Source organism: Nocardioides sp. SR21 (assembly GCF_022761125.1).
GTDB lineage: Bacteria > Actinomycetota > Actinomycetes > Propionibacteriales > Nocardioidaceae > Nocardioides.
Window position 1 is genome coordinate 115343 of sequence record NZ_JAKWJR010000006.1, and the last position, 110549, is coordinate 225891.

The window sequence follows — 110549 nt, forward strand, 5'->3', positions numbered from 1 at the left end:
GCTTCAAAGACATCCTGACCGTCGCCGAGGAAGCGCGAGCCGCGGGCAACCAGGGCGACGACAGCCTCGAGACCCAGGTGTTCCTCGGCAGCGCCGATCTCACCTTCACCGGCCCGATCGCGCTCGCGGACGTCGGTGGCAGCCAGCCGGTCGTGGCTGACGTCGACGAGGACGGCGACCTCGACATCATCACCGCGCGCTACTTCGACCCGCTGCGCGGCTCGGGCGGCGGCCAGTTCCCGGCCCCGAGCTACCTGTGGATGGAGAACACCGACCAGGACGGCACGCTCACGTCCGCGGACTTCGCGGTCCACACGATCGCGACGGTGCAGGAGACCAGCTTCGGGTTCCAGATCCAGCCCGTCGTCGGGTTCCGCGAGCCCGGCAAGGTCTCGTGGATCGCCACGAACCACGCCAACCGGTGCACCTTCTCGCTGCTGCTGCCGCCGTTCGCTGCGCGCGAGCAGGTCATCGAGTTCGTCCCGGGCGACGACATCCGTGCTCCGTGGGAGGCGATCACGCTCTCGGACCCGGAGACCCCGGTTCCGCCGTGCCCGGCCGACTACCTCAGCAACCGCGACAACTACCCGACCTGGACCGACGCGATCACCTCGCGTCCCAGCCCCGGCCAGGGCGCTCCTGGCACCTTCGGGTACGGCGACATCGACGGCGACGGCGACATCGACCTCGGGGTCTCCGGTGACGGCGACCGCCGGCTGTGGTGGATCGAGCAGCAGGCCGACGGCGGTACGACGCTGCACCGGCTGACCGCGGAGGGCGAGCACTTCGGCCAGTCCGGTGGCGGCTGGGTCGTCGACTTCAACAAGGACGGCGTCAACGAGCTGGTCTTCAGCTCCTGGGACCAGGGCACCGTCGCCATCTGGACCCGCACCGGCACCGTCACCCTGCCGCGCACCGTCGACAGCAAGCTGTCGGTGACGCCGGCGAAGTCGACGGTCAAGGCGGGCAAGAAGGGCACCTGGACCGTCAAGCTCACCGGCGCGGAGGACGGCCCGAAGCGCACCGTCAAGGTCGTCTTCGACCCGGCCAAGGGCAAGAACGTCTCGGTCGGCAAGGTCGTGGTCGGCCCGGCCGGGTCCGCGACCCTGAGCGGCAAGCTCACCTGGAAGCCGAAGACCAACGGCAAGCTCGTGTTCACGTACGCCGGCACCACGGTGTCCGACGTGCTCAGCGACACGGCCGCCACGGCGACCGCGAAGGTGACGGTCAAGAAGTAGGCAGCGGGGTGTGGCTACGCGGCCCGGCGACGGGCCGCGTAGCGCGCACCCAGCAGGATGTGCACGCCGATGCCGGCGAACATCAGGATCGTCAGCCAGGTGTGCAGCGGCTCGTTGTCGAGGTTCGTCTGCGACGCCCAGATGACGACACCGAGCGCGTAGCCGAAGTAGATGTGGAACACCTTCAGCGTGCGCCGCGGCCGGACCAGGCCGAACACGTACACCGACAGCAGCAGGTGCGTGGTGTTGAGGCCGACCACGAGCACGACCAGCACCGCCGCGAGCGTCGTACGGTCGCCGGAGAGGTAGTGGACGGCGGTGGCCGCGACCATCACCGGCAGCAGCACCCAGCCGACCTTGCGGTTGATCGCCCCGGCGCGTTGACGCCGGCGCAGCGCCAGCACCGACGGGTGGGGCGCGACGGTGGTCATCGTCAGCTCCCGAGCACGTCCGACCCGAGGTCGTCGACCAGCCGGGCGACCTGCGACCAGATCGACCCCAGCGCGACGACCGCGCTCTCCACGTCGCGGTCCTCCATCGAGGCGATCAACGCGGACTGGAGCGACACCTGCAGCGCGAGGTACTCGAACGGGTCGAGCAGCCGCACCAGCCGCTGCAGCCGTGGCAGGAGCGCCAGCAGCGCGTGCGCGAGCTCGGGGCTGCCACACCGGTCGAGCAGCTGCCCACCGAACCGGTCGGACTCCTTGAACGCCAGCACCAGGTCGCCACTGCGGTAGGCGAGCTCGAAGTCGAGCGCCGTACGACGCAGCGCGGCGACGTCCCCGGGCACGTAGCGCGGCATCCCCCAGCGCAGCACCTGCTCCACCAGCATCCCGCCGACGCGCAGCACGTCGGCCGCGGCCGCGCGGCTCAGCGGCGCGACGGACGCCCCGCGGTTGCGCTCGACGACGACCAGGCCCTCGGTGGCGAGCTGGGCGAACGCCTCGCGCAGCGGGGAGTTCGAGACGCCGAAGCGCTGCATGATCGCCTCGGTGCGCAACGGCTCCCCCGGCCCGAGCCGGCCCGCCATGATGTCCTCGCGCAGCGCGACCACGACGTTCTCGCGCAACGCGCCGTGCTCTCGCGCAACGGACGTCATGGCTACTCCTCGGTCTGCTTGGCCCACAGGTTGATGCCGGCCTCCACAGCATCCTCGTCGATCAGCCGCAGCTCGTCATCCGAAAGTGGCGGGAACGTCAGTGCGTCCAGGTTCGTGTCGAGCTGCTCGACCGAGCTGGCTCCGAGCAGCGCGCTGGTCACCCGCCGGTCTCGGATGGCCCACTGGATCGCCAGCTGGGCGAGCTTCTGCCCGCGCCCCTCCGCGATCTCGTTGAGCTTGCGGACGTGCCGGAGCCTCGACTCCTCGAGGTGGTCCTGGCCGAGCGACGACCCTTCCCGCGCAGCCCGCGAGTCGGCCGGGACGCCGTCGAGGTAGCGGTCGGTCAGCAGCCCCTGTGCCAGCGGGCTGAACACGATGCAGCCCATGCCCTGGGCCTCGAGCTCGTCGAGCAGGTCCTCCTCGATCCAGCGGTTCAGCATCGAGTACGACGGCTGGTGGATCAGCAGCGGCGTGCCGAGGTCGCGGGCGATCGACGCCGCCTCGTTGGTCTTCGCGGCGGAGTACGACGAGATGCCGGCGTACAACGCCTTGCCCTGCCGCACCGCGTGGTCGAGCGCCATCATCGTCTCCTCGATGGGCGTCTCGGGGTCGAAGCGGTGGCTGTAGAAGATGTCGACGTACTCCAGGCCCATCCGGCTCAGCGACTGGTCGAGCGATGCCAGCACGTACTTCCGCGACCCGCCGCCCTGGCCGTACGGGCCCGGCCACATGTCCCACCCGGCCTTGGTCGAGATGACCAGCTCGTCGCGGTACGGCGCGAAGTCGTCCTTCAGGTAGCGCCCGAAGTTCTCCTCCGCCCGGCCGTACGGCGGCCCGTAGTTGTTCGCCAGGTCGAAGTGCGTCACCCCGCGGTCGAACGCCCGCCGCAGGATCGCGCGCTGGTTCTCCTCCGACCGGTCGTCCCCGAAGTTCTGCCACAGCCCCAACGAGATCGCCGGCAGCTTCAACCCGCTCCGCCCGGTGAACCGGTACTCCATCCCCGTCGTCTCGGTGTCGTAGCGGTTCTCGGCTGCCTCGTAGCTCATGTCCTCGATCCTGCCAGTTGGCGCGCCACCGCCGGTGTCTCGGTGGTCGAGGCGCACGCGAAGGAGTCTCGGAACCACCTGCTTGTGGCGCCCGACGGCCCGCGCGGACTACGGAGGCCAGGCGGCTTGCGGGTTCGTGGGCGGTACCGGTTCCTTGATTTTCGGATAGCGGGTCACCGCGGTCTGTGGTCACCGGAAGGTGGTGACGGCCGCTGCCGGCTTGCGGGTCCGCTCGGGTCGACCGTTGTGGTCACCGTTGAGAGAACACGACATGACTGTTGCCCCGCCGGCCGTGGTCGGCGGGGTGGGGGTCAGCGGATATGTCGGTCGACGCGGACGTGGTAGCTGCAGCCGGTCGGGCTGGTCCAGGTGAAGGTCCGTGGGCCGGTCCGCCGGTAGGTCCAGGCGGTGAAGGTCTTGACCCGGTGGTGGTGACGACACAGGGGCGCGAGATTCCGGGTGGACGTCCGGCCGAGGGGGAACTCGGTGATGTGGTCGTTGTCCGCGGAGCGTGACCGGCGGCTGCAGCCGGGGAACACACACCGCGGGAACGTCAGCACGACCTGCTCCTGTTGCCGCTCGGTGGGGGCGTAGGCGTCGGTGGCGAGGTCCTCGTTCAGGTCGAGCACCGGCCGGACGGTCACCGTGGTGCCGGCCTGTTGGCACCACTGCTGGACCTGCTCGGGGGTGACGACGGTGCGGGTGTTCTCGACCTCGACCATCCGGGAGTCGGCCTGGGCGTGGGTGTAGATCACCACCTCCCGCTCGGCGTCGCTGTCACCGCTGCCGAGCATCCCTGCGGCGATGGAGCGGCGGACGTCGATCGGGAGTGCGGGGTCGAGGGTGGCGGCCTTCGCCTTCAGGTTCTCGTCCAACGCGACCGCATCGGCGAGGTCCATGACCCCGGCGACGGGGACCTGTCCGGTCGAGGTCACCTGGCGCCAGTAGAACGTGAGGTGCCGCTGCTCGGCGTCGGCCAAGCGGCGTTGTTCGGCAGCGGCCGGGTCGAACTCGGCACGCGCTGCTTCGACGGTCCGCTCGATCTGGGCGAACGTGCACGTGTGCAGGACCGGCGCGAGCGCGCGGTCCACGAACGCCGCCGCGTCCACCGGCAGGGACTTGGTCTGCTGGGCGACCTTGCGGGCCTTCCAGGCGGCCACCTCGCCCGCACCGACGCGTGCCCAGGTGCGCGGGAGCCGGTGCGCCAGCTCGACCGCGTCCCCGATGAACACGCGGCCAGCGTCGGTGTTCATCCCGACCGCCAGGGCGAACTCCGCGATGGAGAACTCCGCGACCGTCGGGGCGCCATCGCCGGCGACCTCGAGGTCGCGCTCCTCCCAGGACCGGGTCTGGTCCACGACGTCGCCCGGGTTCAGTGCCGCCCACTCGAGTGCCTGTACGAGCTGCTCGGCCTCGAGGTCGGCGATCGCCGAACGCGTCGCGCGGGCAGCCGCCAGCACCAGTTCGGTGCGGGTGGTCGTGGTGGCTGCCATATCTCAACCCAAGCAGGGACCACGGACAACGGAGGCTCGGAATCCCTTGTTTTGACCGGGATGTGGACACTTTCGAGAAATTGTTCGGAGGAGATTTGGGTGGTGGTTTCGAGACAGGCGCGAGCGCGCCTTCCTCAACCACCGAAGGGTGCGAAGCCCACCACCGGAAAGCCGGGAAGCAGCGCCAGCCCGAACCCGCCCTACCCGCGTAAAAGCCCTATCGGTCGCGACCAGAAGCAACCCGCAGCCGGTGCTCAACCATCGTGACTGGCGCCCACCATCCGCAAGGCCAGCAGCCGGTAGTGCGCGGCGACCTCGTCGGGCGTCCAGCGGCCTTCGTCGCGGTACCAGCGGGCGACGTCGATGCCGAGGGAGAGGATCGCGAGGGAGGTCATCTGGGGGTCGGGGGTGGAGAAGACGCCGGAGGCCACGCCCCGGGAGACGACGTCGCGCAGGACGGTGTCGATGTCGTGACGGATGGCGCGGATCTGGGCGAGGTGGTCGTCACTGAGGGCGGCGAGCTCGTAGTTGATGACGCGGGCGCCGGTGTGCGAGACGGCATGGTCGCGGGCGAAGTCCTCGACGAGGTCGCCGAGCTGGGTGACCGGGTCGGACGAGCGCGCGACCGAGGCGCGCGCCAGCTCGAGGACGCGCACGTGGCCGACCCGGGCGAGCTCGAAGAGCAGCTCCTCCTTGGAGCGGTGGTGCACGTACATCGCGGCCGGGGACATGCCCGCCGCGGTGGAGATGTCGCGGGTGGTCGTGCCGTGGAATCCGCGCGCGCCGAACGCGTCCACCGCGGCCCGGGCCAGGCGGGTCCGGGAGTCGGGCTCGGGGCTGGACTCGGTCACGGGAGAGATGGTAAGCAAGCGCTTAGTCACTCGGCAAGGAGGAGCATGGTGCAGGGAATCGCCGGCAAGGTCGCGCTCGTGACCGGGGCCAGCCGTGGCATCGGCCTGGGCATCGCCCAGCGCCTCGTGGACGAGGGTGCGAAGGTCTGCATCACCGCGCGCAAGCAGGAGGCGCTCGACGACGCGGTGAACCGGCTGGGAGCGGAGAACGCGATCGGCATCGCCGGCAAGGCCGACGACCCCGACCACCGCGAGGACGCCGTGCGCCGCACGGTCGAGACGTTCGGGAGCCTGGACCTCCTGGTGAACAACGCCGGCATCAACCCGGTCGCCGGCCCGCTCATCGACTTCGATCTCGGCGCCGCTCGCAAGACCGTCGAGGTCAACGCGCTCGGGGCGCTCGCGTGGACGCAGGCGGCGTACCAGGCCTGGATGAAGGACCACGGCGGCTCGGTCGTGAACATCTCGTCGGTCTCGGGCGTGAAGCCCGCGCCGATGATCGGGATGTACGGCGCCTCCAAGGCGATGCTGATCAGCCTCACCGAGACGCTCGCGGTCGAGCTCGGCCCGACGATCCGCGTCAACGCGGTGGCGCCGGCGATCGTGAAGACGGCCTTCGCGGGAGCGCTGTACGAAGGCAACGAGGCCGCGGTCGCCGCCAAGTACCCCCTGCGCCGGCTGGGCGTTCCCGAGGACGTCGCCGGCGCCGTCGCCTTCCTGCTCTCCGACGACGCCGCCTGGCTCACCGGCCAGACCGTCACCCTCGACGGCGGCATCACCCTGGCCGGCGGCCACTGATGGGCGCCTTGCAGGACCAGGGTGTCGTCGTCACCGGCGCCGGCCGTGGCATCGGTCGCGCCCTCGCCACCCGAGCCGCACGCGAGGGTGCGCGCGTCGTCGTCAACGACCTCGACGAGGCCAACGCCCAGAAGGTCGCCGACGAGATCGGTGGTACGGCGGTCGCGGGCGACGTCACCGCACCCGAGGAGCTGATCGACGCGGCGACCCGGACCCTCGGCCGGATCGACGTGTTCTTCGCCAACGCCGGCATCGACGGCGCGGGCGGGCCCGACAGCCTGCAGACCGAGGACGCCGTCTGGGACCGCGTCCTGGACGTCAACGTGATGGCCCACGTCCGCGCCGCCCGGGCGCTCGTCCCCCGCTGGCTCGAGGACGGGCAGGGCGGTCGGTTCGCGGTCACCGCGTCGGCGGCCGGGCTGCTCACGATGATCGGCAGCGCGCCGTACTCCGTCACCAAGCACGCGGCCGTCGGCTTCGCCGAGTGGCTCTCCGTCACCTACGGATCGCGCGGCATCGACGTGCACGCGATCTGCCCGCAGGGCGTGAAGACGCAGATGCTGGAAGAGGCAGGACCCCTGCAGGCACTGCTGTCCCGCGACTCTGCGCTCGAGCCGGAGCAGGTGGCGGAAGCCGCGATCGCCGCGATCGAGGAGGGCCGCTTCCTGGTCCTCCCCCACCCGGAGGTCGCCGGCTACTACGCCGCGCGCGCCACCGACACCGAGAAGTGGCTGGGCGGCATGCGCCGCCTCCAGCAGAAGATCGACGAGGCAGGAGCGCTGGGTTGACCGAGACCCCCGGACTCGACCTGACCGCCTTCCGCGGCTGGTACGACGGACAGCGCCCCGGCGAGATCACCGGCGAGCTCAGCGCCGAGGTCATCGCGGGCGGCAAGTCCAACCTCACCTACGTGGTGACCGACGGCGGGCACGACTGGATCGTGCGCCGCCCGCCGCTCGGGCACGTGCAGGCGACCGCGCACGACATGGGCCGTGAGTACACCGCGATGTCCGCGCTGCGCGACACCGACGTACCCGTGCCCGTGACGTACGCCCACTGCGCCGACCCCGACGTGATCGGCGCTCCCTTCTACGTGATGGAGCGCGTCGACGGCGTCGCGTACCGCTCGGCCGGCCAGCTCGAGCCGCTCGGGCCGGAGCGCACCGCCGCGATCGCGGACCGCATGGTCGACGTCCTCGCGGCGCTGCACGCGGTCGAGCCCGCCGCCGTCGGGCTCGCGGAGTTCGGCCGGCCACAGGGCTTCCTGGAGCGCCAGGTGCGCCGGTGGGGCAAGCAGCTCGAGGGCTCCAAGACCACCGAGCGGCCGAACGCCGAGGAGCTGCACCGGCGGCTGACCGCGCGGGTGCCCGAGGACAACGACGAGTGGAACGGGATCGTCCACGGCGACTACCGCCTCGACAACCTGCTCACCGGACCCGACGACCGGATCAAGGCGGTCGTCGACTGGGAGATGGCCACCCTCGGCGACGTGCGCACCGACCTCGCGCTGCTGCTGGTCTACGACCAGATCGCCACGCTCGCGGGCGGGGCGCTGGTCGCCGACGTCGCGAAGGCGCCGGGCTACCCGGAGCCGCAGCAGCACCTGGCGCGGTACGCCGCGACCAGCGGCCGCGACCTCGGTGACATGGGGTTCCACCTCGGCCTCGCCTACTTCAAGCTCGCGGTGATCCTGGAGGGCATCCACTTCCGCTTCCTCCAGGGCGCCACCGTCGGAGAGGGCTTCGACCAGATCGGCGCCGGCTTCGACCCCCTCATCGCCGCCGGCCTCGACGCACTCGACCAATCCCCGGGACAGGACTGACATGTACTTCGCGCACGACGACACCACGCAGGACCTCATCGACCGGCTCGAGGCCTTCATGGCCGAGCGGATCGTCCCGTCCGAGCCGACGTTCCACGCCCAGCTGAAGGAGCTCGACGACCGCTGGGCGTGGACCGAGGCGCCGGTGCTGAAGGAGCTGCAGGCAGAGGCGCGCGAGCGCGGGCTCTGGAACGTCTTCCTCCCGAAGGAGCACGCCGACTCCCCCGGCCTCACCAACCTGCAGTACGCACCGCTCGCGGAGATCACCGGCCGCGCCGGCCACCTGGCGCCGGCCGTGCTCAACTGCGCGGCTCCCGACACCGGCAACATGGAGGTGCTCTCGCTGTTCGGCACGCCCGAGCAGAAGGAGCGCTGGCTGAAGCCGCTGCTGAACGGCGAGATCCGCTCGGCGTTCGCGATGACCGAGCCCGACGTCGCGTCCTCGGACGCGACCAACATCGCGACCCGGATCGAGCGCGACGGCGACGAGTACGTCCTCAACGGCCGCAAGTGGTGGATCACCGGAGCGATGAACCCGCACGCCGAGATCCTCATCGTGATGGGCAAGACCGACCCGTCGGCGTCGCGGCACCAGCAGCAGAGCATGATCCTGGTCCCGCGTGACACCCCGGGCCTCACCGTCGTCCGCGGCATGGAGGTCTTCGGGTACGACGACCACGAGCACGGCGGCCACGCGGAGCTGCTGTTCGAGGACGTGCGCGTCCCGGCCAGCAATCTGATCGGCCAGGAGGGCTACGGGTTCGCGATCGCCCAAGCCCGCTTGGGCCCTGGGCGCATCCACCACTGCATGCGGTCGATCGGCGTGGCCGAGGCCGCCATCGAGCTGATGTGCAAGCGGGCGAGCGAGCGGGTCGCGTTCGGCCGCCCGATCGCCAACCAGGGCGTGGTCCGCGACTGGATCGCGGAGTCGCGGGTGCGCATCGAGCAGCTGCGCCTGCTGGTGCTCAAGACCGCGTGGCTGATGGACACCGTCGGCAACCGCGGCGCGCACACCGAGATCCAGGCGATCAAGATCGCGACCCCGCAGACCGTGCAGTGGATCCTCGACAAGGCGATCCAGGTCCACGGCGCCGGCGGCCTCTCGCAGGACTTCCCGCTCGCCGCGGCGTACGCCGGCATCCGCACGCTGCGCTTCGCCGACGGCCCGGACGAGGTGCACAAGAACTCGCTCGCCAAGGCCCAGATCGCGAGGTACTCCGACGATGGATGAGTCCGAGCTGCAGCAGCGGATCGAGGCGCTGCTCGCCGAGCACCCGCCGGCCACCACCGACCGGCTGGACTTCCTGCACGCCCGCTTCGACGCCGGCCTGGCCTGGGTGCACTTCCCCGAGGGCCTCGGCGGCCTCGGCCTCTCGCGCAGCATGCAGCCGGTCGTGGACAAGGCGCTGCACAAGGCCGGCGCCCCCGACAACGACCCGCAGCGGATCGGCATCGGCCTCGGGATGGCGGCGCCGACGATCCTCGCGTTCGGCACCGACGAGCAGAAGCAGCGCTACCTGCGGCCGCTGTGGTGCGGCGAGGAGGTGTGGTGCCAGCTGTTCTCCGAGCCGGGCGCCGGCTCCGACCTCGCCGGGCTCGCGACCCGCGCGGTGCTCGACGGCGACACCTGGACCGTCAACGGCCAGAAGGTGTGGACGTCGTCGGCGCACATCGCCGACCGCGCGATCATCGTCGTACGCACCGATCCCGACCAGCCCAAGCACGCGGGACTCTCGTACTTCATGCTCGACATGCACGACCCCGGCGTCGAGGTCCGGCCGCTGCGCCAGATCACCGGCGAGGCGGAGTTCAACGAGGTCTTCCTGACCGACGCGCGGATCCCGGACTCCGACCGGCTCGGCGAGGTCGGCGAGGGCTGGAAGGTCGCCAACGCGACCCTCAGCAGCGAGCGGGTGGCGATCGGCGGGCACGCGTTCCCGCGCGAGTTCGGCATGGTCATGAACGTCGCGAAGACCTGGCGCGAGCGGCCCGAGCTGCGCACGCCCGAGACCCACGAGCGGCTGATGCGCGGGTGGGTCGACACCGAGGTCGCCCGGATCACGGCCACCCGGCTGCGCCAGAAGCTCGCGGCCGGCGTACCCGGCCCCGAGGGCTCGGCGATGAAGCTGTCGTTCGCGAAGATCAACCAGGAGCTGTCCGGGCTCGAGGTCGACCTGCTCGGCGACGAGGGCCTGCGGTACGGCGACTGGACCATGCGCCGCCCCACGTTCGTCGACTTCTTCGGCCAGGACGCGGGCTTCCGGTACCTCCGCGCCAAGGGCAACTCGATCGAGGGCGGCACCTCCGAGGTGCTGCGCAACGTCGTCGCCGAGCGGATCCTCGGCCTGCCGACCGAGCACCGCGTCGACAAGGACATCCCCTGGAAGGACCTGCCCCGATGACCGCGCCCGCTGAGGTGAACCTGCTGCCCGACGATGTCGAGCTCGACCTGCGCGCGTCGGTGCGCAAGGTGCTCGAGAAGCACGCACCCGTCGAGAAGCTGAACGCGATGTACGACGGCACCGACGACGTGACCGCCCCGCTGTGGTCGGCGTTCGTCGAGCTCGGCCTGCCCGGCCTGCTGGTGTCCGAGGACCTCGGCGGCGCCGGCGCGTCGGCGCGCGAGGCAGCCGCGGTGCTGGAGGAGCTCGGCCGGGCGGCCGCACCTTCGCCGTTCCTGACCTCGTCGGTCGTGGCCACCACGGTGCTCGCCACTCTCGGCGACACCGAGATCCTGCCGGCGCTCGCGTCCGGCGAGCAGACCGCGGCCCTGCTGGTCGGTGCCCCCGTGGGCCTGCCCGCGGACGTGCTGCTCGTCCCCGACGGCGACGCGCTCTATGCCGTCCGCGGTGCGACGTGCACGCCGGTCACCTCGCTCGACATGACCAGACCGCTGGCCGAGGCGGACCTCGACGGCGCCGAGAGGACCCTGCTGTCCGCGGACGCCCGCGCCGCCGTCGACGCCGGTCTCCTGGCCGGCGCCGGGCTGCTCGCCGCCGAGCAGGTCGGCGTGGCCCGCTGGGCGCTCGAGACCACGATCGCGTACCTCAAGGAGCGCCGGCAGTTCGGCCGGGTCGTCGGTGGTTTCCAGGCCCTCAAGCACCGGCTCGCCGACCTGTACTCCGAGGTCGAGCAGGCCGACGCCGCCGCGCGGTACGCCGCCGCGACCCTGGCCGCCGGCGACCCCGACGCACCGGTCGCGGTGCACGTCGCCGCGTCGTACTGCAGCGAGGTCGCGGTGCACGCGACCGAGGAGGCGGTGCAGCTGCACGGCGGCATCGGCATGACCTGGGAGCACCCCGCGCACCTGCACCTCAAGCGCGCCAAAGCCGACGCCCTGCTTCTCGGAACCGCCGAGTCGCACCGGGCCGCGCTCGCGGTGCTCGTCGACCTGCCCGCTCCAGCGGCAGGATGAGCCCATGGACCTGAGCCTGAACGACGAGCAGCAGGCGTTCCGCGACCTCGCGCGGGACTTCCTCGACCGCGAGGCGCTGCCGCACCGCACGACGTGGGACCGCGAGGAGCAGGTCGACCTCTCGATCATCCCGAAGATGGCGGAGATCGGCTTCTTCGGGCTCACCATCCCCGAGGAGTACGGCGGCCTCGGCGGCGACTACCTGACCTACGTGCTCGGCATGGAGGAGCTCGGCCGCGCGGACTCGGCGCTGCGCGGGATCGTGTCGGTCTCGAACGGGCTGTTCGGCAAGTCGGTGCTGGGCTTCGGCACCGAGGAGCAGAAGCAGGAGTGGCTGCCGAGGATCGCGGCCGGTACGTCGCTCGGCTGCTTCGGCCTCACCGAGCCGGGCACCGGCTCCGACGCCGGCAACCTGACGTCGAAGGCTCGTCGCGACGGCACCGACTACGTCCTGAACGGCCAGAAGCTCTTCATCACCAACGGCACCTGGGCCGACGTCGCCCTCGTCTTCGCGCGCACCAGCGACGAGGGCGCGCGCGGCGTCACGGCGTTCCTCGTGCCCACCGACGCGCCCGGTTTCGAGGCCCGCGAGATCAAGGGCAAGCTCGGGCTGCGCGGACAGGCGACCGCCGAGCTGTTCCTGTCGGACGTACGGGTGCCGGAGTCGGCGCGCCTCGGCGAGGAGGGCCAGGGCTTCAAGATCGCGATGACCACGCTGGACAAGGGCCGCGTCTCGGTGGCCGCCGGCTGCGTCGGCATCGTCCAGGGCTGCCTGGAGTCCTCGGTGTCGTACGCCCAGGAGCGCACGCAATTCGGCCGTCCCCTCGCCGGGTTCCAGCTCGTGCAGGAGCTCATCTCCGACATGTCCGTCGACGCCGACGCGGCCCGGCTGCTGGTGTGGCGCTGCGCTGACCTGATCGACCGCGGCGAGCCGTTCGGGGTGGCCGCCTCGAAGGCGAAGCTGTTCGCGTCCGAGGCCGCCGTACGCGCCGCCAACAACGCGATCCAGGTGTTCGGCGGCGCGGGGTACGTCGACGAGCACCCCGCGGAGAAGTACCTCCGCGACGCCCGCGTGATGACGCTGTACGAAGGCACCAGCCAGATCCAGAAGCTCCTCATCGGTCGCGCCGAGACCGGCGTCGCCGCGTTCGTGTAGAAGAGGACCCATGCCCGTCGATCCCCCGCTCGCCACGTTCCTCGAGTTCCTCGCCGCCGCCGGCAAGCCGATGCACGAAGGCACGCCCGACGAGGCCCGGCACGGCTTCCGCACGCTCTGGGTCGACCTGCGCGACCCGGCGTCCCTGCCGGACGTCGACGCGGTCGAGGACATCACGATCCCGGGCGCCGACGGGGACCTCGCGGCGCGCGTCTACACGCCGGCCGCCTCCGGGCCGCTGCCGACCGTGGTGTTCTTCCACGGCGGCGGCTTCGTGGTCGGAGACCTCGACACCCACGAGCTGGTCGCGCGCACGATCGCCACGGCCTGTGACGCCGTGGTCCTCTCGGTCGCCTACCGGCTCGCCCCGGAGCACCCGTGGCCGGCCGGCGCCGAGGACGCGATCGCCGCGACCCGGTGGGCGGCCGCGCACCTCGCCGACCTCGGCGGCGACGACCGGCTCGCGGTCGCCGGCGACAGCGCCGGCGGCAACCTCAGCGCGATCGTGGCCCAGGCCTGTCGCGACGAGGGCCTGCCCCTGGCCGGGCAGCTGCTGATGTACCCCGTCACCGACACCGGCGCCGACCACCCCTCGATGACCGAGAACGCCGAGGGCTACCTGCTCGACCTCGCCACGATGATGTGGTTCCACCAGCAGTACACCGCGCACCTGGCGGACCTCGACCTCGCCGACCCGCGGCTCTCGCCGCGACACGGCGACCTGTCCGGCCTCGCGCCGGCCGTGCTCGTCGTCGCGGAGTACGACCCCCTGCGCGACGACGGCCTGGCGTACGCCGCCGCCCTCAGCGAGGCGGGCGTCGCGGTCGAGGTGCGCAACTTCCCGGGCATGATCCACGGCTTCGCCGACCTCGGCCGGTACTCACCCGCGGCGCAGGCGGCGACCGACGAGACCTTCGCGCTGTTCCGGAAGGTGCTGCACGGTTTGTGACGGAACCGCCGCGGCGTGCGTCGTACTGGGTGTCATCACGACCCAGGAGAGACATGATCGACCCCGTGCCGCAGGACCCTTTCGAGGACTTCGCGCGGGCGAGGACCCCGCACCTCTACCGATCCGCGTGGCTTCTGTGCGGCCACCGGGCGGAGGCGGAGGACCTCGTCCAGGAGACGCTCGCGAAGGTCTACGTCCGGATGCACCGCCGGCTCGGCCCGCGGCTGGACAACCCGGCGGCCTATGCGCAGACCACGCTCTCGCGCACCTTCATCAGCGCTCGCCGGCGACGCAGCTCGACGGAGACGCCGTACGGTGACCTGCCCGCCGGGATCGCGCCCGACCACGCCGAGGCAGCGGACCTGCGGGTCTCGCTCGCCGACGCGCTGGCCGGGCTCGCGCCGCTGGACCGCGCGGTGCTGGTGCTGCGCTACCTCGACGACCTGCCCGTCGACGAGGTCGCCGCGACCCTCGATCTCTCGCCCGGGGCCGTTCGCAACCGGAGCATGCGCGCGCTCGCGCGGATGCGGACAGGAGTCACCCGATGAACGAGCACGAGTTCACCGACCTGCTCGACCGCAGCACGGCAGGGCTCGCTCCCGACGTCGAGCGACTCGTCGAGGGCGGTGCGGCGCGCGGCCGACGCACGCTTCGCCGGCGACGCATGGGTACGGCGCTCGGCGCGGCAGCAGTGGTCGGCGTCGTCGGCGTGGGCGCCGTCGTGCTTCCGACCGAGGGGCCAGGTCGCGCCGATGACACGTCGGCCGCAAGCGGTCCGTCGGCAACCGGGAGCCCGTCGCAGGCTCCGCTCACCGCGCCCCGGAAGGTCGACTCCGACGGCGACGGCAAGGCCGATGCGGAGGTCAGCGCAGATCTCCGCACGGTCGAGGAGATCCATGCCGACCTCCAGGTCCTGCTGGGCCCGGGCGCGAGCGACCTGCTCGACGGCAGACGTGGGCCCGTGGCCAACCTGGAGGGCGACGAGTTGAGCTGGTTCTTCCGGTTCGACGGCGCCGAGGCCCAGGTCTCGGTCTATCCGGTCGGTCGTGGATGCACTCCGTCGGGCGAGCAGATCGCCCAGCAGACGGGCTGCCTCGAGACCGGCGGGGTGGAGTACCGCACCGCCGGTCCGTGGAGCAGCAGCGGCGGCGGCCAGCGTGGACAGACGGCCGTTGCCTGGCAGCAGGGGTTCGAGATCATGGTCATCAGCGAGAACGTGCGTCAGGCGCTCTCCGGTGAGTCCACGCAGGTCGCCGACCTCCCGACGATCCCTCTCGAGACGCTGGTCGCGGCCGCGACCAGCGACATCTGGTTCGAGGACCCCTCCGCCACGGCTGGCGGGTGAGACCTCTCCGTTCGGCCTGGAGGGCATCGCACGGCGTTCGTCGGCGGCGGAGTGGCACCCCTCAAGACCGCGCTCATCGCGGCATGAGCGGTGCGCGAGCAACCGTTCGGTCCATGCAAACGGTTGCTGGCTCACCGCCGATGCGCCACGCGCCCTCAACTCGGCATGAGCGGTTGCGCGGGGCCGCGTCGTGTGCGGCCGACGGGTTCAGTATTCGCAGTCATGCCGAGCGGGTAGCGCGATGCGAGACTGACTACGTGACTTTCCGGAAGCTGAACTCCTGGGTCCGGGCCGCAATGCTCGCTGCGGCGGGACTCGCCGTGGCGTGGGCCGGCACCGCTTGGGCGTTGTCGTCGGCGGACGGGGTCTCGGGAGTCGTGGGCGCCCCCACAGGCACATATCGAACCGAGTTCATAGTCGGATGGCTGTATTGGTCTGCCGCACTCGGCGGCGTTGCGCTCAACGCCCTCGCTGGCTTCTTCCGCTGGGAGCCTGCTGCTGTCGGGCTCGTCGCCATCGTCGCCGTTCTGACGTGGGGTGCCTGGGTATGCGTGCAGCGGTACGTCGACTCCGGTTGGGCGGACGGTCTGGAGAACCTGACCTTTTTGATCCCGGCTATCGCTGGAGGGGCGGGAGCCGGGCTTTTGGCTGGTGCTGCCATGTGGCGACGGAGGCGATGCTGATAGGTCGAACGGCCCTAGCCAGCGCACTGGAACTACAGGTCGGGAGGGTCACCCTTCTGTCCGGGCGCGACTTCCCACACTGCATCTCGGCATGAGCGCGCGGATCACGGCATGGCTGGGCGCTTCGACCTCTGACTACTCGGGCGATGTCCAGAAGTCGCCGTCTCTGGCAAGGATGGAAGCCACGGTCTGGTTCACCCGCTTCAGCCACCCCTCGATGAACTGCGCAACGCTCGCGTCGGACGGTCGGTCCAGCCACTCAGCGGCGGCTTGTCGCAGAGCGGCGTGAGCGTCGGGGATGGGGGTGTTACCCGTCTCGTACAGGTCTTCGAGTTCCGCCCACGCAACGAAGACAGCGCCTCCGTCTGGCCCCCACTCAACGAAGTCGAGCATGGCTCCGCGCATCGAAACCACGGCGTCGTAGGCATCCCACGGCTCCTGAGCATCGAGCAGGACACGCATAAACGGGTCCATCGTCTCGCGGAAGAAGGCAGCCTGCCGCGCAAAGTCCTCCTCCTCGCTCATGCACTGACCGTAAACGTTCAATGCGCGCACATCGGCAGATCCGGTACCCCAGCTACACCGACACGCAGCGACGTGAGGCACGTTGAAGTCGAACGCGCCGCAGCACTTCCGGCGGTCCGGTGTTGCAGACTCCTCGGGTGACGTTCCCGACGCGTGCTGAGACGGAACAGATGCTCGCCGGTCTGGCGGCCGGCAATGTCACGCCAGCAGAGGCAAACGACTGGGCTACCCCATTCGTCGTAGATGAGAGCACCCATCCCGACGAGATGGACGCGGCTGTCTGGGGCGTGCTGACATTGATTTGCGGAGCCGACGTGCAGTCATCGCCCGGACGCTTGCTCCACGGCCCCGAGGACTTCCAGGTGTGGCTCGACGAGTTCCGCTCTCGCTGCTGATCGCATCGGATGACAGGCCCGATAGCTGCGCCGCTGTCGGGTCGGACAGGCGCACCCACGCGACCACCAGCCGCGCAAGCCGGCAGCCGCCGCTCCGGAAACTTCTTCACGGCTCGATGTCGAGACCCGTCCGACGGCTTCGTCCTCGGGATGTGCGACCACAATGGAGCACCGGAACCGAGGAGAGATCCACCATGGCGAAGTACCTGCTTCTCAAGCACTACCGCGGCGCGAAGGAGATCCCATGCGCGCCGATGGACCAGTGGACGCCCGAGGAGGTCGAGGCGCACCTGGCGTTCATGGGCCACGTGGCGAACACCTTCCGCGAGCGCGGTGAGTTCGTCGATGCCCAGGCGCTGGCTCCCGAGGGCACGTTCGTCCGGTACGACGGCGAGGGCCGGGCGCCGGTGACCGACGGTCCGTTCGCGGAGACCAAGGACCTGATCGCCGGCTGGATGGTGATCGACGTCGACTCCGTCGAGCGCGCGCACGAGGCGGCGGCGTTCCTCTCGTCCGCGCCCGGTCCGGGCGGCGAGCCGATCAACGAGTGGATCGAGGTCCGCCCGTTCCTGGAGCACACCCACACCGACGTCGAGTGATGGAGGCGTTGGTCCGGGACCTGGCGCCCCAGGTCCTCGGTGTCCTCGTCCGCCGCGGAGCCGACTTCGCGGCGGCCGAGGACGCCGTCCAGGAGGCGCTGGTCGAGGCGGTACGCCGCTGGCCCGACGACCCGCCCGCCGACCCGAAGCCGTGGCTGATCACGGTCGCCTGGCGGAAGTTCATCGACGCGAGCCGCCGGGAGTCCGCGCGGCGGACGCGTGAGGAGCGGATCCACGACGAGCCCGCTCCAGGTCCGGCCGAGGAGCACGACGACACCCTGCAGCTGCTGTTCCTGTGCTGCCACCCGGCGCTGACGCCGGCGTCCGCGGTGGCCCTCACGCTGCGCGCGGTGGGCGGGCTCACCACCGCGCAGATCGCCGACGCCTACCTCGTGCCGGAGCCGACGATGGGGCAGCGGATCAGCCGCGCGAAGCGCACCGTCGCGGACGCCGGGGTCGGGGCGCCCGGCGACCTGTCGCGCGTCCTCAAGGTCCTGTACCTCGTGTTCAACGAGGGCTACTCCGGCGACGTCGACCTGGCCGCGGAGGCGATCCGGCTGACCCGGATGCTGATGCGCGCCAGCGACGAGCCCGAGGTGGCCGGCCTGCTGGCCCTGATGCTGCTCCACCACGCGCGGCGTACCGCCCGGTGGACGGCGGACGGTGCGCTGGTCCCGCTCGCGGAGCAGGACCGGTCGCTGTGGGACACCGCGCTGATCGCCGAAGGAGTGGAGATCCTCCAGGCGGCGCTGGCGAAGGACCGGCTCGGCGAGTACCAGTGCCAGGCCGCGATCGCCGCCCTGCACTGCGATGCGCGCTCGACCGAGGAGACCGACTGGACGCAGGTCCTGGAGTGGTACGACGAGCTGGTGAGTCTCACCGACTCACCTGTCGTCGCGCTCAACCGGGCTGTCGCGGTCGGCGAGGCCGACGGCCCGCTGGCCGGGCTGCGGGCGCTGCAGGAGGTGCCCGCCGACGTACCCCGCCGGACGGCGGTCGAGGCGTGGCTCCACGAGCGTGCCGGTGACGTCGCGATCGCCGCGACCCTCTACGCGCAGGCCGCGAGTGCGGCGCGCAGCACCGCCGAGCGCGACCACCTCACGAAGCAGGCGGCCCGGCTGCGGCACGGCTAGAGGACGACCGACCCCGACGTCGCCACCGCGCTGCCGATCAGGAACGACAGCAGGAACGCCCAGCCGCCGGTGAGCCGGCCCTCGGTGCGCGCGGGCGTCGGACGGAACGAGGTCGCGCCGCTGAGGAACAGGAACGCGAGGGTGCCCACGGGCGCGGCCAGGCCCAGCAGCCAGAACCACGCCCAGCGGGTCGCCCGGTGCGGCTCCGGGCCGCGGATCAGCAGCCACAGCGCGCCGATGAACGTGGCGAGCCCCACCATCAACGTCCAGCCGGGGAGCTGCCAGCCGCTGACCGGCGGCGACCCGAACGTGATGCGGAACCCGAACTCACCGACCCCGCCGGCCTCCCCGGAGCGCGTGGTGCGCAGGTCCGGGTCCATCTGCCGGAGCTCCTCGTCCACCCGGCCGCGCACGGTGGGGACGTCGTCGCTCCACGTCATCGACCACGACGACCCGCGCTGCTTGACGGTCGACTCGTAGACCTCCGTGACCCGCGGGACCCATCGATCCCGCCAGTGCACCTCGGCAACCGCGCTGCCGCGCCCGTGGCCGTCCGGAAGGCCGCCGGCGACCCGGATCTCGTCGACCCGGCCGTCCTGGACCGCGGACACCAGGTCGTCGTACGAGGCCGCCCGAGCGCCCACGAGCAGCATCGCGGCAATCGTCGCCAGGCAGCCGAGGACCAGCGCCCACGCGACACAGCGCGTCGCGACCTCCCGAGTGATCACCGCGCGAACGGTACGGCAAGCGCGGCAACCGCCACCGGCCCCTCGACGTGCGCGTTGTGGCCGAGACCGGGCAGCGTGACCGGGGCGTCGGCGACCATCGGGTCGTGCTCGCCGCGCGCCAGCACCACGGGGCAGGCCGCCCGCGCGAGCAGGCCGGCCAGGTCCGGGACACCCACGCCGAAGGTCGCGGGGTCCTGGGCGACCCGCCACCCGTCCGGCGTCTCGACGATCCCGGCGTCGGCGCCGGCAGGGTCGGCGAGCCCGGCCAGCCTGAGATAGCGCGCGACCGCCTCGTCCCGGGTCGGGTAGAAGGTCGCCGACCGCTCCACCATCCTCCGGGCGGACGCGACGTGCTCCTCGGGCCAGTCGACCTTCACCCCGAACGCCACGACCGCGCTGGCGACGTCGGCCAGCTCGAGGGCGACGACCCCGCCCATCGAGTGCCCCAGCACGATCACCTCGCGGTCAGCGGGGAGCAACGGGCGTACGGCGTCCGCGTGCCGGGCGAACGTGTACGGCGGTGCCCAGGCGCTGCGCCCGTGCCCCGGCAGGTCGACCGCCAGCCAGCCACCCGGCCAGGCGTCCTGAACGCCGGTCCACACCTCGGCCGTCGCGCCGAGCCCGTGCAGCAGCACCAGCAGCGGACCGGAGTCCGCGCCACCGCGTCGCGACCAGATCATGGCGGCACGCTAGCCGAGCAGGAGGATCAGGCCGCCCGCGATCACGGCCGCGACGAGCAGCCCGACCGCGAACCGCCGCAAGTGCGACGCCCCGATCATCGCGGCGACCAGGCCCACGAACACGAACGTGACCGCCAGCGCGACGTCCCGGGCGCCGTACCGCCAGACGGCGCCCACCAGCAGCCCGGCGGCGACACCGAGGACGGCGCCGGGGATCCAGCCGGGGCGCCGACGGTGAGGGACACGGAACTCCGGGAGCGCCATCAGTCGGTCCGCGCGGCCAGCAGCCCGAGCTCGAGCAGCAGCTTGTCCCGTGGGGTCGAGAGCGACCGCCCGGTGAGCTCCTCGATCTGCTTCGCGCGGTAGATGACGGTGTTGCGGTGGCAGTACAGCGACTCGGCCGCGTGCTTGGCGGAGCCGTCGTGCTCGAGGAGCGCGACCAGCGTCTGGCGCAGGGTGTCGGCGGCGTGCGGCGGCTGCGCCAGGATCGGCGCGACCGTCTCGCGCACGAGCAGCGCCGCGACCTCGGGGCTGCCGGCGAGCAGCACCTCGGGCAGCCGCTGGCTGACCGCGACCACGCACGGCTCACCGGCCGGCAGCGTCTCGGTGGCACGGGCGGCGAGCTGGAAGGCGGTCGCGAACCCGGCCATCCCGTCGACCGACGAAGCGACCGCGGCGCGACCGGTCGCGAGCGGCGCCAGGTGCTCGGCGAGGGCGGCGTCGCGCGGCAGGTCGCCGGCGAGCAGGCCGAAGTACAGGCCGCCGCGCACGTGCCAGTGCGACACGATCCCGAGGCGTTCCAGCCGGTCGGTGGACGCGATCAGCGGCTCGTCGAGCGAGCCGTCGTACGGCGCCACCACGCACGCGACCGACATCTCGGGGCCGAGGCCGAGGACCTCGCGGGCGTCGGTGGCGAAGTCGGGGTCGGCGCCGCGGCCCTCGACGAGCGCGTCGAGGGTGCGCTGCTGGCGCTGCAGGTCGCGCCGCTGCAGCCGGGCGCTCTCGCGCCGGTAGGCCTCGATGAACACCGCGTTCTGCACGTCGAGCGCGGACCACACCTGCTGGCCCGCGATCAGCAGCACCTGCTCGTCGACGTTGTCGAGGGCGCCCTGGGCGAGCAGCGCCTCCCACAGCACGCGGGTGCCGAGCGTGTAGGCGTTGAGCACCAGCTCCATGGGGATCTGCTGTCGAGCGCGCCGGCGACCGGTCTCGCGCCAGAGCTCGGCCGTGACGTGGGTGGCGTCGGCGACGCCGGCCATCGCCTCGATCCCGTGCCGGACGTGGTCGCGGGTGCTCGCGCGGACGTCCACCTGGAACTCCGGGCCGGTGCGCTCGTAGAGCTCGGCGTCCTTCTCCAGCAGCGACAGGCAGATGTCGTCGGCGACGGCGTCGGCCTGCCCGAGCACGGACATCCACGCCTCCGCAACCTGGGCCTCGAGCGCAGGCGTCACCTCCCCGGCGAACGGACGCATGGAGGCACCTTCGCACCCGGAGCACAAATTGCGCCAGACCCACCCCCAGGACATGGCGCTCAGCCCGACACCTGCTGTGCCCTGCGCCCAATGCGCATCCTGTGCGCTCCGACCAAGGTGGTGCCCGTCACAGTCCGGGCCGTGAGGGAGGAACGCCGTGCAGGGTTCCGGCTCCGGCTTCGCCATCCGCGGGGTGACCGTCCGGTTCGGCGGCCTGACCGCGCTGTCGGAGGTGTCGCTCACCGCTCCCCCGCAGCAGGTCCTCGGCGTCATCGGTCCCAACGGCGCCGGCAAGACCACGCTCTTCAACGTCGCCTGCGGCTTCGTCCGCCCCGACGAGGGCACGCTCCACTGGCGCGGCGAGGACCGGCCCGGCCTGCGCCCGCACGACCTCGCCGGCCTCGGCATCGCGCGCACCCTCCAGGGCCTCGGCCTGTTCGACAAGATGACCGTGCTCGACAACGTGCTCGTCGGCGCCGACCAGGTCGCGGGCGCCGGCTTCTGGTCCGGCCTGCTCGGCCTGCGCCGCTCGACCCGCGACGAGGCGCGGCTGCGGGAGCGAGCGCTGTCCGCGCTCGACGAGCTGGGCGTGGCGTCGTACGCCGGCCGCTACCCGGGCAGCCTTCCGTACGCACTGCGCAAGAAGGTCGCGCTCGCTCGCGCCCTGGTCGCCGAGCCCGAGCTGCTGCTGCTGGACGAGCCGGCCAGCGGGCTCTCCGACGAGGAGATGGCCGAGCTCGGTGAGCGGCTGCGCGGGCTCACCGACCGGATGGCGATCATGCTCGTCGAGCACCACATGGACCTGGTGATGTCGGTGTGCGACAGCCTCGTCGTCCTCGACTTCGGCAAGGTGATCGCCACCGGTACGCCGGACGACGTCAAGGACGACCCGGCCGTCCGCGCCGCCTACCTCGGCGAGGCCGTCTGATGATCGAGGTGCGCGAGCTCTCGGCGTCGTACGGCGCGGTCCACGCGCTGCGCGACGTCACGTTCACCGCACCGACCGGCGAGGTGACCGCGGTGCTCGGCGCGAACGGCGCCGGCAAGACCACGCTGCTGCGCACCATCACCGGGCTGGTGCGGGCCCGGTCCGGGAGTGCGACGTACGACGGTCGCGAGCTGACCCGGACGGCCCCGGAGCTGATGCCGCGGCTCGGCATTGCGCACGTGCCCGAGGGCCGCGGGGTGATCACCGAGCTGACCGTCGAGGAGAACCTCCGGCTCGGCGGGCTCGGGCGCGGTCGCGGGAAGGCCGGCGCCGCACAGCTCGAGCGGGTCTACGGACTGTTCCCCGCGGTCGCGGACCGGCGTACCGCCCTCGCGCACACGCTCTCGGGCGGCGAGCGCCAGATGCTCGTCCTCGGCCGCGCCCTGATGGCGGAGCCGGACGTGCTGCTCCTCGACGAGCCGTCGCTCGGGCTGGCGCCGCGGATCGTCGCGCAGATGTTCGAGCTCGTGCAGTCCCTCGTCGCCGACGAGGGGCTGACCGTGCTGCTGGTCGAGCAGAACGCCCGCAGCGCCCTGTCCATCGCGCACCGCGGCGTCGTGCTGAACCTCGGGCGGGTGGTCGTCGACGACCGCGCCGAGGTGCTCGCCGGCGACGACCAGCTCCGACACGCATACCTCGGGTTCTGACAGGAGGAACCGTGCAACAGCTCGTGAACACCCTCCTCGGCGGACTGACGCTCGGCATGGTCTACGCCGCGTTCGCCCTTGCCCTGGTGATGATCTGGCGCTCGACGCGGATCGTGAACTTCGCCCAGGCGCCGATGGCGATGGTCACGACGTTCATCGCCCTGCGGATCATCGAGGCCGGCCACTCGTACTGGCTCGGCTTCGCGGCCGCGCTGCTCGCGGGACTCCTCCTGGGCGCCCTGGTCGAGCGGGTGCTGGTCCGGCCGGTCGAGGGCAAGGCGGAGATCAACGCGGTGATCCTCACCCTCGGCCTGTTCATCGTGCTGCACGCGCTCGCCTCGGTCGTGTTCGGCAACCGCTACCGCTCCTTCCCTGCCGCGTTCGGCATCCGCGGGATGGAGGTCGGCGACATGACGATCGCCCTGACGGGCTTCGGGATCTTCACGATCCTCGCGGTGCTCGCGGTGATGGGCCTGCTGGTGCTGCTGTTCCGCTTCACCGACCTCGGGCTGCGGATGCGCGCGTCGGCGTACAACCAGGAGGTCGCGCGGCTGCTCGGCGTCCGCGTCGGCCACATGCTCACCCTGGGCTGGGCTCTCGCCTCGCTCGTGGGCTCGTTGGCGGGCCTCCTCATCGCCGGCGGCAGCCTCGTGCACCCGGGCTACATGGACGCGGTCGTCGTCTACGGCTTCGTCGCCGCGGTGCTCGGCGGCCTCGACAGCCCGGCCGGCGCCGTGGTCGGCGGGCTGCTGCTCGGGGTCTCGCTGAGCCTGGTCTCCGGGTACGTCGGCTCGGAGCTGGTCGCGCTCGCCGCGCTCGCGATCCTGATGGTGGTCCTGCTGCTCCGGCCGCAGGGCCTGTTCGCCCAGGCCCGGGAGCGACGCGTATGACGCGCCTCGGCAGGCTGCTGCGCAGCCACCTCGTCGTCGCGGCGCTGGGCGTCGTGATGATCGTGCTGGTGCTGAGCAGCGTCAACGACTTCCGCGCCGTCCAGCTCACGCAGATGGCCTACCTCGGCATCGCCGCCGGCGGCCTCACGATCCTCACCGGGCTCAACGGCCAGATCTCGCTGGGCCACGGCGCGCTGATGGCGATCGGCGCGTACACGACCGCCCTGCTCCTGCAGGACGACGAGCCGGCGCTGCCCCTGCTGGTGATCCTCGTCGTCGCGACCGCCGTGACGCTGGCCGTCGGTGCCCTGATCGGCATCGCCGCCGCGCGCCTGCACGGGCCGTACCTCGCCGGCGCCACCCTCGCGCTCGCCGTCGCCGTCCCCGGCATCGCGCTGTACTTCGGCGACGCCCTCGGCGGCGAGCAGGGCCTGCGCGTCCGGGTGCCCGACGCGCCCGGCTGGGTGCTCGACGCGGCGTACTTCGTCACCGGCCAGGACCTCACGCCGAGCAAGTACGTCGCCTACCTCGGTTGGTTCACCCTCGTGGTCGCGTACGTCGCACTCGCGAACCTCTCGCGCAGCCGGGTCGGCCGGCGCTGGCGCGCCGTACGCGACGACGACGTGGCGGCCGAGGTCGCCGGCATCGGGCTCGGCCGCGCGCGGGTGTCGGCGTTCGTCGTGAGCGCCGCGGCCGCCGGCGCCGCCGGGTTCGTGATGGCGACCTCGGTCCGGCTGGCCGCACCCAGCGGGTTCTCCCTGACGCTGAGCCTCACCCTCCTCACGGCCGTCGTGCTCGGCGGACTCGGCAGCCTGACCGGCGCGCTGGTGGGCGCCGCGCTGCTGACCTTCCTGCCCGGCGTCGTCACCGACGCCGGCGTGGGCGCCGGTCTCGACGACATCCGCGCCGCCGAGCTCGCCCCGCTGGTCTACGGGGTCGTCATGGTCGCGGTCATCCTGCTCGCCCCCTCCGGCCTCGTCGGCAGCCTGCGCTCCGTCTGGCTGCGCCACCGCACCACCGTCAAAGGAGAAACGCCATGAGGACACGCCACAGGAGGCTGGCCGGCGCGGTCAGCATCCTCACTTCCCTGCTCCTGGTCGCCGCCTGCGGCGCCGGCGGGCGCTCTGACGACGACGGCGACGGTGACGGCGGCAGCGCCTCCGACGTCGGTGTCACCGCTGACTCCATCAAGATCGGCGGCACCTTCCCGCTGACCGGCGTGGCCGCTCCCGGCTACAGCGAGATCCCCACCGGCGCGCAGGCCTACTTCGACTGGGTCAACGACAACGGCGGCGTCTACGGGCGCTCGATCGACTTCGAGGTCAAGGACGACGGCTACGACCCGACCAAGACCAGCAGCCTCACCAACGAGCTGGTGCTGCAGGACCAGGTGTTCGCGACCGTCGGCTCGCTCGGCACGCCCACCCACAGCGCGGTCGTCGACTTCCTCAACGACGAGGAGGTGCCGGACCTGTTCGTCTCGTCCGGCTCGCTGCAGTGGGGCGACGACCCCGAGGCCCGACCGATGACGTTCGGCTGGCAGCCCGACTACGAGATCGAGGGCAAGATCATCGGCCAGTACGTCGCCGAGGAGATGCCCGACGCCAAGGTCGGCCTCTTCCTCCAGGACGACGACTTCGGCGAGGACGCGGAGCTGGGCGTCCGGCAGTACCTCGACGAGCAGATCGTCGACGTGCAGCGCTACACCTCCGGCAACACCGACATCGGCCCGCAGATCGCGGGGCTGCAGGCCAGCAAGCCCGACATCGTGCTCGCGTTCACGACGCCGTCGTACACCGCGCTCGCGCAGCTGGTCTCGCTGAAGCTCGGCTTCGCGCCGCAGTGGTACGTATCCAACGTCGGCTCGGACCCGGCACTGGTCGGCTCGCTGCTCGAGCAGTTCTCCGAGGGCGCGGTGCCCGGTGACGCGTCGGCGCTCAACGGCGTGATGTCGTCGGAGTACATCCCCGGCATCGACGCGCAGGACAACGCGTGGGTCCAGCTGTGGCAGCAGGTCTGGGACGCGCACGGCGCCAAGGGCGAGCTCACGAACTACCGGATCTACGGCATGTCCTGGGCGTACACGTTCGTGCAGGCGCTGCAGGCGGCCGGGGAGGACCTCACCCGCGAGGGCCTCGTCGACGCGCTGGAGGAGGTCGGCTCCTCGCTCGAGGGCCCGAACCTCGCGCCGTACCGCTACAGCGACGACAGCCACCTCGGCATCTCCGGCCTGCAGCTCGTGCAGCTGGAGAACGGCGTGGGCGAGCCGCTCACCGACGTCCTGGTGACCGACATCGGCGACGCGGAGATCGCGACGGACGACTCGGGCCAGGCCGACGACGGTCCGCCGGACGGTGGCATCCCGGACGTCGACGCGGTCGACTGAGGCGTCAGGCCGGGCGGCTCTCGAGCACGCGGAACCCCTTCGCGCTCGCGAGCCGCTCGGTCGGCCAGCCCTGCTCGCCGAGCCACCGCTGCAGCGAGTCCGCGCCGAGGAACTTGCCGACGACCATCACCAGGCGGCCGCCCGGCGCGAGCCGCGGCAGCCAGGTCAGCAGCAGCTCGTGCAGCGCCTGCTTGCCGATCCGGATCGGCGGGTTCGACCAGATCTCGTCGTACACCTCGTTGGTGGGCACCTGCTCGGGACGGCAGGCGATGAAGCGGCCCTGCACGCCCATCGCCTTCGCGTTCTCGTTGGCGAGCAGGATCGCGCGGTCGTTGACGTCCACGGCGGTGATCGAGGCGAGGGGGACGGCGGCCGCGATCGCGAGCCCGATCGCGCCGTACCCGCAGCCCAGGTCGAGGAAGCGACCCTGCGCCGGGGCCTCGGTCTCACGGAACAGGATCGCGGTCGCGTGGTCGAGGTGCCCGCGGCTGAAGACGCCGGACCCGCTGACCAGCGTCAGCTCGTGGCCCCACACCTCGCAGGTGAAGGTCTCGCGCTCGAACGCGACCGTCGGGTCCGCGCTGAAGTAGTGGTCCTGCTCGTCACTCACCCGCATGCCTCTCGGTCGTCGAGCGTGTCGAGACGCTTCGCTCTCGTCTGTACGGCGCGCGCCGCGAGGTCGGCGTCGGCCGGGTACGCGACCTCCTCCAGTGTCAGCCCGTGCGCGTGCACGACCGCCACCGCGGGGTTGCGCACCTCCGCCGACAGGATCTCGCCCGCCCACTCCACCGGCCGCCGGCCCTCACCGATCGCGATCAGGCAGCCGACCAGCGAGCGCACCATGCTGTGGCAGAACGCGTCCGCGCGGACAGTTCCCACGAGCACACCGTTCTCGTCCCGTACCCAGAACAGCTCCTCCAGCGTGCGGATCGTGGTCGCACCCTCGCGCTGCTTGCAGAACGACGCGAAGTCGTGGCGCCCGAGGAGCAGCGCCGAGGCGGCGTTCATCGCGTCCAGGTCCAGCGGCCGCGGCCAGGCGAGCACGTGGTTGCGGGTCAGCGGGTCGACGGCGCCGGGGCGGTCCGCGATCCGGTAGGCGTAGCGCCGCCAGAGCGCGCCGAACCGCGCGTCGAAACCCTCCGGCGCCTCGACGGCCCGGCGGATCCGCACGTCGGCGGGCAGGATCCCGTTGAGCCGGCGTACCAGCGGAGCGGGGTCGATCGGCTCCTCGACGTCGAGGTGGGCCACCTGGCCGCGGGCGTGCACCCCGGAGTCGGTCCGGCCGGCGCACACCACGGCCACCGACTCGACGCGCAGCAGGGTGGCGAGCGCCGCCTGCAGCTCGCCCTGGACGGTACGCAGCCGCGGCTGGGCTGCCCAGCCGTGGAAGTCGGTGCCGTCGTAGGCGAGGTCGAGACGGATGCGCACGACTCGCCATCCTATTGCGGGCGAGTCCTAGGCTCATGATCGTGAGCGCCAACCCCGCCATCGTCCTCATCGCCCCCGACCACCCCGACGACATGCGGGCCGGGTTCGCCCGCTACGTCGCCGAGTACGACGTCCGCCTCGCGCGCTCCTGCCACGACGCCGTCCAGGTCACCCACGACATCGTCGCCGAGGGCGGCACGGTCGCCCTGTTCGTGAGCGAGTCGGTGCTGCCCGACGCCGACGTCCTGCAGTGCTTCCACAAGCTGCGCGAGAAGATGCCGACCGGACGCCGCGTGATCGCCGCGCACTGGGAGCGGTTCATCACCGACGCGCCCGGCCTGCGGCCGGGCATGGCGAAGGGCAAGTACGACGCCTTCCTCCTCATGCCCCGCGGCACCCGCGACGAGGAGTTCCACAACGCGATCACCGACCTGCTCTCCGACTGGGGCTCGACGGTCGCGGACCCGGAGGTCGTGTCGGTCAAGATCGTCAGCCCCGTGCGCGACGGGCTGACGCTGGCGATCCAGGACTTCTTCGACCGGATGGGCATGCCCAACAAGGTCTACGAGCCCGACTCCGAGGGCGGTCGCTACGTCCTCGACCAGTGGGACGGCGAGCCGGCGTACCCCCTCGTCTGCGCGATCAACCGGCCGGTCGTCCACGCCACCAGCGTCCACGACGTCGCGGTCGCGATGTACGGCGCACCGACCGAGCTCGACCTCGAGCACGTCGTCGACCTCGCGGTGGTCGGAGGCGGTCCGGCCGGCCTCGCCGCCGCGGTGTACGCCGCGTCCGAGGGCCTGTCGACGGTGGTCCTCGAGGCCGAGGCGATCGGCGGGCAGGCCGGCACCAGCTCGATGATCCGCAACTACCTCGGCTTCCCGCGCGGCATCTCCGGGATGCGGCTCGCCCAGCGCGCCCGCAACCAGGCGCTGCGCTTCGGGGCGACGTTCTTCACCGGCCAGGTCGTCGGCGAGCTGCGTCCCGGCTTCGGCGGCGAGCCCCACGTCGTCTGCACGGAGACCGGCGAGGTGCGCGCTCGCGCGGTCGTCATCTCGAGCGGCGTCGCGTACCGCAAGCTGCGCGTCGACCCGGTCGAGGAGCTGGTGGGGATGGGCGTCTACTACGGCGCCGCGATGACCGCCGCCCGCGAGATGGAGGGCCAGGACGTGTACGTCGTCGGCGGCGGCAACTCCGCCGGCCAGGCCGCCGTGCACCTGGCGCGGTTCGCCCGCTCGGTCACGATCCTGGTCCGCCGGCCGAGCCTGGCCGAGACGATGTCGGCGTACCTGATCGGCGAGATCGAGTACAACAGCCGGATCTCGGTGCGCACCTGCACCCAGGTCGTCGACGGCGGTGGCGACGGCCGGCTCGAGTGGCTGTCGCTGGAGGACGTGCGCACGGGCGAGCGGGAGCGGGTGGCGGCGTACGGGCTGTTCCTGCTGCTCGGCGCCGAGCCGCGCTGCGACTGGCTCCCCGGCGCGGTCGCGCGGGACCCGCGCGGCTTCGTGCTGACCGGGCGCGATGTGCCGCAGGACGCCTGGGCGGACGGGCTGCCGCCGGAGCCGCTCGCGACGACGGTGCCCGGCATCTTCGCGGCCGGCGACATCCGCGCCGGCTCGATGAAGCGGGTCGCGTCGGCCAGCGGCGAGGGCGCGTCGGTCGTGCCGTTGGTGCACGCCTACCTGGCGCCCGAGGCTCCCTAGAGCTCGGAGCGGTACGGCGGGTCCGCGCCCGGACGGGAGACCGTGACGGCGGCGGCGCGGGCGGCGTGCGCGAGCACGGCCTCGATCTCGCCGGTCGACAGCTCGGCCGGGGAGCGGTCCCACAGCGCGTCGATGACGGCCGCACCGAACGTGTCGCCCGCGCCGATGGTGTCGGCGACGTCGACCGGGAGCGAGGCGACCTCCACGGTGTGCTCCTCGGCCACCCAGGTCGCACCGTCACCGCCGCGGGTGACCACGACCGCGCTCGGGCCGAGCGTCAGGACATGGCGGGCCGCGGACTCGGTGTCGAGGTGCGGGTACAACGTCACCAGGTCCTCGTCGGAGGCCTTCACCACGTCGGCGACCGCGGCCATCCGCTCCACCCGGGCGACCAGCTCCGGACCGGTGCCGGTGATCGCCGGACGCGCGTTGATGTCGTAGGTGACGGTCGCCGCGTCCAGGCCGAGCAGCAGCTCGAGCACCTGGTCGGCACCGGGCTCGAGGACCGCCCCGATCGAGCACACGTGGACGACCGCCGGCTCCCCGAGGTCGACGGCGCCGATGCGCCAGTCGAGGTCGAAGGCGTACGACGCCGACCCGTCCACGCCGATCGTCGCCGCCGCGGTCGCGGTGCGCTCGAGCACCACCGGGTCGCTCGCCAGCTCCACACCCGCGTCCGCCAGGTGCTCGGCGAGCACCCGGCCGCGGTCGTCGGCGCCCCAGGCGGTCGCGAACCGCACCGGCCGGCCCAGCCGCGCCAGCGCGACGGCCACGTTGGCCGCGCTGCCTCCGGCGTACTCGATGCTCCGGCCGTCGGCGCGGTGGACGATGTCGATCAGTGACTCACCGATGACCAGCACGCTCTGCATGAGACGTCTCTACCATGCCCGCATGGACGTCCACCCGCTCGACCCGGCCTCCGACGCCGCGCCCTTCGAACAGCTGCGCGCCCAGATCGCGCGGCGGGCCGCGTCCGGCGACCTGCCCGCGGGCGCCCGGCTCCCGACCGTCCGCGCGCTCGCCGAGACCCTGGGCCTGGCGGTCAACACCGTCGCCAAGGCCTACCGCGCCCTCGAGACCGACGGCGTGATCGTCACCGAGGGACGCCGCGGCACCTTCATCGCGTCAGCCACCCCGGGCGCCGATGTGCGCGACGCGGCGGCGGCGTACGTCGAGACCGCGCGGCGCCAGGGCCTCACCCTCCCCGAGGCCGTCCGGCTGGTCGAGCAGGGCTGGTAGGTCACCAGGCGCTGCGCAGGGTGGCGATCCTGGAGTCGCCCACGGACTTCTGGATCTCCCTCACGCCGGCCTTGCGCCCGCGCAGGTAGCGGTCGAAGAAGCCGGCCGACGACTCGACCAGGATCGGGTCCCCACCGGTGTTGAGGTCGTGGCCCACGCGGTCGAGGGTGATGAAGCCCTTCGGGCGGGCGACGCGCCGGTAGCTCTGCCGCGCGTCGTCGTAGGAGATCACCGTGTCGGCGTTCCCGTTGATCATCAGCAGCGGCGGGCCGCCGGCGCCCTGGAACGATCCGCCCATCGCGGTGCCGGCCTTGGAGACGACCGCGCCGATCCGCTTGTCGCGGCCGTCCCGGTCGACGAGGGCCAGCCCGAGGATCCCGCCCATGGAGGTACCGATGTAGCCGACCTCGGCCTTGTCCTTGACCCGGCCGGCGAGGACGCCGCCGCCCGTCCGGCTCGACCGCTTGACCTTGGTGATCGTGCGGCTGACGTCCTCGGTGTACCCCCCGAAGTCGTAGCCGCTCGCGAACGTCGGAGCAGCCACCACGTAGCCCTGCTGGACCAGGTAGGTGTGCAGTCGCGCGGCCGACGGCCCGTCGCCACCGGACCCGTGGCCGGCGACCACGAGGTGGGAGGCCCGGCAGACCGGCTTCGCGTTCTCGCCGTTCGAGGTCGCGGGGTAGGCGACGGTGATCTGGAGGGAGGCACCGCGCGAGCGGGTCCGCAACGTCGTCGTACCGACGGCGTACGGCGCCGAGGCTGCTGCGCACGCCCGGCTCTGAGGTTCGGCCGGCGACGCCGGGACGGCGGCTGCGGGAACGGTGATCCCGGCGAGAGCCAGGGTCAGCGCGGCGCCGCGCGCGGAGCGGGACAGGGACATCCGAGAAGTAGTCATAGCGCATCGAACCTAGGAGGAGCACCCGGCGTCAGCCGAATCCGGGCGACCGAGATGCCCGTCACCCCACGCCGAAATGACACCGACCCGCCGGATCGCTCCGGCGGGTCGGTGACATGGAACAGGGGCCTGAGATCAGGCCTTGTCCTCGCCCTCGGTGGACTCCTCGGCGGGAGCCTCCTCGGCCTCGGCCACGACGCTCTCCTCGGTCGACGCCTCGTCGGTCAGCGCGGTGGGCGCCTCCTCGACGGCGGTCTCCTCGGCAGCGGTCTCCTCGGCGACGTCCTCGACGAGGGCGTCCTCGGCGACGACCGGCTCGGGCGCGGCAGCGGCCGGAGCGGCCTTCTTCTTGGTGCTCGCCGGCTTCGGCTTGTAGGCCTCGGTCACCAGCTCGATCACGGCCATCGGCGCGTTGTCGCCCTTGCGGGGACCGATCTTGGTGATCCGGGTGTAGCCACCCGGACGCTCCGCGAACGTCGGCGCGATGTCGGTGAAGAGGGTGTGGACGACCGACTTGTCACGGATGGTCTTGAGGACCTCGCGACGGTTGTGCAGGTCGCCCTTCTTCGCCTTGGTGATCAGCTTCTCCGCGTGCGGGCGCAGGGCACGCGCGCGGGACTCCGTCGTGGTGATCCGGCCGTGCTCGAAGAGCTGGGTGGCCAGGTTCGCCAGGATCAGGCGCTGGTGGGACGGGCTACCGCCGAGGCGGGGACCCTTGGTGGGCTTGGGCATTGCTTCTCTCGATTCTCCCGAGCCGTACTAGGTACTCGGGTAGATGTTTCTCTTATCGATCTCTGAGCGTGGAGATGGTGCGTGCATCGCAAGGCGGAGGAGGGAAGGCGGCCCGGGTGTGGCCGTCGACCGACGACAACGCCGCGAGGTGCGTGCCAGCTCTGCGCTCAGTACTGCTCGTCCTCGACGAAGGCGTCGTCGTCGTCATCGCCGTACGCCGCGAGAGCGGCGTGCGGGTCGAAGCCGGGCGCGCTGTCCTTGAGGGACAGACCCATCTCGACCAGCTTGGCCTTGACCTCGTCGATCGACTTCGCACCGAAGTTGCGGATGTCGAGCAGGTCCTGCTCCGAGCGGCTGATGAGCTCACCCACGGTGTGGATGCCCTCGCGCTTGAGGCAGTTGTACGAGCGGACGGTCAGCTGCAGGTCCTCGACCGGGAGGGCGAGGTCGGCAGCCAGCTGCTCGTCGACGGGCGACGGGCCGATGTCGATGCCCTCGGCCTCGACGTTGAGCTCGCGCGCCAGGCCGAACAGCTCGACCAGGGTCTTGCCGGCCGAGGCGATCGCGTCGCGGGGACGGATCGACGGCTTGGTCTCGACGTCGATGACGAGCTTGTCGAAGTCGGTGCGCTGCTCGACACGGGTGGCCTCGACCTTGTAGGTCACCTTGAGGACCGGGCTGTAGATCGAGTCGACCGGCATCCGGCCGATCTCGTTGTCCGCGCCCTTGTTCTGGACAGCCGACACGTAGCCGCGGCCACGCTCGACGACCAGCTCCATCTCCAGCGTGCCCTTGTCGGACAGCGTGGCGATCTTGAGGTCAGGGTTGTGGACCTCGACGCCGGCCGGCGGAGCGATGTCCGCGGCGGTGACGTCACCGGCACCCGACTTGCGCAGGTACATGGTGACCGGCTCGTCGTGCTCCGAGGAGACGACGAGACCCTTGAGGTTGAGGATGATCTCGGTGACATCCTCCTTCACGCCCTCGATGGTCGAGAACTCGTGAAGGACGCTGTCGATCCGGATGCTCGTGACCGAGGCACCGGGGATCGAGCTCAGCAGGGTGCGGCGCAGCGAGTTGCCGAGCGTGTAGCCGAAGCCAGGCTCGAGGGGCTCGATGACGAACCGCGAGCGGAACTCGTCGACGGACTCTTCCGACAGGGTGGGGCGCTGTGCGATGAGCACTTGTTCTTTCCTTTCCGGGTCCGACCGCTATTTGAAGGGCCCGAATGTGCTGAGTGACGGAAGGATGGTCGGCGCCCCGGCTGCCTTGCGGTGACCGGGACGCCGTCCGACTTACTTCTTCGAGTAGTACTCGACGATGAGCTGCTCCTGGACGGGCAGGTCGATCTGCGCCCGAACCGGAAGCTGGTGCACCAGGATGCGCATCCGCGACGGGATCGCCTCGAGCCACGCCGGGACGACGCGCTCGCCGTGGGTCTCGCGAGCCACGATGAACGGGGTCATCTCGAGCGACTTCTCGCGCACGTCGATCACGTCGTGGGCCGAGACCTGGTACGACGGGATGTCGACCTTGTGGCCGTTCACCTTGAAGTGACCGTGCACGACGAGCTGACGCGCGTGGCGACGAGTCCGGGCGAAGCCGGCGCGGTACACCACGTTGTCGAGACGGCACTCGAGGAGCTGCAGCAGGTTGTCACCGGTCTTGCCGGTACGACGCGAGGCCTCGACGTAGTAGTTGTGGAACTGGCGCTCCAGGATGCCGTAGGTGAAGCGAGCCTTCTGCTTCTCCTGCAGCTGCGAGCGGTACTCGCTCTCCTTGATGCGGGCGCGGCCGTGCTGGCCGGGAGGGTACGGGCGACGCTCGTAAGCCTGGTCGCCGCCGACGAGGTCGACGCCGAGACGGCGCGACTTCTTGGTCATGGGGCCGGTGTAACGGGCCATCTTCTACAAGTCTCCTGTTCTCGGTCGCGCGATCAGACGCGGCGACGCTTGGGCGGGCGGCAGCCGTTGTGCGGCGTGGGCGTGACGTCCTGGATGGTGCCGACCTCGAGGCCGATGGCACCCAGGGAGCGGATCGCGGTCTCGCGGCCCGAACCCGGGCCCTTCACGAAGACGTCGATCTTCTTCATGCCATGCTCCATCGCCCGGCGACCGGCGGCCTCAGCAGCCATCTGCGCGGCGAACGGGGTGGACTTGCGCGAGCCCTTGAAGCCGACGGTGCCGGCAGAGGCCCACGAGATCACCGCACCGGTCGGGTCGGTGATCGTGACGATCGTGTTGTTGAACGTGCTCTTGATGTGAGCTTCGCCGATGGCGACGTTCTTCTTCTCCTTGCGGCGCACCTTCTTGGCGCCGGCCGCGGTGCGGCTCTTGGGAGGCATGCAGTTATCTCCTGAAGTAGCTGGTCTGGTGGTGGATCAGACGGCGTTCGGTGGTCGAGCAGCAGTTCGCGAGGTACGAGCGAACGGCGTCTCGAGACCTACTTGGCCTTCTTCTTGCCGGCAACCGTGCGCTTCGGGCCCTTGCGGGTACGAGCGTTGGTCTTGGTGCGCTGACCGCGGACCGGGAGGCCCTGGCGGTGGCGGCGACCCTGGTAGCTGCCGATCTCGATCTTGCGGCGGATGTCGGCCTGGACCTCACGACGGAGGTCACCCTCGATCTTGAAGTTGGCTTCGATCTCATCGCGGAGCTTGACCAGCTCTTCGTCACCCAGCTGGTGGACGCGCAGGTCCGGGTTGACCCCGGTGGCGGCCAGGAGCTGCTGGGCGCGAGTACGGCCGATGCCGTAGATGTAGGTGAGTGCGATCTCGATGCGCTTGTCGCGCGGGAGGTCAACACCAACGAGGCGTGCCATGTGGCTTGTCCTTCTGGTAGTTCGCAGCGGTTTCGGTCGTGTCGCGCCCTGTCCTCGTGTGTCCAGGCCCCAGCCATCTGCTCCGGGGGTGATTCGCCGCGTCGTACGACGTGGCTAAGCGATCACGTTGTTGTGTGTTCAGTTGTGGTGCTCTACGAGGGTGATTAACCCTGGCGCTGCTTGTGGCGCGGGTTCTCGCAGATGACCATGACGCGGCCGTGGCGACGGATCACCTTGCACTTGTCACAGATCGGCTTGACGCTCGGGTTGACCTTCACGGTGGGAGGTCCTTTCCTATCGGCTGACGGTTACTTGTACCGGTAGACGATCCGACCTCGTGTGAGGTCGTACGGCGAGAGTTCCACCACCACGCGGTCCTCGGGGAGGATCCGGATGTAGTGCTGGCGCATCTTGCCGCTGATGTGGGCGAGAACCTTGTGCCCGTTGCTCAGCTCGACGCGGAACATGGCATTCGGCAGGGCCTCCACGACGGTGCCCTCGATCTCGATCACGCCTTCTTTCTTCGGCATGTCCTCCACAATCTGTCGGTTGGTTGTCTACCGTGTGGCCCGGGAACCTCGGTCTCAGGTGAGACCGTGGACCTCGTGCAGCCGCCCTGTGGACCTCTTCCCGGGCGCACGACCGAGGCGCTGGTTCCAGCGATTCGGGCGTTCATCCGGGCAGCCGCGAGGCACCACGAAGCAGACCCACGTTGGGCCGACACGCCAGTCTAGCCTCAGCGGCGCTCGAAACCACAATCCGACGGTCTCCGACCGCGCGGCTAGCCTGACCCCGTGAGCGAGACCTACCGCGTGTCCCTGGCGATGATCGTGCGGGACGAGGCCCGCTGCATCACCCGCTGCCTCGAGAGCGTGCGGGACGTCGTGGACGAGATGGTGGTGGTCGACACCGGGTCGACCGACTCCACGGTACAGCTGGCCACCCGGGCGGGCGCCATCGTGCACCACTTCACCTGGGTCGACGACTTCGCCGCCGCCCGCAACGCCTCGCTCGACCACTGCAGCGGCGACTGGGTCCTGGTGCTCGACGCCGACGACTGGCTGGAGTCGGGCGCCGAGGTCCTGGGCTCGCTGCGCTCCACCCCGCCCACGTTCGCCGGCATCGTCGAGATCGCCGGTCGCACCCGCGGCGACGTCGTGAGCACCAGCCCGTCGATCCGGGTGTTCCCGGCGGGCACGCGGTACGCCGGCCGCATCCACGAGCAGCCCCAGGTCGAGGTGGGTGAGCGGCCGCTCGCGGTGCGCATCGCCACCGACGGCTACCAGGAAGAGCAGCTCGAGAAGAAGGTCGGCCGCAACCAGCGGCTGCTCGAGATGTCGCTCGCCGAGGAGCCGGAGAACGCCTACCTCTGGTACCAGCTCGCCCGCGAGCACGCGCACGCCGGCGCCCACGCCGCTGCGTGCCTCGGGTTCGAGCAGGCCAACCGGCTCGACGGCCCGACCCGGCCGGACTCACCGCCGTGGCGTCACGGGCTCGTCGTGCAGTACGTCGCCAGCCTGCTGATCGCCGGTCGCACGCAGGACGCGGTCGACCTGGCGGCCGACGAGCTGGAGCACTGGGAGCACTCCCCCGACTTCCTCTACGTCCTCGGCCACGCCCTGAACCAGCACGCCCTCGCGCATCCCGAGGTCGCCGACCAGGTCCTTCCGATGGCCGAGGAGGCCTGGCGGGGCTGCCTCGCCCTGGGCGACGCCAAGCTGGTCGGCTCCATCGAGGGGCACGGCAGCCACCTCGCCGCGCGCGAGCTGGTCGGCCTCTACGAGCGGCAGGGCCGGATGCAAGATGCCGCGCGCGTCCGTCCCCTCGCCGATCGTCAGTAGGATCCGCGCGTGGCGACGTACCGGATCTCCCTGGCGATGATCGCCCGCGACGAGGCGCGCTGCATCGTGCGCGCGCTGGAGAGCGTCCGTGACGTCGTCGACGAGATGGTGGTCGTCGACACGGGCTCGACCGACGACACGGTCGCGCTCGCGGAGGCCGCCGGTGCGACGGTCCACCACGTCGCCTGGGTGGACGACTTCGCGCAGGCGAAGAACGCCGCGCTCGACCACTGCTCGGGCGACTGGGTCCTGGTGCTCGACGCCGACGAGTGGCTGGTCTCCGGAGCGGAGGCGGTCGCCGCCCTGCGCTCGACCGAGCCGGGCTTCACCGGCCTGGTCGAGATCGCCAGCCCGACCAGCGACGGCAACGTGACGATGATCCGGCAGGCCCGCGTGCTGCCCGGCGCCGCGCGCTACACCGGCCGGATCCACGAGCAGCCGGAGATCATCGGGGCGGAGCGGCAGCTCGACGTGCGCCTGGAGCACGACGGGTACCTCGCCGAGCAGCTCGCGAGCAAGGAGGGCCGCAACCGCCGGCTGCTCGAGCTGGCCCTGGCGGAGGACCCGGACAACCCGTTCCTGTGGTTCCAGCTCGCCCGCGCCCACGACGTGGCGCGCAGCCCCGAGGCCGCGTGCCTGGGCTTCGAGCAGGCCTACCGGCTGAGCGGCCCGAGCGGCCCCGACTCCCCGCCGTGGCGGCATCCGTTCGTGGTGCGCTACCTCGCCTGCCTGGTGATGACCGGTCGCACCCAGGACGCCATCGACTTCGCCGTACCGGAGCTGGAGTACTGGCACGGGTCCGCCGACTTCCAGTTCATGCTCGGCCACGCGCTGCTGCAGCACGCGATCGCGAACCCCGAGCTGCAGCCCGAGGTCGTCCCCCTGGCCGAGCAGGCGTGGCAGACCTGCCTGAGCCTCGGCGACTCCGACCTGCCCGGCGCGGTCGTCGGCCACGGCAGCTTCCTGGCCGCCCGGGCTCTCGTCGACCTCTACGAGTCGATCGGGCGCGAGGCCGACGCCGAGCGGCTCCGGCGCCTCAGCTAGCCAGCAGCCGCAGCGTCTCCTCGCGCGCGGGCGAGCGGCCCGGCTCGGTTCCGGTGTAGGCACCCGCGACCGGGTGCACCATCACCTCGTCGACGCCGTACGACGCCGCGAGGTCCGCGATCCGGCTCCTGGCCTGCTCGGGCGAACCGATCACCCAGCGCTGCGCCATCGCCTCGACCAGCTCGAGGTGCGCGGGCGGCAGCTCGACCTTCTCGGCCTCCTCGACCAGTCGCTGCGGGCGCAGCTCCTGGCCGGTGCGCAGCGCCAGCATCGCGTGCAGCTGGGGCAGCGCCAGCCGGGTCGCCTCCTCCTCGCTCTCGGCGACCACGGCGTTCACCGTGAGGAACGTCTGCGGCTCGGCGAGCTCGGGCGAGGGCCGGAACGTCGAGCGGTAGAGCTCGAGCGCCTCGGCCGTGCCGGACCCGGAGAAGTGGTGGGCGAAGACGTAGGGCATGCCCTTCTCCGCCGCCAGCCTGGCCGAGTAGTCCGACGAGCCCAGCAGCCAGATCGTCGGCACGCTGCGCGCCCCGGGCGTCGCCTTCAGCGGGTACGTCCGGCCCTGGATGTTGAGTCCGACGCCGTCGGGCTCCATCATCGCGAGCACGTTGTCGACGTACTCAGGGAAGCGCGTCACCGCCTCGTCGCTGACTCCCCCGGCGCCGTGCCGCAGGGCGTACGACGTCACCGGGTCGCTGCCGGGCGCGCGCCCGATGCCGAGGTCTATCCGGCCCGGGAACGCCGCCTCGAGCAGCGCGAACTGCTCCGCGACGACGAGCGGCGCGTGGTTCGGCAGCATCACGCCGCCGGAACCCACGCGAATCCGCCCGGTCGCCCCGGCGACCAGCCCGATCAGCACCGGCGGGTTGGTGGCAGCGACCGCCGGCATGTTGTGGTGCTCGGCGAGCCAGTAGCGCCGGTAGCCGAGGCTGTCGGCCACCTTGGCCAGGGACAGGGTCGAGGCGAGCGCGTCGCCGGTCACCTGGTCGCTGCGGACGGGGACGAGGTCGAGTACGGAGAGCTGAGGCATCGTCGGGAGAACGACGCGCCCGGGGCGGCTATTCCGCCCCGGCCGCCTCCTTGGCCCGGTCCCGGCTGTCCTTCACCAGGCTGGCGACCGCGGTGACGACCAGCGTCGTGATGATCACCGCGAGGCTGAGCAGCGACGAGATGTCGGGGACGTGCACCGGGTGGCCGTCGTTGATGAAGGGCAGCTCGTTCTCGTGCAGCGCGTGGAGGACGAGCTTCACGCCGATGAACGCGAGGATGAACGCGAGCCCGAGCGAGAGGTAGACGAGCCGCTCCAGCAGGCCGCCGAGCAGGAAGTAGAGCTGGCGCAGGCCCATCAGCGCGAACACGTTCGCGGTGAAGACGAGGTACGGCTCCTGGGTGATGCCGAAGATCGCCGGGATCGAGTCGAGGGCGAACAGCAGGTCGGTCGTGCCCAGCGCGATGATCACGATCAGCATCGGCGAGACGACGCGGGCGCCGTTCTGGTGGTACCAGAGCTTGAGGCCGTGGTACTCGTCGCCGACGTTGAGGTGCGACTGGGCGAACTTCACGATCCGGTTCTCTTCCGGATGTTCGTCCTCGTGGCTGCGATAGCTCTTCACGAGCGTGACCGCTGTGTAGACGAGGAACGCACCGAAGGCGTAGAAGACCCAGCTGAAGTTCTCGATGAGCTGGTAGCCCAGCGCGATGAAGATGCCGCGGAAGATCAGCGCCAGGATGATGCCCACCATGAGGGCTTCCTGCTGGTACTCCCGCGGGACCCGGAGCGCCGCCATCAAGATGATGAAGACGAACAGGTTGTCGATGGAGAGTGAGTACTCCGTCAACCAGCCGGCGAAGAACTCGATGCCGTAGTCGTGCCCGTGGAACACCCAGACCCAGATGCCGAAGGCCACCGCAGCGCTGATGTAGACGCTGAGCGCGACCGCGCACTCCTTGAAGGACGGTTCGTGCGGGTCACGCGCGATGACGATGACGTCGAACGCCAGCACTGCGACGGTGATCGCAATGGTGATGCCCCACTCGAGACTGGTTACTTCCACGGACTGCTCCTGGGTTAGGGGGACACAAAGTCGTCAGAAGTCTCTTCCATCGTCGTACGACGACCCGCGGACCCGGAGCATGCTCGTGTTGACGAGACCGCGGCGAAGGAATACTCCCCCCTGCTGGTCTTATCCAAGCACATCGGGCTAGCGGCCACCGAACGGGACGCCGAGCTCGGTGAGCACGGCCTCCCCACCGTCGAGGGCGGTCAGCACCCATGTACCCGTTGGGGTGAGGGTGAAGGTGTGCTCGAAGTGAGCGCCCCAGCTGCCGTCCTCGGAGACGACCGTCCAGTCGTCCTCCAGCACGTCGGTGCGCTTGCTGCCGAGCGTGAGCATCGGCTCGACCGCCAGCGCGATGCCCTCGACGAGCTTGGGGCCCTTGCCGGGGCGGCCGTAGTTCGGCACGTTCGGAGCCATGTGCATCTCCGAGCCGATGCCGTGCCCGGTGTAGTCCTCGAGGATGCCGTAGGAGCCCTGGTCGCGGACGTAGCGCTCCACGGCGTGCGAGATGTCCGTGACCCGGCCACCGCGGCGGGCAGCGGCGATCCCGCGCCACATCGCCTGCTCGGTGACGCGCATCAGCTCGGTCACCTCCGGGGGTACGGCGCCGACCGCGACCGTGATCGCCGCGTCGCCGTGCCAGCCGCCGACGATGGCGCCGCAGTCGATGGAGATCACGTCCCCCTCGGCGAGCGTCCGGCCGCCGGGGATCCCGTGGACCACCTCGTCGTTCACCGACGCGCAGATCGAGCCCGGGAAGCCGTGGTAGCCCTTGAACGACGGCGTCGCTCCGGAACCGCGGATGCTGTCCTCCGCGATCGCGTCCAGCTCCCCCGTGCTGATGCCGGCCCGGACGTGGCCGCGCAGCAGCTCCAGGGTGGAGCCGACCACGAGCCCGGCCTTGCGCATCAGGTCGATCTGTTCGGGCGTCTTGATCTCGACGCCGCGGTCGAGGAGGCCCACTAGCGGTCCTGGGCCGTCAGGACGTGCGGTGCCAAGGCGGAGGAGCGAAGGCGACCTTCAATGCGCAGCGGTCGTCGTGCGACGACAACGCCGGCAGCGTGCGTCATGGCGGTTCAGGACTCCGGGATGATGTCGAGCGCCTCGAAGATGCGCTGGGTGACCTCGGCGACCTCGCCCATGCCGTCGACCTCGATGACGAGGTCGCGATCCTTGTAGACGGCGATCAGCGGCTGGGTCTGCTCGAGGTAGACCTCCTGGCGCCGGCGGATGACGTCCTCGGTGTCGTCGGCGCGACCCTCGACCTGGGCGCGCTGCAGCAGCCGGCCCACGATCTCGTCCTGGTCGACCGTCAGCACCATCACGGCGTCGAGACGGTGCCCGGTGAACCGGATCATCCCGTCCAGCTCCTCGACCTGGGCGAGGGTGCGCGGGTAGCCGTCGAGGAGGAAGCCGTTCTCGGCGTCCGGCTCGTCGATCCGGTTGCGGACCATCAGGTTGGTGACCTCGTCGGGGACGTAGTCACCCGCGTCCATGTAGCGCTTCGCCTCGAGCCCGAGCTCGGTCCCCTGCGAGACGTTGGCGCGGAAGATGTCCCCGGTCGAGATGGCCGGGATCTTGAAGTGCTCGGCGATGAACTTCGCCTGAGTGCCCTTGCCCGCCCCCGGCGGGCCCATGATGATCAGACGCATTTAGCGGAGGAATCCTTCGTAGTTGCGCTGCTGGAGCTGGCTCTCGATCTGCTTGACCGTGTCGAGAGCGACGCCGACCATGATCAGGATGCTGGTGCCGCCGAACGGGAAGTTCTGGTCGGCCCCGATCATCGCGAACGCGATCAGCGGGATCAGCGCGATGATGCCGAGGTACAGCGAGCCGGGCAGCGTGATGCGGGAGAGGACGTAGGACAGGTAGTCCTGAGTCGGCTTGCCCGCCCGGATCCCGGGGATGAAGCCGCCGTACTTCTTCATGTTGTCCGCCACCTCTTCAGGGTTGAAGGTGATGGACACGTAGAAGTAGGTGAAGAAGATGATGAGCACGAAGAAGATGCCCATGTAGACCGGGCTGCCGGTCTGCACGAGGTAGTCGCTCACGAAGTTGGCCCACCACGAGTCGGCTTCGGGGTTGAACGACGCGAGCATCGCCGGCAGGTACATCAGCGACGAGGCGAAGATGACCGGGATGATGCCGGCCTGGTTCACCTTGAGCGGGATGTAGGTCGAGCTGCCGCCGAACATCTTGCGGCCGACCATCCGGCGGGCGTACTGGACCGGGATCCGGCGCTGAGCCTGCTCGACGAAGATGACCGCGGTGACGATCACGAGGCCGATCAGCAGGACGATGCCGAAGACCCACCAGCCGCTGGTCTTCTGCACGGCCCACAGCGAGGCCGGGAAGGTCGCCACGACCTGGGTGAAGATGAGGATCGACATGCCGTTGCCGATGCCGCGCTCGGTGATCAGCTCGCCCAGCCACATGATCACGGCGGTACCAGCGGTCATCGTGATGACCATGACGAGGAACGTCGCGGTGCCGTCGTTGTGCAGCAGCGGGTAGATGTCCGGGTCACAGCCCTGGAGCAGCTGGCCCGAGCGCGCCAGCGCCACGATGCCGGTCGCCTGCAGGACCGCGAGGCCGAGCGTCAGGTAGCGGGTGTACTGGGTGATCTTGGTCTGGCCGGACTGCCCTTCCTTCTTCAGCGCCTCGAGCCGCGGGATCACCACGACGAGCAGCTGGAGGATGATGCTCGCGGTGATGTACGGCATGATGCCGAGCGCGAACACCGTGAGCTGGAGCAGTGCTCCGCCGGAGAACAGGTTGACCAAGCTGTAGAGCTCGGCGTTGGACCCCTCGTTGGCGATGTCGATGCACGACTGCACGTTGGCGACGTTGACGCCAGGGGTCGGGACCTGGGACCCGAACCTGAAGATCGCGATGATCATCAGGACGAACAGCAACTTACGTCGCAGGTCCGGGGTCCGGAAAGCGTTCGCGAACGCGCTCAGCACGAGATCCTCTTTCTCCAAGCGTGAAGCGGCCCCTGCGACTCACTCGCAAGGACCCGGGGAAGCCTAACAGGCAGGCTGCAAGCCCCAGAATGCGCATCGGGCGCGGACGGTCCTGCCTGTGACAGGACCGCCGCGCCCGGAGCGCTGAAGCGGGTCACCCGTGGCTCACACCAGGGTGGTGGTGCCGCCGGCGGCCTCGATCTTCTCCTTGGCGGAGGCCGAGAACGCGTTGGCGGAGACCTGGACCTTCACCGAGATGTCGCCCTGGCCGAGCACCTTGACCGGGTGACCGTCGCGGACGGCACCCTTGGCCACGAGAGCGTCGACGTCGATCGCGCCACCCTCGGGGAACAGGTCGCTGATGCGGTCGAGGTTGACGACCTGGAACTCCACCTTGAACGGGTTCTTGAAGCCCTTGAGCTTCGGAAGCCGCATGTGGATCGGCATCTGGCCACCCTCGAAGGCGGACGGAACCTGGTACCGGGCCTTGGTGCCCTTGGTACCGCGGCCGGCCGTCTTACCCTTCGAGCCCTCACCGCGACCCACGCGGGTCTTCGCGGTCTTGGCGCCGGGGGCAGGCCGCAGGTGATGCAGCTTGACCGTCATGTCACTCCACCTCCTCGACCGTCACGAGGTGACGGACGGTGTTGACCATGCCACGGATCTCCGGGCGGTCCTCCTTGACGACGACATCGCCGATGCGCTTGAGACCGAGCGTGCGCAGGGTCTCGCGCTGGTTGGCCTTGATGCCGACGGTGCCCTTCTTCTGCTGAACCTTGAGCTGAGCCATCAGGAGGACACCTCCGCCGACACGCCAGCCGGAACCTCGACCCGAGCCTTGAGCAGGGCCGCCGGGGCGACCTGCTCGACCGGCAGGCCACGACGCGCGGCAACAGCCTCGGGCTGCTCCAGCATCTTCAGGGCCTCGACGGTGGCGTGGACGATGTTGATCTGGTTCGACGACCCGAGCGACTTGCTCAGGATGTCGTGGATACCGGCACACTCGAGCACCGCACGCACCGGGCCACCGGCGATCACACCGGTACCGGGAGCGGCCGGGCGCAGCATGACCACGCCGGCGGCCTTCTCGCCCTGGACCGGGTGCGGGATCGTGCCCTGGATGCGGGGGACGCGGAAGAAGTTCTTCTTCGCCTCCTCGACACCCTTGGCGATCGCTGCCGGGACTTCCTTGGCCTTGCCGTAACCGACGCCAACGAGACCCTCACCGTCGCCGACGACCACGAGGGCGGTGAAGCTGAAGCGACGACCACCCTTCACGACCTTGGCGACACGGTTGATCGCAACGACGCGCTCGATGTAGGCGGTCTTGTCAGCACCCTGGCCGCGACGGTCGTCGCGTCCACCACGGCGCTCGCCACCACGCTGTCCGCGCTGGGCTCCGCTCATGAGACTTCCTCTTCTCTCTTACTTGTCTTTGCGATCAGAAGGTCAGGCCACCGGCGCGAGCGCCGTCGGCCAGGGCCGCGATGCGACCGTGGTACTTGTTGCCGGCGCGGTCGAAGACGACCCCGTCGACACCAGCGGACTTGGCGCGCTCGGCGACGAGCTCGCCGACCTTCTTGGCCTTGGCGGTCTTGTCACCGTCGAAGCCGCGCAGGTCTGCCTCCATGGTGGACGCGGACGCGAGCGTCTTGCCCACCAGGTCGTCGACGACCTGCACAGTGATGTGCTTGGACGAACGGGTGACGACCAGGCGCGGGCGCTCGGCGGTGCCGTTCAGCTTCTTGCGGCCGCGCACCTGACGGCGCAGGCGGGACTTGACCCGCTTGGCGGTGTGCTTGTTGTTGGAAAGCGAGATCGCCATCGTTACTTACCGGCCTTTCCGACCTTGCGGCGGATGTGCTCGCCGGCGTAGCGGACGCCCTTGCCCTTGTACGGCTCGGGCTTGCGCAGCTTGCGGATGTTGGCCGCAACCTCGCCGACCAGCTGCTTGTCGATGCCCTGGACGCCGAGCTTGGTCGGGCCCTCCACCGCGAAGGTGATGCCGTCAGGGGCGTTGAACGTGATCGGGTGCGAGTAGCCGAGCTGGAACTCCAGCTGGGTCGGCCCCTTCGACAGGACGCGGTAACCGACGCCCACGATCTCGAGCTTCTTCTCGTAGCCCTCGGTGACACCGACGACCATGTTGTTGACCAGCGTGCGGGTCAGGCCGTGGAGGGCCTTGCTCTGACGCTCGTCGTCGGGGCGCTTGACGTCGAGGACGCCGTCACCCTTCTCAACCGTGATCGGCGCGGCGACGGTGTGCGACAGCGTGCCCTTCGGGCCCTTGACGGTCACGTGCGCGCCGTCGATCGCGACGTCGACACCGGACGGGACCGCAACGGGGAGCTTGCCAATACGCGACATGCTTGTGTTCTCCTTCTCGGTCTCGTCGTTACCAGACGTAGGCGAGGACTTCCCCACCCACGCCCTTCTGGTTCGCCTGGCGGTCGGTCAGCAGGCCCTGGCTCGTCGAGATGATCGCGACGCCCAGGCCGCCGAGCACCTTCGGGAGACCCGTGTGCTTGGCGTAGACCCGGAGACCGGGCTTGCTGATGCGACGGACACCCGCGATCGAACGCTCGCGGTTGCGGCCGTACTTCAGCGTGATGGTCAGCGTCTTGCCGACCTCGCCCTCGGAGGGGTCCTTCACGTCGAACGACGTGATGTAGCCCTCCTGCTTGAGGATCTCGGCAACGCCCTGCTTGAGCTTGCTGTACGGCATGGAAACCGCGTCGTGGTACGCCTGGTTGGCGTTGCGCAGACGAGTGAGCATGTCTGCGATCGGGTCAGTCATCGTCATGGCCGAATTGGCCCTTTCTCGGTGTGGTTTCGATCCGCTTCCGCAGAACGACCTTCAGCGTTTGGTGTTGTGGTTTTCCCGCCGTAACCACCGACGGGGGTGTGGGGGCGAAGCCCCCACAGGGTCACGGGGCGCAGCCCCGAAATCCTTACCAGGAGGACTTGGTGACGCCGGGCAGCTCGCCGCGGTGCGCCATCTCCCGCAGGCAGATGCGGCACAGGCCGAACTTGCGGTAGACGGCCTTCGGCCGGCCGCAGCGCTGGCAGCGGGTGTAGCCGCGGACAGCGAACTTCGGCTTGCGAGCGGCCTTGACCTTGAGCGCGGTCTTCGCCATGTCAGTTCTCCTTGAACGGGAAGCCGAGCTGCTTCAGCAGCGCGCGACCCTGCTCGTCGTTGGTGGCGGTCGTGACGATCGTGATGTCCATACCGCGCGAGCGGTCGATCCGGTCCTGGTCGATCTCGTGGAACATGACCTGCTCGGTGAGACCGAAGGTGTAGTTGCCGCGGCCGTCGAACTGGTTCGGGTTCAGGCCCCGGAAGTCGCGGATACGCGGCAGCGCGAGCGACAGCAGGCGGTCCAGGAACTCCCACATCCGGTCGCCGCGCAGCGTGGTGTGCGCACCGATCGGCATGCCCTCACGCAGCTTGAACTGCGCGATGGACTTGCGAGCCTTGGTCACGAGCGGCTTCTGGCCGGTGATCGCGGTGAGGTCCTTGACCGCACCCTCGATCAGCTTCGAGTCGCGAGCGGCCTCGCCGACACCCATGTTGACCACGATCTTGGTCAGGCCGGGCACCTGCATGACGTTCGCGATGTCGAACTCGGACCGCAGCGCCGGGAGGATCTCCTCGCGGTAGCGGGTCTTGAGACGCGGGGTAACCGCGGCAGACGCAGTCGTCTCGGTCATCAGATTTCCTTACCGGTCTTGCGGGAGACGCGCACGGAGCGCTCCGCCTTGTAGGTCGAGCCGTCGGGGCGACGCTTGGTGACCTCGTCGCGGCGGAAGCCGACCCGGGTCACGCCGTCGCCCTCGACGAGCATGACGTTCGAGACGTGGATCGGCGCCTCGGCGGTGATGATGCCGCCGGTGGTGCCGGCGCGACCGCCCTGGTTGACGACCTTGGTGTGCCGCTTGATGCGGTTCACGCCCTCGACGATCACGCGGTTCTCCTCACGGAGGACCTGGATGACCTTGCCTTCGGCGCCCTTGTCCTTGCCAGCGATCACCTTGACGGTGTCGCCCTTCTTGATGTTCACGCTCTTGGCCATGTTCAGAGCACCTCCGGTGCGAGCGAGATGATCTTCATGAACTTCTTCTCGCGCAGCTCGCGGCCGACGGGACCGAAGATGCGGGTGCCTCGCGGCTCCCCGTCGTTCTTCAGAATGACGGCGGCGTTCTCGTCGAAGCGGATGTACGAACCGTCCGGCCGACGGCGCTCCTTGACGGTGCGCACGATGACGGCCTTGACGACGTCACCCTTCTTCACGTTGCCACCGGGGATCGCGTCCTTCACGGTGGCGACGATGACGTCGCCGATGCCGGCGTAGCGGCGACCCGAGCCACCGAGAACACGGATGCAGAGGATCTCCTTCGCACCGGTGTTGTCGGCGACCTTGAGTCGCGACTCCTGCTGAATCATTTCTTCTCCTGGTTGTCGTGCCGGTTCTCAGTGCCTCAGGGGCAGTGAGCCTGGCCGAACGGGTGGATTACTTGGCCTTCTCGAGGACCTGGACGACGCGCCAGCGCTTGGTGGCCGACAGCGGGCGGGTCTCCATGATCAGGACCCGGTCGCCGATGCCGCACTCGTTCTGCTCGTCGTGCGCCTTGAGCTTGCTCGTGCGGCGCATGACCTTGCCGTAGAGCGCGTGCTTGACGCGGTCCTCGACGGTCACGACGACGGTCTTGTCCATCTTGTCGGAGACGACCAGGCCCTCACGGGTCTTGCGGGCGTTCCGCTCTGCGGTCTGCTCGCTCATGCGTCACCATCCTCGTTGCTGTTCTGACCCGGGGCGGTCCGGATGCCGAGCTCGCGCTCACGCACCACGGTGTAGATCCGGGCGATGTCCTTCTTGACCGTGCGGAGCCGGCCGTGGCTCTCCAGCTGGCCGGTGGCCGCCTGGAAGCGGAGGTTGAAGAGCTCCTCCTTGGCCTCACGCAGCTTGGCCTCGAGGTCGACGGCGTTCAGCTCGTCGAGCTCGTGAGCAGTGGTAGCCATCAGAATTCACCTGCTTCGCGGGAGATGAACCGGCACTTCATCGGGAGCTTGTGCATCGCACGGCGCATGGCCTCGCGGGCAACGTCCTCGTCCACACCGGAGAGTTCGAACATGACACGGCCCGGCTTGACGTTGGCGATCCACCACTCCGGCGAACCCTTACCGGAACCCATGCGGGTCTCGGCAGGCTTCTTGGTCAGCGGGCGGTCCGGGTAGATGTTGATCCAGACCTTGCCGCCACGCTTGATGTGACGGGTCATGGCGATACGGGCCGACTCGATCTGTCGGTTGGTCACGTAGTGACCCTCGATCGCCTGGATGCCGAAGTCACCGAAGGCGAGGCGGGTGCCACCCTTGGCCGCACCGGTCCGCTTGGGGTGGTGCTGCTTGCGGTGCTTGACACGACGGGGCATCAGCATGGCTCAGGCCTCCTTCGGGGTCTCAGCTGCGGGCGCCTCGGCCGGAGCCTCGGCGGCGGGAGCGGCGTCGCCGCGGTCCGAGCGGGTCGGACGGTCGCTGCGCGAGCCACGGCTCGGGCGGTCGGCGCCACGGGCGCCACCACGGGCACCGTCACGCGCACCGCCACGACCGGGAACACCGGCGCGGGCAGCGGCCTGGGCCTGACGCTCGGCACGGGTGCCGGCGACCTCGCCCTTGTAGATCCAGACCTTCACGCCGATGCGGCCGAAGGTCGTGCGGGCCTCGTAGAAGCCGTAGTCGATGTCGGCACGCAGCGTGTGCAGCGGGACGCGACCCTCGCGGTAGAACTCGGTGCGCGACATCTCGGCGCCGTTGAGGCGGCCGGAGCACTGGATCCGGATGCCCTTGGCACCGGAACGCATCGAGGTCTGCATCGCCTTGCGCATCGCGCGACGGAACTGCACGCGGCCCGACAGCTGCTCGGCCACACCCTGGGCGACCAGCTGCGCGTCGATCTCGGGGTTCTTGACCTCGAGGATGTTCAGCTGGACCTGCTTGCCCGTGAGCTTCTCGAGCTCACCGCGGATGCGGTCGGCCTCGGCGCCGCGGCGACCGATGACGATGCCCGGGCGGGCCGTGTGGATGTCCACGCGGACCCGGTCACGGGTGCGCTCGATCTCGACCTTGGAGATGCCGGCCCGCTCCATGCCCTTGGAGAGCAGCTTGCGGATGGCGACGTCCTCGCCGACGTACGACTTGTAGAGCTTGTCGGCGTACCAACGGCTCTTGTGGTCGGTCGAGATGCCCAGGCGGAAGCCGTTCGGGTTGATCTTCTGACCCATTACTTCTTGCCACCCTTCTTGGCGCCAGCAACGTCGGCCGGCTGCACGACCAGCGTGATGTGGCTCGTGCGCTTGTTGATCCGCGTCGCGCGACCCTGCGCGCGGGGACGCCAGCGCTTCATGGTCGGACCCTCGTCCACCTGCGCGTTGGAGACGACCAGGTCGCTGCGGTCGAGGCCCTCAGTGGTCTCGGCGTTGGCGATGGCGCTCTCCAGCACCTTGTAGACGGTCTCCGAGGCGGCCTGCGGCGCGAACTGCAGCAGCGACAGGGCCTCGTCGACGGGGAGACCACGGACCATGTCGACGACACGGCGGGCCTTCATCGGGGTGATGCGCTGGTAGCGGGCACTCGCGAAGGCGCCCGGCTGGCCGCCCAGGAGCGACTCGCGACGCGCGCTGGTGCGCATGCGCTCAGTGGTGCTCATCGACGACGTCCCTTCCGGTCTTCCTTGACGTGTCCGCGGTAGGTGCGGGTCGGGGCGAACTCCCCGAGCTTGTGACCCACCATCGCGTCGGTCACGAACACGGGAACGTGCTTGCGACCGTCGTGCACGGCGATCGTGTGCCCGATCATGTCCGGCACGATCATCGAGCGGCGCGACCAGGTCTTGATGACGTTGTGGCTGCCCTTCTCGTTCTCCGCGTCCACCTTCTTCTGCAGGTGGCCGTCGACGAAGGGGCCCTTCTTCAGGCTGCGAGGCATCTCAGTTACTTCCTACCCTTGCCGGTCTTGCGACGGCGGATGATCTGGGAGTCAGAGGCCTTGCGCTTGCGCGTGCGGCCCTCGGGCTTGCCCCACGGGGAGACCGGGTGGCGACCACCGGAGGTCTTGCCCTCGCCACCACCGTGCGGGTGGTCGACCGGGTTCATGACGACACCACGGACGGTCGGGCGCTTGCCCTTCCAGCGCATACGGCCGGCCTTGCCCCAGTTGATGTTCGATTGCTCGGCGTTGCCGACCTCGCCGATGGTGGCGCGGCAGCGCACGTCGACGTACCGCATCTCGCCCGAGGGCAGACGCAGCGTGGCGCGCGAACCCTCACGGGCGATCAGCTGGGCGCTGTTGCCGGCCGAGCGGGCCATCTTGGCGCCGCCACCGGGACGAAGCTCCACGCAGTGGATGGTCGTACCGACGGGGATGTTGCGCAGCGGCAGGTTGTTGCCGGGCTTGATGTCGGCGTTCGGGCCGGACTCCACGCGGGTGCCCTGCGACAGGTCCTTCGGCGCGATGATGTAGCGCTTCTCGCCGTCGGCGTAGTGCAGGAGCGCGATGCGCGCGGTGCGGTTCGGGTCGTACTCGATGTGAGCGACCTTGGCCGGCACGCCGTCCTTGTCGTAGCGACGGAAGTCGATGATGCGGTAGGCCCGCTTGTGACCGCCACCCTGGTGCCGGGTGGTGATCCGGCCCTGGTTGTTGCGGCCGCCCTTCTTGGGCAGCGGACGCGTCAGCGACTTCTCCGGAGTGGTCCGGGTGATCTCGACGAAGTCGGCGACCGACGAGCCGCGACGGCCCGGGGTAGTCGGCTTGTACTTACGGATAGCCATGTCTCAGTCCTCGTTATCCAGCTGCCCGGTCAGGAGACCGGACCTCCGAAGATGTCGATGCGGTGGCCCTCGGCGAGGCTGACGATCGCGCGCTTGGTGTCCTTGCGCTTGCCGAGACCGTTGCGGGTCCGGCGCGTCTTGCCCTGGCGGTTGATCGTGTTGACCGACGTCACCTTGACGTTGAACACCTTCTCGACCGCGATCTTGATCTCGGTCTTGTTCGCGTCCGGGTGCACCAGGAAGGTGTACTTGTTCGCGTCGAGGAGGCTGTAGCTCTTCTCGGACACGACCGGCGCGAGCAGGATGTCGCGGTGGTCCTTGTGCAGGGTGCTCACTTGGCAGCCTCCTCGGTCTTCGCAGTGCCGTTCACGAAGGCGTCGTAGGCGCCCTGCGTGAAGACCACGTCGTCAGACGCCAGCACGTCGTAGGTGTTGAGCTGGTCGACAGCCACGATGTGCACCTGCGGCGCGTTGCGCAGCGAGAGCCAGGTGACGGAGTCGGTCCGCTCGAGCACGACGAGGAAGCGGTTCCGCTCGGCCAGCGTCGACAGCGCCGCGAGAGCGGAGCGAGTCGACGGCTTGTCGGCGGAGATCAGCGCGTCCACGACGTGGATCCGGTCGTTGCGCGCCCGGTCCGAGAGGGCACCGCGGAGAGCGGCGGCCTTCATCTTCTTGGGGGTGCGCTGGTCGTAGCTGCGCGGCTGCGGGCCGTGGACGGTGCCACCGCCGGCGAACTGCGGCGCGCGGGTCGAGCCCTGGCGGGCGCGGCCGGTGCCCTTCTGCTTGTAGGGCTTGCGGCCACCACCGCGGACCTCGCCGCGGGTCTTGGTGGCGTGCGTGCCCTGGCGAGCAGCGGCCTGCTGCGCGACGACGACCTGGTGGATGAGCGGGATGTTGAGCTCCACGTCGAAGATCTCGGCGGGGAAGTCGACCTTGGCGGCCTTCGGAGCAGCCGTCTTCGCGGCGGTCTTCTTGGCAGCGGTCTTCTTCGCAGCGGGCTTCTCAGCAGCCGGCGTCTCCGCCGTCTTCTTCGCAGCCGTCTTCTTCGCCGCGGTCTTCTTGGCGGGCTTCTCGGCCGCCGTCTCCTCGGGAGTGGTCTTCTCGTTGTCAGCCATGATCAGACCTCCGTCTTCTTGGCGGCCGAGCGGAGGACCACGAGACCACCCTTGGGGCCGGGAACGGCACCCTTGAGGAGGATCAGGCCCTTCTCGACGTCGACGGCGTGCACGGTGACGTTCTGGGTGGTGACGGTGTCAGTACCCATCCGGCCGGCCATGCGGACGCCCTTGAACACGCGGCCGGGGGTGGCGCAGGCGCCGATCGAGCCCGGCTTGCGGTGGTTGCGGTGCGCACCGTGCGACGCGGAGACACCCGCGAAGCCGTGGCGCTTCATCACACCGGCGAAACCCTTGCCCTTGCTGGTGCCGGTCACGTCGATGTCGTCGCCAGCGGCGAACGTGTCGACGGGCAGCTCCTGGCCCACGGTGTAGTCGGCGGCGGTGGCCGTGCGGATCTCGACCACGTGGCGGCGCGGCGTGGTGCCCGCCTTGCCGAAGTGGCCGGCCTGCGGCTTGTTCACCTTGCGGCCGTCGATCTCACCGAAGCCGACCTGGATGGCGTTGTAGCCATCGGTCGCGGGAGTGCGGACCTGGGTCACCACGTTGGTGCTGGCCGCGATCACGGTCACGGGGACGATCTTGTTGTTCTCGTCCCAGAGCTGGGTCATGCCGAGCTTGGTGCCCAGCAGGCCCTTCACATTGCGTTCGAAAGTCATGTCAGGCGACCTCAGAGCTTGATCTCGATGTCGACGCCGGCAGGCAGGTCGAGGCGCATCAGCGAGTCGACGGTCTTCGGCGTGGGGTCGATGATGTCGATGAGGCGCTTGTGCGTGCGCATCTCGAAGTGCTCGCGGGAGTCCTTGTACTTGTGCGGCGAGCGAATGACGCAGTAGACGTTCTTCTCGGTCGGCAGCGGCACCGGGCCGGCGACCTTGGCACCCGTGCGGGTGACCGTGTCCACGATCTTGCGCGCCGAGGTGTCGATCACCTCGTGGTCATAGGCCTTGAGCCTGATGCGGATCTTCTGTCCCGCCATAGGTAGCTCGTCCTTCTCCATCAGTACCGCGTGCTTGTCCCGGGACGTCCTCCGAATTGAGTCGGTCCCACCCCGTGCTTCCCATCTGACCCCGGCTCCGACCCCCGCGGTCGGGCGTGTCGCGCATGTTTCACGCAACACGAGACCGGGATCTCGCTGGTGTTGGATGGCGCCCGACGGTTCGTCGAGCAGATCGGGTCTCCAGGTTCGGTGCGGCACATGCCGACTGCTGACCTGTCAGGAGACGCGATTCAGAAGTCAAGATGTGTGGCGCACCCCGGCAACCCAGCCGAAGCAACCGGACTATCTTGGCAGACATCGCGCCCCACACCAAATTCAGCGCCCGGGGTGATCCGAGCTTGCTCGGAGCACCCCGATCCAGGCGCGAGGTCGAGGGCGTCGACGGGGACATGCGCTCCAGCGCGTGGGCCCGTGACGTGTCCCGAAACCGGCCTGCTCGAGCAGTCGATCGGCGGCTCGGCAGGGTGGTGTCGAGGCTCGCTTCGCTCGCACCTCGACCACCGAGGCCGCTATCGTCCTGTCATGCAGAACGAGAACACGTTCTATTCCGGCGTCCACGCGGACGGTACGACGGTACCTGTCGCGGTGTGGGGAACGGGAAACATGGGTCGCGCCGCGATCCGGTCCGTGGCCGCCCACCCGGGCCTCGAGCTCAGCGCGGTCATCACCTCGACGCCTGAGAAGGCCGGCCGCGACGCCGGCGACCTGGCCGATCTCGGCCGCGACCTCGGCGTCCTCACCACCACGGACGTGGACGCCGCCCTCGCGGGCGCCGGCGCGGTCGCGTACATGGCGTCGGGCGACATCCGGCCGGACGGCGCGCTCGACGACGTCGCCCGCTGCCTGCGCGCCGGGAAGGTCGTGGTCACCCCCGCTCTCTATGCGCTGTACGACCACCGCAGCGCTCCGGACGAGGTGACCGCTCCCCTGCTGGAGGCCGCGAAGCAGGGGGGCTCCGCATTCTTCGCCAGCGGGGTCGACCCGGGCTGGGGCAACGACGTGCTACCGGTGCTGCTCAGCGGACTGGGCGGGACGATCGACGAGGTCCGCTGCCAGGAGATCTTCGACTACTCGACCTACGACCAGCCGGACTCCGTGCGGTTCCTCGTCGGGATGGGCGAACCGATGGCGTACGAACCCCCGATGGTGGCGCCCGGCGTCCCGACGATGGTGTGGGGCGGGCAGGTCCGGATGATCGCCCGGGCGCTCGGCGTCGAGCTCGACGAGATCCGCGAGACGCTCGAGCGCCGCCCACTGGACGGCGACGTCACCAACGGCATGGGCCTGTTCGCCGCGGGCACCCAGGGCGCGCTCCGCTTCGAGGTGCAGGGCGTGGTCGACGGGGAGCCGCGGATCGTGGTCGAGCACGTCACCCGCATCGACCCCGGCTGCGCCACCGACTGGCCGGTGCCCCCGGACGGCGGCGCCGGCGCCCACCGGGTCGTCATCGAGGGTCGGCCGCGGATCGAGGTCAGCCTCGAGGCGACCGACGAGGGCGACAACCGGGCCGCCGGCGGCAACGCCACGGCCGCGAACCGCCTGGTCAACGCGATCCCGTGGCTGACCACTGTCGAGCCGGGCCTGTACGACGGCCTCGACGTACCCCTCTCGCCCGCGCGCGGGCGCATCGGAAGGAGCAGCAGGTGATCGTCGACGTCCCGGAGGACAAGGACCCGATCATGTACGTCTGGGGCGAGATGGTGCCGGGCATCGGCCACCCCGCCTCCAAGTTCTCGATGGCGGTCTACGAGCACTCCACGCTCGGGCTGCGCGAGTTCGAGGCGGCCCGGCTGCGGATCGCGCAGATCAACGGCTGCCTGTTCTGCCAGGACTGGCGCACCGAGCGGGACGGGACCAAGGTCGAGGAGACGTTCGCCGACGCGGTCACCGACTGGCGGATCACGCCCGACTTCGACGAGCGCACCCGGCTCGCGGCGGAGTACGCCGAGCGGTACGCCGAGGACCACCACGGACTGGACGAGGGCTTCTGGACGCGGATGAAGGCGGAGTACACCGACAAGGAGATCGTCGAGCTGTCGATGTGCCTGGGGTCGTGGCTCGCGTTCGGCCGGCTCAACCACGTGCTCGGCCTCGATGCCGCCTGCGTGCTGCCGAGTCACTTGTCCAGCCACTAGGTTGTGCCCATGTCGGGCGACCAGGGGTACCCGCCGCCCGGGCCTCCGCCACCGCCCGGCTGGCAGCCTCCACCCGCGCCGGCCAAGGCGCCGTGGCCGCTCCCCCAGTGGGCCGCCCCGTCGCCTCCACCGGGCATCCCACCGGGCTTCGCGCCCGGCATGCTCGGCGCCGCCCACAAGCCGGGCGCGATGCCGCTGCGCCCCCTGGGCCTCGGCGACATCTACGACGCGGCGTTCCGCATCATCCGCTTCAACCCGAAGGCGACCGTCGGGTCCGCGGTCCTGGTGACCGCGGCGGCGATGGCGATCCCGATCGTCGTCACCGCGATCCTGACCGTGCTGGTCGACTTCACCGCCGACAACGGCGGTGAGCTCACGACCGCGGAGCTGATCGGAGTGGTCGGCAGCTTCGGGTCGCTCACGATCGGGGCGCTCCTCCAGTCGGTCGGGATGGTCCTGGTGACCGGGATGATCGCCCACGTCACCGCGGCGGCGGCGATCGGCCGCCGGCTCACCCTCGGTGAGGCGTGGGCGGCCACGCACGGCTCGCGGTGGCGACTGATCGGGCTCACCGTCCTGCTGGCGCTGATGACGTTCGGACTGGTGCTCGTCTACGTCGTCCTCTGGATCCCGGTCACGCTGCTGCTCCCGACCTGGGCGATCATCGTGTTCGGCATCGTGTCCGTGCCGGCGTTCCTCGTGTTCCTGCTGTGGTTCTGGATCCGCGTCTACTACCTGCCGGTGCCGGCGCTGATGATCGAGCGGACCACGGTGTTCCGGGCGATCGGGCGCGGCTACCGGCTCACCTCGCGGCAGTACTGGCGCACGTTCGGCATCGGCGTCCTGACGCTGATCATCGTGCAGATCGCCGGCGGCCTGCTGTCGTTCCCGTTCACGCTCGCCGCCCAGATCATCGGTGCCGGCGTGGTGTCCTCGCAGTGGGCCCCGCTGCTCGTGGTCCTGCTCTCGGCGATCGGGTCGGTGCTCGCAGCCGCGTTCACCGCGCCGTTCACGGCCGCGGTCACGTCGCTGCAGTACCTCGACCAGCGGATGCGCAAGGAGGCGTACGACGTCGAGCTGATGACCCAGGCCGGGATCACCTCGTCGTGAGCCAGCCGCCGCTCGACCCGTCGGGGGACGAGGCCCGTTCGCTGTTCGAGCGCGAGCTGGTGCGACCGGAGTACCACGAGCGCGACGTCTTCCAGCAGCTCCTCGACTGGCTCGGCCGGTTGGTCGACGACACCGTCAACGCGGCGTCGAACGCGCCGCCGCTGTCGACGTTCGCCGCGATGGTCGCGTTCCTGGCGCTGGCCACCGCCCTCGGGCTGCTGCTGTCGCGTGCGCGGCGTACCGCCCGGGTGGCGAAGGCCCGGCGGGCTGTCATCACCGACGACAGCGTCAGCGCGCGCGAGCTCCGGGCGCGCGCCGAGCGGGCGCTGGCGGAGGGCCGCAACGCGGACGCGGTCGTGGACGGCTTCCGCGCGCTGGCCGTGCGCCAGGTCGAGCGCGGGCTGCTCGACGACCTGCCCGGCGCGACCGCGCACGAGGTGGCCCACGCCGTCGGCGCCGCGCACCCCGGTCAGCGGCAGCGGGTCGACGGCACCGCGGCCCTCTTCGACTCCGTCCTGTACGGCGACCGGCCGGCGACCGCCGCGCAGGCCGCGAGCGTGCTCGAGCTCGACGACGCCCTGGCGGGCCGGTCATGAGCGGGTGGGCGCGGCACCGCGCGACGCTGCTGATCGTCGCGGGCCTGGTGATCGCGGTCGTCGTGGTGCTGATCGGCGGGACCGCGGACCGGCGGACCGGCTACCTCGACCCGGCCAACCCCGACCCCGACGGGGCGCAGGCGCTGGCGCGGGTGCTCGACGACCAGGGCGTCGACGTCACCGTGGTCCGCGACGCCGACGAGCTGGAGGCGACCGACGCCGACGGCGCGACGGTGCTGGTGACGTCGACCGACCAGCTCGGCGAGAGCACGATCGGCCGGCTGCGGACGCACACCCGGGACGCGACGCTGGTGCTCGTCGAGCCGGGCGCGGGCACGACCGGCGCGTTCGGGATCTCCGACCTGCCGTTCTCCGTGTCGATCGACGACCCGCGACCAGCGCGCTGCACGGACCCGACCTACGCCGGGCTGTCGATCGAGGTCGACGGGGCGTACGAGTACCCGACCGAGGACGGCTGCTTCCGGGGGGAGTACGGCGCACTGCTGGCAGAGCCGCGCGACGGCATGGTGCTGATGGGGGCCGGCGAGGCGCTCACCAACGACCAGGTGCTGCGCGCCGAGAACGCCGCCGTGGTGCTCCGGCTGCTCGGGCAGGACCAGCGGCTGGTCTGGTACGTCCCTACCATCGACGACCTGGTGGCCGACGACGGCGTCAGCCTCACGACGCTGCTGCCCGACTGGCTGCGGCCGAGCCTGTGGCTGCTGGTGATCGCCTCGCTGGCGCTGCTGATCTGGCGCGCCCGCCGGCTCGGCGCGCTGGCGACCGAGCCGCTGCCGGTGGTCGTGAAGGCGATCGAGACCACGCGCAGCCGGGGCCGGCTCTACCGCAAGGCCGGCGACCGGACGCACGCCGCGGCCGTGCTGCGCTCCGCGGCACGGATCCGGGCCGCCGACCGGCTCGGGCTCGGGCCGCAGACCGACACCGCGACGCTCGTCCGCGACCTCGCGCGACGTACCGGGAAGCCGCTCGAGGAGGTCGACGCGCTGCTCGGCCCGAGCGCGCCCGTCCCCGCCACCGACCACGACCTGATCACCCTGGCCAACCGACTGGCCGAGCTCGACAGAGAGGTACGCCGACCATGACCGAGATCCCTGCAGGTGACGCGCGCGAGCGGCTGGCCGCCGTACGTACCGAGGTGGCCAAGGCCGTCGTGGGCCAGGACGCTGCAGTCTCCGGGCTGCTCGTCGCGCTGCTGTGCGGCGGGCACGTGCTGATGGAAGGCGTGCCGGGCGTTGCGAAGACGCTGCTCGTGCGCACCCTGGCCGGAGCGCTGTCGGTCGACACGCGTCGGGTGCAGTTCACGCCCGACCTGATGCCCGGCGACATCACCGGCTCGATGGTGATCGACAGCAAGCAGGGCGAGCTCAGCTTCCGCGAGGGGCCGATCTTCACCAACCTGCTGCTCGCCGACGAGATCAACCGGACGCCACCCAAGACGCAGTCCGCGCTGCTCGAGGCGATGGAGGAGGGGCAGGTCTCGGTCGACGGCGTCTCGCGGCCGCTCCCCCGCCCGTTCCTGGTGGCGGCCACGCAGAACCCGGTCGAGTACGAAGGCACGTACCCGCTGCCCGAGGCGCAGCTCGACCGGTTCCTGCTCAAGGTCGTGCTGCCGATCCCGGAACGCGAGGCGGAGATGGAGATCCTGCGCCGGCACGCGGCCGGCTTCGACCCGCGCGACGTCGCCGGCGCCGGCGTCACCGCGGTCGCGGGCGCGGCCGACATCGAGGCCGGGCGGGCGGCGGTCGCCGAGGTGCAGGTCTCGCCCGAGGTCGCGGGCTACATCGTCGACATCGCCCGCGCGACGCGGGAGTCGCCGTCGCTGAGCCTGGGCGTCAGTCCGCGCGGGGCGACCGCGCTGCTGCGCTCGGCGCGCGCGTGGGCGTGGCTGACCGGGCGCGACTTCGTCACCCCGGACGACGTGAAGTCGCTCGCGCACGCGACCCTCGTGCACCGGCTCGGGCTGCGCCCCGAGGCCGAGCTCGAGGGCGTGGACGTCGCGCAGGTGCTGGCCTCTGCGCTCGGATCGGTGCCGGTCCCGCGCTGATGTCCATCTCCGGTCGCGTCCCGCTGCTGCTGCTCCTCGGAGTGGTGGCGGTCGTGCTGCGCCCGGGCATCGGCACCATGTGGCTCTGGGTCCTGGCCGTCGCGCTCCTGGTCGGCCTCGACCTGCTGCTCGCCCCGTCGCCCGGGTCGGTGACGATCTCGCGGAAGCCGGTCGGGACGGTCCGGCTCGGCCAGCCGGCCGAGTCGATGCTGCTCGTCACGAACACGTCGAGCCGGCGGGTGCGCGGGCTGCTGCGCGACGCCTGGCAGCCGTCGGCCGGCGCGAGCGACAACCGGCACCCGCTCTCGCTCGAGGGTGGCGGCCGGACGATCGTGCGCACTCCCCTGCTGCCGCGCCGTCGTGGCGACCTGCGCGCGCTCGGCGTGACCGTGCGGCTGCGCGGGCCGCTCGGGCTGGCGGCGCGCCAGCGGACGCTGACGGTCGAGGGCGCGGTGCGGTCGCTGCCGCCGTTCGAGTCGCGCAAGCACCTGCCCAGCCGGTTGGCGCGGCTCCGCGACCTCGACGGCCGCGCCGCGATCCGGGTGCGTGGGCAGGGCACGGAGTTCGACTCGTTGCGTGAGTACGTCCGCGGCGACGACGTCCGCTCGATCGACTGGCGGGCCAGCGCCCGCAACCGCACGGTGGTGGTCCGCACCTGGCAGCCCGAGCGCGACCGCCGCGTCGTGCTGGTCCTGGACACCTCACGCACCTCGGCCGGCCGCGTCGGCGACGTACCCCGTCTCGACTCGGCGATGGACGCCGCGCTCCTGCTGGCGGCGCTCGCCGCGCGGGCCGGTGACCGGATCGACTTCGTGGCCGGTGACCGCCGGGTCCGCGCCCGGCTGCGGTCGGCGGGCGCTCGCGACGTCGCGGCCAACCTGCAGGAGGTGATGGCCGACCTCGAGCCGGTGATCGCCGAGGCGGACTGGGGATCGCTGGCCGGCGCGGTCACGGGCTTCGGGCGGCAGCGCGCGCTGGTCGTCCTGCTCACGCCGCTCGAGCCGTCCGCGGTGGAGGAGGGGCTGCTGCCGGTGCTGCCGACCCTGACCCACCACCACCGGGTCGTGCTCGCGTCCGTCCGTGACCCCGCGCTCGAGGAGCTCGCCCAGCGGCGCGCCACCGTCGACGAGGTGTACGACGCCGCCGCGGCCGAGCAGGTCATCGACCGGCGCCGCCACACCGCCGGCCTGCTGCGCGCGCTGGGCGTGGACGTGGTCGACGCCGACGCCGAGCAGCTGCCGCCGGCGCTGGCCGATCACTACCTGGCGTTGAAGGCGCGGGGGTTGTTGTAGTCACTTCTGTCCCAGGAATCCCCGGTCGACCGGGGGTTCCTGCGCCTGTCGGCCGTTGCAACCCCCGACAAGTGACAGGACAGGCCGACAAGTCACGCCTGCGTCGCGACCCGGTCCTCGAGCAGCGACGCGTCGATGTCACCGGTCTGGCCGCGGTGGAAGGCCTGGCGGCCGAGCACGAACACGTAGGCGAAGAACACCGCCTCGGCCAGGAGGCCGATGCCCACGCGGGCCCACGTGGGCAGGCCGGACGGCGTCACGAACGCCTCGATGACGCCGCTGACGAACAGCACCGCGACGAGGCCGAGCGCGACGGTGCCGGCCGTACGACCCTCGCGGGCGATCGACTGGGCGCGGGTCAGCTCGCCGGGCTCGACCCACGACCAGAACAGCTTGAGCCCGACGCCGGCGGCGACGAAGACGGCGGTCAGCTCGAGCAGGCCGTGCGGCAGCAGCAGTCCCCAGAAGTGGGCGCCGTGGTCGTGCCGGATCATGATCGAGCCGAGGATCGCGACGTTCGCCATGTTCGTGAAGAGCAGGTAGACGATCGGGAAGCCGAGGATCCCGAGGGCCAGGCAGAGAGCCGCGACCCAGGCGTTGTTGACCCACACCTGCGCCGCGAAGTGACTGGCGGCGTACTCGCTGTAGTAGTCCTCGAAGTCGTGGTTGACGAGCTGGTCGACCTCCGCGGGCGACAGCAGGCTCTGCTCGACGAGCGGGTGGTCGAGCAGCCACCAGATCATCACGCCGGTCACGACGACGTTCACCACGAGCGTGGTGATCCACCACCAGCGCAGCCGGTAGAGCGCGGCCGGGAAGCGTTCGGTGAAGAACAGCCCGACCCCGCGCCAGGTGCTGGTCCGGCCGCCGGCGGCGCGGTTGCGCGCCCGGGACAGCAGCGACGAGAGGTGCGCGACGAGGGAGGGGTCCGGAGCGGACGTGCGTACGACGGACAGGTGCGTGGCGACCTGCGCGTAGCGCTCGACGAGCTCGTCGGCCTCGGCGCCGGTGAGCCGGCGCTTCTTGGTCAGTGCCTCGAGCCGCTGCCACTCGAACGCGTGCGCGGCGACGTACGCGTCGAGGTCCATGACGAGAGCCTAGGGTGCGGTGATGACCGCGAGCGACCTCCTGCGGCTGCCCGACGGCCGTCGGGCGCAGTACTGGGACAGCGGTGGCGAGCTGCCTGCGGTCCTGTTCTTCCACGGCTGCCCGGACACCCGGCACGTGGCGATGTCCGGCGCCGAGGCGGCGGCCCGGGTCGGCGTGCGGCTGGTCGCGGTGAACCGGCCCGGGTACGGACGCTCCGAGCGGCACGCATCGACGCAGGCGTCGGTCGCCGATGACGCCGTCGCGGTCGCCGACCTGCTCGGCATCGACCGCTTCGCGGTGCTCGGGATGTCGATCGGCAGTGCCTACGCGCTGGTCTGCGCGGCCCGGCACCCCGACCGGGTCAGCGCCCTCGGACTGGTGGCGCCGCCGGACGGACGGCGCCGCGAGGACGGCACGGTCGCCGAGGTCGTCGAGCGGTTCCGCCCCGAGTTCGCGGAGTGGGTGGGACGGCTCGACCCGGCGGACCCCGATGACGCCGCGCTGGCCGCGCGGTTCCTCGCCGAGCTGCCACCCGCCGACGCAGCCCTGCTCGCGTCACGCCGTACGACGGAGCAGGTCGCGGCATCGGTGCGCGAGGCGCTGGCCGACGACGACGGCTACCTGCGCGACGCGGCACTGACCTTCCGGCCGTGGAACGCGACGCCCGAGGACGTCCGCTGCCCGGTGCACACCTGGCCCGACGAGCCCGCCACGCATCTCAGCACCTTGCTCGCGAACTGGGAGCCCGTCCTTCTCGCGCTCCTAGACTGACCGCGATGGCAACGCAGGAGTTCGCGACGCTCACGACCGACGACCTCGTCACCGGCGAGGCGGTCGCCCTCGACCTGCCCCCGGCCAGCCTCGGCACCCGGATCGCCTCCGGACTGATCGACGTCACCGTCACGATCCTGCTGCTGATCGGGCTGATCATCGGCCTGGCGATCGCGGCCCTGCGCACGTCGGAGGCGCTGATCCAGGTGGCGATGCTGGGCGCGATCATCGTGTCGCTCCTGGTCTTCCCCACCGCGATCGAGACGCTGACGCGCGGCCGCTCGCTGGGCAAGCTGGCCTTCGGGCTGCGCACGGTGCGCGACGACGCCGGGCCGATCTCGTTCCAGCACGCGTTCGTGCGCGCGCTGATCGGCGTCGTCGAGATCTACGTGTTCATGGGCGGCCCGGCGTTCTTCTCGGCGCTGATCAGCTCGCGCGGCAAGCGGCTGGGCGACTACGCCGCCGGCACCTATGTCGTCCGCGAGCGCGTGAAGCTGCGGCTCGACCCGCCGGCCCCGATGCCGCCGCAGCTGGCGGCGTGGGCCGCGAGCGCCGACCTGGCCTCGCTGCCGACCGGGCTCACGCTCGCCGTACGCCAGTACCTCGGGCGGCTGCCGCAGATCGACCCCGCCTCGCGCGCCGCGATCGGCCTGCAGCTCGCGGCCGCCGTCAGCGAGTACGTCGCTCCTCCCCCTCCGCCCGGCACGCCCCCGGAGGTCTTCCTCGGCGCGGTCGCGGCCGCCCGGCGCGAGCGCGACGCGCGGCGGCTGGCCCGGGAGGCCGACCTGCGCCGCCGGCTGACGGCGCGCCGATGACCGACCTGCGCGCCCTGTGGGACTTCGACGACCCGGCCGGCTCAGAGCAGCGGTTCCGCGAGGCGGCGGACGTCGCCGAGGGCACCGAGCGGCTGGTGCTGCTGACGCAGGTCGCACGGGCCCTCGGCCTGCAGGAGAAGTACGACGACGGCCACGCGATCCTCGACCACCTCGCCGTCGGTGATCACGAGGTGGCGGCCCGCGTCTCCCTGGAGCGCGGCCGGCTGCTGCGGTCGGCCGGCTCGCCCGACGCCGCCCGGCCACACTTCGACGCGGCTGCGGCGTACGACGAGGACGACGCGCTGCGCATCGACGCGATCCACATGCAGGCCCTGGTCGCGCCACCCGAGGAGCAGGTCGCGCTCCACGAGCGCGCGCTCGCGATCGCGACCGGCTCGGCCGACCAGGAGGCGCGTGACTGGGACGCGTCGCTGCTGAACAACATCGGGATGACGCACGCGGACGCGGGCGACTTCGCGGCCGCGCTCGCGACGTTCGAGCAGGCTGTCGCGGCCCGTGAGCGGATCGGCGACGACGATCGCACGAGGGTCGCCCGCTGGATGGTCGGATGGGCGCTGCGCCACCTCGGCCGGACCGCCGAGGCGCTGGCCGTCCAGCAGGGCCTGAAGGCCGAGCTGGACGCCCTCGGGGCCACCGATCCCCATGTCGACGCGGAGCTCGCCGAGCTCGGCGAGCTCGGCGCCTGAGCATCCGTCCGGCCTGTTCCACCGCGTCCCGATTCCGTAATTCCTACGGTTTCGGACGCCGTTCGCCGAACTCTGAGAGCGCTCAACCGGATCAGACCGGGGAGATTGCGGTTCTCGGGGCGTGGAGATCGTCCGGTCTCGGGCCCTTCCCTGGTACTTTCATCCGGTCGTGGGAGCGTTCCCACGGAAATGTGACCCGCGTTACAGAAACGTTATTGCGAGCCCTTGACGCGGTTCCGCGTAAACGTTTGCATCATCATCGACGGAGCGGGTTACGGGCACGCGGACCCAGGACGGACCTGCTACATACGCAGAGAGGAATGCACGCATGCGATCACGCAACACGCGCCGGGGAATGGCGGTTGCTGCCGTTCTCGTGAGCGCCGGGCTCGTACTCGCCGGTTGTGGTGGGAGTGACGACGAGGGCAGCAGCGAGGCGTCCGGCACGTCGCCGGGCGAGGGCAAGGCCGGCTGTGAGCAGCTCACGCAGTTCGGCGACCTGACGGGCAAGCAGGTCAGCCTGTACACCTCGATCGTGGCCCCCGAGGACCAGCCCTACAAGGACTCGTTCCAGCTGTTCAGCGACTGCACCGGTGCCGAGGTTGTCTACGAGGGCTCCAAGGAGTTCGAGACCCAGCTCCCGGTTCGCGTCGAGAGCGGCAACCCGCCGGACATCGCGTTCATCCCGCAGCCCGGTCTGCTGCAGTCCCTCGTCCGCGACTACGAGGGCGCGGTCAAGGAGGCACCTCAGCAGGTGTCGGACAACGTCGACGAGTTCTACGGCGCCGACTGGAAGACCTACGGCACGGTCGACGACGTGTTCTACGCGCCGCCGCTGACCGCGAACGTGAAGTCGTTCGTCTGGTACTCCCCGAAGATGTTCGAGGAGAACGGCTGGGACATCCCCACCACGTGGGACGAGATGCTCGCCCTGTCCGACACGATCGCGGACTCCGGCGTCAAGCCGTGGTGCGCGGGCATCGGCTCGGGTGAGGCGACCGGTTGGCCGGCCACCGACTGGGTCGAGGACGTGCTCCTCCGCACCGGTGGCGCGGACGTCTACGACCAGTGGGTCTCGCACGAGATCCCGTTCAACGACCCGGCCGTCGTGGAGGCGCTCGACACCGTCGGCGGCATCCTGAAGAACGACGACTACGTCAACGGCGGCTTCGGTGACTTCAAGACCATCGCGAGCACCGAGTTCACCGACGGCGGTCTGCCGATCCTCGACGGCAAGTGCGCGATGCACCGCCAGGCCAGCTTCTACGCCGCCAACTGGGGCGAGGGCGTCGAGGTCGGCGAGGACAAGGACGTCTTCGCGTTCTACCTGCCCCCGATCGACCCGGATCAGGGCAGCCCGGTCCTCGGCGGTGGCGAGTTCGTGACCGCGTTCAGCGACAGCATCCAGACGCAGGCGCTGATGACCTACATCTCCGGTGGCGAGTGGGTCAACGAGAAGGGCAAGGCGACGCCGAACGGTGGCTTCGTCAGCGCCAACAAGAACCTCGACATCGCCAACGTCGCGAGCCCGATCGACAAGGCCTCCGTCGAGATCCTCCAGAACCCCGACGCGGTCTTCCGCTTCGACGGCTCGGACCTGATGCCCGGTCCGGTGGGCGCTGGTTCCTTCTGGAAGGAAATGACCGCCTGGATCGGCGAGGACCAGGACACGCAGACGACTCTCGACAACATCGAGAGCTCCTGGCCCGCGTCCTGACCTAGCACCACGACGTAGCGCTCCGGGGCCGGTCGACGGCCGGCCCCGGACCTACGCCCCGGCTCTGCTCGCCGGGCCGCGACACCTCGCCCTCGGGCCGGGCGTCGCGGCCCGTCGACACGTGCACCACCGTCTGCCCCGTCCACGCCGGCCGATAGCCGCCGCTCATCGGCCCGAGTCCACCGGGAGTACCTGTGACCATGTCGACGGGTGAGAAGTTCACCCAGATGTTCATCGCGATCGGCCTCTTCTTCGGCACGGTCGCCCTCATCCTGCTGCTGACGTCGCGTCTGCGCTCGCGCAAGGGTGAGCTCGTCCAGTCCGCCGCCTTCGTGCTGCCCGCGGTCCTCCTGGTCGCGTTCGGGTTGGTCTACCCGGCGCTCTCGACGATCAAGCGCTCGTTCCAGGACCGCCTGGGCAAGGAGTGGGTCGGCTTCGACAACTACGAGGCGATCTTCACCGACAGCGAGCAGACCCAGGTCCTGATCAACACCGCGGCCTGGGTGCTCCTCGTCCCGACCGCGGCCACCCTGATCGGCCTCGTGTACGCCGTGCTCATCGACAAGGCGCGGTTCGAGAAGTTCTCCAAGGCCCTGATCTTCCTGCCGATGGCGATCTCGCTGGTCGGCGCCTCGATCATCTGGAAGTTCGTCTACGCCTACCGCGAGACCGGCCAGGAGCAGATCGGCATCGCCAACGGCTTCCTCAAGTTCCTCGGCTTCGACACCTACCCCTTCCTGCAGGAAGCGCCCTGGAACACGGTCTTCCTGATCGTGATCATGATCTGGGTCCAGGCGGGCTTCGCGATGACCATCCTCGCCGCCTCGATCCGCGCGATCCCCGACGACATCGTGGAGGCCGCCCGCCTCGACGGCGTCGGTGGCCTGCGGATGTTCCGCTACATCACCGTGCCGAGCATCCGGCCGTCGCTGATCGTCGTGCTCACCACGATCAGCATCACGACCCTCAAGGCCTTCGACATCGTCCGCACGACGGTCGGCGGCAACTTCGACACCAGCGTGATCGCCTACGAGTTCTACCGACAGAGCTTCGTCACCCGCGAGAAGGGCCTCGGCGCCGCGCTCGCGACCCTGCTCTTCGTGCTGGTGATCCCGATCGTCGTCTACAACGTCCGTCAGATGCGCCGACTGGAGGCCCGCCGATGAGCACCGTCAACGACGTCGAGCAGACGGTCGCCAAGCAGGAGTCGCTGTCGAGCAGCGCGCACCGCGCGCTCAGCTCTCCCTGGGCATCGTTGGCCGCGATCGTGATCGCGGTGCTGTGGACGGTCCCCACCCTCGGTCTCTTCATCACGTCGTTCCGCTCCGAGGACGACATCAACTCCAGCGGTTGGTGGACCGGCCTCACCGGACCCTTCACCCTGGACAACTACGACACCGTGCTGCACGGGTCGGACACGAACTTCGCGACGTACATGATCAACTCGTTCGTCATCACGATCCCGGCGGTGCTGATCCCGATCAGCATCGCGGTGATGGCGGCCTACGCGTTCGCGTGGATGGACTTCCCCGGCCGCAACTTCCTGTTCGTCGCGATCTTCGCGCTGCAGATCGTGCCGATCCAGGTGACGATGATCCCGCTGCTGACGGTCTACAACGACCTCGGCCTGTCCGGCTTCCAAGCGCCGGGCGGCGGTTTCTACACGATCTGGTTGTCGCACTCGATCTTCGCGCTGCCCCTGGCGATCTACCTGCTCCACAACTTCATGAGCCAGATCCCGGGCGAGCTGATCGAGTCGGCGCGCGTCGACGGGGCCGGCCACGTGCAGATCTTCCGGCGGATCATGCTGCCGCTGATGGCACCGGCGATCGCGGCGTTCGGCATCTTCCAGTTCCTGTGGGTCTGGAACGACCTGCTCGTCGCCCTGGTCTTCGGCAACCCGCAGACCTACCCGGTGACGCAGCGGCTCGGCGAGCTGTCGGGCTCCCGCGGCCAGGACTGGTTCCTGCTGTCGGCCGGTGCGTTCGTCGCACTGATCGTGCCGCTGATCGTGTTCCTGTCGCTGCAGCGGTTCTTCGTGCGCGGCCTGCTCGCAGGCTCCGTCAAGGGCTGACACATGGTTGCCGCCGGAGCTTCGTCGGAGATGAACGCCCGGCGGCAACCATCGTCGTCGCTAGCGGCCGGCGAGGTGCTCCGCGAGCCAGTGGTAGGAGGCCTTCGGCGTCCGCGTCTGGTCATCGGGGTTCACGTGGACGATGCCGAACGTCTTGGTGTAGCCCTCGGCCCACTCGAAGTTGTCCAGCAGGGTCCACACGAAGTAGCCGCGGACGTCGGCGCCGGCCGCGCGGGCCCGCTCGGTCGCGGCGATGTGGTCGCGGAGGTAGCCGATCCGGTCCTGGTCGTCGAGCGAGGTGTCGGGGTAGGCCGCGCCGTTCTCGGTGACCACGATCGGGAGGCCGGTGGCCTTGTGGGCGTCGACCAGCTGCTCCTCGAGCCCGCGGTCGTCGACCTCCCAGCCGATGTCGGTGCGCGGCTCGCGGACGACGAAGGACACCGGCGTGACGCCGGGGTACGCCTCGACCTCCGGGTGCACCGAGAGGCTCGGGTCGGCGAGGGTCGGCCGGAACGGCGTGTAGTAGTTGACGCCCATCCAGTCGGCCGAGCCCTTCACCAGGTCGAGGTCGCCGTCGCGGACCAGCGTGGGGTCGGCGAGCACCGGAGCGACGCGGATCAGGCCCTCGTCGTACGCGCCGTGCGCGAGGGGGCCGGTCCAGATCCGGTTGCGGACGGCGTCGAGCTCATCGGCGGCCTGCGCGGCCTCCGGGGTCTCGGGCCAGAACGGCGCCAGGTTGTGCACGATGCCGAGGTCGGTCACACCCGCCTCGTGCAGGCGGGCCGCAGCGAGACCGTGGCCGAGGTTGAGGTGGTGGGCCGCGCGGTGGCCGGCGGCGCCCTCCTTGCGGCCGGGGGCGTGGATGCCGGCGGCGTAGCCGAGGTAGGCCGCACACCACGGCTCGTTGTGGGTCGCCCACACCTTCACCCGATCGCCGAGGCGCTCGTGGACGACCATGGCGTAGTCGGCGAAGGCGTACGCCGTGTCGCGGTTGAGCCAGCCGTCGCGCTCCTCGAGGGCCTGCGGCAGGTCCCAGTGGTAGAGCGTCGCGGTCGGCGCGACACCACGCGCGAGGGCGGCGTCGACCAGACGGTCGTAGTAGTCCAGCCCGCGGGTCTCGACGCGGCCGGTGCCCTCGGGCACGATCCGCGGCCACGCGATCGAGAAGCGGTACCAGCCGGCGTTCATGCCCTTCACCAGGTCGAGGTCCTCCTCGAAGCGGTGGTAGGAGTCGCAGGCGATCCGGCCGTCCAGGCCGTCGCGCGTGGCCCCCGGGACCTGGGAGAAGGTGTCCCAGATGGACGGGGCTCGGCCGTCCTCGGCGATCGCGCCCTCGATCTGGTACGCCGCGGTGGCGGCGCCGAACGCCAGGGTGGATCCGTCGGGAAGGTGCTGGGTCATGGGCACCACCGTAGTCGTTCCCGAGCAAAAGTGGGAGCGCTCCCGCGATGACCGGCATCAAGGACGTGGCGCGCGAGGTGGAGATGTCCACCGCGACGGTCTCGCGCGCGCTCCGGGGGCTTCCGGGCGTCTCCGAGGAGACCCGCGACCGGGTCCGGGAGACCGCCCGGCGGCTCGGCTACGTGCCCTCCCCCAGCGCCGCCGGACTGGCCAGCGGTCAGACCCGGACGGTCGCGGTGATCGTGCCGTTCGTGACGCAGTGGTTCTTCGCGGCGGTCGTCCAGGGCGCCGAGGCGGAGCTGCGCAGCCGGGGGTACGACCTGCTGCTCTACAACCTCGCCGGCGACGAGGCGGCCCGGCACCGGGTGTTCGGCACCAGCCTGCTCACCAAGCGGGTCGACGCGATCCTGGTGCTCAGCCTGAAGCCCAGCCCCGACGAGCTCGCCAGCCTCGAGAGGCTCAACAAGCCGGTCACGATCGTCGGCGCCGACCTGCCCGGGTGGGCGACGGTCCGCATCGACGACCAGCTGGCCGCTCGCACCGCCACCCAGCACCTGCTCGACCTCGGCCACCGTCGGGTCGCCTACATCGGCGGCTCGACCGAGGGGGTGCTCGACTTCACCGCGCCGATCGAGAGGGTCAGCGGCTATCGAGCGACGCTCGCGGCGGCCGGCGTACCCCGTGACCCGGCGCTGGAGGCGGACGGCGACTTCACGGTCGCCGGCGGGATGCGCGCGGCCGCCGAGCTGCTGGGACTCGACGACCGGCCGACCGCGATCTTCGCGGCGTCCGACGAGATGGCGATCGGCGTGCTCCGCGCGGCCCGGGACCGCGGGCTCCGGGTGCCCGAGGACCTCTCGGTCATCGGCATCGACGACCACGAGATGGCCGACTTCTTCGACCTCACCACGGTCGCGCAGCCGGTGCACGAGCAGGGACGTGTCGCCGCCCAACTGGTCCTCGGCGCGCTCGGCGGCGAGGGCTGGGACCCCGAGCAGGTCGTGCTGCCGACCGAGCTGGTCGTCCGGAGGACTACTGCTCCACCCTGCGGTACAGCAGGTCCGTGATCTCGCGGTCCTTCGCCAGTCCCTTGCGCTCGAACTTGGTCACCGGCCGCTCCGCCCACCGCTCGACGACGCCACCGGTCAGCAACGGCTCGGCGTCGAGCACCTCGACCATCTGCTCGGCGTAGTCGGACCAGTCGGTGGCCAGCCGCCACTCGGCGCCGGGGGCGAGGCGACTCGCGGCGAGCGCGGCGAACTCGGGGGTGACCAGCCGACGCTTGTGGTGCTTCTTCTTGTGCCACGGGTCGGGGAAGAACACCCAGAGACCGGCCAGGCTGTCGGGCTCGACGAGCTGCTGCATCGACCAGACCGCGTCCACGCTGAGCATCCGCACGTTCGTCAGGCCGGCCTCGCCGATCCGGCGGAGGGTCTCGGCCACGCCCGGACGCCAGACCTCGAACGCGAGCACGTCGTGGTCGGGCCGGGCCGACGCGAGCTCGACGGTCGACTCACCGATGCCCGAACCGATCTCGACGACCAGGGGCGCCGTACGGCCGAACATGCCGGCCAGCGAGAAGCCCGGCTCGTCGACGGCCTCGTCGGGGAGCCAGAAGCGCTCGGCGTAGTCCTCCCAGGCCTGCGCCTGCTTCGGGGTGAACCGGCTGCCGCGCCGCGAGTAGGTCAGCACCTCACGCATCCGCCGGCCGTCGTCGGTCAGCTTGTGGTGGGGTCGCGCAGGTCGCACGCGTTCATCGGGCATGTGTTCTATCTTCCCAAGCATGATCTCCCGCGATCGAATCGCCGCCCTCCGTGCCGCCGAGGAGGAGCGCTTCGCCGAGCTGCACCCGCGCTCCGCCGAGCTCGCCGAGCAGGCCCGGGGTCCGCTGCTGGCCGGGGTCCCGATGCCGTGGATGACCCGGTGGCCCGGCCGCTTCCCGCTGTTCTTCGAGTCGGCGTCGGGCGCTCGGCTCACCGACGTGGACGGGGTCGAGTACGTCGACCTCTGCCTCGGCGACACCGGCGCGATGACCGGTCACGGGCTGCCGCAGGTGGCCGATGCGATCGCCCAGCGGGCGCGGACCGGCATCACCACGATGCTGCCGTCGGCCGACGCGGTCTGGGTCGGCGAGGAGCTGGCCCGGCGCTTCGGGCTGCCGTCGTGGCAGCTGGCGATGTCGGCGACCGACGCGAACCGGTTCGTGCTGCGCTTCGCCCGCCACCTCACCGGCCGGCCGCGGGTCGCGGTCATGGACTGGTGTTACCACGGCACCGTCGACGAGACGCTGGCCGTGCTCGACGACGACCGCGTCGTGGCCCGGCCGGGCGCGCTCGGTCCTCAGGTGGCGGTGGCGGAGACGACCGCGGTCGTGCCGTTCAACGACCTCGACGCGCTCGACCGGCGGCTGGCCGAGGGCGACGTCGCCTGCCTGCTGATGGAGCCCGCGCTGACCAACATCGGGATCGTGCTGCCGGACCCGGGCTACCTCGAAGGCGTGCGCGAGGTGACCCGGCGGCACGACGTGCTGTTGGTCATCGACGAGACCCACACGCTGTGCGCCGGCCCCGGTGGAGCCACCGCGGCCTGGGGTCTCGATCCCGACTTCGTGGTCGTCGGCAAGCCGATCGGCGGTGGCATCCCGTGCGCGGCGTACGGCATGTCCGCGGCGGTGGCCGACCGGCTCTCCGGCCCGATGCTCGGCCACGAGATCGACGTCGCCGGGGTCGGCGGCACCCTGACCGGCAACGCGCTCGCGCTCGCCGCGATCAAGGCCACCCTGTCGAGCTGCCTGCGCGAGGCGGACTTCGCGGTCGCGATCCCGCTGGCCGAGCGCTTCACCGACGGCGTCTCCGGCGTGATCGCCGAGCACGGCCTCCCGTGGCACGTGCAGCGGCTGGGCTGCCGGGCGGAGTACTGGTTCTGCCCTCCACCGCGCGACGGCGCGGCCGCTGCCGCCGCGGTCGACGAGGAGCTCGAGGGGCTGCTGCACCTGTGGTGCCTCAACCGCGGCGTGCTGCTCACGCCGTTCCACAACATGGCGCTGTTCAGCCCGCACCACACGGCCGCGGACGTCGACCGCCACACCGAGGTGTTCGGCGAGGCGATCGCGGCCCTCCTCTCCGAGGCCGGAGAGGTTGAGGGCCGCACCTGAGGGGTCTCGAAACCGGGCTAGGCCGTCCCGAGCGAGGCGAAGCTGATCACGATGACGAACAGCAGCAGCAGGAGCGAGAGCCCGAGCAGGACCGTGCCGACGATCCCGCAGATCCGGCCGGCGTTGGCGGTGCTCCGCCCGCCCAGCTGACCGCCGCTGGCGTCGATCTCCTTGACCACCTTGTTGCCCATGACCCAGGCGAACACCGAGAGCACCTGGCAGGCGACCAGCCCGATGATGCCGAGCACCAGGATCATCGTGGCCTGCGGGTGGTCGCGAGGGCCGTACTGCGGCTGCTGGCCGTAGGCCTGGTACGGCGGCTGGCCGGGCGGCTGCTGGCCGTAGCCCGGCGCCTGCTGGCCGTAGGGGTTGGGCGGCTGCTGCTCGCCGTACGGCGGCGGGGCGTTGTCGCTCATGCCGCTATCCAAGCATGGGTCGTCCGCCTCTCGGCTGCCTCCACACCCACCTGAGGCGGACGACCCGAAATGGCAGGAACCCCCGCCGGCCGAAGCCGACGGGGGTTCCTGGTGCTTGCTGGGTCAGATCACTTGGTGATCTTGGTGACCCGGCCGGCGCCGACGGTGCGGCCACCCTCGCGGATCGCGAAGCGCAGACCCTCGTCCATGGCGATGGGCTGGATCAGCTCAACGACCATCTCGGTGTTGTCGCCCGGCATGACCATCTCGGTGCCCTCGGGGAGGGTCACGACGCCGGTCACGTCCGTGGTACGGAAGTAGAACTGCGGGCGGTAGTTGTTGAAGAACGGCGTGTGACGGCCGCCCTCCTCCTTCGAGAGGATGTAGACCGAGGCCTCGAAGTTGGTGTGCGGGGTCGTGGTGCCCGGCTTGATGACAACCATGCCGCGCTCGACGTCCTCGCGCTTCGTGCCACGGAGGAGCAGACCGACGTTCTCACCGGCCTGGCCCTCGTCGAGCAGCTTGCGGAACATCTCGACGCCGGTGACGGTCGACTTCTGCGAGGTCTCGCGGATGCCGACGATCTCGACCTCCTCGCCGACCTTGACGATGCCGCGCTCGATACGACCGGTGATGACGGTGCCACGACCGGTGATCGTGAAGACGTCCTCGACCGGCATGAGGAACGGCTTGTCCGTCTCACGCTCGGGGGTCGGGATGGCCTCGTCGACAGCGTTCATCAGCTCGAGGATCGAGTCGCCCCACTTGGCGTCGCCCTGCAGCGCCGGGAAGGCGGCAACGCGAACGACCGGGATGTCGTCGCCCGGGAACTCGTACTCGGAGAGGAGCTCGCGCACCTCCATCTCGACGAGCTCGATGAGCTCCTCGTCGTCGACCATGTCGCACTTGTTGAGCGCCACGACCAGGGCCGGCACGCCGACCTGGCGGGCGAGCAGCACGTGCTCACGCGTCTGCGGCATCGGGCCGTCGGTGGCGGCGACCACGAGGATCGCGCCGTCCATCTGAGCCGCACCGGTGATCATGTTCTTGATGTAGTCGGCGTGACCCGGGCAGTCGACGTGCGCGTAGTGGCGCGCCTCGGTCTGGTACTCGACGTGCGCGATCGAGATGGTGATACCGCGCTGGCGCTCCTCGGGAGCCTTGTCGATCTCGTCGAACGCCGAAGCAGCGTTCAGGTCCGGGTACTTGTCATGCAGCACCTTGGTGATCGCCGCGGTCAGCGTCGTCTTACCGTGGTCGATGTGACCGATGGTGCCGATGTTGACGTGCGGCTTGGTCCGCTCGAACTTCGCCTTAGCCACTGGGGCTCCTCCTGTGTGGGTTGTTACTTGACTCGTAGAAAAGTGGTGCAGCCGAGGGTCCGGACGATTACTCGCCGCGAACCTTCTTGATGATCTCGTCGGCGATGTTCGTGGGAACCTCGGCGTACGAGTCAAACTCCATCGAGTACGACGCCTGACCGGAGGTCTTGGACCTCAGGTCGCCAACGTACCCGAACATCTCGGACAGCGGCACAAGGGCGTTGATGACCATGTCACCGTGACGCTCCTCCTGTGCCTGGATCTGGCCACGACGGCTGTTGATGTCACCGATGACGGTGCCGAGGAACGACTCGGGGGTCGTCACCTCCACCGCGAACATCGGCTCCAGCAGGACCGGCTTGGCCATGCGGGCGGCCTCCTTGAAGGCCTGGTTGCCGGCGATCTTGAACGCGAGCTCGGACGAGTCGACGTCGTGGTAGGCGCCGTCCTCGAGCGAGAACTTCACGTCGACCATCGGGTAGCCGGCGAGGACACCGAACTCCATGGCGTCCTGGCCACCCTGGTCGACCGACGGGATGTACTCGCGCGGGACGCGACCACCCGACACGTTGTTGACGAACTCGTAGCCCGCGCCGACACCGGTCTCGGGGTCGATGTTGGGGCCGAGCGAGACGACGACCTTCGCGAACTGACCCGAACCACCGGTCTGCTTCTTGTGCGTGTAGCTGTGGTTCGTGACCTCCTTGCGGAGAGTCTCGCGGTAGGCGACCTGCGGCTTGCCGACGGTGGCCTCGACGCGGAACTCGCGCTTCATCCGGTCGACGAGGATCTCCAGGTGGAGCTCGCCCATGCCGGCGATGATCGTCTGACCGGTCTCCTCGTCGGACTTGACCGTGAAGGTCGGGTCCTCGTCGGACAGGCGCTGGATCGCGAGACCCAGCTTCTCCTGGTCACCCTTGGTCTTGGGCTCGATCGCGACCTCGATCACCGGGGCCGGGAACGTCATCGACTCGAGGACGACCTGGTTGTTCGGGTCGCACAGGGTGTGACCGGTCTTGGTGTCCTTGAGGCCCATGACGGCGACGATCTGGCCGGCGCCGACCGACGCGATCTCCTCACGCTTGTTCGCGTGCATCTGGTAGACCTTGCCGATCCGCTCCTTGCGGCCGTTGACCGAGTTGACCACGGTCGAGCCGGCCTCGAGCTTGCCCGAGTAGACCCGGACGTAGATCAGCTTGCCGAGGTGCGGGTCCGAGGCGATCTTGTAGGCCAGGCCGGAGAACGGCTCGTCGTCGGACGGGAGGCGCTTGATCTCGACGCTCTCGTCCTTGACCGAGTGGCCGATGATCGCGTCGATGTCGAGCGGCGACGGCAGGTACTTGACGACCGCGTCGAGCAGGGGCTGGACGCCCTTGTTCTTGAACGCGGTGCCGCAGAGCACCGGGTTGAGCTTGTCGGCCAGGGTGGCGCGACGGATGGCGTCCTCGAGCTCCTCGACGGTGAACGACTCACCCTCGAGGAACTTCTCCATGACGGCGTCGTCGGCGTCGGCCAGGGTCTCGAGGAGCTTCTCGCGGTACTCGGCGGCCTGCTCGGCCATCTCCGCGGGGATCTCCTCGACGGTGTAGTCCTCACCCATGGTGGTCTCGCCGCGCCAGGTGAGCGCGCGCATGCCGACCAGGTCGACGACACCGAGGAAGTCGGACTCCGCGCCGATCGGCAGCTGGAGCACGAGCGGGGTGGAGTTCAGGCGCTCGACCATCATGTCGACGCAGCGGAAGAAGTCCGCGCCGGTCCGGTCGAGCTTGTTGACGAAGCACATACGCGGAACGGCGTACTTGTTCGCCTGGCGCCACACCGTCATGGTCTGGGGCTCGACACCGGCAACACCGTCGAACACGGCGACGGCGCCGTCGAGGACGCGCAGCGAGCGCTCGACCTCGGCGGTGAAGTCGACGTGACCCGGGGTGTCGATGATGTTGATCTGGTGGTTCTTCCACCAGCAGGTCGTCGCGGCCGACGTGATCGTGATGCCGCGCTCCTGCTCCTGCTCCATCCAGTCCATCGTGGCCGCGCCCTCGTGGACCTCACCGATCTTGTAGGTGATACCGGTGTAGAAGAGGATGCGCTCGGTGGTGGTGGTCTTACCGGCATCGATGTGCGCCATGATGCCGATGTTGCGGACCTTGTTGAGGTCCGTGGTGATGTCGACAGCCACTGTCGTTGCGTCCTTAGAAAGTAGGAAGGACTGGGGAGCCGGGGAGGAACGCCGACGGGGTACGTCGTGCCCCTCCCCGCGCGATCACCAGCGGTAGTGGGCGAAGGCCTTGTTGGACTCGGCCATCTTGTGGGTGTCCTCGCGCTTCTTCACAGCGGCACCGAGGCCGTTGGAGGCGTCGAGGATCTCGTTCATCAGTCGCTCGGACATCGTCTTCTCGCGACGGTCCTGGGCGTAGCCGACCAGCCAGCGCAGCGCGAGCGTGGTGCCGCGCGTGCCCTTGACCTCGATCGGGACCTGGTAGGTCGCACCGCCGACGCGGCGCGACTTGACCTCGATGGCCGGCTTCACGTTGTCGAGCGCACGCTTCAGCGTGAGGACGGGGTCGGTGCCCGTCTTCTCGCGGCAGCCCTCGAGGGCGCTGTAGACGATGCGCTGAGCGACCTGCTTCTTGCCGTCCTGCAGCACCTTCGAGACGAGCTGGGAGACCAGCTGCGACCCGTAGACCGGGTCGATGTCGATAGGCCGCTTGGGAGCGGGACCCTTGCGCGGCATATCAGCTCTTCTCCTTCTTCGCGCCGTAACGGCTGCGGGCCTGCTTGCGGTTCTTGACGCCCTGGGCGTCCAGCGTGCCGCGAATGATCTTGTAGCGAACGCCGGGAAGGTCCTTCACACGGCCGCCGCGGACGAGCACGATCGAGTGCTCCTGGAGGTTGTGACCAACGCCCGGGATGTACGCCGTGACCTCGACGCCGCTCGACAGGCGCACGCGGGCGACCTTGCGGAGAGCGGAGTTCGGCTTCTTCGGGGTGGTGGTGTAGACGCGGGTGCAGACACCGCGTCGCTGGGGCGAACCCTTCAGGGCAGGCGTCTTGCTCTTCGACACCTTGTCCTGGCGGCCCTTGCGGACCAACTGATTAATGGTGGGCACCGGGTGGTTCCCCTTCGTTGTGGCTATCAGTACGCGCACTCTGCACGCACGGGAAATGCTGGCGGTCTGGGCGGTGCTAGGTCGACCTGAGCCGCTCCCCCCGAGGTCGGGCGTGTCGCCCGTCCTGACGAGGACTTGCGCGCCGGAGACGAGGACTGGATTCCTACGACTGGGTCCGGGCACGCGCAACGGCCTGGTTGTCCCAGACACGAGGAAAAAGGTTACCCGCGCCGGATACACCGGTCAAAACGCGCCGACGCCTCACGTACCAGCCCGCGGACACCGCCACGCCGACCATCGTGAGCAGGCCGCCGAGCACCAGCGTCCAGCGGGCGCCGAACGTCTCGCCGATCCACCCGATGACGGGCGCACCGATCGGCGTACCGCCCATGAAGATCATCATGTACAGCGCCATCACCCGCCCGCGCAGCGCGGCGTCGGTGGACACCTGCATGAGCGTGTTCGCCGCGGTGACCATGGTCAGGGAGGACAGCCCGATGAGCGGCATCCAGAGCGCGAACAGGGTGTACGTCGGCAACAGCCCGGCGACGACCTCGAGCGCGCCGAACACCATCGCCGCGCCGACCACGAGCCGGAGCGGGACCATCGGGCGGCGGGCCGCGAGCAGCGCACCGGTCAGCGAGCCGACTGCGAGGAAGGTGCCGAGCAGGCCGTACGCCGCGGCGCCGCGGTGGAACACGTCGGTGGCCATCAGCGCGGAGGTCATCTGGAAGTTCATGCCGAACGTGCCGGCGCAGAACACGATCGCGAGGATCAGCATCAGGTCCGGCCGGCCGCGGACGTAGCGGACGCCCTCGCGGATCATCCCCTTGCCGCGGGCCGCGGGCGTCGGCGTGCGCAGCAGGTCCGGGTTCATCCGGCGCAGCACGAGCACGGGCCCGATGTAGCTGACCGCGTTGAGGACGATGACGTACCCGGTCGCCTCGGCCCCTCCCCCGAACAGGCCGATCAGCAGACCGGCGATCGCCGGGCCGACGATCCGCGCCGCGTTGAACGACGCCGAGTTGAGGCCGACCGCGTTGGTCAGCTCGTCCTTGGTCACGATCTCGCTGACAAACGACTGGCGCGCCGGGCCGTCGAAGGCGGTGCCGATGCCGAACACGAACGCGAGGACGTAGACGTGCCACACCTCGGCCTGACCGGTGACGGCGAGCACGCCGAGCAGGAGCGCGGGCAGCGCCATCATCACCTGGGTGACCTGGAGCAGCGCCCGCTTCGGGAACCGGTCCGCGATCAGGCCGGCGTACGGAGAGAGCAGCAGGATCGGCAGGAACTGCAGACCCGTGGTGATGCCGACCGACGTACCTCCCTGCGAGCCCGGCACGTGCAGCACCAGCCAGTCCTGCGCGACCCGCTGCATCCAGGTGCCGGTGTTCGACACCAGGGCGCCGGCGGCGTACAGGCGGTAGTTCGGGTTGGACAGGGCGCGGAACGTGGGGCTCATAAAGCGGTGAGGTCAGTCCTTCTGAGCGAGCAGCTCGATGATCGGGGCGGCGGCGCGCAGGGTCGCGCGCTCTTCGGGGGTCAGGTCGACCAGGCGCCGGGCCAGCCAGGCGTCGCGCCGGTCGCGGTCGGCGGCCACGCGGGCCCGGCCGGTGTCGGTGAGCTCGACGACGACCTGGCGGCCGTCGGTCTCGTGGGGACGGCGTACGACGTCGCCGCTCTCCTGCAGGCAGTTCACGGTGCGGGTCATCGACGGCGGCTGGACCCGTTCCCACGTGGCGAGCTCGCCGATGGTCAGCGGCCCGTTGCGGAAGAGGCAGCCGAGCACCGCCATCTGGTTCAGGCTCAGCTCGTTGTCCGGGTGCCGCTCGTTGGCGAGGCGCCGGCGCAGGCGCATGACACTGAGGCGCAGCTCCGCTGCGAGCCCGGCGTCGGTCGTGGTCGGCATATCGTTAGCATAACTCATTACCTTTGCTAAGCATTCCGGGACAGAGCAGCGGCCCGTCCCCCGGCGAATGGGGGACGGGCCGCTGGTCAGGAGTGGCTCAGGTGAGCCAGCCGGTGATCGGGCCGATCGCGAAGTACACGACGAACGCCGCGGCGACGGCCCACATCAGCGGGTGGACCGCAGCGGCCTTGCCGCGCACGATCTTGATGAGCACGTAGGTGATGAAGCCGGCACCGATGCCGACGGTGATCGAGTAGGTGAACGGCATCAGCACGATCGTGAGGAACGCCGGGATCGCGATCTCGAGGTCGTCCCAGTCGATGCCCTTGACCTGCTGCATCATCAGGAAGCCGACCAGGACCAGCGCCGGGACGGCGGCCTGCATCGGGATCATCGTGACGAGCGGCGCCAGGAAGATCGCGAACAGGAACAGGATGCCGGTGACGACCGAGGCGAGGCCGGTGCGGGCGCCTTCACCGACGCCCGAGGCCGACTCGATGTAGGACGTGTTCGACGAGACACCGCCCGCACCACCGGCGGCGGCCGCGATCGAGTCGACGACCAGGATGCGGCGGGTGTTCGGCGGGGTGCCGTCCTCCTGGAGCAGGCCGGCCTCGGCACCGATCGCGGTCATCGTGCCCATGGTGTCGAAGAAGTCGGCGAGCAGCAGCGTGAAGATCAGCAGCAGCACGGTGACGACGCCGGCGTTCTCCCACGAGCCGAGCAGGCTGAACTCACCGACCGTGCCGAAGTCGGGGGTCTTGATGACGTCCGACGGCCACTCCGGCGCGATGAGGCCCCACGCCGTGGGCTCGAGGTCGGCGATCGCCTGGACCACGAAGGCGAGCGCCGTCGCGGCGGCGATGGAGATCAGGATCGCGCCCTTGATGTGACGCACCCAGAGGGCGATGACCAGCAGCAGGCCGACGCAGAAGACCACCACCGGCCAGCCGGTGAGCTCGCCACCCTGGCCGAGCTCGACCGGGACCGTGTTCGTCTCGCTGTCGGTCTTGGTGACGAAGCCGGAGTCGACGAAGCCGATCAGCGCGATGAAGAGACCGATACCGACCGAGATCGCGACCTTCAGCTCGGCGGGCACGGCGTGGAACACCGCCTCGCGGAAGCCGGTGAGCACGAGCAGCAGGATCACCAGACCCTCGATCACGACCAGGCCCATCGCGTCCGCCCAGGTCATCTGGCTCGCGACCGAGTACGCGACGAACGCGTTGAGACCGAGGCCGGTGGCCAGTGCCAGCGGGTAGTTGGCGAGGACGCCCATCAGGATCGTGACCACGCCGGCGACCAGCGCCGTACCCGCCGCGATCATCTCGAGGTTCGGCGCCGTGCCACCGCCGAGGAGGTTGCCGTCCTGGTCCGGCACGAAGCCGAGGATGAGGGGGTTCAGCACGATGATGTAGGCCATCGTGAAGAACGTGACGAAACCGCCGCGGACCTCGGTTCCCACCGTGGATCCACGCTCGGAGATCTTGAAGAAACGATCGAGGCCGCCCGCCGGGGGCGCTGTCTGAGTGCTCACGGCGCGAACTATCGCAGAGCCGCGACCCCGTCGACTAGCGTGACACCCGTGGAATTCCGTGACGAGCAACCCATGCAGCACGACATCGGCAAGCGGACGTTCTTCGTCGCCGACGTCGAGCCGCTGGACGTCGACGGAGTGCGGACCGTCGAGGTCGGTACGGCGCTGTGGCTGGTCGCGTTCATCGCCCTGCTGCCGTTCTACGGACGGCTCGAGGAGTCCGGCAACGAGTGGTGGCTGTGGACCTGCCTCGCGGGCGTCGGGCTGGGGCTCTTCGGCCTGGAGTACTGCCGCCGGCGGCGCAAGGCGCGCACCGAGCGAGCCTCGTCCTCGGTCGAGTAGCGAGCGCCAGCCTGCGTATCGAGGTCAGCTCGATCTCGATACGCCGATCACCCACTCGATCTGGCTGCTGCGTGCGGACCTTCGCACGCTCAGGTCCGGGCGGCTCAGAGCCGGTCGATCTCGTCCGGGGTGAGGGTGTCGAACACCGGCTCCGGCAGCGGCACCGGCTCGTGCCGCTTGGCCAGGCGCACCTCGGAGTGCGCGCCGCAGCCGTGGTCGAACGACACGACCCGGCCGTCGTCGTTGGCGTCGCCGTTGGCGCACACGCCGAACATCTCCGACATGGGGCCGGCGATCCGCACCAGGAAGCCGCAGGTGGTGCAGCTGTCGGGTGCCGACTTGGCGATCGGGGAGTCCGGGCCGCCGTCGCCGTCGTACCACCGCTGCGCGGCGAGCTCGCGGCCCTCGAGGGACAGCGTGCGCACCCGGCCGAGGCCGAGGTCCTTCGCGACCTGGCGGACCTGCGCCTTGTCGTCGGCGTCCAGCGGGTCGTCGCCGATGAGGTACGTCGGGGCCAGCCGCGGGTCGTCGTCGTCGACCGGGAGCAGGTCGCCCGGCGACAGGTCGCCCGGCTTGATCCGCTCGCGGTAGGGCACCCAGGCCGGGGCGACGATCGCCTCGTCACCCGGGATCAGCACGATCTCGTCGACGGTGACCGACTTCTGGCGCGAGGCACGCGTGACGGTGACCGACCAGCGCCAGCCGACGTACCCGGCGCGCTCGCAGGCGAAGAGGTGGGTGACGACGCGCTCGCCCTCGACGACGTGGCCCAGGTGGGCGCCGACGTCGGCGGCCGGGACGTCCTCGAGCAGCGCAGCGCGCGCCACGTCGACCGCCGCGACGGAGGCGGAGTCGGGCTTGGGGCGCGCGGTCGTGATCACGGCGTGATCATCCCTCATCAGGGCCGGAACTGTCAGGTCGGGTGCGGCAGGATGGGCCCATGGCCGCTCCGCACACCGACTCGACCGCCGAGCGAGGTGGCACGGTCTCGCGCGGATTCGGCGCCTTCCGGCGAGCCGGCGCGTTCACGATGCGCCAGGCGCGGCGCGCCTCGGAGGCGCAGGGGGCGGGCGAGTCGGGGCTGTCCCGGCTGATCCACATGCACTTCTTCAACACCGCCGGCGACGCCGCGGTGGCGATCTCGCTCGCGGGCACGCTCTTCTTCACCGTGCCGTCGGGCGAGGCGCGCGGGCAGGTCGCGCTGTTCCTCGGCCTGACGATGCTCCCGTTCGCGATCGTGGCACCGCTGATCGGCCCGTTCCTCGACCGGTTCGCCCACGGCCGGCGCTGGGCGATCGGCGCGACCATGGCGATCCGTGCCTTCCTCTGCTGGGTGCTCGCCGGCGCGGTCGTGACCGAGTCCGCCCTGATGTTCCCGGCGGCACTCGGCGTGCTGGTCGCGTCGAAGGCGTACGGCGTGACCCGTGCTGCCGCCGTACCCCGCCTGCTGCCGCAGGACTTCACGCTCGTGAAGGCGAACGGGCGGGTGTCCCTGTCCGGGATCGTCGGGGTCGCGGTGTCCGCGCCGATCGCCGGGCTCGCGACGCTCGCGGGGCCCGAGTGGGTGCTGCGGTACGCCTTCCTGCTGTTCGTCGCCGCGACGATCGCGGCGATCCGGCTGCCCGCGCGGGTCGACTCCAGCGAGGGCGAGGGCGACCTGCTGCTGCGCGGCGAGGACAAGGGCCGCACGGGCAGTGTCCGGATCCCGCCGGCCGTCGCCTACGCGCTGCGGGCGAACTGCGGGCCGCGGTGGATGTCGGGCTTCCTCATCATGTTCATGGCGTTCCAGCTGCGCGAGAACCCCATCGACGGCTGGAGCGTCGAGCTGCTCACCGCGCTCGTCGTCGGCGGCGCGGCGGCGGGCAACTTCCTCGGTGTCGTGCTGGCGTCGGGGCTCAAGCGGATCAAGCCGGCGATCACGGTCTCGTCGGTGCTGATCGCCGATGTCGCCGTCGTCGTGTTCGGCTTCCTCTTCTACGGCGTGCTCGCGCTCGCGCTCCTCGGCCTGGTGGCCGGGCTCGGGCAGGCGCTGGCGAAGTTCTCCCTCGACGCGACCATCCAGCGCGACGTGCCGCACCGGGTGCAGGCCAGCGCGTTCGCGCGCAGCGACACGACGCTCCAGCTCGCCTGGGTCATCGGCGGCTTCATCGGCATCGCGATGCCGCTCGACCCGCCGCGGCTCGGCCTCGGCGTCGCGGTCGCGGTGCTGGCCGCCTGGAGCGTGTTCGTGTTCACCCGCCGTCCGCAGCGTGCGCCACGGACCGTGCAGACGGGGAACTAGTGTCCTGATTCACAAGTCCGTATGCGCTTCGCGCACCCATGGCACGCACCTCGCTGCGTTGCCCGTCGCTCGGTGATGGGCCGACAGCGCCGTCGCTCCGGCGCCTTGCGATGCACCCACCCTGAGCACGCGCAACGCGGACGGACTTCCGACTCAGGACCCTAGGGCGTCAGAGCTCCAGCTCGTCGGCGAGCGCTCGGAGCAGCTTCGCCACCGGCTTCGCGGTCTTGGGGTCCGGGCGCCGGTCGTGCCGGTAGGCCTCGCCGATCCCGTCGAGCACGCGGATCAGGTCCTCGACGATCGGGGCCATCTCGTCGGGGCGCTTGCGCTTGGCGTCGCGCTGGTTGCGCGAGACCGACGCGGGCGCGTCGAGGACGCGGACCTGCAGCGCCTGGTCGCCGCGACGACCCTGGGCGATGCCGAACTCGACACGGGTGCCGGGCTTGAGCGCCGTACCACCGGGAAGCGCGTCGGCGTGCACGTAGACGTCGGGACCGCTCTCCTGAGAGAGGAAGCCGAAGCCCTTCTCAGCGTCGAACCACTTCACCTTGCCAGTCGGCACCGTCTGACCTCTTCTTGCGTCTGCTCACGTGGCCCGGCGCCACGGCGACCAGAAGCCTACAGAGCCTCGTTCATGGATCCGGAACGGAATCCGTGCGGATCGATCGCCGCGGCGTCGAAGCCCGCGTCGCGCACGGCGTCGACGAGGGCCCGCTCGGTCTCGGCGGGCAGTGGCAGCAGGGTCGCGTCGACCTCGACCGAGGCGCGGTCGCCCAGGTCGCGCACCCGCAGGTTCACCACGTCGCTCAGCAGCGTGCGGACGGCGACCTCGGCGCGCTCGACGCGGCCGAGGCGGTACGGCGTCACCTCGACGCCGTACGCGACCCGCGACGACAGGCACGCAGCCGCCGGCTTGTCCCAGGTCGGCAGGTCCCACCGGCGCGAGGCCTCGCGGATCTGGGCCTTGGTCAGGCCGGCGTCGCGCAACGGCGCGATGGCGCCACGCTCGGCAGCCGCCCGGATGCCGGGGCGGAAGCCGGCGACCGCGTCGTCGGCGTTGGTGCCGGTCGCGACGTGGGCGAGGCCGCGCTCGGCGGCGATGGGGCTGAGCACGTCGAGGAGCTCGGCCTTGCAGAAGTAGCAACGGTCGGCGCCGTTGGCGCGGTAGCCCTCACGCTCCATCTCGTGCGTCTCGGGCGTGAGCACCTCGACGCCCAAGGAGTCGGCGAACTCACGCGCCGGGTCGCGCTCGGCGACCGGGAGGGAGTGGGAGTAGCCGGTCGCGGCGCCGACGTTCTCCGCGCCGATCGCGCGCACCGCTGCGGCCAGCAGGAACGCGCTGTCCGCGCCGCCGCTGTAGGCGACCAGCACCGAGCCGCGCTGCCTCAGGTCCTCCTCGAGCGCGGCGAGCCGCAGCTGCAGCAGGTGCTCGTCGAGCCAGGCCGGGAACTCGTGGAGGGTGTCGAGGACGACGTGCGTGCCCGCCGCCTCGAGCTCCTCGCGGGAGCAACCGCCGGTGAGCACGGAGACGCTGATCGCGTCGGCCGCGAGCGCACCCTCGACGTCGTGGACGTGGTCGCCGACGTAGATCGTCGCGCCCTCCTGGCGCAGCACGTCGGCCTTGCCGACGCCCCACACCTGACCGGCGAGGTGGTCGACGTCGAAGGCGAGGTGGTCGAGGTGGAGCCGCGCGTTGGGCGCGAACTTCCCGGTGACGACGACGTTGCGGCCGCCGTGGCGGCGTACGGCTGCCAGCGCCTCGTGGGCGCCGTCGAACGCGGGCGTCCCCGCGATCGCGTGGTCGGGGTAGAGCGCGCGGAACCGGTCGATCGCCTCGGCGATCGCGTCCTCCGCGAGGTGCGGCTCAAGGAGCATGTCGAGCGGCGGGCCGAGCTTCGCGGTCATCTCCTCGACCGGGAACTCGACGCCGAGCTCGGCACCCAGCGCCGCCAGCACGTCGCGGAAGCCGGGCGCGGTGTCGATCAGCGTCATGTCGAGGTCGAACCCCACGACGAGCTGATCTGGCATGCGCTCAGCCTAGGCGGTGGGCCCGGCTGCGCCGATTCCTGCGCACGAGCAGCAGGACGACGCCGATCAGGGTCAGCCCGCCGATGGCGTAGGCAACGGCGTCGCGCAGGTGGAACGCGAGCCAGCCGTCGCCGAACCAGCGCTGTGCCAGCCCGACGTGACGCTCCCCGGCGAGCGCGTCCGACGCGGCCATCACGCAGTCGGCGTCGAGCCGCGAGTCGAAGTCCGTCACGACCTCGCCCGCCGCGGTGACGAGACTGCCCGTGCGCGTGACCACCGGCTGCGAGCCCTGCCAGGACGGGCTGCAGGACCCGCCGCCGTACGTCTCGCTGCGATCGAGCCGCGAGCCGTCACTCACCGACAGGACGAAGACTGCGCCAGTGCCGCTCGTCGCGCTGTCCACGACTGCCAACCGATCGCCGTCGGGCGAGACGGAGACGTCCCACTGGGAGAACCAGACAGCCACCCGTTTCGGGAGGTCGAGCGCGACCGTCCGTTCAACCTCGCCATCGGTGCCGACCAGCCGGAGCTCCGCCGGTTGGTCCCCGTCCTCGCTGGTGCGGTCCACCACGAACGCCACCGTCTCGTCGTCCACCCACCCCGCCGGGAAGCCCGGGGTCTCCAGTGGGGTCAGCGTTCCGTCGACGCCCAGGACGAGGGCCGTCGTCCGGTCATCGCGCGACCAGCCACTCGCTCGGACCAGCACCCGACTGCCGTCAGGGGACCAGAAGGACGGCGTCTGCGAGCCGGCCCACCACTCGCCCTGGTCCTCTCTGGTCATGGCACCGTCCGTGATCGTCTCGAACTGCGTTCCGTTCGCTTCGGTCAGATCGCGGATCATGAACATCGTCGGGTTCGCGAGGTATGCGATCTTCGTCCCGTCCGGCGACAGCGACGGCGGGTAGCTGTCGATCACGTCAGGTTGCGACACCTCCCACGACCGGCCCTGAGCGTCGGCCACCCACCAGCCGGAGACATCGTGACCGTTGCGTCGGTACACCATCGCCAGCGGCGCCGACGACATCGGAAGCTCCCGATCCACCGCCGGGCTCAGGACCCGGGCGGGATACCCCCCGACACCCTCGCCATCGGCCGGCTGCGGCTCGATGGCGCGCGGCAGCCAGGTGACCGCGCCGGCCACGAGCGCGACGACCGCAACCACCGCCGCGACGACGCCGAGCCGGCGGCGGGTCCGCCGCCGCGCACCGGCCGCCCAGGCAGTGCGCGCGTCAGGGACGACGTACGCCGGGATCTCGGTGAGCAGGTCGTCGAGCGGGTCACGCAGCTCGCTCATTTTTCGGGATCCCTGTTCGGAGCGGAACGAAGTGAGCATCCGAATGGGGTGTTCATCGGAGCACCTCCTCGGGCGCGATGCTGCGCAGTCGCGCCAGGGCGTCGCGGGTCTGGGACTTCACGGTGCTGACCGAGCAGCCGAGGACGGCCGCCGCCTGCACCTCGGTGAGGTCCTCGTAGAAGCGCAGCGACACGACCGCGCGCTGCTTCGGGGTGAGCTGGGCGAGGGCGTCGCGCAGCACCAGCCTGCGCTCGACGTCAGGGCCGCCGTGGCCGACCTCGGGGTGGCTGTCGGTGAGCAGCTCGGGCGGCCGGACGCTGCGTCGGCGCCAGCGGTCGATCGCGAGGTTGTGCATGACCTGGCGGGCGTAGGCGTCCGGGTTGCCACGTCGCGAGACCCGCTTCCAGTGCTGGGCGACGCGCGCGAGCGTCTCCTGCACGAGGTCCTCGGCCAGGTGCAGGTCGCCGGTGAGGAGGTACGCCGAGCGGGCGAGCGCGCCACCGCGGGCGTGCACCCACTGCTCGAAGTCCTCCACGTCCCTATTCACGCAGAGGTCGGTGGTCTCGGGTGGGTGGTCTCGAGGCTCGCGTCGCTCGCACCTCGACCACCGGGCCGGCTCGCTTCGCTCGCACCTCGACCACCGGGCGGGCTCGCGTCGCTCGCACCTCGACCACCGGGCCGGCTCGCGTCGCTCGCACCTCGACCACCGGGTCAGAGGCCGAGCGTCTTCGCGGACTCCTCGCGCATCTGGACCTTGCGAATCTTCCCCGTGACCGTCATCGGGAACTCCTCGACGACCAGCACGTAGCGCGGGATCTTGTAGTGCGCGAGCTTGCCGGTCGCGTACTCACGCACCGCGGCGGCGTCGAGCGGGGCGGCACCGGCGCGCAGCTTGACCCAGGCGCAGAGCTCCTCGCCGTACTTCTCGTCCGGGACGCCGATCACCTGGACGTCCTCGATGTCCGGGTGGGAGTACAGGAACTCCTCGATCTCGCGCGGGTAGATGTTCTCGCCGCCGCGGATGACCATGTCCTTGATGCGGCCGACGATGTTGCAGTAGCCGTCCTCGCGCATCTCGGCCAGGTCGCCGGTGTGCATCCAGCCGTCGGCGTCGATCGCCTCGGCGGTCTTCTCGTCGTCCTGCCAGTAGCCGAGCATCACCGAGTAGCCGCGCGTGCAGAACTCCCCCGGCTGGCCGCGCTCGACGGTCTCGCCGGTGACCGGGTCGACGACCTTGATCTCGACGTGCGGGTGGGCGCGGCCGATCGTGGCGGTACGGCGCTCGAGGTCGTCGTCGACGCGGGTCTGGCACGAGACGGGCGAGGTCTCGGTCATGCCGTAGGCGATGGACACCTCGGCCATGTGCATGTCGTTGACGCAGCGCTTCATGACCTCGATCGGGCAGATCGAGCCGGCCATGATCCCGGTCCGCAACGACGACAGGTCGTGGTCGCCGAACGACGGGTGGTTCTGCATCGCGATGAACATCGTGGGCACGCCGTACACCGCGGTGCAGCGCTCGGCGGCGATCGCCTGCAGGGTGATCTCCGGGTCGAACCCCGGACCCGGGATCACCATGGTCGCGCCGTGGGAGGTGCAGCCGAGGTTGCCCATCACCATGCCGAAGCAGTGGTAGAAGGGCACCGGGATGCAGAGCCGGTCCTCGGCGGTGAAGCCGATCAGCTCCGTCGTGAAGTAGCCGTTGTTGAGGATGTTGCGGTGGCTGAGGGTCGCGCCCTTGGGGAAGCCGGTCGTGCCGGAGGTGTACTGGATGTTGATCGGGTCGTCCGGCGACAGCGACCAGGTCAGCACGTCGGACAGCGCACCGTCCGACGCACGGAGGGAGTCCCACTCCGGCGAGCCGAGGTAGACGACCTGCTCGACCGGCGTCTCGGCCACGACCTCCTCGACCATCGCCGGGTAGTCGCTGGTCTTGAACGACGGCGCCGAGATCAGCACCCGCGTGCCGGACTGGTTGAGGACGTAGGCCAGCTCGTGGGTCCGGTACGCCGGGTTGATGTTGACGAGGATCGCGCCGAGCTTCGCGGTGGCGTACTGCACCAGCGTCCACTCCGCGCAGTTCGGCGCCCAGATCCCGACGCGGTCGCCCTTGCCGACGCCGGCGCGGACCAGCCCGACCGCCACCGCGTCGACGTCACGGTCCAGCTCGGCCCACGTCCAGCGGCGTCCGCTCGCGACCTCGACCAGCGCCTCGCGGTCGGGGTACGCCGCGACCGTCCGCTCGAAGTTCGCGCCGATGGTCTCCTCGAGGAGCGGCGGTGTCGTCTCACCCTGGGCGTAGGACTCCATGGCCAGAACGTACGCCGGTCGACGTTGGTCTGTCGTGGGGCGCGATTGCGCCGAACCCGCGGTCTTCGGAGCGGCATCCCTGCGGTTCGGGTGCAGTTGCGTCAGCGCTGCACGCGGAGCACCTGGTACTGCACGCCGTTGGAGTACGTCGTCGACTCGACCAGTGTCATCTTCACCTTGGCCTCGGCGTCGGTGGGGAACGGGCCGCGCCCGCTGCCGAGGACGACCGGGAAGACCATCAGCCGCATCTCGTCGACCAGACCGGCCTTCAGCAGGCCCTGCGTCAGCAGCATGCTGCCCTGCACGAAGATCGGGCCACCCTCGGTCTGCTTGAGAGCGGCCACGTCGTCCAGCGACGAGAGCACGGTGGTGTTGTTCCACTGCGGGTCGGTGACGGTGCTGGAGACGACGTACTTCGGCATCGCGTTCCAGCCGGCGAAGTAGTCCATGGTCGGCCAGACCTCGGAGAAGGCGTCGTACGACCGGCCGCCCATGAGGAAGGCACCCGCCTCCTCCTGCTCGCGGCCCTTCGGCTCGTACTGCGCCGGGTCGGGCTCGACGTCCATGGTCCAGCCGGTGTGGCGGTAGCCCTCCTCGCCGCCGGGCGCCTCGGCGACGCCGTCGAGGGAGACGAAGTGGGTGGTGATCAGGGAGCGCATGGTGGTTCCTCTCGTGGGGGCTTCTGCCTCCACCACGATCGAGGGACGACGACTACGACAGGTCGGTCAGGATTTCTTCTCGGCCAGCTCGACGAGCGCCTCCAGCGCCTTCGGGCTGTCGGCCGCGACCATCGGCCCGATGTCCTTGGCGCCCGGACCCGAGACGTGCGTGCGGACCGTGATCTCGGAACCGGTCGCGGTCGCCTTCACCTCGTGGTCGATGTGGATCACCAGCTCGCCCATGGTGATCCGGTCCAGGAAGCGGCCGCCCGGCTCGACGATCTCCAGCACGAACGGCGCCTCGATGCCACCGTTGAGAGTCATGGTGCCGGCGGCACCTTCGGCGAAGTGACCCTCGAGGGCCACCCCTTGCACGGACGGGTCCCAGCAGTGCCAGCTGCCGACATCGCTCCACAGGGCCCACACGTCGGCAGGGGAAGCGGTCGTGGTGACAGTGCCTTCGTACTCGAAGCTCATTCCAGCAACCTAGGTGCTCAGCTCGGCTGCGGGAAGGGTCTGCAACGGAACGGGCCCCGCCACCCAGAGGGTGACGGGGCCCGTCCGTGGATCGCCGTTCTTCAGCTGCGTCCGACCTTGACGGTCATGACGCCGGCCTTGTTGACCGAGACCACCTCGATGGTGGTGCCGGTCTTCGGCACGTCCACGCTGTACCAGCCGGGCTGGTAGTGCCCGACGTGCTCACCGCTGCCGTGCTCGTCGCCCGGGTACCACCAGTCGAGGGTGTCGTCGAACACCGACACCGCGGCCTGGCTGCGCATCCGGACCGGCGTGCCCCCGACGTGGATCGTCTGGGTCGACGTCCGCTGCGTCGAGAACGCCGCGTCGTAGGTGTTCGTCCGCGGCCGGAGGATCGTGCCGTCGGGCGCGTGGAACAGCTTGGAGTGCGCGTCGACGGGCAGGATCTCGCCCGAGCCGGGGTGGTCGCCCACGTTGTTGTCGGAGTACGACGTGTCCCAGTAGCTGATCAGCGCACCGGGGTCGAACTTGTAGAACTCCACGTGGTCCGGGCGGTCCGGAAGGTACCCGTAGTTGTAGAGGTGCTTCAGGAGCTTGTCGCGGCCGACGTACTGCCGGTTGTCGACGATGTAGGCGTTGAGGAACTGCTGCATCTCGCTGCCCGTGGTGGTGCGGAAGCCGTCGAACTCCCAGCCCTCGTCGTCGGTCTCGGCGGTGCCGATGCTGACGCCGCCGAGGGTGATCTCGTCGACCTGGAAGCCGGACAGCTGGAACGCCGGGTCCGTGCGGTAGCGCCACCGCAGCGCGTCGGTGCCGTCGGGCACGGTCGCGGTCAGGTCGACCCACTCGCCCTCGGTGGTCCCGCTGATGCCGGCACCGGAGTCGTTGAAGCCGCTCTGGTCCTCCTCCTCGTAGCTCTCGCTGGTCGGGACCGGCGTCCACGTCTCGCCACCGTCGCTGGAGGACTCGAGGAACGCGTAGTCGAAGCCGTCCTCCATCTCGTACCGGACCTTGGCGGTCAGGGCGCCACCGGTCTCGACGTCACGCGTCATGGTGTTGTCGAGGTCGTCGCCGCGGTCGCTGTAGAAGTACCGCTCACCGCAGGTGGCGCACGGAGCACCGAGCTCGAGCGGGACGTCCTTGTCCGGCAGCATCACGACGAGGCCGTTGGCCTGGCTGCCGCTGAGCGACTGGCCGGGCCGCAGCTTGAACGTGCCGCCGCGCTGCGGGCGGACGACGTCGTAGTCGAGCCAGCCGAGCTGGAGCTTGTCCCACGCGCCGAACGGCTGCGGGCGGTCGCCGATGCCGGGGTCGCCCGGCGCGGTGCCGCGCGACTGGCTCATCAGCGTCCAGAAGCCGGTGCTGTTCTCGGCGCCACCGGAGTTGCCGGAGGTGTCGTACTCGTCCGGCAGGCCGAGGTCGTGGCCGAACTCGTGCGCGAAGACGCTGAGGCCGCCGTTCTCGGGCTGGATCGTGTAGTCGTTCACCCAGATGCCGGTCGGGTTGTTCGGGATCTGGACGGCGCCGCCGTCGCTCGGACCACCCTCGCCGACGTTCACGCCGCCGATCGGGGCGCCGCCCACGGGACCGGTGCCGTACGGCTGGATCTGCGCGTTCCAGCGGTGGCTCCAGATGGCGTCCTCACCGAAGGTCGGGTCACCGTCGGCCTCGTCGCCACCGGCGTGCACGATCTGGAAGTGGTCGATGTACCCGTCGGGCTCGCGGAAGTTGCCGTCACCGTCGAAGTCGTAGCGGTCCTGGTGGTCGAACGTCTTCAGGTAGTCCTGGACCTGCGTCATCGTCCAGCCGGAGTTCAGCCGGTCCTGGGTCCACTGGGCGAGCGCGTCGCGGATGAGGAACCAGGTGTTGTTGCAGACGTTCGAGCCGCAGGTGTTGCGGCCGTAGCGCGCCTCGTTGAACGGCACCTTCACCCACGCGCTGACGTCGCCCGCGATGGAGTAGGCGCCGCTCGACTGCTCCTCGTAGAAGCTCTTCATCCGCGAGAAGTACATGTTCTTGAAGTACTTCTGGTTGAAGTCCTTGTTCCAGATCGTCGTGTTGTCCTCAGGCCGGTCCGGCTTGGGGATCGTGTTGTGCAGCGGGCCGTCGAAGGTCTCCGCCCCGGTCTCAGGGTCGTCGGGGAACGCCGAGTGGCGGGTGTTCCCGAACTCGGCGAGCACCACGAAGATGCGGTCCGTACCGGTCTGGGCGACGCGTCCGTAGACGCCTCTCCCCAGCTTCTCGGACGCCCCCTTGCCGCCGGTGCGCAGCCGCTGCTGGACCGCGGCGTCGCGGACGGCGTCGTACTTGGCGCGCCATGCGGTCGTCAGCGAGTCGCCCGTCGACGTCGGCGAGGCCGACGAGTCCGAGCCGTCCGCCGCCGGGACCGCACCGGCCTGGGGGGTGGTGAGCGACAGCGCCGTTGCTGCCGCGAGGAGTGAAGCGGTCGCCGTTGCGGCGACCCGAATCCTGCGCAACTTGCCTCCTGGTGTCGTGAGGGCTGGTTCGCCCCGAGACTCCTGCCCGCAGGCCCGACACCGGATCACAGCGCCGAGTCGCTGGTCAGGAGGGGAGCAGTTCACGGCCAAGGACCCACATTGCGGAAGAGCCACCCCGGTTCGTTACCGGACTGTTACCTGCGTCACACCTGGCGGTCGACGGTCATCTCCCGGTCGCCGAACCGGACCCGGTCCCCGTCGAGCAGGGTGGTGGGCCGTCCGGGCGCGAGCTCGCGCGCCGCGCCCTGCCGGATCAGGAACGATCCGTTGGTCGAGCCACGGTCGGTGACGACCAGCGTCCCGTCCGTCACGACCTGGAAGTGCGCGTGCGTCTTGGACAGCGACATGTCCTCGGAGCGGAGCGGCACCAGGTGGCGTACGCCGTCCTCCGGCTGGGCCTCCGGGCGCCGGCCGACCAGGGCCAGCCCCTCGACGACGAAGGACTCCCCGGTGTCGAAGGTGACCTGCCACCGGGGCTCCGGCGCGGCCGGCTCCGGCACCAGCGGGTAGCCCAGCTGCTGGCGCGGCGGTGGCGTCGGCGGTCCCGAGGGCGGCGGCGTGGGTGGTGGGGGCGGGAGCGGTGGCGCCGGGACCAGCCGCATCGCGGTCAGGTTGACGACCTGCTGCGGTCCCGCAGGGACCGGCTCCGGCTCGGCAGGGACGGGGCGTACGTCGACGACCTCGGAGCCGGAGACCTGGTCGTGCCAGCCGTGCCGCCGTCCGGACGGGTCCATCGTCGCGGTCCACGCCAGGGTGGCGACGCCGAGCCCGAACGTCGGGAGCGTGGCGACGCCGAGGATGAGCTGGCGCTGCAACGCCCGGCCGACACCGATCGGCGCACCGGTGCCCGCGCCCTGGACCCGCAGGCCCAGCAGGGCGTTGCCCGGCGAGCTGCCGGTCAGCCCGAGCACGACGGCGAACGCCGCGCCGACCACCAGCATCACGGCGAGGACCACGGCGACGGCCACCCCGGGCTGGTCGACGTACTGCCAGACGAGGAGGACGGCCACCGCGTCGATCGCCCACGCGACGCCACGGTCGACCGCGAACGCGTAGAAGCGCCGGTCGAGGTCGGCGGCGGGGGCGCTCACGGGTTCACGACCTGGATCGTCACCCCGTCGCCGAGGTCGAGCACGGCGCCCGGGAGCAGCTGCACGGCGACGCCGGCCTTGAGGTCCTCCGGCGGCAGGCCGGGCTGGACGAGCAGGGTGCCGTTGGTGGAGCCGAGGTCGGTCACGACCGCGGAGCCGTGGTCGGCGCCGGTGCCCGGCCGCACCTCGAGGTGGGTCGAGGAGATCTCCTGGTGCGGGCTGCTGACCGCGACCAGGTGAGGCGCGCCGGCGGTGTCGGCACGACGCGGCTCGGGGGCCCGGCCGACGAGCACGACCCGGTCGACGTCGACGGTCTCGCCCTCGGCGACCACCAACCGCGCCACGGGGCGCGAGGTCACCGGCGGCGCGGCAGGCTGTCCCTCGATGCCCGGCAGTGGAGCGCCGAGCGTGACCGGGTCGAGGACGCCGATCCGGGTGGCGTCCTCGTCGTCCTCCAGGTGGGGATCGGGCTCGAGCACGGGCGCTGGCTCGGGCTCTTCGGCGGGTGCGGGAACGACGACGGCGACCGTGCTCGGCGGCTGCTCGGCCGACGAGATGCGGACGAGGCCGCCGGCGACCACCAGGTCGTCCGGGGCCGGCGGCTCCTCCGAGACGTCGAACCGCATCCGGGTCACGCCGGTGAGCGTGCGCTCCACCCACGTCAGGTCGCCGGACCCGTCGAGGTGCACGACCTCGTCGGCGGTCGCGAAGTGGGCGCTGACCGATCCGCGCAGCAGCACCCGTGTGAGGTCTCCCTTGCGGCTGACCAGCACGAAGTCCGGTACGGCGCGCAGGCCCGACGCGAGCAGGACGTCGAGGATCTGCTCGTAGCCGGCCCCGCCGTCGACGAGCTCCCAGAGCACGGCGGCCTGGGACTTCTCGGACGGCGGCAGCACGACCGCGCTGTTCGCGCCGAAGACGCCGAGCCAGTCGCCGCTGCGGAAGGACCAGGAGAGGTCGTCGGTCATGGCACCCCCACCACGTCGATGACGACCGCGGTCGCGTTGTCCTCACCACCGGCCGCGACGGCCGCGGCGACGAGCCGGTCGGCCGCGACGCCGGGGTCGGCGGCGTCGGCGAGCACGGCCGCGACCTCCTGGTCGTCGAGCATGCCGGTGATGCCGTCGCTGCAGAGCAGCAGCCGGCCGGCGGTGTCGACCGGAAGCACGAAGAAGTCGGCCTCGACGCCGTCGGGGTCGCCGAGGGCACGGGTGATGACGTTGCGCTTGGGATGGGTCGCGACCTGGGCCGGGTCGAGCTGTCCGGCGTCCACGAGCTCCTGGACCAGGCTGTGGTCGACGCTCACCTGGGCGAGCTCGCCCCCGGCGAAGCGATAGATCCGCGAGTCGCCGAGGTTGGCGAGCAGCCACATCGGCCCGTCGTCGTCGGCGAGCATCGCGACGACCGCGGTCGTGCCGGCGTGCCGCCGGCGGTCGACGCCGCGGCGGCGCCGCTCCTCGGAGTACTCCCGGATCCGGTCGTGGCTGGCGCGGAGCGCCGTACGCACGGCCTCGACGGCGTTGCGCGGGTCGTAGCCGGCCTCGGCCAGACGCGCGAACTCCTCGACGACGATGGCGCTCGCGACGTCACCACCGTCGTGCCCACCCATCCCGTCGGCGACCACGAAGACCGGCGGCGCGGCGAGCAGGGCGTCCTCGTTGACCTCGCGGACCAGCCCGACGTCGGTGGCGGCACCGTGCAGAAGCTCGACCTGGTTCATCGGCGGCCCGATAGCGTTGGAGGGATGGCCACCACGGGATACCGCACGCTCGCCGACCAGCTGCGCAGCTGGTCGGACACGCGCCTGTCCCTGTTGCTCCACGAACGTCCCGATCTCGCCACTCCGGCCCCTCACGACTCAGGCCAGCTGGCGTCTCGTGCGGCCACCCGGTCCTCGTTGCTGCGTGCACTCGACCAGCTCACGCGGGCCGAGCTCTGTGTCCTTGATGCCCTCGTCGTCGTCGGCCAAACCACCGAGGCCGCGCTGTCCACCGTCGTGCACGCGCGGCCCGAGGCGGTGGCGAACGCCGTACGACGCCTGCTCGATCTCGCGCTCGCGTGGGAGACCCCGCAGGGCATCCGCGCGCTGACCGCGGTCGCCGAGCTCGTGACGATCAGCGGCCTGCACCCGGTGTCGCCCGAGTCCCCGACGCCCGAGGAGGTGCAGCAGCGGCTCGACGAGCTGTCCCCCGCGGCCCGGGCGCTGCTCGAGCACGTGCTGGAGGCGGGTGGCGAGGCGACCGCCGGGTCGTCGCGGCACACGGTGCTGCCCGAGGACGCCGAGACGCCCGCCGAGGAGCTGCTCGCCCGCCGGCTGCTGGTGCCGCGCAGCGGTGGCGTCGTCGTGATGCCGGGCGAGGTCGGGATCGCGTTGCGCGGTGGGCACACCACGACCGAGCCGGTCGACGTGGTGCCCGAGCTCGCGACCAGCGAGCGCAGCCGGGAGCTGGTGGACCGGGCCGCGTCGGGCGCGGCTTTCGAGGCGGTACGCCGCGTCGAGCTGCTGCTGGACGGCTGGGGACTGGCCCCGCCGAACGCGCTGCGCAGCGGCGGCCTCGGCGTGCGCGACCTCAAGGCGACCGCCACGTCGCTGCACGTCGACGAGCCGACCGCCGCGCTGCTGATCGAGGTCGCGTCGGCCGCCGGCCTGCTCGCGACGTCGGCCGACCCCGACGGCAACCCGGTGTGGATCCCGACCGACGCGTTCGACAGGTGGACCGAGCTGCCGGTGGCCGAGCGGTGGACCGCGCTGGTCCGGGCCTGGCTCGCCAGCCCGCGGATGGCCGGGCTGGTCGGGTCCCGCGACCCGCAGGGCAAGGTGTGGAACGCGCTCGCCCCCGAGCTCGCCGGCAGCTTCCAGGTCGAGAGCCGCCGGATGGCGCTGGACGCCCTCGCGGAGCTGCCGCCGGGCGAGGTGCTCGCGACCGGCACCGGAGTCCCGTCGTTGGTGCAGCGGGTCGTGTGGCTGCGCCCGCGCCGGCCGCGCACCCGCGCCGACCAGGTCGCGTGGGCGGTCGACGAGGCCTCGGTCCTCGGGCTGGTCGGCGCCGGCGGGATCGCGTCGTACGCCCGGGTCCTGCTGGCCGGCGACGAGCCGACGGCGTCGCTGGCGGCGCTGCTGCCCGAGCCCGTCGACCACGTGCTGCTGCAGGCCGACCTGACCGCGGTGGCGCCCGGCCCGCTGGAGTCGCAGCTGGCGCGCAAGCTGCAGCTGGTGGCCGACGTCGAGTCCCGCGGTGGTGCGACCGTCTACCGCTTCACGTCCACGTCCGTGCGCCGGGCGCTGGACACCGGGTGGTCGGCCGCGGAGGTGCACGAGTTCGTCGGGTCGGTGTCGCGCACGCCGGTGCCGCAGCCGCTGTCCTACCTCGTCGACGACACCGCGCGGACGTTCGGCAGCATCCGGGTCGGGCACGCCGAGGCGTTCTTGCGCGCCGACGACGAGACGGCGCTGACCGAGCTGCTGCACCACCCCAAGGCCGGGCCGCTGGGCCTGCGCCGGATCGCGCCGACCGTGCTGATCACCTCGACGCCGCTCGACGTGCTGCTCCCCCGGCTGCGCGACCTCGGCGCGGCGCCGGTCGTCGAGGCCGCGGACGGGACGGTGCACGTGGCCCGTCCGGACCAGCTGCGCGCCCGCACCCCGCGCGAGCACCGCGGCGGCGGCGCCGTACGTGCCGCGCGCGAGAGTGCCCAGGCCGCGCACGCCGTCACCGCGATCCGGGCCGGCGACCGCGCCGAGTCCGCCCGGCCCGCGATGCCGGCGGAGACGCTGACGCCGACCGGCTCGATGGCGGCGCTGCGCGAGGCGGTCGAGGCCGGGGACACCGTGCTGATCGGGTACGTCGACAACCAGGGCACCAGCTCCGAGCGGCTCGTCGACCCGATCCGCGTCGAGGGCGGGTCGCTGACCGCGCACGACCACCGCAGCGACGACGTCCGAACATTTGCCGTGCATCGCATCACGACCGTCCGCCCGGTCACCGCCTGAGCCGTAGGCTTCAAGCGTGGACTTCATCCGGTACGCCGAGGCATCGGCCGCACTGCTGAACGCCGACCTCGGGGAGGTCGACGGGCTGGTGGCGTACCTGCACGACCGACCGTGGCTGGTCGACCGTGCCGCCGACCGGGACTGCATGCTGCTGCGCAAGTTCCAGCGCGAGCTGCGCCCCGTCTTCGAGGCCGGCGAGGCCGACGACACCTCGGGCGTGGTCGGCCGGTTGAACGAGCTGATGGCGCGGCACCCGATCGCGCCGCGGATCTCCGACCACGACGAGCACGACCTGCACCTGCACGTCGCCACCGAGAACGCCAGCGTCGCCGACCTGCTGGTCGGCGAGTCGCTGCTCGGCCTGGCCACGCTGGTCTGCGACCTCGGCGCCGACCGGCTCGGCGTGTGCTCGGCGACGCCGTGCACGCAGGTGTTCGTCGACACGTCGCCGAACCGGTCGCGCCGCTACTGCTCCGAGCGCTGCTCCTCGCGCGCCAACGTCGCCGCCTTCCGCGCGCGGCAGAAGGCGGTCGCCACCGCATGAACGACCACCCCACGACGTTCTTCTCCTCCCCCGTTTCGCGCGTCCGTCGAACAACGCCGCAGGGACCCCGCAATGAATGACGGCCCCCTGATCGTCCAGTCCGACAAGACGCTCCTGCTCGAGATCGACCACGAGCGCGCCGTGGAGTGCCGCAAGGCCATCGCGCCGTTCGCCGAGCTCGAGCGTTCACCCGAGCACGTGCACACCTACCGGCTGACGCCGCTCGGGCTCTGGAACGCGCGCGCCGCCGGCCACGACGCCGAGCAGGTCGTCGACACGCTGCTGGAGTTCAGCCGGTACGCCGTACCGCACGCGCTGCTCGTCGACGTCGCCGAGACGATGGCGCGCTACGGGCGGCTGCGCCTCGACAAGCACCCGATCCACGGGCTGGTGCTGGCCTCGAACGACCGGCCGGTGCTCGAGGAGGTCCTGCGCGCGAAGAAGGTGCAGGGCATGCTCGGCGAGCGGATCGACGACGACTCCGTCGCCGTGCACCCCTCCGAGCGCGGCAACCTCAAGCAGGCGCTGCTCAAGCTGGGCTGGCCGGCCGAGGACTTCGCCGGGTACGTCGACGGCGAGGCGCACCCGATCTTCCTGTCCGAGGAGGAGTGGCACCTGCGGGCCTACCAGCGCGAGGCGGCCGACTCGTTCTGGCACGGCGGCTCCGGTGTCGTGGTGCTGCCGTGCGGCGCCGGCAAGACGATCGTCGGCGCGGCCGCGATGGCCGAGGCCAAGGCGACCACGCTGATCCTGGTGACCAACACCGTCTCCGCCCGGCAGTGGAAGGACGAGCTGCTGCGGCGCACGACCCTGACCGCCGACGAGATCGGTGAGTACAGCGGGTCGGTCAAGGAGGTCCGGCCGGTCACGATCGCGACGTACCAGGTGATGACGACGAAGCGGAAGGGCGCCTACTCGCACCTCGAGCTGCTCGACGCGCGCGACTGGGGCCTGATCGTGTACGACGAGGTGCACCTGCTGCCCGCGCCGATCTTCCGGATGACCGCGAACCTCCAGGCCCGCCGCCGGCTCGGCCTGACCGCGACGCTGGTGCGCGAGGACGGGCGTGAGGGCGACGTGTTCTCGCTGATCGGGCCGAAGCGGTACGACGCTCCGTGGAAGGACATCGAGGCGCAGGGCTGGATCGCGCCCGCCGACTGCGTCGAGGTGCGGGTGACGCTCCCGTCGTCGGAGCGGCTGGCGTACGCGACCGCCGAGCCCGAGGAGCGCTACCGGCTGGCGTCGTGCACGCACCACAAGATCTCGGTCGTCGAGGCACTCGTCGCCTCCCACCCCGGGCAGCCGACGCTGGTGATCGGGCAGTACCTCGACCAGCTCGACGAGCTCGCCGCTGCGCTGGACGCGCCGGTGATCAAGGGCGAGACGCCGGTCAACGAGCGGCAGCGGCTGTTCGAGGCGTTCCGCTCCGGCGAGATCGGGCTGCTGGTGGTGTCGAAGGTCGCGAACTTCTCCATCGACCTGCCGTCCGCCGAGGTCGCAATCCAGGTGTCCGGCTCCTACGGCTCCCGGCAGGAGGAGGCGCAGCGCCTCGGTCGCCTGCTGCGCCCCAAGACCGAGGGCAGGACCGCGCACTTCTACACGATCGTCTCCCGCGACACCGTCGACGCCGAGTTCGCCCAGAACCGCCAGCGGTTCCTCGCCGAGCAGGGCTACGCGTACCGGATCGTCGACGCGGAGGACGTGGGGGCGTAGGGCGGTGTCGGGATCCCCGGTCGACCGGGGATTCCTACGGTTGACGGCCGTTGCAACGGCCGTCAACCGCGAGAACCGGCCGACAAGCACGCCAGAATCCTGATGTGCAAGGTGTTTCGAGGTACCTAGCCTGACGCGGCCACTCTCCGACCGGGAGTGGGAAGCAGACAGGAAAGGACCATGGAGAAGATCAGCGCGAAGCTCATCAACTGGGCTTCGATCCTCGAGCAGGGCACGCGTGTCCAGGCGGTGACGACGGCGACGATGCCGTTCATCCACCCGCACGTCGCGCTGATGCCCGACGCCCACCTGGGACTGGGGGCGACCGTCGGATCGGTCATCCCCACCCTCGGCGCGATCATGCCCGCGGCGGTCGGTGTCGACATCGGCTGCGGCATGATCGCCGTCCGCACCCAGTACACCCGTGACCAGCTGCCGGCCGACCGCCGGCCGCTGCGCGAGGCCATCGAGCGGGCGATCCCGCTGTCGGCCGGCGCGCAGAACCGCAAGGTCAGCCGGGAGCACACGAGCGAGCGGCTGGAACAGCTCACCGGCGAGGCGGAGCGGACCGGGTTCGATCCGGCGACGTACGCCAAGCGTTGGGAGCTCCAGCTCGGCACGCTCGGGTCGGGCAACCACTTCATCGAGGTGACCGTCGACGAGCTCGACCGGGTCTGGCTGTTCCTGCACTCCGGGTCCCGCGGCGTGGGCAACAAGATCGCGCAGAAGCACATCCGGGTCGCGCGCGACCTGTGCGAGAAGCGGTGGATCGAGCTGCCCGACCGCGACCTGGCCTACCTGACCGAGGACACCGACGAGTTCTGGGAGTACATCGGCCAGATGCGCTGGGCGCAGTCCTACGCGCTGCTCAACCGTGAGGAGATGATGGACCGTGTCGTGCGCCAGTTCTCGGAGTGGGTGCAGGGTGACGTGGAGCGGCAGGACGAGATCAACTGTCACCACAACTACACCGAGCAGGAGACCCACTTCGGCAAGCAGGTGTGGCTTTCCCGCAAGGGCGCGATCAACGCCGAGCTCGGACGACCTGGGCTGATCCCCGGCTCCATGGGTACGGCGTCGTACGTCGTGGCGGGGAAGGGCAACCCGGTCTCGCTGAACTCGGCGCCGCACGGCGCCGGCCGGGAGTACTCCCGGTCGCGGGCCCGCCGGACCTTCACGCGCGAGCAGCTGCGTGAGGCCATGGCCGGCATCGAGTACCGCGACACCGACGCGTTCATCGACGAGATCCCGGCGGCGTACAAGAACATCGACCGGGTGATGGCCGACGCCGCCGACCTCGTCGAGGTCCGGCACACGCTGCGCCAGATCGTGAACGTCAAGGGCGACTGAGCGCGTCCGCGACGATCCGCGCCATCAGGTCAGCGGCATCGTCGGTGGAGAGACCGCTCCTGCGCAGCGACTGCCAGGTCCCGAAGCCGATCGCGAGGTCGACGGTCGCCTCGACCTCGCGATCGGTGGATCCCGCGAGCAGCGCCGACCGGATGCCTCCCAGCGGAACGCCCCACCGTGCCTGGCTGATCTCGCGGACCATCGGCACGGACTCGGCATCACGCAGCACCTGGGCGACCATCTGCTGGTTCTCGTCCCAGTACGCGTAGAGGGCACGCAGGCCGGCGCGGACTCGCGCGAGCGGGTCCTCGGTGTCGGCCCATCCGTCGGGCACCGGCACCGGGTGGAGGTCCGCGTAGTGGGCCGAGCAGGCGTCGAGCAGCTCGCGCTCGTCCGGGAAGTGGCGGTAGAGGGTGTTGCGCTGCACGCCGGCCTTCTCCGCGACCGCGCTCAAGGACGTCCGAGCGGGGCCGAGCGTGCCGTGCAGCTCGATCGCGGCCTCCACGATCCGCTGACGGGTCTCCTCCTGCTGCTCGGCGCGACGACGCTGCTCGTACTTCCTGGCCACGGTGAAATTATTGCACACCTCTGTTCAACCAATTGACAGCAGGCGGGTCACGTCCTAACTTCGTTGAACATCACTGTTCAACGAATGAAGGAGAGGCACATGACCATCAACCTGCACACCGACCTGGACCCCCGCACGCTGATCCGCCCGGGCGGTCCCCGCTTCGACGACCTGCGCGGCACCTTCAACGTGCTCGACGACCAGCGCCCGGAGGCGATCGCCGTCCCGACCGACGCAGCCGAGGTGGCGGACGTGGTCCGGTGGGCCCACCGACGCGGGCTGCGGGTGACCGCGCAGTCCACGGGTCACAACGCGAGTCCGCTCGGCCCGCTGCGCGGCACCGTGTTGCTCAACACCTCACGGCTCACCGACGTCCGGATCGACGCGGCGGCCCGGACCGTGAGAGCCGGCGCCGGCACGCGCTGGAGAGACGTCTCGCCGCAGCTCGCCGACCTCGGGCTGGCGGCCCTGCACGGCTCCTCGCCCGAGGTCGGCATCGCCGGCTACACCCTCGGCGGAGGCATCGGCTGGCTCTCCCGCAAGCACGGCCTGCAGACGAACGCCGTCACCGCGATCGACGTCGTCACCGCCGGCGGGGAGCTCGTCCGAGCCGACCGTGACCACGAGCCCGACCTGTTCTGGGCCCTGCGCGGCGGCGGTGGCAGCTTCGGTGTCGTCACCGGCTTCGAGTTCGGGGTGCAGCAGCTCGCCGAGGTGTACGCCGGCGGCCTGTTCTTCCCCGCCGAGCGGATCGCCGCGGTGCTGCACACCTGGTCGGCGCTGCTGCCGGACTTCCCCGAGGAGATGACCACGTGGTCGTCGACGATCCACTTCCCGCCGTTCCCGGAGGTCCCGGAGCCGGTGCGCGGGAAGTCGTTCGTCATCGTGCTGGTCGCCCACCTCGGCACCGAGGCGGAGGGCCGGGCGCTGCTCGAGCCGCTGCGCCGCCTCGGACCGGCGATGGACACCGTCGCCATGCAACCGCCCTCGGCGCTGCACCGGCAGGCGATGGACCCCGAGAGCCCGCTGCCCTTCCACGCGACCACCGCACTCCTCGACGAGCTCACCCCCGACGCGATCGAGGAGATGGCGCGGATCGCCGGTCCCGGCTCACCGCTGGGGCTGCTGGAGCTCCGGCACCTCGGCGGCGCCCTGCACCGCGCGACGCCCGGTGCCGGCGCCCGCGCGACGCTGCCGGGCTCGATCGGCATGCTCAGCCTGGGCGTCGTCCCGGTCCCGGAGGCCGTCCCGACGGTCCGCGAGGCGCTCGACGGCGTCGCGGCGGCGGTCGCGGAGCAGAAGGTCGGTGACTACCCGAACTTCGTCATGCAGACGACCGACGCCAGCGCCTTCTTCGACCACCAGACCTGGGCTCGCCTGCGCCGGGTCAAGACGGCGTACGACGGACAGGACCTGATCCGCGGCAACCACCACGTCCCGCCGCTGCGGTGACCGGGCGGCCCCGGCCGCTGCGGGTGGACGCCGCGGGTGTCGGAATCACCGGCCGACCGGTGATTCCGGCAGTGGGCCCCGAGCGGAGGGGGTTCCGAGGCTCGCTGCGCTCGCACCTCAACCACCGTGCGGACCGGCACTTCCCGGGCCCACCTCGGATCGCTAGCGTGACCGAGCATGAGCGACCAGGTGATGTTCACCCTCGACGAGTCCGAGCAGGTCACGCACTGGTACAACGTCGTGGCCGACCTGCCCACGCCGCCGCCCCCGCCGCTGCACCCGGGGACCCGCGAGCCGGTGGGGCCGGACGACCTCGCGCCGCTGTTCCCGATCGAGCTGATCATGCAGGAGGTCACCGGGGAGCGGTACGTCGAGATCCCGGAGCCGGTGCGCGACGTCTACCGGCAGTACCGGCCGAGCCCGCTGATCCGCGCGCGGCGCTGGGAGCAGAAGCTCGGGACCAGCGCCCGGATCTACTACAAGTACGAGGGCGTCTCGCCGGCCGGCTCGCACAAGACCAACACGTCGGTGCCGCAGGCCTACTACAACTCGCTGCACGGCGTCACCCGGCTGACGACCGAGACCGGCGCCGGCCAGTGGGGTACGGCGCTGTCGTACGCGTGCGCGCTGTTCGGGATCGACTGCGAGGTCTGGCAGGTCGGGGCGTCGTTCGACACCAAGCCACAGCGGCGCACGCTGATGGAGGTGTTCGGGGGCCGGGTGCACCGCTCCCCCAGCCGGCTGACCGAGGCCGGGAAGTCGTTCCCCGAGGACCACCCCGGCTCGCTCGGCATCGCGATCTCCGAGGCCGTCGAGGTGGCGGCGCAGGACGAGAACACCAAGTACGCACTGGGCTCCGTGCTCAACCACGTGCTCCTGCACCAGACCGTGATCGGCGAGGAGGCGCTGCGCCAGCTGGCCAAGGCCGGCGAGTCCGGCGCCGACGTCGTCGTCGGCTGCGCCGGCGGCGGGTCGAACTTCGCCGGTCTCGCGTTCCCGTTCCTGCGCGAGAAGCTGGCCGGCACGCAGGACCCGCGGATCCTCGCCGTCGAGCCGAGCTCGTGCCCGAGCCTCACCCGCGGCGAGTACCGCTACGACTTCGGCGACACCGTCGGCATGACGCCGCTGCTGAAGATGTACACGCTCGGCCACGACTTCGTGCCGTCCACGATCCACGCCGGCGGGCTGCGCTACCACGGCATGGCGCCGCTGGTCTCGCACGTGTACGACGAGGGCCTGATCGAGGCCACCGCGCTGCACCAGAGCGAGTGCTTCGAGGCGGCGCTGGAGTTCGCGCGGACCCAGGGCGTCGTCCCGGCGCCGGAGTCCTCCCACGCCCTCGCGCAGGTACGCCGGGAGGCGCTGGCCGCGGCCGAGTCCGGGGCCGAGCCGGTGATCGTCGTCGGCCTGTCGGGCCACGGGCTCCTGGAGCTCGGTGCCTACGACACGTTCCTCGGCGGCCGGCTCGAGGACGACCCGTTGTCGGACGAGGCGCTGGCCGCTGCCCTCGCCGGCGTCCCCCAGGTCTAGTCGCTGCCGCTAGCGCGACGGCTTCACGTACACCGTCCGCGTGTAGACCTTCCCGAGCTCGCGGAACTTCAGCGTCAGCGACTCGCGGCCCTCGGCCCTGTCGTCGCGACGGATCGGCACCTTGATGATCATCGAGCGGCCGCCCGCGCGGATCTGCTCGTAGACCATCGCGCGGTAGGACCAGAGCGTCTTGTCGGGGTTGGCGTCCGGGCCGAGGTACCGCTCCACCCACTGCTCGCCGACGTCGCCGACGGTGAGGTCGGCGCCCGGGCCGTTGACGATCTTCCCGACGACGAACAGGTCGTAGTCGATGCCGCGGGCGAGCTGGACCTTCCACTCGGCGAAGCCGCCCTCCCGGACGGTCTTGTCGACGGCCTCGACGGTCAGCCGCGGCGTCGGGTCGTCGTCCTTCACGGTGAGCGCCCCGGCGTACTGGTCGGTCATCACGTTGCGTGTCGCCCAGATCGCGACCTGGGTCTGTGCCCGCGGGTAGTCGTCACGGTTGTCGGGGCGGTACGACACCGGGATGCTGCCCGAGGTCTGTCCCGGCGCGAGGTCGAGGGTGAACCGCTGCTTCTCGCCGCGGCCCTGACCGGTGGTCATCACCACGACGGTGGCAGGCGCGGTGATCTCGCCGACGATGTCGAACGGCACCTCAGCGGTGACCTGCTCCCCGCCGTTGCTGTCGCCCTCGTCGACCGTGACGCTGTGCAGGTCGAGGGTGGCCAGCCGGCGGTCGGGGACCGGCGCCAGCTGGGCCGGCGCGGCGGCCAGGTCGGCGACCCAGACGCGACCCTGCGGGCTGACGGACACGAGCTCCACCTCGACGACGTGCGCGAGGTCGACACCGGCGGCGCCGGACGGGTCGGCGACGAGCGCCTGCGCCCAGTACTTCGCGGTGTCCGGGCCGGCGGCGAGGGCCGGCAGCACGTCACCGACGGCGTCGAGCACGGCGCTGTCGCCGCTCTGGTCGGTGATCCGCACGTCCAGCTCGACCGGGCCGTTCTCGGGGTCCACGATCGTGCGCAGCTCGAGGCGACCGGCGCTCAGGTCGATCGGGCGGTCGAGCAGCAGCCCGCCGGACTGGCCGGCCGCGGTCCACCGCATCTCGAAGAACGATCGGGTCGGGGCGGCGTCCCAGGCCTCGGTCCAGTGCGGCCAGACCCAGCCGTAGTCGACGCCGCTGGCGCAGGACGCGACCCGCGTCTGCGCGACCGCGCTGCTGCACAGCCGCGTGCTCGCGCCGTCGGGCAGCGACCGGGCCGAGCTGACGCCGGGGGCGCGCACGTCGCGACCGCCGCCGATCGCGTGGCTGATCACCTGGGCGTCACCGGTCGACGCGACCCGCGCACGGGAGCCGTCGAAGAGCGGGAGGACGTCCTGGTCGCCGTCGGCGAACAGGTGCACGGCGCCGGCGATGTAGGCCGTTCCGACCGCCTGCTGCTCCTCCGGGGTCAGCCGGTCGGCGTTGTCGGGGTGGCAGGTGCTGGTCTCCTCGCCGCCCCAGTCGTCCCAGGCCGGCGCCTGCGCGATGTCGGGGGTCCACTCGGTGTTGAAGTAGTTGTGGTTGGCGCCCATCACCAGCACCGAGCTCTTCAGCGAGGTGTCGCCCGCGACCAGGTCGCGCGCGACGTCGGTGAACTTCTGGCCCTGGAGGTCGCTGACGTCGCCGTCGCAGTAGGGCAGCAGCGTGACGGTCGGGACGTACGCCGCGGTCTGCACGCCGAAGTTCGTGGGCGCGATCAGCACCTGGCCGGCGATCCGGTACGGCGCCGACAGCGGGATCTCGAGCGAGGCGCGGTCCACGCCCTCACCGCCGCGGCTGTGGCCGACCAGCACGACGCGGTCCATGTCGACCTCGTGCGCGGCGGCCAGGGTGTTCCAGTGGGCGAGGTGCTCCTCGACGATCTCGGCGCGGGCGTCGGCGCCGCCGTCGGCGAGGCGGTAGTCCTGGGCGTTGATGCCGTTCACGCGCACCGAGACGGTGGCGTAGCCCTGCGAGGCGAGCACCCGCTGGGCGTAGTCGTAGCCGAGCTGGCTCGGGATCTCGAGCTGCGGCGCCTCGCACGGCCAGGCGCCGTCGCCGCCGTTCTCGTCGTTCGGGTCGTAGCAGACGCTGTGCCGCCCGTGCAGGAACAGCACCAGCGGACGCGGGCCGGTCGCGGAGCCCGCGGCCGGCTCGACCACGTGCCCGACCATCTCGATCGGCTCGGGCATCCCCTCGATCTGCACCGGCGGGAGCGTGTAGTCGCTGGTCGACACGTCGTACGGGCCCGGCGTGGCCGGGTCGTCGGGCAGCGTGACGGTGCCGGGCAGGTCGAAGTCGCGCGTCGGGACGGCACCGGTCTTCAGCCGGTCGTCGCCGGCGGCGTCGAGCCGGTCCCCGGAGAGCAGCACGTCGAGGTCGGCCGGGTCGGGCCGGGCGGAGGCGGCGACGGTGGCCTGGACGGTGCGGCCGTCCGCCGCGATCGTCGGCGCCCCGATGGCGAGGCCCGCGGGACCGACGATGGTCGGCCGGTCGGAGGTCAGCGGGAACCGCGTCGGCGAGGTCCACGAGACGACGTACTGCCCCGCGCCCACCTGCCGCACGTCCCAGGCGCCCCGCTCGCCGCCCTTCACCGCCGACGCCGCGGCGCCCGGCGCCGAGACGGCAGGAGTGGTGATGGCGGTGGCCGTGCCGGTCACGAGGAGTGCGGCGACGGCGACCCAGCCGAGCGTACGACGATGTCCCATGCCGAGAATCATGCCGGAGACGACCGCCATCCGGTCCCGGTTCGGCGCACCACGCCGGTCGACCTAGGCTGGTTGACCGTGAAGGTGCTGCTGCTCGAGAACATCCATCCGGTCGCCGTCGAGATCCTCGAGTCCCGCGGGTTCGAGGTCGAGCTGCGCGCGGGCTCGCTCTCCGAGGACGAGCTGGTCGAGGCGCTGTCCGGCGTCCACCTGCTCGGGATCCGCTCCAACACCCACATCACCCCGCGCGTGCTCGACGCGGCGTCCGACCTGTTGGCGATCGGCTGCTTCTGCATCGGCACCAACCAGGTCGACCTGGTCTCGGCCGCCGAGCGCGGCATCGCGGTGTTCAACGCGCCGTACTCCAACACGCGCAGCGTCGTGGAGCTGGTGATCGCCGAGATCATCTCGCTGGCCCGCCGGCTGCCCGAGAAGACCGAGAAGATGCACGCCGGCGTGTGGGACAAGTCCGCCAAGGGCAGCCACGAGGTCCGTGGCCGGACCCTCGGCATCGTCGGCTACGGCAACATCGGCACCCAGCTGTCGAACCTCGCGGAGGCGCTCGGCCTCAGGGTGATCTTCTTCGACACCGCCGACCGGCTCGCGCACGGCAACGCGCAGCGGATGAAGACCCTCGACGAGCTCCTGGAGAAGGCGGACGTCGTCAGCCTCCACGTCGACGGCCGTCCGGGGAACGCCGGCTTCTTCGGTCCCGAGCAGTTCGCGAAGATGAAGCCGCGCAGCATCTTCATCAACGCCGCCCGCGGCATGGTCGTCGACAACGAGTCGCTGCGCGACCACATCCTGTCCGGCCACATCGCCGGTGCCGCGCTCGACGTGTTCCCCGTCGAGCCGAAGGCCCAGGGCGACGAGTTCGAGTCCGTCCTGCGCGGCCTCGACAACGTGATCCTGACCCCCCACGTCGGCGGCTCCACGCAGGAGGCGCAGGAGGAGATCGGCTACTTCGTGGCCGGCAAGCTCGCGGGCTTCTCGCTCGAGGGCCGCACCGAGCTGTCGGTGAACCTGCCGGCCGTGCTCGCGCCGCAGCTCCAGACCGGTCACCGGATCGGCTACCTCCACCACAACGTCCCCGGTGTGCTCGCCACCATCAACGGCGTGCTCGCCGACAGCGGCGACAACATCACCGGGCAGTACCTCTCCACCCGCGGTGAGCAGGGGTACGTCGTCACCGACACCCCCGACCCGCTGCCGGCCGAGGCGCTCGCGAAGCTGGCCGAGTCCGAGCACACGATCTGGCTGCGTACCTGGGAGTCTTGAGGAAAGCCTGATCGAGCCTTAAGGGTTCCCCAAGGCTGCGCACCTACGATCGAGGCATGAGTTCCCCCGCTCGTAGGACCCGCGCAGTGCTGCTGCTCGTCGTCGGCATGCTCGCCTCCATGCTCGCCCTCGGCGCGGGCTCGACGGCGGTCGCCGCGACCGAGAAGGGCATCGTCAACGGCGGCATCACCTGCCCGCAGGTGTCGAAGTGCCCCGGGCTCAGCATGCTGTGGTTCGACGCGAACTGGAACTACATCAACCAGCGCAAGCTCGGCGCGGGTGCCCGTGGCTACTCGCTGACGCTGCCGGTCGGGACCTACCACCTGCAGTTCGTCGACCAGCGGCCGACGTACGACGTGTCGAAGTACGCGCCGACCGACGTGAAGGTCACCGTGCGGGAGAACGACCTGACGGTGAAGAACCTGACGATGAAGCGGGGCGCGGCCATCACCGGGACGGTGAAGGGCGGCGGCAAGGCCCTCGGCGGCGCGACGCTGCGGGCGGCCAGCCAGTCCGGCCAGTCGTTCGCGACGACTGCCAACGACAAGGGCCAGTTCGCGATCGGCGGACTGCCGGAGGGCAAGTACTCCGTCTTCACCTGGGACAAGCGGAAGGTCTGGGTCGGCAAGAGCGTCTGGGCGGGCGCGGTGTCGCCGAGCAAGTTCAAGAACGTCAAGATCAAGCTGTCCAAGAGGGCCGGCCAGATGACGGTCTACCTGTTCACCCCGAGCGGCCTGCTCAGCATCAAGAACACCCTGACCGTCACCAGCAGGGAGACCGGCCAGTGGTGGAGCTCCACCTCGGGCAGCGGCACGTTCTCCTTCAAGGGGCTCTACCCCGGCAGGTACAACGTCCAGTTCAACGGCGCGGGCGTGTGGTTCGCGAAGACCGGCGCCGTGGAGAAGGCCGTCGTGAAGTCGAACGGCTTCACGTCCGGCAGCTTCCACCTGACCAAGCGCGGCGGCTGGATCACCGGTCACCTCGTGGACGGCGACGGGCAGCGCATGGTCGCACTGAAGCCCGGCTACGAGAACGGCCCCGGCGCCACCGTCCGCCTCTTCAACCTGAACGGCGACCAGATCGCGTCCACGACCAGCGACGCCGAGGGCAAGTTCACCCTGAAGGGCCAGCTGGCGACCCAGGAGGGGATGACCATCGTGGTCGACCCGCCGCCGGGTGGGTACCTGCGCGGCGAGGGCTACTGCAAGTTCGAGAGCGCCGAGTTCTCCCCGTACGGCCTCACCACCGGGCAGGAGCGGTACGTCGGCCAGCTCGCGATTCCGCGCACCGAGGGCCAGCAGGACCCGGCGTGCACGACCCGCGACGCGAACACCCGCGCTAGGCGATGACCATGTCGTCCCCGGACCAGAAGGCCCGCATGGACGTGATCCGGCCGTCGTCGTCGAACGCCATGACGTCGATCGGCGTCACCGTGTAGGTCTGGTCACCGGCCTTGGTCACCAGCTCGAAGTGGAAGGCGGCCTGGCCGCCGGCGATCCGGGCGGCGAGCAGCCGGGTCTCGGTGTCGAGGCCCTCCAGCCCGCCGTAGAACGCGCGGATCTGGTCGGCGGTGGTCAGCACGTCGGACCCGACCGGATCCTCGACGGTGGCGCCGTCGGCGTACAGCGCGACGATCTCGTCGGCGGTGCCGGTGGCGACCAGCCGCACGTAGTCGTCGATGACCTCACGGATGCGCTCGTTGCTCGCGGCCACGGCTTCCTCATTTCTGTAACACGTTCTCGTTTTGTGCCCACCGTAGCGCTCACCGGGAAGGACCGCTTCAATGTCCGGCGTGGACCTGCTGCTCGCGTGGCCCCTGCCCGGCGCCCGCGCGCTCGGAGCGCAGCTGGTCGCGGCGTACAACCACCCGAGTCGCCGCTACCACGACGCCCAGCACCTCACCGAGGTCCTGGCGCGCGTGCACGAGCTGTCCGCCGACGGCGTCGCGTTCGACCGGATGGCGGTCGTCCTGGCCGCGTGGTTCCACGACGGCGTGTACGACGGGGAGCCGGACGCCGAGAGGCGCTCGGCCGCCTGGGCCGCCGAGGCCCTCGACACCCTCGTCGAGCCGGAGACCCTCGACGAGGTGGTGCGGCTGGTGCTGCTCACCGAGCACCACACGCCCGCGGACGACGACCCGAACGGCTGCGCGCTCTCCGACGCGGACCTCGCGATCCTGGCCGCCC

The 110549-nt window shown here is 70.6% G+C and carries 122 protein-coding genes (2 of these 122 running past the window's edge); 49 read left to right on the forward strand and 73 right to left on the reverse strand.

The genetic code is table 11. The features are described 5' to 3' along the window. On the forward strand, positions 1 to 1238 hold the 3' portion of the coding sequence (locus MJ604_RS12685; RefSeq protein ID WP_243058828.1) for a VCBS repeat-containing protein. It extends 595 nt beyond the left edge of the window; 1238 of the gene's 1833 nt are visible here — the last part of the coding sequence; the start codon falls outside the window, past its left edge; its stop codon occupies positions 1236 to 1238. 14 nt (positions 1239 to 1252) lie between these two features. On the opposite strand, the gene MJ604_RS12690 is transcribed toward MJ604_RS12685, so the two are convergent. From MJ604_RS12690 to MJ604_RS12710, 5 genes are all read right to left on the reverse strand, one after another. Then, positions 1253 to 1669, reverse strand: coding sequence for a hypothetical protein (locus MJ604_RS12690; RefSeq protein ID WP_243058829.1), 417 nt, complete (start codon positions 1667 to 1669; stop codon positions 1253 to 1255). Positions 1670 to 1671: 2 nt separating this feature from the next. After that, the gene (locus tag MJ604_RS12695) at positions 1672 to 2337 is read right to left on the reverse strand and encodes a GntR family transcriptional regulator (RefSeq protein ID WP_243058830.1); all 666 of its coding nucleotides are present in this window, start codon (positions 2335 to 2337) and stop codon (positions 1672 to 1674) included. A 2-nt stretch (positions 2338 to 2339) separates the two neighbouring features. After that, complete coding sequence (gene mgrA, locus MJ604_RS12700) at positions 2340 to 3383, reverse strand: L-glyceraldehyde 3-phosphate reductase (RefSeq protein ID WP_243058831.1); 1044 nt, start codon at positions 3381 to 3383, stop codon at positions 2340 to 2342. Between the two features lie 311 nt (positions 3384 to 3694). Continuing rightward, positions 3695 to 4876: an HNH endonuclease signature motif containing protein gene (locus MJ604_RS12705; RefSeq protein WP_243058832.1), complete on the reverse strand. Its 1182-nt coding sequence runs from the start codon at positions 4874 to 4876 to the stop codon at positions 3695 to 3697. Positions 4877 to 5130: 254 nt separating this feature from the next. Further along, positions 5131 to 5727 carry a TetR/AcrR family transcriptional regulator gene (locus MJ604_RS12710; RefSeq protein WP_243058833.1) on the reverse strand — a complete coding sequence of 199 codons (597 nt, stop codon included), beginning with the start codon at positions 5725 to 5727 and terminating at the stop codon, positions 5131 to 5133. Positions 5728 to 5772: 45 nt separating this feature from the next. Here MJ604_RS12710 and MJ604_RS12715 point away from each other — a divergent pair, with 45 nt between their 5' ends. The 10 genes from MJ604_RS12715 (at position 5773) to MJ604_RS12760 (ending at position 15212) form a co-directional block, all read left to right on the forward strand. Then, the gene (locus MJ604_RS12715; RefSeq protein ID WP_243058834.1) at positions 5773 to 6525 is read left to right on the forward strand and encodes an SDR family oxidoreductase; all 753 of its coding nucleotides are present in this window, start codon (positions 5773 to 5775) and stop codon (positions 6523 to 6525) included. Then, positions 6525 to 7313 (forward strand): SDR family NAD(P)-dependent oxidoreductase, encoded by a 789-nt coding sequence (locus MJ604_RS12720; RefSeq protein ID WP_243058835.1) that lies wholly within the window; start codon positions 6525 to 6527, stop codon positions 7311 to 7313. The genes MJ604_RS12715 and MJ604_RS12720 overlap by 1 nt, the downstream gene beginning before the upstream one ends. Next, positions 7310 to 8347: a phosphotransferase family protein gene (locus MJ604_RS12725; RefSeq protein WP_243058836.1), complete on the forward strand. Its 1038-nt coding sequence runs from the start codon at positions 7310 to 7312 to the stop codon at positions 8345 to 8347. The genes MJ604_RS12720 and MJ604_RS12725 overlap by 4 nt, the downstream gene beginning before the upstream one ends. 1 nt (position 8348) lies before the next feature. Further along, positions 8349 to 9578: an acyl-CoA dehydrogenase family protein gene (locus MJ604_RS12730; protein ID WP_243058837.1), complete on the forward strand. Its 1230-nt coding sequence runs from the start codon at positions 8349 to 8351 to the stop codon at positions 9576 to 9578. Next, positions 9571 to 10749 (forward strand): acyl-CoA dehydrogenase family protein, encoded by a 1179-nt coding sequence (locus tag MJ604_RS12735; RefSeq protein ID WP_243058838.1) that lies wholly within the window; start codon positions 9571 to 9573, stop codon positions 10747 to 10749. The genes MJ604_RS12730 and MJ604_RS12735 overlap by 8 nt, the downstream gene beginning before the upstream one ends. Continuing rightward, on the forward strand, positions 10746 to 11762 hold the full coding sequence (locus tag MJ604_RS12740; protein WP_243058839.1) for an acyl-CoA dehydrogenase family protein: 1017 nt from the start codon (positions 10746 to 10748) through the stop codon (positions 11760 to 11762). The genes MJ604_RS12735 and MJ604_RS12740 overlap by 4 nt, the downstream gene beginning before the upstream one ends. A 4-nt stretch (positions 11763 to 11766) precedes the next feature. Next, on the forward strand, positions 11767 to 12918 hold the full coding sequence (locus MJ604_RS12745; RefSeq protein ID WP_243058840.1) for an acyl-CoA dehydrogenase family protein: 1152 nt from the start codon (positions 11767 to 11769) through the stop codon (positions 12916 to 12918). Between the two features lie 10 nt (positions 12919 to 12928). Then, positions 12929 to 13867, forward strand: coding sequence for an alpha/beta hydrolase (locus MJ604_RS12750; protein WP_243058841.1), 939 nt, complete (start codon positions 12929 to 12931; stop codon positions 13865 to 13867). Between the two features lie 65 nt (positions 13868 to 13932). Beyond that, positions 13933 to 14415 (forward strand): SigE family RNA polymerase sigma factor, encoded by a 483-nt coding sequence (locus tag MJ604_RS12755; protein ID WP_243058842.1) that lies wholly within the window; start codon positions 13933 to 13935, stop codon positions 14413 to 14415. Then, complete coding sequence (locus MJ604_RS12760) at positions 14412 to 15212, forward strand: hypothetical protein (protein ID WP_243058843.1); 801 nt, start codon at positions 14412 to 14414, stop codon at positions 15210 to 15212. Before MJ604_RS12755 ends, MJ604_RS12760 begins: the two co-directional genes overlap by 4 nt. A gap of 818 nt (positions 15213 to 16030) precedes the next feature. Here the strand turns inward: MJ604_RS12760 and MJ604_RS12765 are convergent. Then, entirely contained in the window at positions 16031 to 16420 is a 390-nt protein-coding gene (locus MJ604_RS12765) for a hypothetical protein (protein ID WP_243058844.1), read from the reverse strand. Positions 16421 to 16557: 137 nt separating this feature from the next. Between MJ604_RS12765 and MJ604_RS12770 the strand changes: the two genes are divergently transcribed. The 3 genes from MJ604_RS12770 to MJ604_RS12780 all read left to right on the forward strand — a co-directional run bounded on the left by MJ604_RS12770 (position 16558) and on the right by MJ604_RS12780 (position 18547). After that, complete coding sequence (locus MJ604_RS12770) at positions 16558 to 16815, forward strand: hypothetical protein (protein WP_243058845.1); 258 nt, start codon at positions 16558 to 16560, stop codon at positions 16813 to 16815. A 194-nt stretch (positions 16816 to 17009) separates the two neighbouring features. Next, positions 17010 to 17414: a YciI family protein gene (locus MJ604_RS12775; RefSeq protein WP_243058846.1), complete on the forward strand. Its 405-nt coding sequence runs from the start codon at positions 17010 to 17012 to the stop codon at positions 17412 to 17414. After that, positions 17414 to 18547 (forward strand): RNA polymerase sigma factor, encoded by a 1134-nt coding sequence (locus tag MJ604_RS12780; protein ID WP_243058847.1) that lies wholly within the window; start codon positions 17414 to 17416, stop codon positions 18545 to 18547. Before MJ604_RS12775 ends, MJ604_RS12780 begins: the two co-directional genes overlap by 1 nt. Here MJ604_RS12780 and MJ604_RS12785 read toward each other — a convergent pair. Genes MJ604_RS12785 through MJ604_RS12800 form a run of 4 tightly spaced genes read right to left on the reverse strand, consistent with a single transcriptional unit; the run spans position 18544 to position 21427 of the window. Further along, a complete protein-coding gene (locus tag MJ604_RS12785; protein WP_243058848.1) occupies positions 18544 to 19275 on the reverse strand; it encodes a hypothetical protein in 732 nt (243 codons plus the stop codon). The two genes, MJ604_RS12780 and MJ604_RS12785, sit on opposite strands and share 4 nt — an antisense overlap. Next, entirely contained in the window at positions 19272 to 19955 is a 684-nt protein-coding gene (locus tag MJ604_RS12790; RefSeq protein ID WP_243058849.1) for an alpha/beta fold hydrolase, read from the reverse strand. Before MJ604_RS12790 ends, MJ604_RS12785 begins: the two co-directional genes overlap by 4 nt. 9 nt (positions 19956 to 19964) lie before the next feature. Further along, entirely contained in the window at positions 19965 to 20219 is a 255-nt protein-coding gene (locus MJ604_RS12795; protein WP_243058850.1) for a hypothetical protein, read from the reverse strand. Next, the gene (locus tag MJ604_RS12800; RefSeq protein WP_243058851.1) at positions 20219 to 21427 is read right to left on the reverse strand and encodes a CdaR family transcriptional regulator; all 1209 of its coding nucleotides are present in this window, start codon (positions 21425 to 21427) and stop codon (positions 20219 to 20221) included. Before MJ604_RS12800 ends, MJ604_RS12795 begins: the two co-directional genes overlap by 1 nt. Positions 21428 to 21584: 157 nt before the next feature. On the opposite strand from MJ604_RS12800, the gene MJ604_RS12805 reads away from it, so the two are divergent. The 5 genes from MJ604_RS12805 to MJ604_RS12825 are packed head-to-tail and all read left to right on the forward strand — an operon-like array spanning position 21585 to position 26338. Then, entirely contained in the window at positions 21585 to 22355 is a 771-nt protein-coding gene (locus MJ604_RS12805) for an ABC transporter ATP-binding protein (RefSeq protein WP_243058852.1), read from the forward strand. Continuing rightward, positions 22355 to 23062: an ABC transporter ATP-binding protein gene (locus MJ604_RS12810; RefSeq protein ID WP_243058853.1), complete on the forward strand. Its 708-nt coding sequence runs from the start codon at positions 22355 to 22357 to the stop codon at positions 23060 to 23062. Before MJ604_RS12805 ends, MJ604_RS12810 begins: the two co-directional genes overlap by 1 nt. Positions 23063 to 23073: 11 nt before the next feature. Continuing rightward, positions 23074 to 23952, forward strand: a complete 879-nt coding sequence (locus MJ604_RS12815; protein WP_243058854.1) for a branched-chain amino acid ABC transporter permease — start codon at positions 23074 to 23076, stop codon at positions 23950 to 23952. After that, positions 23949 to 24992 (forward strand): branched-chain amino acid ABC transporter permease, encoded by a 1044-nt coding sequence (locus MJ604_RS12820; protein WP_243058855.1) that lies wholly within the window; start codon positions 23949 to 23951, stop codon positions 24990 to 24992. Before MJ604_RS12815 ends, MJ604_RS12820 begins: the two co-directional genes overlap by 4 nt. Beyond that, the gene (locus MJ604_RS12825) at positions 24989 to 26338 is read left to right on the forward strand and encodes an ABC transporter substrate-binding protein (RefSeq protein WP_243058856.1); all 1350 of its coding nucleotides are present in this window, start codon (positions 24989 to 24991) and stop codon (positions 26336 to 26338) included. Before MJ604_RS12820 ends, MJ604_RS12825 begins: the two co-directional genes overlap by 4 nt. A gap of 4 nt (positions 26339 to 26342) precedes the next feature. On the opposite strand, the gene MJ604_RS12830 is transcribed toward MJ604_RS12825, so the two are convergent. Continuing rightward, positions 26343 to 26948 carry a class I SAM-dependent methyltransferase gene (locus MJ604_RS12830; RefSeq protein WP_243058857.1) on the reverse strand — a complete coding sequence of 202 codons (606 nt, stop codon included), beginning with the start codon at positions 26946 to 26948 and terminating at the stop codon, positions 26343 to 26345. Beyond that, positions 26945 to 27766: a tRNA pseudouridine(38-40) synthase TruA gene (gene truA / locus MJ604_RS12835; protein WP_243058858.1), complete on the reverse strand. Its 822-nt coding sequence runs from the start codon at positions 27764 to 27766 to the stop codon at positions 26945 to 26947. The genes MJ604_RS12830 and truA overlap by 4 nt, the downstream gene beginning before the upstream one ends. Before the next feature lie 41 nt (positions 27767 to 27807). On the opposite strand from truA, the gene MJ604_RS12840 reads away from it, so the two are divergent. Beyond that, on the forward strand, positions 27808 to 29472 hold the full coding sequence (locus MJ604_RS12840; RefSeq protein WP_243058859.1) for an FAD-dependent oxidoreductase: 1665 nt from the start codon (positions 27808 to 27810) through the stop codon (positions 29470 to 29472). Here the strand turns inward: MJ604_RS12840 and MJ604_RS12845 are convergent. After that, on the reverse strand, positions 29469 to 30341 hold the full coding sequence (locus MJ604_RS12845; protein ID WP_243058860.1) for a carbohydrate kinase: 873 nt from the start codon (positions 30339 to 30341) through the stop codon (positions 29469 to 29471). The genes MJ604_RS12840 and MJ604_RS12845 overlap by 4 nt on opposite strands. A gap of 22 nt (positions 30342 to 30363) precedes the next feature. On the opposite strand from MJ604_RS12845, the gene MJ604_RS12850 reads away from it, so the two are divergent. Then, complete coding sequence (locus MJ604_RS12850; RefSeq protein ID WP_243058861.1) at positions 30364 to 30711, forward strand: GntR family transcriptional regulator; 348 nt, start codon at positions 30364 to 30366, stop codon at positions 30709 to 30711. 1 nt (position 30712) lies between these two features. Here the strand turns inward: MJ604_RS12850 and MJ604_RS12855 are convergent, their stop codons facing one another. From MJ604_RS12855 to infA, 8 genes are all read right to left on the reverse strand, one after another. Continuing rightward, the gene (locus MJ604_RS12855; RefSeq protein ID WP_243058862.1) at positions 30713 to 31606 is read right to left on the reverse strand and encodes a hypothetical protein; all 894 of its coding nucleotides are present in this window, start codon (positions 31604 to 31606) and stop codon (positions 30713 to 30715) included. Positions 31607 to 31741: 135 nt separating this feature from the next. Further along, positions 31742 to 32338 (reverse strand): 50S ribosomal protein L17, encoded by a 597-nt coding sequence (gene rplQ, locus MJ604_RS12860; RefSeq protein WP_243058863.1) that lies wholly within the window; start codon positions 32336 to 32338, stop codon positions 31742 to 31744. Positions 32339 to 32505: 167 nt separating this feature from the next. After that, positions 32506 to 33522 carry a DNA-directed RNA polymerase subunit alpha gene (locus MJ604_RS12865; RefSeq protein ID WP_243058864.1) on the reverse strand — a complete coding sequence of 339 codons (1017 nt, stop codon included), beginning with the start codon at positions 33520 to 33522 and terminating at the stop codon, positions 32506 to 32508. A 111-nt stretch (positions 33523 to 33633) separates the two neighbouring features. Beyond that, positions 33634 to 34242: a 30S ribosomal protein S4 gene (rpsD, locus tag MJ604_RS12870; RefSeq protein WP_243058865.1), complete on the reverse strand. Its 609-nt coding sequence runs from the start codon at positions 34240 to 34242 to the stop codon at positions 33634 to 33636. Between the two features lie 32 nt (positions 34243 to 34274). Continuing rightward, positions 34275 to 34682, reverse strand: a complete 408-nt coding sequence (gene rpsK, locus MJ604_RS12875) for a 30S ribosomal protein S11 (RefSeq protein WP_243058866.1) — start codon at positions 34680 to 34682, stop codon at positions 34275 to 34277. Positions 34683 to 34780: 98 nt separating this feature from the next. Further along, positions 34781 to 35155, reverse strand: a complete 375-nt coding sequence (gene rpsM, locus MJ604_RS12880) for a 30S ribosomal protein S13 (protein WP_243058867.1) — start codon at positions 35153 to 35155, stop codon at positions 34781 to 34783. Positions 35156 to 35319: 164 nt separating this feature from the next. Next, positions 35320 to 35433 (reverse strand): 50S ribosomal protein L36, encoded by a 114-nt coding sequence (rpmJ, locus tag MJ604_RS12885; protein WP_004008316.1) that lies wholly within the window; start codon positions 35431 to 35433, stop codon positions 35320 to 35322. Between the two features lie 30 nt (positions 35434 to 35463). Then, positions 35464 to 35685: a translation initiation factor IF-1 gene (gene infA, locus MJ604_RS12890; RefSeq protein ID WP_011757309.1), complete on the reverse strand. Its 222-nt coding sequence runs from the start codon at positions 35683 to 35685 to the stop codon at positions 35464 to 35466. A gap of 264 nt (positions 35686 to 35949) precedes the next feature. Between infA and MJ604_RS12895 the strand changes: the two genes are divergently transcribed. Beyond that, on the forward strand, positions 35950 to 36996 hold the full coding sequence (locus MJ604_RS12895; RefSeq protein WP_243058868.1) for a glycosyltransferase: 1047 nt from the start codon (positions 35950 to 35952) through the stop codon (positions 36994 to 36996). Positions 36997 to 37005: 9 nt separating this feature from the next. After that, positions 37006 to 38040 (forward strand): glycosyltransferase family 2 protein, encoded by a 1035-nt coding sequence (locus tag MJ604_RS23890; protein WP_308194135.1) that lies wholly within the window; start codon positions 37006 to 37008, stop codon positions 38038 to 38040. Here MJ604_RS23890 and MJ604_RS12905 read toward each other — a convergent pair. From MJ604_RS12905 to rpsJ, 26 genes are all read right to left on the reverse strand, one after another. Further along, complete coding sequence (locus tag MJ604_RS12905) at positions 38033 to 39067, reverse strand: LLM class flavin-dependent oxidoreductase (protein WP_243058869.1); 1035 nt, start codon at positions 39065 to 39067, stop codon at positions 38033 to 38035. The genes MJ604_RS23890 and MJ604_RS12905 overlap by 8 nt on opposite strands. Positions 39068 to 39095: 28 nt before the next feature. Beyond that, positions 39096 to 40091 carry a TerC family protein gene (locus tag MJ604_RS12910; protein ID WP_243058870.1) on the reverse strand — a complete coding sequence of 332 codons (996 nt, stop codon included), beginning with the start codon at positions 40089 to 40091 and terminating at the stop codon, positions 39096 to 39098. A gap of 147 nt (positions 40092 to 40238) precedes the next feature. Further along, complete coding sequence (gene map / locus MJ604_RS12915) at positions 40239 to 41057, reverse strand: type I methionyl aminopeptidase (protein ID WP_308194136.1); 819 nt, start codon at positions 41055 to 41057, stop codon at positions 40239 to 40241. Between the two features lie 113 nt (positions 41058 to 41170). After that, positions 41171 to 41746: an adenylate kinase gene (locus MJ604_RS12920; protein ID WP_243058871.1), complete on the reverse strand. Its 576-nt coding sequence runs from the start codon at positions 41744 to 41746 to the stop codon at positions 41171 to 41173. Further along, positions 41747 to 43060: a preprotein translocase subunit SecY gene (gene secY / locus MJ604_RS12925; protein ID WP_243058872.1), complete on the reverse strand. Its 1314-nt coding sequence runs from the start codon at positions 43058 to 43060 to the stop codon at positions 41747 to 41749. Between the two features lie 165 nt (positions 43061 to 43225). Beyond that, entirely contained in the window at positions 43226 to 43666 is a 441-nt protein-coding gene (gene rplO, locus MJ604_RS12930) for a 50S ribosomal protein L15 (protein ID WP_243058873.1), read from the reverse strand. Between the two features lies 1 nt (position 43667). Then, a complete protein-coding gene (rpmD, locus tag MJ604_RS12935; protein ID WP_085873116.1) occupies positions 43668 to 43850 on the reverse strand; it encodes a 50S ribosomal protein L30 in 183 nt (60 codons plus the stop codon). Then, positions 43850 to 44467, reverse strand: coding sequence for a 30S ribosomal protein S5 (gene rpsE, locus MJ604_RS12940; protein WP_243058874.1), 618 nt, complete (start codon positions 44465 to 44467; stop codon positions 43850 to 43852). Before rpsE ends, rpmD begins: the two co-directional genes overlap by 1 nt. Before the next feature lie 34 nt (positions 44468 to 44501). Continuing rightward, positions 44502 to 44885: a 50S ribosomal protein L18 gene (rplR, locus tag MJ604_RS12945; protein WP_243058875.1), complete on the reverse strand. Its 384-nt coding sequence runs from the start codon at positions 44883 to 44885 to the stop codon at positions 44502 to 44504. A 2-nt stretch (positions 44886 to 44887) separates the two neighbouring features. Next, positions 44888 to 45427 (reverse strand): 50S ribosomal protein L6, encoded by a 540-nt coding sequence (rplF, locus tag MJ604_RS12950; protein WP_243058876.1) that lies wholly within the window; start codon positions 45425 to 45427, stop codon positions 44888 to 44890. 28 nt (positions 45428 to 45455) lie between these two features. After that, on the reverse strand, positions 45456 to 45863 hold the full coding sequence (gene rpsH / locus MJ604_RS12955; protein WP_243058877.1) for a 30S ribosomal protein S8: 408 nt from the start codon (positions 45861 to 45863) through the stop codon (positions 45456 to 45458). Between the two features lie 148 nt (positions 45864 to 46011). Beyond that, entirely contained in the window at positions 46012 to 46197 is a 186-nt protein-coding gene (locus tag MJ604_RS12960) for a type Z 30S ribosomal protein S14 (RefSeq protein ID WP_011757321.1), read from the reverse strand. 1 nt (position 46198) lies between these two features. Next, on the reverse strand, positions 46199 to 46771 hold the full coding sequence (rplE, locus tag MJ604_RS12965; RefSeq protein ID WP_243058878.1) for a 50S ribosomal protein L5: 573 nt from the start codon (positions 46769 to 46771) through the stop codon (positions 46199 to 46201). Beyond that, entirely contained in the window at positions 46771 to 47133 is a 363-nt protein-coding gene (gene rplX, locus MJ604_RS12970; RefSeq protein WP_243058879.1) for a 50S ribosomal protein L24, read from the reverse strand. The genes rplE and rplX overlap by 1 nt, the downstream gene beginning before the upstream one ends. Before the next feature lie 2 nt (positions 47134 to 47135). Continuing rightward, entirely contained in the window at positions 47136 to 47504 is a 369-nt protein-coding gene (rplN, locus tag MJ604_RS12975) for a 50S ribosomal protein L14 (RefSeq protein WP_017932847.1), read from the reverse strand. A 67-nt stretch (positions 47505 to 47571) separates the two neighbouring features. Next, the gene (gene rpsQ, locus MJ604_RS12980) at positions 47572 to 47841 is read right to left on the reverse strand and encodes a 30S ribosomal protein S17 (RefSeq protein ID WP_243058880.1); all 270 of its coding nucleotides are present in this window, start codon (positions 47839 to 47841) and stop codon (positions 47572 to 47574) included. Next, a complete protein-coding gene (gene rpmC, locus MJ604_RS12985) occupies positions 47838 to 48080 on the reverse strand; it encodes a 50S ribosomal protein L29 (protein WP_243058881.1) in 243 nt (80 codons plus the stop codon). The genes rpsQ and rpmC overlap by 4 nt, the downstream gene beginning before the upstream one ends. Beyond that, the gene (gene rplP / locus MJ604_RS12990; protein WP_243058882.1) at positions 48080 to 48499 is read right to left on the reverse strand and encodes a 50S ribosomal protein L16; all 420 of its coding nucleotides are present in this window, start codon (positions 48497 to 48499) and stop codon (positions 48080 to 48082) included. The genes rpmC and rplP overlap by 1 nt, the downstream gene beginning before the upstream one ends. Positions 48500 to 48502: 3 nt before the next feature. Then, positions 48503 to 49342, reverse strand: a complete 840-nt coding sequence (gene rpsC / locus MJ604_RS12995; RefSeq protein WP_243058883.1) for a 30S ribosomal protein S3 — start codon at positions 49340 to 49342, stop codon at positions 48503 to 48505. Beyond that, on the reverse strand, positions 49342 to 49767 hold the full coding sequence (gene rplV / locus MJ604_RS13000) for a 50S ribosomal protein L22 (RefSeq protein WP_243058884.1): 426 nt from the start codon (positions 49765 to 49767) through the stop codon (positions 49342 to 49344). The genes rpsC and rplV overlap by 1 nt, the downstream gene beginning before the upstream one ends. After that, positions 49764 to 50045 carry a 30S ribosomal protein S19 gene (gene rpsS, locus MJ604_RS13005; RefSeq protein ID WP_243058885.1) on the reverse strand — a complete coding sequence of 94 codons (282 nt, stop codon included), beginning with the start codon at positions 50043 to 50045 and terminating at the stop codon, positions 49764 to 49766. The genes rplV and rpsS overlap by 4 nt, the downstream gene beginning before the upstream one ends. 5 nt (positions 50046 to 50050) lie before the next feature. Continuing rightward, on the reverse strand, positions 50051 to 50887 hold the full coding sequence (gene rplB / locus MJ604_RS13010) for a 50S ribosomal protein L2 (protein ID WP_243058886.1): 837 nt from the start codon (positions 50885 to 50887) through the stop codon (positions 50051 to 50053). 29 nt (positions 50888 to 50916) lie between these two features. Next, entirely contained in the window at positions 50917 to 51222 is a 306-nt protein-coding gene (gene rplW / locus MJ604_RS13015; RefSeq protein ID WP_243058887.1) for a 50S ribosomal protein L23, read from the reverse strand. Next, positions 51219 to 52001 carry a 50S ribosomal protein L4 gene (rplD, locus tag MJ604_RS13020; RefSeq protein WP_243058888.1) on the reverse strand — a complete coding sequence of 261 codons (783 nt, stop codon included), beginning with the start codon at positions 51999 to 52001 and terminating at the stop codon, positions 51219 to 51221. Before rplD ends, rplW begins: the two co-directional genes overlap by 4 nt. Before the next feature lie 2 nt (positions 52002 to 52003). Then, on the reverse strand, positions 52004 to 52660 hold the full coding sequence (gene rplC / locus MJ604_RS13025; protein WP_243058889.1) for a 50S ribosomal protein L3: 657 nt from the start codon (positions 52658 to 52660) through the stop codon (positions 52004 to 52006). A gap of 11 nt (positions 52661 to 52671) precedes the next feature. Next, positions 52672 to 52980: a 30S ribosomal protein S10 gene (gene rpsJ / locus MJ604_RS13030; protein ID WP_008360994.1), complete on the reverse strand. Its 309-nt coding sequence runs from the start codon at positions 52978 to 52980 to the stop codon at positions 52672 to 52674. Positions 52981 to 53523: 543 nt separating this feature from the next. Between rpsJ and MJ604_RS13035 the strand changes: the two genes are divergently transcribed. The 7 genes from MJ604_RS13035 to MJ604_RS13065 are packed head-to-tail and all read left to right on the forward strand — an operon-like array spanning position 53524 to position 60199. Then, complete coding sequence (locus MJ604_RS13035; RefSeq protein WP_243058890.1) at positions 53524 to 54648, forward strand: dihydrodipicolinate reductase; 1125 nt, start codon at positions 53524 to 53526, stop codon at positions 54646 to 54648. After that, positions 54645 to 55136, forward strand: coding sequence for a carboxymuconolactone decarboxylase family protein (locus MJ604_RS13040; protein ID WP_243058891.1), 492 nt, complete (start codon positions 54645 to 54647; stop codon positions 55134 to 55136). The genes MJ604_RS13035 and MJ604_RS13040 overlap by 4 nt, the downstream gene beginning before the upstream one ends. Before the next feature lie 9 nt (positions 55137 to 55145). Beyond that, positions 55146 to 56246, forward strand: a complete 1101-nt coding sequence (locus MJ604_RS13045) for a hypothetical protein (RefSeq protein ID WP_243058892.1) — start codon at positions 55146 to 55148, stop codon at positions 56244 to 56246. After that, positions 56243 to 56842: a DUF4129 domain-containing protein gene (locus MJ604_RS13050; RefSeq protein WP_243058893.1), complete on the forward strand. Its 600-nt coding sequence runs from the start codon at positions 56243 to 56245 to the stop codon at positions 56840 to 56842. Before MJ604_RS13045 ends, MJ604_RS13050 begins: the two co-directional genes overlap by 4 nt. Further along, positions 56839 to 57945 carry a DUF4350 domain-containing protein gene (locus MJ604_RS13055; RefSeq protein WP_243058894.1) on the forward strand — a complete coding sequence of 369 codons (1107 nt, stop codon included), beginning with the start codon at positions 56839 to 56841 and terminating at the stop codon, positions 57943 to 57945. Before MJ604_RS13050 ends, MJ604_RS13055 begins: the two co-directional genes overlap by 4 nt. Further along, complete coding sequence (locus MJ604_RS13060) at positions 57942 to 58907, forward strand: MoxR family ATPase (protein ID WP_243058895.1); 966 nt, start codon at positions 57942 to 57944, stop codon at positions 58905 to 58907. Before MJ604_RS13055 ends, MJ604_RS13060 begins: the two co-directional genes overlap by 4 nt. Next, a complete protein-coding gene (locus MJ604_RS13065; RefSeq protein WP_243058896.1) occupies positions 58907 to 60199 on the forward strand; it encodes a DUF58 domain-containing protein in 1293 nt (430 codons plus the stop codon). Before MJ604_RS13060 ends, MJ604_RS13065 begins: the two co-directional genes overlap by 1 nt. 92 nt (positions 60200 to 60291) lie before the next feature. Here MJ604_RS13065 and MJ604_RS13070 read toward each other — a convergent pair whose 3' ends face one another. Beyond that, on the reverse strand, positions 60292 to 61287 hold the full coding sequence (locus tag MJ604_RS13070) for a stage II sporulation protein M (protein WP_243058897.1): 996 nt from the start codon (positions 61285 to 61287) through the stop codon (positions 60292 to 60294). Positions 61288 to 61309: 22 nt separating this feature from the next. Between MJ604_RS13070 and MJ604_RS13075 the strand changes: the two genes are divergently transcribed. The 6 genes from MJ604_RS13075 to MJ604_RS13100 all read left to right on the forward strand — a co-directional run bounded on the left by MJ604_RS13075 (position 61310) and on the right by MJ604_RS13100 (position 67372). Next, on the forward strand, positions 61310 to 62059 hold the full coding sequence (locus MJ604_RS13075) for an alpha/beta fold hydrolase (RefSeq protein ID WP_243058898.1): 750 nt from the start codon (positions 61310 to 61312) through the stop codon (positions 62057 to 62059). Positions 62060 to 62064: 5 nt separating this feature from the next. Next, a complete protein-coding gene (locus tag MJ604_RS13080; RefSeq protein ID WP_243058899.1) occupies positions 62065 to 62874 on the forward strand; it encodes an RDD family protein in 810 nt (269 codons plus the stop codon). Then, on the forward strand, positions 62871 to 63581 hold the full coding sequence (locus tag MJ604_RS13085) for a tetratricopeptide repeat protein (RefSeq protein ID WP_243058900.1): 711 nt from the start codon (positions 62871 to 62873) through the stop codon (positions 63579 to 63581). Before MJ604_RS13080 ends, MJ604_RS13085 begins: the two co-directional genes overlap by 4 nt. 376 nt (positions 63582 to 63957) lie before the next feature. Further along, positions 63958 to 65298 (forward strand): ABC transporter substrate-binding protein, encoded by a 1341-nt coding sequence (locus MJ604_RS13090; RefSeq protein ID WP_243058901.1) that lies wholly within the window; start codon positions 63958 to 63960, stop codon positions 65296 to 65298. Positions 65299 to 65498: 200 nt separating this feature from the next. Continuing rightward, positions 65499 to 66464, forward strand: a complete 966-nt coding sequence (locus tag MJ604_RS13095; RefSeq protein ID WP_243058902.1) for a carbohydrate ABC transporter permease — start codon at positions 65499 to 65501, stop codon at positions 66462 to 66464. Continuing rightward, complete coding sequence (locus MJ604_RS13100; RefSeq protein ID WP_243058903.1) at positions 66461 to 67372, forward strand: carbohydrate ABC transporter permease; 912 nt, start codon at positions 66461 to 66463, stop codon at positions 67370 to 67372. Before MJ604_RS13095 ends, MJ604_RS13100 begins: the two co-directional genes overlap by 4 nt. A gap of 60 nt (positions 67373 to 67432) precedes the next feature. Here MJ604_RS13100 and MJ604_RS13105 read toward each other — a convergent pair whose 3' ends face one another. Next, the gene (locus MJ604_RS13105) at positions 67433 to 68773 is read right to left on the reverse strand and encodes a GH1 family beta-glucosidase (protein WP_243058904.1); all 1341 of its coding nucleotides are present in this window, start codon (positions 68771 to 68773) and stop codon (positions 67433 to 67435) included. A gap of 47 nt (positions 68774 to 68820) precedes the next feature. Between MJ604_RS13105 and MJ604_RS13110 the strand changes: the two genes are divergently transcribed. Continuing rightward, complete coding sequence (locus tag MJ604_RS13110; protein ID WP_243058905.1) at positions 68821 to 69840, forward strand: LacI family DNA-binding transcriptional regulator; 1020 nt, start codon at positions 68821 to 68823, stop codon at positions 69838 to 69840. Here the strand turns inward: MJ604_RS13110 and trmB are convergent. Beyond that, a complete protein-coding gene (gene trmB, locus MJ604_RS13115; RefSeq protein WP_243058906.1) occupies positions 69806 to 70537 on the reverse strand; it encodes a tRNA (guanosine(46)-N7)-methyltransferase TrmB in 732 nt (243 codons plus the stop codon). The two genes, MJ604_RS13110 and trmB, sit on opposite strands and share 35 nt — an antisense overlap. A 19-nt stretch (positions 70538 to 70556) precedes the next feature. Between trmB and MJ604_RS13120 the strand changes: the two genes are divergently transcribed. Continuing rightward, positions 70557 to 71927, forward strand: coding sequence for an aspartate aminotransferase family protein (locus MJ604_RS13120; RefSeq protein WP_243058907.1), 1371 nt, complete (start codon positions 70557 to 70559; stop codon positions 71925 to 71927). A gap of 17 nt (positions 71928 to 71944) precedes the next feature. Here the strand turns inward: MJ604_RS13120 and MJ604_RS13125 are convergent, their stop codons facing one another. The 8 genes from MJ604_RS13125 to MJ604_RS13160 form a co-directional block, all read right to left on the reverse strand. Next, on the reverse strand, positions 71945 to 72343 hold the full coding sequence (locus MJ604_RS13125) for a DUF4190 domain-containing protein (RefSeq protein WP_243058908.1): 399 nt from the start codon (positions 72341 to 72343) through the stop codon (positions 71945 to 71947). A 128-nt stretch (positions 72344 to 72471) separates the two neighbouring features. Next, positions 72472 to 73665 carry an elongation factor Tu gene (gene tuf, locus MJ604_RS13130; protein ID WP_243058909.1) on the reverse strand — a complete coding sequence of 398 codons (1194 nt, stop codon included), beginning with the start codon at positions 73663 to 73665 and terminating at the stop codon, positions 72472 to 72474. 67 nt (positions 73666 to 73732) lie between these two features. Beyond that, complete coding sequence (gene fusA, locus MJ604_RS13135; RefSeq protein ID WP_243058910.1) at positions 73733 to 75844, reverse strand: elongation factor G; 2112 nt, start codon at positions 75842 to 75844, stop codon at positions 73733 to 73735. Positions 75845 to 75928: 84 nt separating this feature from the next. Continuing rightward, complete coding sequence (rpsG, locus tag MJ604_RS13140) at positions 75929 to 76399, reverse strand: 30S ribosomal protein S7 (RefSeq protein ID WP_243058911.1); 471 nt, start codon at positions 76397 to 76399, stop codon at positions 75929 to 75931. A 1-nt stretch (position 76400) separates the two neighbouring features. Next, complete coding sequence (gene rpsL, locus MJ604_RS13145) at positions 76401 to 76775, reverse strand: 30S ribosomal protein S12 (protein WP_243058912.1); 375 nt, start codon at positions 76773 to 76775, stop codon at positions 76401 to 76403. Positions 76776 to 76938: 163 nt separating this feature from the next. Then, positions 76939 to 78240 (reverse strand): MFS transporter, encoded by a 1302-nt coding sequence (locus tag MJ604_RS13150; protein WP_243058913.1) that lies wholly within the window; start codon positions 78238 to 78240, stop codon positions 76939 to 76941. Positions 78241 to 78252: 12 nt separating this feature from the next. Next, positions 78253 to 78687 (reverse strand): MarR family winged helix-turn-helix transcriptional regulator, encoded by a 435-nt coding sequence (locus MJ604_RS13155; RefSeq protein ID WP_243058914.1) that lies wholly within the window; start codon positions 78685 to 78687, stop codon positions 78253 to 78255. 97 nt (positions 78688 to 78784) lie between these two features. Continuing rightward, positions 78785 to 80224 carry an NCS2 family permease gene (locus MJ604_RS13160; RefSeq protein ID WP_243058915.1) on the reverse strand — a complete coding sequence of 480 codons (1440 nt, stop codon included), beginning with the start codon at positions 80222 to 80224 and terminating at the stop codon, positions 78785 to 78787. A 48-nt stretch (positions 80225 to 80272) separates the two neighbouring features. Here MJ604_RS13160 and MJ604_RS13165 point away from each other — a divergent pair, with 48 nt between their 5' ends. Beyond that, the gene (locus tag MJ604_RS13165; protein ID WP_243058916.1) at positions 80273 to 80566 is read left to right on the forward strand and encodes a DUF2530 domain-containing protein; all 294 of its coding nucleotides are present in this window, start codon (positions 80273 to 80275) and stop codon (positions 80564 to 80566) included. 104 nt (positions 80567 to 80670) lie between these two features. Here MJ604_RS13165 and MJ604_RS13170 read toward each other — a convergent pair whose 3' ends face one another. After that, positions 80671 to 81465: a DUF3027 domain-containing protein gene (locus tag MJ604_RS13170; RefSeq protein ID WP_279235918.1), complete on the reverse strand. Its 795-nt coding sequence runs from the start codon at positions 81463 to 81465 to the stop codon at positions 80671 to 80673. Positions 81466 to 81506: 41 nt separating this feature from the next. Between MJ604_RS13170 and MJ604_RS13175 the strand changes: the two genes are divergently transcribed. Beyond that, positions 81507 to 82847 (forward strand): MFS transporter, encoded by a 1341-nt coding sequence (locus MJ604_RS13175; RefSeq protein WP_243058918.1) that lies wholly within the window; start codon positions 81507 to 81509, stop codon positions 82845 to 82847. Between the two features lie 169 nt (positions 82848 to 83016). Here the strand turns inward: MJ604_RS13175 and MJ604_RS23895 are convergent, their stop codons facing one another. The 11 genes from MJ604_RS23895 to MJ604_RS13235 all read right to left on the reverse strand — a co-directional run bounded on the left by MJ604_RS23895 (position 83017) and on the right by MJ604_RS13235 (position 94924). Continuing rightward, positions 83017 to 83409 (reverse strand): cold-shock protein, encoded by a 393-nt coding sequence (locus MJ604_RS23895; protein WP_308194137.1) that lies wholly within the window; start codon positions 83407 to 83409, stop codon positions 83017 to 83019. A gap of 56 nt (positions 83410 to 83465) precedes the next feature. Beyond that, positions 83466 to 84875 carry an ATP-dependent sacrificial sulfur transferase LarE gene (gene larE / locus MJ604_RS13185; RefSeq protein WP_243058919.1) on the reverse strand — a complete coding sequence of 470 codons (1410 nt, stop codon included), beginning with the start codon at positions 84873 to 84875 and terminating at the stop codon, positions 83466 to 83468. A gap of 4 nt (positions 84876 to 84879) precedes the next feature. Next, complete coding sequence (locus MJ604_RS13190) at positions 84880 to 86169, reverse strand: hypothetical protein (protein WP_243058920.1); 1290 nt, start codon at positions 86167 to 86169, stop codon at positions 84880 to 84882. Between the two features lie 52 nt (positions 86170 to 86221). Next, the gene (locus MJ604_RS13195) at positions 86222 to 86716 is read right to left on the reverse strand and encodes a SigE family RNA polymerase sigma factor (RefSeq protein ID WP_243058921.1); all 495 of its coding nucleotides are present in this window, start codon (positions 86714 to 86716) and stop codon (positions 86222 to 86224) included. A 164-nt stretch (positions 86717 to 86880) separates the two neighbouring features. Further along, positions 86881 to 88479: an AMP-binding protein gene (locus MJ604_RS13200; protein WP_243058922.1), complete on the reverse strand. Its 1599-nt coding sequence runs from the start codon at positions 88477 to 88479 to the stop codon at positions 86881 to 86883. Between the two features lie 101 nt (positions 88480 to 88580). Continuing rightward, on the reverse strand, positions 88581 to 89138 hold the full coding sequence (locus tag MJ604_RS13205) for a dihydrofolate reductase family protein (RefSeq protein WP_243058923.1): 558 nt from the start codon (positions 89136 to 89138) through the stop codon (positions 88581 to 88583). Between the two features lie 66 nt (positions 89139 to 89204). Further along, entirely contained in the window at positions 89205 to 89615 is a 411-nt protein-coding gene (locus tag MJ604_RS13210; protein WP_243058924.1) for an SRPBCC family protein, read from the reverse strand. 101 nt (positions 89616 to 89716) lie between these two features. Continuing rightward, entirely contained in the window at positions 89717 to 92092 is a 2376-nt protein-coding gene (locus tag MJ604_RS13215) for an immune inhibitor A domain-containing protein (protein WP_243058925.1), read from the reverse strand. A gap of 164 nt (positions 92093 to 92256) precedes the next feature. Next, positions 92257 to 93204: an RDD family protein gene (locus MJ604_RS24270; RefSeq protein ID WP_308194138.1), complete on the reverse strand. Its 948-nt coding sequence runs from the start codon at positions 93202 to 93204 to the stop codon at positions 92257 to 92259. Then, positions 93201 to 94172 carry an FHA domain-containing protein gene (locus MJ604_RS13230; RefSeq protein ID WP_243058926.1) on the reverse strand — a complete coding sequence of 324 codons (972 nt, stop codon included), beginning with the start codon at positions 94170 to 94172 and terminating at the stop codon, positions 93201 to 93203. Before MJ604_RS13230 ends, MJ604_RS24270 begins: the two co-directional genes overlap by 4 nt. Continuing rightward, entirely contained in the window at positions 94169 to 94924 is a 756-nt protein-coding gene (locus tag MJ604_RS13235; protein WP_243058927.1) for a PP2C family serine/threonine-protein phosphatase, read from the reverse strand. The genes MJ604_RS13230 and MJ604_RS13235 overlap by 4 nt, the downstream gene beginning before the upstream one ends. Positions 94925 to 94948: 24 nt before the next feature. Here MJ604_RS13235 and MJ604_RS13240 point away from each other — a divergent pair, with 24 nt between their 5' ends. From MJ604_RS13240 to MJ604_RS13255, 4 genes are all read left to right on the forward strand, one after another. Continuing rightward, positions 94949 to 97195, forward strand: a complete 2247-nt coding sequence (locus MJ604_RS13240; protein WP_243058928.1) for a helicase C-terminal domain-containing protein — start codon at positions 94949 to 94951, stop codon at positions 97193 to 97195. Between the two features lie 16 nt (positions 97196 to 97211). After that, a complete protein-coding gene (locus MJ604_RS13245) occupies positions 97212 to 97739 on the forward strand; it encodes a CGNR zinc finger domain-containing protein (protein WP_243058929.1) in 528 nt (175 codons plus the stop codon). A 72-nt stretch (positions 97740 to 97811) separates the two neighbouring features. Beyond that, positions 97812 to 99452, forward strand: a complete 1641-nt coding sequence (locus MJ604_RS13250; RefSeq protein ID WP_243058930.1) for a DNA repair helicase XPB — start codon at positions 97812 to 97814, stop codon at positions 99450 to 99452. A 180-nt stretch (positions 99453 to 99632) separates the two neighbouring features. Continuing rightward, complete coding sequence (locus MJ604_RS13255) at positions 99633 to 100802, forward strand: RtcB family protein (RefSeq protein ID WP_243058931.1); 1170 nt, start codon at positions 99633 to 99635, stop codon at positions 100800 to 100802. On the opposite strand, the gene MJ604_RS13260 is transcribed toward MJ604_RS13255, so the two are convergent. Further along, positions 100789 to 101370: a TetR/AcrR family transcriptional regulator gene (locus MJ604_RS13260; protein ID WP_243058932.1), complete on the reverse strand. Its 582-nt coding sequence runs from the start codon at positions 101368 to 101370 to the stop codon at positions 100789 to 100791. The two genes, MJ604_RS13255 and MJ604_RS13260, sit on opposite strands and share 14 nt — an antisense overlap. Before the next feature lie 99 nt (positions 101371 to 101469). On the opposite strand from MJ604_RS13260, the gene MJ604_RS13265 reads away from it, so the two are divergent. Together MJ604_RS13265 and MJ604_RS13270 are read left to right on the forward strand one after the other, a co-directional pair. Beyond that, positions 101470 to 102822: an FAD-binding oxidoreductase gene (locus MJ604_RS13265; RefSeq protein ID WP_243058933.1), complete on the forward strand. Its 1353-nt coding sequence runs from the start codon at positions 101470 to 101472 to the stop codon at positions 102820 to 102822. Between the two features lie 177 nt (positions 102823 to 102999). After that, positions 103000 to 104352 carry a TrpB-like pyridoxal phosphate-dependent enzyme gene (locus MJ604_RS13270; protein ID WP_243058934.1) on the forward strand — a complete coding sequence of 451 codons (1353 nt, stop codon included), beginning with the start codon at positions 103000 to 103002 and terminating at the stop codon, positions 104350 to 104352. A gap of 9 nt (positions 104353 to 104361) precedes the next feature. Here the strand turns inward: MJ604_RS13270 and MJ604_RS13275 are convergent, their stop codons facing one another. Further along, positions 104362 to 107085 carry a hypothetical protein gene (locus MJ604_RS13275; RefSeq protein ID WP_243058935.1) on the reverse strand — a complete coding sequence of 908 codons (2724 nt, stop codon included), beginning with the start codon at positions 107083 to 107085 and terminating at the stop codon, positions 104362 to 104364. A 78-nt stretch (positions 107086 to 107163) separates the two neighbouring features. Here MJ604_RS13275 and serA point away from each other — a divergent pair, with 78 nt between their 5' ends. Continuing rightward, positions 107164 to 108363 (forward strand): phosphoglycerate dehydrogenase, encoded by a 1200-nt coding sequence (gene serA / locus MJ604_RS13280; RefSeq protein ID WP_243058936.1) that lies wholly within the window; start codon positions 107164 to 107166, stop codon positions 108361 to 108363. A 56-nt stretch (positions 108364 to 108419) separates the two neighbouring features. Next, a complete protein-coding gene (locus MJ604_RS13285; RefSeq protein ID WP_243058937.1) occupies positions 108420 to 109712 on the forward strand; it encodes a carboxypeptidase-like regulatory domain-containing protein in 1293 nt (430 codons plus the stop codon). Here the strand turns inward: MJ604_RS13285 and MJ604_RS13290 are convergent. Next, on the reverse strand, positions 109702 to 110076 hold the full coding sequence (locus MJ604_RS13290; RefSeq protein WP_243058938.1) for a nuclear transport factor 2 family protein: 375 nt from the start codon (positions 110074 to 110076) through the stop codon (positions 109702 to 109704). The genes MJ604_RS13285 and MJ604_RS13290 overlap by 11 nt on opposite strands. A 70-nt stretch (positions 110077 to 110146) precedes the next feature. Between MJ604_RS13290 and MJ604_RS13295 the strand changes: the two genes are divergently transcribed. After that, positions 110147 to 110549, forward strand: the 5' portion of a protein-coding gene (locus MJ604_RS13295) for a hypothetical protein (RefSeq protein WP_243058939.1). The gene runs 212 nt beyond the window's last position; the window shows 403 of its 615 coding nt (coding positions 1-403); its start codon is at positions 110147 to 110149; its stop codon lies off the right edge, out of view.

Coding starts and splice junctions, on each gene's coding strand:
- MJ604_RS12690 (WP_243058829.1), bottom strand. CDS start 1,669: ATGACCACCGTCGCGCCCCACCCGTCGGTGCTGGCGCTGCGCCGGCGT.
- MJ604_RS12695 (WP_243058830.1), bottom strand. CDS start 2,337: ATGACGTCCGTTGCGCGAGAGCACGGCGCGTTGCGCGAGAACGTCGTG.
- mgrA (WP_243058831.1), bottom strand. CDS start 3,383: ATGAGCTACGAGGCAGCCGAGAACCGCTACGACACCGAGACGACGGGG.
- MJ604_RS12705 (WP_243058832.1), bottom strand. CDS start 4,876: ATGGCAGCCACCACGACCACCCGCACCGAACTGGTGCTGGCGGCTGCC.
- MJ604_RS12715 (WP_243058834.1), top strand. CDS start 5,773: ATGGTGCAGGGAATCGCCGGCAAGGTCGCGCTCGTGACCGGGGCCAGC.
- MJ604_RS12720 (WP_243058835.1), top strand. CDS start 6,525: ATGGGCGCCTTGCAGGACCAGGGTGTCGTCGTCACCGGCGCCGGCCGT.
- MJ604_RS12730 (WP_243058837.1), top strand. CDS start 8,349: ATGTACTTCGCGCACGACGACACCACGCAGGACCTCATCGACCGGCTC.
- MJ604_RS12735 (WP_243058838.1), top strand. CDS start 9,571: ATGGATGAGTCCGAGCTGCAGCAGCGGATCGAGGCGCTGCTCGCCGAG.
- MJ604_RS12740 (WP_243058839.1), top strand. CDS start 10,746: ATGACCGCGCCCGCTGAGGTGAACCTGCTGCCCGACGATGTCGAGCTC.
- MJ604_RS12745 (WP_243058840.1), top strand. CDS start 11,767: ATGGACCTGAGCCTGAACGACGAGCAGCAGGCGTTCCGCGACCTCGCG.
- MJ604_RS12750 (WP_243058841.1), top strand. CDS start 12,929: ATGCCCGTCGATCCCCCGCTCGCCACGTTCCTCGAGTTCCTCGCCGCC.
- MJ604_RS12760 (WP_243058843.1), top strand. CDS start 14,412: ATGAACGAGCACGAGTTCACCGACCTGCTCGACCGCAGCACGGCAGGG.
- MJ604_RS12765 (WP_243058844.1), bottom strand. CDS start 16,420: ATGAGCGAGGAGGAGGACTTTGCGCGGCAGGCTGCCTTCTTCCGCGAG.
- MJ604_RS12775 (WP_243058846.1), top strand. CDS start 17,010: ATGGCGAAGTACCTGCTTCTCAAGCACTACCGCGGCGCGAAGGAGATC.
- MJ604_RS12780 (WP_243058847.1), top strand. CDS start 17,414: ATGGAGGCGTTGGTCCGGGACCTGGCGCCCCAGGTCCTCGGTGTCCTC.
- MJ604_RS12790 (WP_243058849.1), bottom strand. CDS start 19,955: ATGATCTGGTCGCGACGCGGTGGCGCGGACTCCGGTCCGCTGCTGGTG.
- MJ604_RS12795 (WP_243058850.1), bottom strand. CDS start 20,219: ATGGCGCTCCCGGAGTTCCGTGTCCCTCACCGTCGGCGCCCCGGCTGG.
- MJ604_RS12800 (WP_243058851.1), bottom strand. CDS start 21,427: ATGCGTCCGTTCGCCGGGGAGGTGACGCCTGCGCTCGAGGCCCAGGTT.
- MJ604_RS12810 (WP_243058853.1), top strand. CDS start 22,355: ATGATCGAGGTGCGCGAGCTCTCGGCGTCGTACGGCGCGGTCCACGCG.
- MJ604_RS12820 (WP_243058855.1), top strand. CDS start 23,949: ATGACGCGCCTCGGCAGGCTGCTGCGCAGCCACCTCGTCGTCGCGGCG.
- MJ604_RS12825 (WP_243058856.1), top strand. CDS start 24,989: ATGAGGACACGCCACAGGAGGCTGGCCGGCGCGGTCAGCATCCTCACT.
- MJ604_RS12845 (WP_243058860.1), bottom strand. CDS start 30,341: ATGCAGAGCGTGCTGGTCATCGGTGAGTCACTGATCGACATCGTCCAC.
- MJ604_RS12850 (WP_243058861.1), top strand. CDS start 30,364: ATGGACGTCCACCCGCTCGACCCGGCCTCCGACGCCGCGCCCTTCGAA.
- MJ604_RS12855 (WP_243058862.1), bottom strand. CDS start 31,606: ATGACTACTTCTCGGATGTCCCTGTCCCGCTCCGCGCGCGGCGCCGCG.
- rplQ (WP_243058863.1), bottom strand. CDS start 32,338: ATGCCCAAGCCCACCAAGGGTCCCCGCCTCGGCGGTAGCCCGTCCCAC.
- rpsD (WP_243058865.1), bottom strand. CDS start 34,242: ATGGCCCGTTACACCGGCCCCATGACCAAGAAGTCGCGCCGTCTCGGC.
- rpsK (WP_243058866.1), bottom strand. CDS start 34,682: ATGCCTCCCAAGAGCCGCACCGCGGCCGGCGCCAAGAAGGTGCGCCGC.
- rpsM (WP_243058867.1), bottom strand. CDS start 35,155: ATGGCACGCCTCGTTGGTGTTGACCTCCCGCGCGACAAGCGCATCGAG.
- infA (WP_011757309.1), bottom strand. CDS start 35,685: ATGCCGAAGAAAGAAGGCGTGATCGAGATCGAGGGCACCGTCGTGGAG.
- MJ604_RS12905 (WP_243058869.1), bottom strand. CDS start 39,067: ATGCCTCAGCTCTCCGTACTCGACCTCGTCCCCGTCCGCAGCGACCAG.
- MJ604_RS12920 (WP_243058871.1), bottom strand. CDS start 41,746: ATGCGTCTGATCATCATGGGCCCGCCGGGGGCGGGCAAGGGCACTCAG.
- rplO (WP_243058873.1), bottom strand. CDS start 43,666: ATGACGGTCAAGCTGCATCACCTGCGGCCTGCCCCCGGCGCCAAGACC.
- rpmD (WP_085873116.1), bottom strand. CDS start 43,850: ATGGCTCAGCTCAAGGTTCAGCAGAAGAAGGGCACCGTCGGCATCAAG.
- rpsE (WP_243058874.1), bottom strand. CDS start 44,467: ATGAGCGGAGCCCAGCGCGGACAGCGTGGTGGCGAGCGCCGTGGTGGA.
- rplR (WP_243058875.1), bottom strand. CDS start 44,885: ATGGCGATCTCGCTTTCCAACAACAAGCACACCGCCAAGCGGGTCAAG.
- rplF (WP_243058876.1), bottom strand. CDS start 45,427: ATGTCGCGTATTGGCAAGCTCCCCGTTGCGGTCCCGTCCGGTGTCGAC.
- rpsH (WP_243058877.1), bottom strand. CDS start 45,863: ATGACGATGACTGACCCGATCGCAGACATGCTCACTCGTCTGCGCAAC.
- MJ604_RS12960 (WP_011757321.1), bottom strand. CDS start 46,197: ATGGCGAAGACCGCGCTCAAGGTCAAGGCCGCTCGCAAGCCGAAGTTC.
- rplE (WP_243058878.1), bottom strand. CDS start 46,771: ATGACCGAGACGACTGCGTCTGCCGCGGTTACCCCGCGTCTCAAGACC.
- rplX (WP_243058879.1), bottom strand. CDS start 47,133: ATGGCCAAGAGCGTGAACATCAAGAAGGGCGACACCGTCAAGGTGATC.
- rplN (WP_017932847.1), bottom strand. CDS start 47,504: ATGATTCAGCAGGAGTCGCGACTCAAGGTCGCCGACAACACCGGTGCG.
- rpsQ (WP_243058880.1), bottom strand. CDS start 47,841: ATGAGCGAGCAGACCGCAGAGCGGAACGCCCGCAAGACCCGTGAGGGC.
- rpmC (WP_243058881.1), bottom strand. CDS start 48,080: ATGGCTACCACTGCTCACGAGCTCGACGAGCTGAACGCCGTCGACCTC.
- rplP (WP_243058882.1), bottom strand. CDS start 48,499: ATGCTGATGCCCCGTCGTGTCAAGCACCGCAAGCAGCACCACCCCAAG.
- rpsC (WP_243058883.1), bottom strand. CDS start 49,342: ATGGGTCAGAAGATCAACCCGAACGGCTTCCGCCTGGGCATCTCGACC.
- rplV (WP_243058884.1), bottom strand. CDS start 49,767: ATGAGCACCACTGAGCGCATGCGCACCAGCGCGCGTCGCGAGTCGCTC.
- rpsS (WP_243058885.1), bottom strand. CDS start 50,045: ATGCCTCGCAGCCTGAAGAAGGGCCCCTTCGTCGACGGCCACCTGCAG.
- rplB (WP_243058886.1), bottom strand. CDS start 50,887: ATGGCTATCCGTAAGTACAAGCCGACTACCCCGGGCCGTCGCGGCTCG.
- rplD (WP_243058888.1), bottom strand. CDS start 52,001: ATGGCTGACAACGAGAAGACCACTCCCGAGGAGACGGCGGCCGAGAAG.
- rplC (WP_243058889.1), bottom strand. CDS start 52,660: ATGACTTTCGAACGCAATGTGAAGGGCCTGCTGGGCACCAAGCTCGGC.
- rpsJ (WP_008360994.1), bottom strand. CDS start 52,980: ATGGCGGGACAGAAGATCCGCATCAGGCTCAAGGCCTATGACCACGAG.
- MJ604_RS13035 (WP_243058890.1), top strand. CDS start 53,524: ATGCAGAACGAGAACACGTTCTATTCCGGCGTCCACGCGGACGGTACG.
- MJ604_RS13045 (WP_243058892.1), top strand. CDS start 55,146: ATGTCGGGCGACCAGGGGTACCCGCCGCCCGGGCCTCCGCCACCGCCC.
- MJ604_RS13055 (WP_243058894.1), top strand. CDS start 56,839: ATGAGCGGGTGGGCGCGGCACCGCGCGACGCTGCTGATCGTCGCGGGC.
- MJ604_RS13060 (WP_243058895.1), top strand. CDS start 57,942: ATGACCGAGATCCCTGCAGGTGACGCGCGCGAGCGGCTGGCCGCCGTA.
- MJ604_RS13065 (WP_243058896.1), top strand. CDS start 58,907: ATGTCCATCTCCGGTCGCGTCCCGCTGCTGCTGCTCCTCGGAGTGGTG.
- MJ604_RS13070 (WP_243058897.1), bottom strand. CDS start 61,287: ATGGACCTCGACGCGTACGTCGCCGCGCACGCGTTCGAGTGGCAGCGG.
- MJ604_RS13075 (WP_243058898.1), top strand. CDS start 61,310: ATGACCGCGAGCGACCTCCTGCGGCTGCCCGACGGCCGTCGGGCGCAG.
- MJ604_RS13080 (WP_243058899.1), top strand. CDS start 62,065: ATGGCAACGCAGGAGTTCGCGACGCTCACGACCGACGACCTCGTCACC.
- MJ604_RS13085 (WP_243058900.1), top strand. CDS start 62,871: ATGACCGACCTGCGCGCCCTGTGGGACTTCGACGACCCGGCCGGCTCA.
- MJ604_RS13095 (WP_243058902.1), top strand. CDS start 65,499: ATGTCGACGGGTGAGAAGTTCACCCAGATGTTCATCGCGATCGGCCTC.
- MJ604_RS13100 (WP_243058903.1), top strand. CDS start 66,461: ATGAGCACCGTCAACGACGTCGAGCAGACGGTCGCCAAGCAGGAGTCG.
- MJ604_RS13105 (WP_243058904.1), bottom strand. CDS start 68,773: ATGACCCAGCACCTTCCCGACGGATCCACCCTGGCGTTCGGCGCCGCC.
- MJ604_RS13110 (WP_243058905.1), top strand. CDS start 68,821: ATGACCGGCATCAAGGACGTGGCGCGCGAGGTGGAGATGTCCACCGCG.
- trmB (WP_243058906.1), bottom strand. CDS start 70,537: ATGCCCGATGAACGCGTGCGACCTGCGCGACCCCACCACAAGCTGACC.
- MJ604_RS13120 (WP_243058907.1), top strand. CDS start 70,557: ATGATCTCCCGCGATCGAATCGCCGCCCTCCGTGCCGCCGAGGAGGAG.
- MJ604_RS13125 (WP_243058908.1), bottom strand. CDS start 72,343: ATGAGCGACAACGCCCCGCCGCCGTACGGCGAGCAGCAGCCGCCCAAC.
- rpsG (WP_243058911.1), bottom strand. CDS start 76,399: ATGCCGCGCAAGGGTCCCGCTCCCAAGCGGCCTATCGACATCGACCCG.
- MJ604_RS13150 (WP_243058913.1), bottom strand. CDS start 78,240: ATGAGCCCCACGTTCCGCGCCCTGTCCAACCCGAACTACCGCCTGTAC.
- MJ604_RS13155 (WP_243058914.1), bottom strand. CDS start 78,687: ATGCCGACCACGACCGACGCCGGGCTCGCAGCGGAGCTGCGCCTCAGT.
- MJ604_RS13170 (WP_279235918.1), bottom strand. CDS start 81,465: ATGAGGGATGATCACGCCGTGATCACGACCGCGCGCCCCAAGCCCGAC.
- MJ604_RS13175 (WP_243058918.1), top strand. CDS start 81,507: ATGGCCGCTCCGCACACCGACTCGACCGCCGAGCGAGGTGGCACGGTC.
- larE (WP_243058919.1), bottom strand. CDS start 84,875: ATGCCAGATCAGCTCGTCGTGGGGTTCGACCTCGACATGACGCTGATC.
- MJ604_RS13190 (WP_243058920.1), bottom strand. CDS start 86,169: ATGAGCGAGCTGCGTGACCCGCTCGACGACCTGCTCACCGAGATCCCG.
- MJ604_RS13200 (WP_243058922.1), bottom strand. CDS start 88,479: ATGGAGTCCTACGCCCAGGGTGAGACGACACCGCCGCTCCTCGAGGAG.
- MJ604_RS13205 (WP_243058923.1), bottom strand. CDS start 89,138: ATGCGCTCCCTGATCACCACCCACTTCGTCTCCCTCGACGGCGTCGCC.
- MJ604_RS13210 (WP_243058924.1), bottom strand. CDS start 89,615: ATGAGCTTCGAGTACGAAGGCACTGTCACCACGACCGCTTCCCCTGCC.
- MJ604_RS13230 (WP_243058926.1), bottom strand. CDS start 94,172: ATGACCGACGACCTCTCCTGGTCCTTCCGCAGCGGCGACTGGCTCGGC.
- MJ604_RS13235 (WP_243058927.1), bottom strand. CDS start 94,924: ATGAACCAGGTCGAGCTTCTGCACGGTGCCGCCACCGACGTCGGGCTG.
- MJ604_RS13240 (WP_243058928.1), top strand. CDS start 94,949: ATGGCCACCACGGGATACCGCACGCTCGCCGACCAGCTGCGCAGCTGG.
- MJ604_RS13250 (WP_243058930.1), top strand. CDS start 97,812: ATGAATGACGGCCCCCTGATCGTCCAGTCCGACAAGACGCTCCTGCTC.
- MJ604_RS13255 (WP_243058931.1), top strand. CDS start 99,633: ATGGAGAAGATCAGCGCGAAGCTCATCAACTGGGCTTCGATCCTCGAG.
- MJ604_RS13265 (WP_243058933.1), top strand. CDS start 101,470: ATGACCATCAACCTGCACACCGACCTGGACCCCCGCACGCTGATCCGC.
- MJ604_RS13270 (WP_243058934.1), top strand. CDS start 103,000: ATGAGCGACCAGGTGATGTTCACCCTCGACGAGTCCGAGCAGGTCACG.
- MJ604_RS13275 (WP_243058935.1), bottom strand. CDS start 107,085: ATGGGACATCGTCGTACGCTCGGCTGGGTCGCCGTCGCCGCACTCCTC.
- MJ604_RS13285 (WP_243058937.1), top strand. CDS start 108,420: ATGAGTTCCCCCGCTCGTAGGACCCGCGCAGTGCTGCTGCTCGTCGTC.